The 115,033-nt window shown below is 72.6% G+C and carries 102 protein-coding genes, 1 tRNA gene and 2 pseudogenes (2 of these 105 cut by a window edge); 44 read left to right on the top strand and 61 right to left on the bottom strand.

Annotation, left to right across the window (positions count from 1 at the left end; genetic code table 11):
• The 16 genes from AB0I60_RS02875 to AB0I60_RS02950 all read right to left on the bottom strand — a co-directional run.
• Positions 1-62: the start of a 3-deoxy-7-phosphoheptulonate synthase gene (locus tag AB0I60_RS02875; protein WP_360725487.1), read on the bottom strand. It extends 949 nt beyond the left edge of the window; only the first 62 of its 1,011 coding nucleotides appear in the window; it begins with the start codon at positions 60-62; its stop codon lies beyond the left edge, outside the window.
• Entirely contained in the window at positions 55-1,461 is a 1,407-nt protein-coding gene (locus AB0I60_RS02880; RefSeq protein WP_360725751.1) for a DHA2 family efflux MFS transporter permease subunit, read from the bottom strand. Before AB0I60_RS02880 ends, AB0I60_RS02875 begins: the two co-directional genes overlap by 8 nt.
• A complete protein-coding gene (locus AB0I60_RS02885) occupies positions 1,455-11,522 on the bottom strand; it encodes an amino acid adenylation domain-containing protein (protein WP_360725752.1) in 10,068 nt (3,355 codons plus the stop codon). Before AB0I60_RS02885 ends, AB0I60_RS02880 begins: the two co-directional genes overlap by 7 nt.
• Before the next feature lie 75 nt (positions 11,523-11,597).
• Entirely contained in the window at positions 11,598-12,374 is a 777-nt protein-coding gene (locus AB0I60_RS02890) for an ABC transporter ATP-binding protein (protein WP_360725488.1), read from the bottom strand.
• Between the two features lie 158 nt (positions 12,375-12,532).
• Positions 12,533-13,546, bottom strand: coding sequence for an iron chelate uptake ABC transporter family permease subunit (locus AB0I60_RS02895; protein WP_360725753.1), 1,014 nt, complete (start codon positions 13,544-13,546; stop codon positions 12,533-12,535).
• 26 nt (positions 13,547-13,572) lie between these two features.
• Positions 13,573-14,568: an iron ABC transporter permease gene (locus AB0I60_RS02900; RefSeq protein WP_360725489.1), complete on the bottom strand. Its 996-nt coding sequence runs from the start codon at positions 14,566-14,568 to the stop codon at positions 13,573-13,575.
• Positions 14,568-15,578: an ABC transporter substrate-binding protein gene (locus tag AB0I60_RS02905; RefSeq protein WP_360725490.1), complete on the bottom strand. Its 1,011-nt coding sequence runs from the start codon at positions 15,576-15,578 to the stop codon at positions 14,568-14,570. Before AB0I60_RS02905 ends, AB0I60_RS02900 begins: the two co-directional genes overlap by 1 nt.
• Positions 15,579-15,617: 39 nt before the next feature.
• Complete coding sequence (locus AB0I60_RS02910) at positions 15,618-16,490, bottom strand: siderophore-interacting protein (RefSeq protein WP_360725491.1); 873 nt, start codon at positions 16,488-16,490, stop codon at positions 15,618-15,620.
• On the bottom strand, positions 16,487-16,741 hold the full coding sequence (locus tag AB0I60_RS02915) for a phosphopantetheine-binding protein (protein WP_360725492.1): 255 nt from the start codon (positions 16,739-16,741) through the stop codon (positions 16,487-16,489). The genes AB0I60_RS02910 and AB0I60_RS02915 overlap by 4 nt, the downstream gene beginning before the upstream one ends.
• Positions 16,738-17,403: an isochorismatase family protein gene (locus AB0I60_RS02920; RefSeq protein ID WP_360725493.1), complete on the bottom strand. Its 666-nt coding sequence runs from the start codon at positions 17,401-17,403 to the stop codon at positions 16,738-16,740. The genes AB0I60_RS02915 and AB0I60_RS02920 overlap by 4 nt, the downstream gene beginning before the upstream one ends.
• 3 nt (positions 17,404-17,406) lie before the next feature.
• Entirely contained in the window at positions 17,407-19,041 is a 1,635-nt protein-coding gene (locus AB0I60_RS02925; RefSeq protein WP_360725494.1) for an AMP-binding protein, read from the bottom strand.
• Positions 19,038-20,234, bottom strand: a complete 1,197-nt coding sequence (locus tag AB0I60_RS02930; protein ID WP_360725495.1) for an isochorismate synthase — start codon at positions 20,232-20,234, stop codon at positions 19,038-19,040. Before AB0I60_RS02930 ends, AB0I60_RS02925 begins: the two co-directional genes overlap by 4 nt.
• 179 nt (positions 20,235-20,413) lie before the next feature.
• The gene (locus AB0I60_RS02935) at positions 20,414-21,178 is read right to left on the bottom strand and encodes a 2,3-dihydro-2,3-dihydroxybenzoate dehydrogenase (protein WP_360725754.1); all 765 of its coding nucleotides are present in this window, start codon (positions 21,176-21,178) and stop codon (positions 20,414-20,416) included.
• Between the two features lie 817 nt (positions 21,179-21,995).
• Positions 21,996-23,069: a maleylacetate reductase gene (locus AB0I60_RS02940; RefSeq protein WP_360725496.1), complete on the bottom strand. Its 1,074-nt coding sequence runs from the start codon at positions 23,067-23,069 to the stop codon at positions 21,996-21,998.
• A gap of 2 nt (positions 23,070-23,071) precedes the next feature.
• Positions 23,072-24,007, bottom strand: a complete 936-nt coding sequence (locus AB0I60_RS02945; protein WP_360725497.1) for a dioxygenase — start codon at positions 24,005-24,007, stop codon at positions 23,072-23,074.
• 188 nt (positions 24,008-24,195) lie between these two features.
• Complete coding sequence (locus AB0I60_RS02950; protein ID WP_360725498.1) at positions 24,196-24,975, bottom strand: IclR family transcriptional regulator; 780 nt, start codon at positions 24,973-24,975, stop codon at positions 24,196-24,198.
• A gap of 227 nt (positions 24,976-25,202) precedes the next feature.
• On the opposite strand from AB0I60_RS02950, the gene AB0I60_RS02955 reads away from it, so the two are divergent.
• The gene (locus AB0I60_RS02955) at positions 25,203-25,817 is read left to right on the top strand and encodes a hypothetical protein (RefSeq protein WP_360725499.1); all 615 of its coding nucleotides are present in this window, start codon (positions 25,203-25,205) and stop codon (positions 25,815-25,817) included.
• 82 nt (positions 25,818-25,899) lie between these two features.
• On the opposite strand, the gene AB0I60_RS02960 is transcribed toward AB0I60_RS02955, so the two are convergent.
• From AB0I60_RS02960 to AB0I60_RS02985, 6 genes are all read right to left on the bottom strand, one after another.
• Positions 25,900-27,180, bottom strand: coding sequence for an MFS transporter (locus AB0I60_RS02960; RefSeq protein ID WP_360725500.1), 1,281 nt, complete (start codon positions 27,178-27,180; stop codon positions 25,900-25,902).
• 320 nt (positions 27,181-27,500) lie between these two features.
• Positions 27,501-28,127: an MBL fold metallo-hydrolase gene (locus AB0I60_RS02965; protein ID WP_360725501.1), complete on the bottom strand. Its 627-nt coding sequence runs from the start codon at positions 28,125-28,127 to the stop codon at positions 27,501-27,503.
• 44 nt (positions 28,128-28,171) lie between these two features.
• Entirely contained in the window at positions 28,172-28,909 is a 738-nt protein-coding gene (locus AB0I60_RS02970) for an SDR family oxidoreductase (RefSeq protein WP_360725502.1), read from the bottom strand.
• Between the two features lie 165 nt (positions 28,910-29,074).
• Complete coding sequence (locus AB0I60_RS02975; protein ID WP_360725503.1) at positions 29,075-30,457, bottom strand: aromatic acid/H+ symport family MFS transporter; 1,383 nt, start codon at positions 30,455-30,457, stop codon at positions 29,075-29,077.
• A 132-nt stretch (positions 30,458-30,589) separates the two neighbouring features.
• Positions 30,590-32,236 (bottom strand): thiamine pyrophosphate-dependent enzyme, encoded by a 1,647-nt coding sequence (locus AB0I60_RS02980; protein ID WP_360725504.1) that lies wholly within the window; start codon positions 32,234-32,236, stop codon positions 30,590-30,592.
• Positions 32,237-32,277: 41 nt separating this feature from the next.
• Entirely contained in the window at positions 32,278-33,774 is a 1,497-nt protein-coding gene (locus AB0I60_RS02985) for an aldehyde dehydrogenase family protein (RefSeq protein ID WP_360725755.1), read from the bottom strand.
• Between the two features lie 429 nt (positions 33,775-34,203).
• On the opposite strand from AB0I60_RS02985, the gene AB0I60_RS02990 reads away from it, so the two are divergent.
• Positions 34,204-35,403 carry an FAD-dependent monooxygenase gene (locus tag AB0I60_RS02990; RefSeq protein WP_360725505.1) on the top strand — a complete coding sequence of 400 codons (1,200 nt, stop codon included), beginning with the start codon at positions 34,204-34,206 and terminating at the stop codon, positions 35,401-35,403.
• 596 nt (positions 35,404-35,999) lie between these two features.
• Here AB0I60_RS02990 and AB0I60_RS02995 read toward each other — a convergent pair.
• From AB0I60_RS02995 to AB0I60_RS03005, 3 genes are all read right to left on the bottom strand, one after another.
• Complete coding sequence (locus AB0I60_RS02995; RefSeq protein WP_360725506.1) at positions 36,000-36,506, bottom strand: hypothetical protein; 507 nt, start codon at positions 36,504-36,506, stop codon at positions 36,000-36,002.
• 493 nt (positions 36,507-36,999) lie between these two features.
• Positions 37,000-40,293: a sugar transferase gene (locus AB0I60_RS03000; protein ID WP_360725507.1), complete on the bottom strand. Its 3,294-nt coding sequence runs from the start codon at positions 40,291-40,293 to the stop codon at positions 37,000-37,002.
• 265 nt (positions 40,294-40,558) lie between these two features.
• On the bottom strand, positions 40,559-40,732 hold the full coding sequence (locus tag AB0I60_RS03005) for a PspC domain-containing protein (protein ID WP_360725508.1): 174 nt from the start codon (positions 40,730-40,732) through the stop codon (positions 40,559-40,561).
• 124 nt (positions 40,733-40,856) lie between these two features.
• Between AB0I60_RS03005 and AB0I60_RS03010 the strand changes: the two genes are divergently transcribed.
• On the top strand, positions 40,857-42,401 hold the full coding sequence (locus AB0I60_RS03010) for a recombinase family protein (protein ID WP_360725509.1): 1,545 nt from the start codon (positions 40,857-40,859) through the stop codon (positions 42,399-42,401).
• A gap of 361 nt (positions 42,402-42,762) precedes the next feature.
• On the opposite strand, the gene AB0I60_RS03015 is transcribed toward AB0I60_RS03010, so the two are convergent.
• Positions 42,763-42,845: transfer RNA gene (locus tag AB0I60_RS03015), tRNA-Leu, on the bottom strand.
• Between the two features lie 317 nt (positions 42,846-43,162).
• Here AB0I60_RS03015 and AB0I60_RS03020 point away from each other — a divergent pair.
• The 7 genes from AB0I60_RS03020 (at position 43,163) to AB0I60_RS03050 (ending at position 50,681) form a co-directional block, all read left to right on the top strand.
• Positions 43,163-44,593, top strand: a complete 1,431-nt coding sequence (locus tag AB0I60_RS03020) for a serine/threonine-protein kinase (protein ID WP_360725510.1) — start codon at positions 43,163-43,165, stop codon at positions 44,591-44,593.
• 198 nt (positions 44,594-44,791) lie between these two features.
• A complete protein-coding gene (locus AB0I60_RS03025) occupies positions 44,792-45,640 on the top strand; it encodes an STAS domain-containing protein (RefSeq protein ID WP_360725511.1) in 849 nt (282 codons plus the stop codon).
• Positions 45,640-46,005 (top strand): STAS domain-containing protein, encoded by a 366-nt coding sequence (locus AB0I60_RS03030; protein ID WP_360725512.1) that lies wholly within the window; start codon positions 45,640-45,642, stop codon positions 46,003-46,005. The genes AB0I60_RS03025 and AB0I60_RS03030 overlap by 1 nt, the downstream gene beginning before the upstream one ends.
• A complete protein-coding gene (locus AB0I60_RS03035) occupies positions 46,002-46,415 on the top strand; it encodes an ATP-binding protein (protein WP_360725513.1) in 414 nt (137 codons plus the stop codon). Before AB0I60_RS03030 ends, AB0I60_RS03035 begins: the two co-directional genes overlap by 4 nt.
• Complete coding sequence (locus AB0I60_RS03040) at positions 46,412-47,428, top strand: ATP-binding SpoIIE family protein phosphatase (protein WP_360725514.1); 1,017 nt, start codon at positions 46,412-46,414, stop codon at positions 47,426-47,428. The genes AB0I60_RS03035 and AB0I60_RS03040 overlap by 4 nt, the downstream gene beginning before the upstream one ends.
• Positions 47,425-49,152: an ATP-binding protein gene (locus tag AB0I60_RS03045; RefSeq protein WP_360725515.1), complete on the top strand. Its 1,728-nt coding sequence runs from the start codon at positions 47,425-47,427 to the stop codon at positions 49,150-49,152. Before AB0I60_RS03040 ends, AB0I60_RS03045 begins: the two co-directional genes overlap by 4 nt.
• Positions 49,149-50,681 carry a fused response regulator/phosphatase gene (locus AB0I60_RS03050; protein ID WP_360725516.1) on the top strand — a complete coding sequence of 511 codons (1,533 nt, stop codon included), beginning with the start codon at positions 49,149-49,151 and terminating at the stop codon, positions 50,679-50,681. Before AB0I60_RS03045 ends, AB0I60_RS03050 begins: the two co-directional genes overlap by 4 nt.
• 93 nt (positions 50,682-50,774) lie before the next feature.
• Here AB0I60_RS03050 and AB0I60_RS03055 read toward each other — a convergent pair whose 3' ends face one another.
• Entirely contained in the window at positions 50,775-51,020 is a 246-nt protein-coding gene (locus AB0I60_RS03055) for a DUF2630 family protein (RefSeq protein ID WP_360725517.1), read from the bottom strand.
• A 156-nt stretch (positions 51,021-51,176) separates the two neighbouring features.
• On the opposite strand from AB0I60_RS03055, the gene AB0I60_RS03060 reads away from it, so the two are divergent.
• Positions 51,177-51,509, top strand: coding sequence for a hypothetical protein (locus AB0I60_RS03060; protein ID WP_360725518.1), 333 nt, complete (start codon positions 51,177-51,179; stop codon positions 51,507-51,509).
• A 438-nt stretch (positions 51,510-51,947) separates the two neighbouring features.
• Positions 51,948-52,640 carry a hypothetical protein gene (locus AB0I60_RS03065; protein WP_360725519.1) on the top strand — a complete coding sequence of 231 codons (693 nt, stop codon included), beginning with the start codon at positions 51,948-51,950 and terminating at the stop codon, positions 52,638-52,640.
• 63 nt (positions 52,641-52,703) lie between these two features.
• Here AB0I60_RS03065 and AB0I60_RS03070 read toward each other — a convergent pair whose 3' ends face one another.
• The 3 genes from AB0I60_RS03070 to AB0I60_RS03080 form a co-directional block, all read right to left on the bottom strand.
• Positions 52,704-53,402 carry a hypothetical protein gene (locus tag AB0I60_RS03070; RefSeq protein ID WP_360725520.1) on the bottom strand — a complete coding sequence of 233 codons (699 nt, stop codon included), beginning with the start codon at positions 53,400-53,402 and terminating at the stop codon, positions 52,704-52,706.
• Positions 53,387-54,046 (bottom strand): TetR/AcrR family transcriptional regulator, encoded by a 660-nt coding sequence (locus tag AB0I60_RS03075; RefSeq protein ID WP_360725521.1) that lies wholly within the window; start codon positions 54,044-54,046, stop codon positions 53,387-53,389. Before AB0I60_RS03075 ends, AB0I60_RS03070 begins: the two co-directional genes overlap by 16 nt.
• Before the next feature lie 104 nt (positions 54,047-54,150).
• On the bottom strand, positions 54,151-54,519 hold the full coding sequence (locus tag AB0I60_RS03080) for a hypothetical protein (protein WP_360725522.1): 369 nt from the start codon (positions 54,517-54,519) through the stop codon (positions 54,151-54,153).
• Positions 54,520-54,681: 162 nt separating this feature from the next.
• Here AB0I60_RS03080 and AB0I60_RS03085 point away from each other — a divergent pair, with 162 nt between their 5' ends.
• Both AB0I60_RS03085 and AB0I60_RS03090 read left to right on the top strand, forming a co-directional pair.
• Positions 54,682-55,998, top strand: coding sequence for a M20/M25/M40 family metallo-hydrolase (locus tag AB0I60_RS03085; protein ID WP_360725756.1), 1,317 nt, complete (start codon positions 54,682-54,684; stop codon positions 55,996-55,998).
• Positions 55,999-56,255: 257 nt separating this feature from the next.
• Positions 56,256-57,101 (top strand): alpha/beta fold hydrolase, encoded by an 846-nt coding sequence (locus AB0I60_RS03090; RefSeq protein WP_360725523.1) that lies wholly within the window; start codon positions 56,256-56,258, stop codon positions 57,099-57,101.
• Positions 57,102-57,112: 11 nt separating this feature from the next.
• Here the strand turns inward: AB0I60_RS03090 and AB0I60_RS03095 are convergent, their stop codons facing one another.
• The 3 genes from AB0I60_RS03095 to AB0I60_RS03105 all read right to left on the bottom strand — a co-directional run bounded on the left by AB0I60_RS03095 (position 57,113) and on the right by AB0I60_RS03105 (position 59,318).
• The gene (locus tag AB0I60_RS03095; RefSeq protein ID WP_360725524.1) at positions 57,113-57,454 is read right to left on the bottom strand and encodes a hypothetical protein; all 342 of its coding nucleotides are present in this window, start codon (positions 57,452-57,454) and stop codon (positions 57,113-57,115) included.
• Positions 57,455-57,694: 240 nt separating this feature from the next.
• Positions 57,695-58,456 (bottom strand): aminoglycoside phosphotransferase family protein, encoded by a 762-nt coding sequence (locus tag AB0I60_RS03100; protein WP_360725525.1) that lies wholly within the window; start codon positions 58,454-58,456, stop codon positions 57,695-57,697.
• Positions 58,457-58,505: 49 nt separating this feature from the next.
• Positions 58,506-59,318, bottom strand: a complete 813-nt coding sequence (locus AB0I60_RS03105; protein ID WP_360725526.1) for an alpha/beta fold hydrolase — start codon at positions 59,316-59,318, stop codon at positions 58,506-58,508.
• Positions 59,319-59,684: 366 nt separating this feature from the next.
• Between AB0I60_RS03105 and AB0I60_RS03110 the strand changes: the two genes are divergently transcribed.
• Positions 59,685-60,200, top strand: a complete 516-nt coding sequence (locus AB0I60_RS03110) for an OsmC family protein (protein WP_360725527.1) — start codon at positions 59,685-59,687, stop codon at positions 60,198-60,200.
• On the opposite strand, the gene AB0I60_RS03115 is transcribed toward AB0I60_RS03110, so the two are convergent.
• Complete coding sequence (locus tag AB0I60_RS03115) at positions 60,155-60,589, bottom strand: DUF4267 domain-containing protein (protein ID WP_360725528.1); 435 nt, start codon at positions 60,587-60,589, stop codon at positions 60,155-60,157. The two genes, AB0I60_RS03110 and AB0I60_RS03115, sit on opposite strands and share 46 nt — an antisense overlap.
• 83 nt (positions 60,590-60,672) lie before the next feature.
• Here AB0I60_RS03115 and AB0I60_RS03120 point away from each other — a divergent pair, with 83 nt between their 5' ends.
• The 4 genes from AB0I60_RS03120 (at position 60,673) to AB0I60_RS03135 (ending at position 65,146) form a co-directional block, all read left to right on the top strand.
• The gene (locus AB0I60_RS03120; protein ID WP_360725529.1) at positions 60,673-61,242 is read left to right on the top strand and encodes a TetR/AcrR family transcriptional regulator; all 570 of its coding nucleotides are present in this window, start codon (positions 60,673-60,675) and stop codon (positions 61,240-61,242) included.
• A 121-nt stretch (positions 61,243-61,363) separates the two neighbouring features.
• Entirely contained in the window at positions 61,364-62,578 is a 1,215-nt protein-coding gene (locus AB0I60_RS03125; RefSeq protein ID WP_360725530.1) for a helix-turn-helix transcriptional regulator, read from the top strand.
• A gap of 8 nt (positions 62,579-62,586) precedes the next feature.
• Complete coding sequence (locus AB0I60_RS03130) at positions 62,587-63,150, top strand: flavoprotein (protein WP_360725531.1); 564 nt, start codon at positions 62,587-62,589, stop codon at positions 63,148-63,150.
• A 241-nt stretch (positions 63,151-63,391) separates the two neighbouring features.
• Positions 63,392-65,146, top strand: a complete 1,755-nt coding sequence (locus AB0I60_RS03135; RefSeq protein ID WP_360725532.1) for a M28 family peptidase — start codon at positions 63,392-63,394, stop codon at positions 65,144-65,146.
• A gap of 88 nt (positions 65,147-65,234) precedes the next feature.
• Here the strand turns inward: AB0I60_RS03135 and AB0I60_RS03140 are convergent, their stop codons facing one another.
• Positions 65,235-65,684, bottom strand: a complete 450-nt coding sequence (locus tag AB0I60_RS03140) for an Lrp/AsnC family transcriptional regulator (protein ID WP_360725533.1) — start codon at positions 65,682-65,684, stop codon at positions 65,235-65,237.
• A 161-nt stretch (positions 65,685-65,845) separates the two neighbouring features.
• Here AB0I60_RS03140 and AB0I60_RS03145 point away from each other — a divergent pair, with 161 nt between their 5' ends.
• Positions 65,846-69,298 (top strand): indolepyruvate ferredoxin oxidoreductase family protein, encoded by a 3,453-nt coding sequence (locus AB0I60_RS03145; RefSeq protein WP_360725534.1) that lies wholly within the window; start codon positions 65,846-65,848, stop codon positions 69,296-69,298.
• 278 nt (positions 69,299-69,576) lie between these two features.
• Here AB0I60_RS03145 and AB0I60_RS03150 read toward each other — a convergent pair whose 3' ends face one another.
• The 3 genes from AB0I60_RS03150 to AB0I60_RS03160 form a co-directional block, all read right to left on the bottom strand.
• Complete coding sequence (locus tag AB0I60_RS03150; RefSeq protein ID WP_360725535.1) at positions 69,577-69,810, bottom strand: hypothetical protein; 234 nt, start codon at positions 69,808-69,810, stop codon at positions 69,577-69,579.
• A gap of 285 nt (positions 69,811-70,095) precedes the next feature.
• Positions 70,096-71,598, bottom strand: a complete 1,503-nt coding sequence (locus AB0I60_RS03155) for an RHS repeat-associated core domain-containing protein (RefSeq protein WP_360725536.1) — start codon at positions 71,596-71,598, stop codon at positions 70,096-70,098.
• Positions 71,599-71,624: 26 nt separating this feature from the next.
• Positions 71,625-71,840 (bottom strand): hypothetical protein, encoded by a 216-nt coding sequence (locus AB0I60_RS03160; RefSeq protein WP_360725537.1) that lies wholly within the window; start codon positions 71,838-71,840, stop codon positions 71,625-71,627.
• On the opposite strand from AB0I60_RS03160, the gene AB0I60_RS03165 reads away from it, so the two are divergent.
• Positions 71,839-72,126 carry a hypothetical protein gene (locus AB0I60_RS03165; protein WP_360725538.1) on the top strand — a complete coding sequence of 96 codons (288 nt, stop codon included), beginning with the start codon at positions 71,839-71,841 and terminating at the stop codon, positions 72,124-72,126. The genes AB0I60_RS03160 and AB0I60_RS03165 overlap by 2 nt on opposite strands.
• 241 nt (positions 72,127-72,367) lie before the next feature.
• On the opposite strand, the gene AB0I60_RS03170 is transcribed toward AB0I60_RS03165, so the two are convergent.
• On the bottom strand, positions 72,368-72,955 hold the full coding sequence (locus AB0I60_RS03170; protein WP_360725539.1) for a hypothetical protein: 588 nt from the start codon (positions 72,953-72,955) through the stop codon (positions 72,368-72,370).
• A 290-nt stretch (positions 72,956-73,245) separates the two neighbouring features.
• Here AB0I60_RS03170 and AB0I60_RS03175 point away from each other — a divergent pair, with 290 nt between their 5' ends.
• Entirely contained in the window at positions 73,246-74,463 is a 1,218-nt protein-coding gene (locus AB0I60_RS03175; RefSeq protein WP_360725540.1) for a putative glycoside hydrolase family 15 protein, read from the top strand.
• Positions 74,464-74,510: 47 nt separating this feature from the next.
• Here AB0I60_RS03175 and AB0I60_RS03180 read toward each other — a convergent pair whose 3' ends face one another.
• The 5 genes from AB0I60_RS03180 to AB0I60_RS03200 form a co-directional block, all read right to left on the bottom strand.
• Entirely contained in the window at positions 74,511-75,113 is a 603-nt protein-coding gene (locus tag AB0I60_RS03180; RefSeq protein ID WP_360725541.1) for a hypothetical protein, read from the bottom strand.
• 139 nt (positions 75,114-75,252) lie between these two features.
• Entirely contained in the window at positions 75,253-75,486 is a 234-nt protein-coding gene (locus AB0I60_RS03185; RefSeq protein ID WP_360725542.1) for a hypothetical protein, read from the bottom strand.
• Positions 75,487-75,553: 67 nt separating this feature from the next.
• Positions 75,554-75,904: a hypothetical protein gene (locus tag AB0I60_RS03190; protein WP_360725543.1), complete on the bottom strand. Its 351-nt coding sequence runs from the start codon at positions 75,902-75,904 to the stop codon at positions 75,554-75,556.
• A 33-nt stretch (positions 75,905-75,937) separates the two neighbouring features.
• On the bottom strand, positions 75,938-76,438 hold the full coding sequence (locus AB0I60_RS03195) for an SMI1/KNR4 family protein (protein WP_360725544.1): 501 nt from the start codon (positions 76,436-76,438) through the stop codon (positions 75,938-75,940).
• An 82-nt stretch (positions 76,439-76,520) separates the two neighbouring features.
• Positions 76,521-76,886, bottom strand: a complete 366-nt coding sequence (locus AB0I60_RS03200) for a nuclear transport factor 2 family protein (RefSeq protein ID WP_360725545.1) — start codon at positions 76,884-76,886, stop codon at positions 76,521-76,523.
• A 92-nt stretch (positions 76,887-76,978) separates the two neighbouring features.
• Here AB0I60_RS03200 and AB0I60_RS03205 point away from each other — a divergent pair, with 92 nt between their 5' ends.
• Complete coding sequence (locus AB0I60_RS03205) at positions 76,979-77,875, top strand: LysR substrate-binding domain-containing protein (RefSeq protein WP_360725546.1); 897 nt, start codon at positions 76,979-76,981, stop codon at positions 77,873-77,875.
• Between the two features lie 16 nt (positions 77,876-77,891).
• On the opposite strand, the gene AB0I60_RS03210 is transcribed toward AB0I60_RS03205, so the two are convergent.
• Both AB0I60_RS03210 and AB0I60_RS03215 read right to left on the bottom strand, forming a co-directional pair.
• Positions 77,892-78,314 carry a PPOX class F420-dependent oxidoreductase gene (locus AB0I60_RS03210; protein WP_360725547.1) on the bottom strand — a complete coding sequence of 141 codons (423 nt, stop codon included), beginning with the start codon at positions 78,312-78,314 and terminating at the stop codon, positions 77,892-77,894.
• 115 nt (positions 78,315-78,429) lie between these two features.
• Entirely contained in the window at positions 78,430-79,143 is a 714-nt protein-coding gene (locus AB0I60_RS03215; protein ID WP_360725548.1) for a GntR family transcriptional regulator, read from the bottom strand.
• Between the two features lie 163 nt (positions 79,144-79,306).
• Here AB0I60_RS03215 and AB0I60_RS03220 point away from each other — a divergent pair, with 163 nt between their 5' ends.
• From AB0I60_RS03220 to AB0I60_RS03250, 7 genes are all read left to right on the top strand, one after another.
• Positions 79,307-80,503 carry an ROK family transcriptional regulator gene (locus AB0I60_RS03220; protein WP_360725549.1) on the top strand — a complete coding sequence of 399 codons (1,197 nt, stop codon included), beginning with the start codon at positions 79,307-79,309 and terminating at the stop codon, positions 80,501-80,503.
• Between the two features lie 128 nt (positions 80,504-80,631).
• Positions 80,632-81,309, top strand: coding sequence for a Crp/Fnr family transcriptional regulator (locus AB0I60_RS03225; RefSeq protein ID WP_360725550.1), 678 nt, complete (start codon positions 80,632-80,634; stop codon positions 81,307-81,309).
• 65 nt (positions 81,310-81,374) lie between these two features.
• The gene (locus AB0I60_RS03230) at positions 81,375-82,094 is read left to right on the top strand and encodes a Crp/Fnr family transcriptional regulator (RefSeq protein WP_360725551.1); all 720 of its coding nucleotides are present in this window, start codon (positions 81,375-81,377) and stop codon (positions 82,092-82,094) included.
• Positions 82,095-82,302: 208 nt separating this feature from the next.
• The gene (locus tag AB0I60_RS03235; protein ID WP_360725552.1) at positions 82,303-83,844 is read left to right on the top strand and encodes a hypothetical protein; all 1,542 of its coding nucleotides are present in this window, start codon (positions 82,303-82,305) and stop codon (positions 83,842-83,844) included.
• Between the two features lie 46 nt (positions 83,845-83,890).
• Positions 83,891-86,125, top strand: a complete 2,235-nt coding sequence (locus AB0I60_RS03240; RefSeq protein ID WP_360725553.1) for a hypothetical protein — start codon at positions 83,891-83,893, stop codon at positions 86,123-86,125.
• Positions 86,126-86,157: 32 nt separating this feature from the next.
• Complete coding sequence (locus tag AB0I60_RS03245) at positions 86,158-86,376, top strand: hypothetical protein (protein ID WP_360725554.1); 219 nt, start codon at positions 86,158-86,160, stop codon at positions 86,374-86,376.
• Entirely contained in the window at positions 86,373-87,641 is a 1,269-nt protein-coding gene (locus AB0I60_RS03250) for a CHAT domain-containing protein (RefSeq protein WP_360725555.1), read from the top strand. The genes AB0I60_RS03245 and AB0I60_RS03250 overlap by 4 nt, the downstream gene beginning before the upstream one ends.
• Positions 87,642-87,658: 17 nt before the next feature.
• Here AB0I60_RS03250 and AB0I60_RS03255 read toward each other — a convergent pair whose 3' ends face one another.
• The 3 genes from AB0I60_RS03255 to AB0I60_RS03265 are packed head-to-tail and all read right to left on the bottom strand — an operon-like array spanning position 87,659 to position 90,156.
• Positions 87,659-88,978 (bottom strand): hypothetical protein, encoded by a 1,320-nt coding sequence (locus AB0I60_RS03255; protein ID WP_360725556.1) that lies wholly within the window; start codon positions 88,976-88,978, stop codon positions 87,659-87,661.
• An 8-nt stretch (positions 88,979-88,986) separates the two neighbouring features.
• Positions 88,987-89,688: a hypothetical protein gene (locus tag AB0I60_RS03260; protein WP_360725557.1), complete on the bottom strand. Its 702-nt coding sequence runs from the start codon at positions 89,686-89,688 to the stop codon at positions 88,987-88,989.
• 30 nt (positions 89,689-89,718) lie between these two features.
• Positions 89,719-90,156, bottom strand: a complete 438-nt coding sequence (locus tag AB0I60_RS03265) for a hypothetical protein (RefSeq protein ID WP_360725558.1) — start codon at positions 90,154-90,156, stop codon at positions 89,719-89,721.
• Between AB0I60_RS03265 and AB0I60_RS03270 the strand changes: the two genes are divergently transcribed.
• Positions 90,147-94,433, top strand: a complete 4,287-nt coding sequence (locus tag AB0I60_RS03270; RefSeq protein ID WP_360725559.1) for a hypothetical protein — start codon at positions 90,147-90,149, stop codon at positions 94,431-94,433. The genes AB0I60_RS03265 and AB0I60_RS03270 overlap by 10 nt on opposite strands.
• Positions 94,434-94,610: 177 nt before the next feature.
• The gene (gene ligD / locus AB0I60_RS03275; RefSeq protein WP_360725560.1) at positions 94,611-95,570 is read left to right on the top strand and encodes a non-homologous end-joining DNA ligase; all 960 of its coding nucleotides are present in this window, start codon (positions 94,611-94,613) and stop codon (positions 95,568-95,570) included.
• Positions 95,571-95,592: 22 nt separating this feature from the next.
• Here the strand turns inward: ligD and AB0I60_RS03280 are convergent, their stop codons facing one another.
• The 5 genes from AB0I60_RS03280 to AB0I60_RS03300 form a co-directional block, all read right to left on the bottom strand.
• Positions 95,593-95,871, bottom strand: a complete 279-nt coding sequence (locus AB0I60_RS03280) for a hypothetical protein (RefSeq protein ID WP_360725561.1) — start codon at positions 95,869-95,871, stop codon at positions 95,593-95,595.
• 85 nt (positions 95,872-95,956) lie between these two features.
• Positions 95,957-96,619 carry a hypothetical protein gene (locus AB0I60_RS03285; protein WP_360725562.1) on the bottom strand — a complete coding sequence of 221 codons (663 nt, stop codon included), beginning with the start codon at positions 96,617-96,619 and terminating at the stop codon, positions 95,957-95,959.
• The gene (locus tag AB0I60_RS03290; protein ID WP_360725563.1) at positions 96,612-97,112 is read right to left on the bottom strand and encodes a hypothetical protein; all 501 of its coding nucleotides are present in this window, start codon (positions 97,110-97,112) and stop codon (positions 96,612-96,614) included. Before AB0I60_RS03290 ends, AB0I60_RS03285 begins: the two co-directional genes overlap by 8 nt.
• Positions 97,109-97,438: a hypothetical protein gene (locus AB0I60_RS03295; RefSeq protein ID WP_360725564.1), complete on the bottom strand. Its 330-nt coding sequence runs from the start codon at positions 97,436-97,438 to the stop codon at positions 97,109-97,111. Before AB0I60_RS03295 ends, AB0I60_RS03290 begins: the two co-directional genes overlap by 4 nt.
• A gap of 20 nt (positions 97,439-97,458) precedes the next feature.
• Positions 97,459-98,295, bottom strand: coding sequence for a hypothetical protein (locus AB0I60_RS03300; RefSeq protein WP_360725565.1), 837 nt, complete (start codon positions 98,293-98,295; stop codon positions 97,459-97,461).
• 491 nt (positions 98,296-98,786) lie between these two features.
• On the opposite strand from AB0I60_RS03300, the gene AB0I60_RS03305 reads away from it, so the two are divergent.
• From AB0I60_RS03305 to AB0I60_RS03320, 4 genes and pseudogenes are all read left to right on the top strand, one after another.
• Entirely contained in the window at positions 98,787-100,088 is a 1,302-nt protein-coding gene (locus tag AB0I60_RS03305) for a M28 family metallopeptidase (protein ID WP_360725566.1), read from the top strand.
• A gap of 609 nt (positions 100,089-100,697) precedes the next feature.
• A pseudogene (locus tag AB0I60_RS03310) lies at positions 100,698-101,312 on the top strand (MFS transporter); the annotation flags it as partial.
• A gap of 76 nt (positions 101,313-101,388) precedes the next feature.
• A complete protein-coding gene (locus AB0I60_RS03315; RefSeq protein ID WP_360725567.1) occupies positions 101,389-101,652 on the top strand; it encodes a hypothetical protein in 264 nt (87 codons plus the stop codon).
• Between the two features lie 78 nt (positions 101,653-101,730).
• A pseudogene (locus tag AB0I60_RS03320) lies at positions 101,731-102,649 on the top strand (hypothetical protein).
• Between the two features lie 45 nt (positions 102,650-102,694).
• Here the strand turns inward: AB0I60_RS03320 and AB0I60_RS03325 are convergent.
• The 3 genes from AB0I60_RS03325 to AB0I60_RS03335 form a co-directional block, all read right to left on the bottom strand.
• Positions 102,695-102,847 (bottom strand): hypothetical protein, encoded by a 153-nt coding sequence (locus AB0I60_RS03325; RefSeq protein WP_360725568.1) that lies wholly within the window; start codon positions 102,845-102,847, stop codon positions 102,695-102,697.
• 50 nt (positions 102,848-102,897) lie between these two features.
• Positions 102,898-103,278 carry a hypothetical protein gene (locus tag AB0I60_RS03330; protein WP_360725569.1) on the bottom strand — a complete coding sequence of 127 codons (381 nt, stop codon included), beginning with the start codon at positions 103,276-103,278 and terminating at the stop codon, positions 102,898-102,900.
• A 196-nt stretch (positions 103,279-103,474) separates the two neighbouring features.
• Positions 103,475-105,091 carry a caspase family protein gene (locus AB0I60_RS03335; RefSeq protein ID WP_360725570.1) on the bottom strand — a complete coding sequence of 539 codons (1,617 nt, stop codon included), beginning with the start codon at positions 105,089-105,091 and terminating at the stop codon, positions 103,475-103,477.
• A gap of 199 nt (positions 105,092-105,290) precedes the next feature.
• Between AB0I60_RS03335 and AB0I60_RS03340 the strand changes: the two genes are divergently transcribed.
• The 6 genes from AB0I60_RS03340 to AB0I60_RS03365 all read left to right on the top strand — a co-directional run bounded on the left by AB0I60_RS03340 (position 105,291) and on the right by AB0I60_RS03365 (position 110,875).
• On the top strand, positions 105,291-105,770 hold the full coding sequence (locus AB0I60_RS03340) for a hypothetical protein (protein WP_360725571.1): 480 nt from the start codon (positions 105,291-105,293) through the stop codon (positions 105,768-105,770).
• On the top strand, positions 105,767-106,327 hold the full coding sequence (locus AB0I60_RS03345) for a hypothetical protein (protein ID WP_360725572.1): 561 nt from the start codon (positions 105,767-105,769) through the stop codon (positions 106,325-106,327). Before AB0I60_RS03340 ends, AB0I60_RS03345 begins: the two co-directional genes overlap by 4 nt.
• A gap of 149 nt (positions 106,328-106,476) precedes the next feature.
• Positions 106,477-106,668 carry a hypothetical protein gene (locus AB0I60_RS03350; protein WP_360725573.1) on the top strand — a complete coding sequence of 64 codons (192 nt, stop codon included), beginning with the start codon at positions 106,477-106,479 and terminating at the stop codon, positions 106,666-106,668.
• 162 nt (positions 106,669-106,830) lie between these two features.
• Entirely contained in the window at positions 106,831-108,399 is a 1,569-nt protein-coding gene (locus AB0I60_RS03355) for a hypothetical protein (protein ID WP_360725574.1), read from the top strand.
• Between the two features lie 287 nt (positions 108,400-108,686).
• Positions 108,687-109,298 (top strand): HD domain-containing protein, encoded by a 612-nt coding sequence (locus AB0I60_RS03360; protein WP_360725575.1) that lies wholly within the window; start codon positions 108,687-108,689, stop codon positions 109,296-109,298.
• 446 nt (positions 109,299-109,744) lie between these two features.
• Positions 109,745-110,875 (top strand): hypothetical protein, encoded by a 1,131-nt coding sequence (locus AB0I60_RS03365; RefSeq protein ID WP_360725576.1) that lies wholly within the window; start codon positions 109,745-109,747, stop codon positions 110,873-110,875.
• A 605-nt stretch (positions 110,876-111,480) separates the two neighbouring features.
• Here AB0I60_RS03365 and AB0I60_RS03370 read toward each other — a convergent pair.
• Positions 111,481-112,200 (bottom strand): leucine-rich repeat domain-containing protein, encoded by a 720-nt coding sequence (locus tag AB0I60_RS03370; protein WP_360725577.1) that lies wholly within the window; start codon positions 112,198-112,200, stop codon positions 111,481-111,483.
• Positions 112,201-112,353: 153 nt separating this feature from the next.
• On the opposite strand from AB0I60_RS03370, the gene AB0I60_RS03375 reads away from it, so the two are divergent.
• Complete coding sequence (locus tag AB0I60_RS03375) at positions 112,354-112,878, top strand: helix-turn-helix domain-containing protein (protein ID WP_360725578.1); 525 nt, start codon at positions 112,354-112,356, stop codon at positions 112,876-112,878.
• A gap of 52 nt (positions 112,879-112,930) precedes the next feature.
• On the opposite strand, the gene sigC is transcribed toward AB0I60_RS03375, so the two are convergent.
• On the bottom strand, positions 112,931-113,500 hold the full coding sequence (gene sigC / locus AB0I60_RS03380; RefSeq protein WP_360725579.1) for an RNA polymerase sigma factor SigC: 570 nt from the start codon (positions 113,498-113,500) through the stop codon (positions 112,931-112,933).
• Between the two features lie 58 nt (positions 113,501-113,558).
• On the opposite strand from sigC, the gene AB0I60_RS03385 reads away from it, so the two are divergent.
• On the top strand, positions 113,559-114,302 hold the full coding sequence (locus tag AB0I60_RS03385; RefSeq protein WP_360725580.1) for a zf-HC2 domain-containing protein: 744 nt from the start codon (positions 113,559-113,561) through the stop codon (positions 114,300-114,302).
• Between the two features lie 77 nt (positions 114,303-114,379).
• Here AB0I60_RS03385 and AB0I60_RS03390 read toward each other — a convergent pair whose 3' ends face one another.
• Together AB0I60_RS03390 and AB0I60_RS03395 are read right to left on the bottom strand one after the other, a co-directional pair.
• Positions 114,380-114,811, bottom strand: a complete 432-nt coding sequence (locus AB0I60_RS03390; RefSeq protein WP_360725581.1) for a hypothetical protein — start codon at positions 114,809-114,811, stop codon at positions 114,380-114,382.
• Positions 114,812-114,963: 152 nt separating this feature from the next.
• Positions 114,964-115,033 carry the end of a metallopeptidase gene (locus AB0I60_RS03395; RefSeq protein WP_360725582.1) on the bottom strand. Its footprint extends 776 nt past the window's final position, so only the last 70 of its 846 coding nucleotides appear in the window; its start codon lies off the right edge, out of view — the gene reads right to left on this strand; it ends in the stop codon at positions 114,964-114,966.

Genomic DNA, 115,033 nt, shown 5'->3' on the forward strand with positions numbered 1-115,033 from the left:
CGGTCGGCCACGACGTGCGTGGCCACCTCGGCGGGAGCGGGCAGGGTGTCCTGATCAGACATCTGCGGTGTCCTTATCGTGCTCGGGGGATCGGGGGCGGGGCAGCCGGGTGGCGCCCAGGGCTCCGATGACGACCAGACCCAGGACCACCCAGAAGGCGTCGGCGAACGCCGCCGCCGGGTCGGGTCCGCGGGCGGTGAGGCGCGCTTGGAGCACCACCGCCATGGTCGCGGTGCCCAGGGAACCACCCAGGGTGCTGAGGAGGTTCAGGGCGCTCGCCGCACGGGGCAGGCGGGCCTGCTCGATGCGGCTGTAGACGATGTTCATCACCGGTGCGCCGATCATCGCCGCGCCCACGCCCCGGACCAGCAGTGCCGCCGCGATGGCGAGGTCCGGGAGGTCGTGGTGCAGCTGCGTGAACGGCGCGGTGCCGACGGCGACCAGCGCGACGCCAATCAGCACCAGGGTTCGTGGCGACGTGGTGGTGATGACGCGGTTGACCGCCAGCGAGCCGACCGCCGCGCCCACGCCCTGGGGCGCGAGCAGGAGGCCGGTGTCCCAGGCGGACAGTCCGCGTGCACCCTGGAGGAACAGCGGCAGCAGGAACATGGTGCCGAACACCGACGCGCCGAGCACGACCAGCGCGAGCGCCGCGACGCCGAACGGCGGGCGGGCGAACAGGCGCGGGTCGACCAGCGGGGTGCGGGCGCGCAAACCGTGCAGGACGAACGCGACGAGCATCGCGACGCCCAGGGTGATCGCGGCCACGGGCAGCGCGGAGAGCCCGTCCTCGACGCTGGTCAGACCGAGCACCAGCACGGCCAGACCGGGTGAGAGCAGCAGCGCGCCCCGCACGTCGAACGGCGTGCGCCCCTCGGCGGGCGGGCCGGCGGGGACGGTGCGGCGGGCGAGCAGGACGGCGGCCACGCCGATCGGCAGGTTCACCGCGAACAGCCACGGCCAGTCGGCGGCGCCGAGGATCGCGCCGCCCGCGAGCGGGCCGAACACCGGGGAGAGCAGCGGCACGAGCGCGACGACGGCCAGCACCCGGCCGATCCGCTCCCGGCCCGCCGCGCGCGCCAGCAGCGCCTGACCCGCCGGCGGCAGCACGCCGCCCGCCAGGCCCTGGAGCACCCGGAACGCGATCAGCGCGGGCAGGGACCAGGCCAGCGCGCACAGCAGCGACGCCAGCGTGAACAGCGCGACCGCCGTCATCCAGGTGCGCCGGCCGCCGAACCGGTCGGCCAGCCAGCCGGACGCGGGCACCGCCGTGACGACCGCGAGCAGGTAGCCGGTGGTGACCCACTGGACCTCGGTCGCCGACGCGTCGAACCGCTCGGTGAGCGCGTCCACGCCGACCAGGACGATCGTGCTGTCCAGCGTCGCCATGAACGTGCCCAGGACCAGGGTGAACGCGGTCCGCCAGAGGGCCGCGTCCACCTTCGTCGGGGTGCTCACCAGCCCTCCAGGAACGCGTCGGCGGGGTCGTCGAAGCGGTGCGGCAGCGCGTGCAGCGCCCGCAGCAGGTCGTCGGCCAGGGCACGGGCCTGGTCGGGGTCGAACAGTCCGGCCTGGTGGTGCAGCACGCCGTGCCAGCCGTCCTCGCCGGGCACGACGGTGACGGTCACCGGGTGGTGGGTCCGTTCGCGGAACCGGGTGGCGACCGTGGTCAGGCCGGGCGCGGGGGTGCGCAGCTTCGCCGGGTCCACCGGGTAGTTCTCGAACACCACGAGGCTGTCGAACAGCCGTTGCAGACCGGTCAGCTTCTCCAGGTCGGCGAGCCGCACGTGGTGGTGCTCCAGCATGGCCTGTTGCCGCGCCTGGAGATCCGCCAACGACTCGGCCACGGTGCCCGTGAACCGGGTGCGCACCGGCACCGTGTTCGCCAGCAGGCCGACGATCTCCTCCACCCCGTCCACCGGGGCGGTCCGGTTGGCCACCATCACGCCGAACGACACGTCGGTGCGCCCGGAACGGGCCGCGAGCACCGCCGACCACGCGCCCTGCACGAGGGTGTTCGGGGTCAGCCCCCGGCTCGCGGCGGCCCTGGTCAGCTCGGCGACCAGGTCGCCGGCCACGGTGAACAGCGCGGGCTCGGCGGCCCCGACCGGCACCGGCCGGTCGCCCACCAGGTGGTCGCCTTCCGCCAGCCCGTCGAGTTCGGTGCGCCACGCGGCCAGGTCGGCGGCCGGGTCCCGGTCGGCGAGCCACCGCGCGTACCGGGCGAACGGCACCGGCTCCGGCAGCTCCCGGCCCGCGTACAGCGCGAACAGCCCGGTGAGGATGCGCGGTGCGGACCAGCCGTCGGACAGCACGTGGTGGCTGGTCAGCACGACCGTGTGCCGGTCACCGGAGCGCAGCGCGGTGATCCGCAGCGGCGGCCCGGTCACCAGGTCGAACGGCTCGGCGAGGTCGGCGTCCAGCGCGGCGTCCACGTCGGGCGCGTCCAGCACCCGGAACCCCGGCCTCGGATCGGACGGGACGACCTGCACGTCCCACCCGGCGGGGAACACCGCGCCCAGGTTCGGGTGCCGTCGCACGAGGGCGTCGGCGGCGGCGCGCAGGGCCTCGACGTCGAGCGCGCCGGTCAGCGTGAACGCCGCCTGCACGGTGTACGGGTCGTCCGGCCCGGCGTGCCGGAGCACGACCTCCTGCAACGGGGTCAGCGGCAGCACCTCGCCGCCGCGCAGCGCGTCGACGGCCGGGTCGCCGGCGATCCGGGTCAGCTCGGCGACCAGCCGCCGGCCCAGCTCCTCGACGTCGGTGAGCAGCGCGGCGGGCCAGGTGAACCGGATGCCCAGGGCGTCGTCCCGGACCAGCGCGTCCACCATCAGCGCGCGGGGCAGCGGCAGGTCGGGCGGGCCGCCGGAGCCGAGCGGGTCGGCGTCGGGCGGCGACTGCCAGGCGGTTTCGGCGGTCGGGGTGTCCGGGAACCGGCCCAGGTAGTTCCAGCTGATCTCCGGTTCCCGGCCGGGTGCCTCGTCGCCCAGGACGCCGTGCCCGAGCCCGTCCCCGGCCGCCGCAAGCTGTCCGGCGACGGCCTTTAGCGCAGCCGCGACCCCGCCGGCCGGCACCGCGACGCGGGCCGGGTGCACGGCGGTGAACCACCCGACGGTCTGCGCCAGGTCCACCGGGCCGGAGCGGTCGGGCAGGTGGTTCGGGCGGCCGTGGCCCTCCAGCGCGACCAGCAGGTCCGGCCGGCCGCCGCGCCACCCGGCGACCGCGTGCGCCAGTGCCGTCAGCAGCACGGCGTCCGGCGTGGTGCCCAGGGCGGCGGGCAGCGTGGTCAGGACGGTCCGCGTGGTCTCCTCGTCCAGCCGCACCACGTGGTGCCGGGCGGTGCCCGCCGTGTCGCGCCGGGGGTCCAGCGGCTCGGCGATCGGCACCACGGGCGCTTCGGCCACCCAGCGCCAGTGCGGGAGTTCGGCACGTCGGTGCGCGACGGCGTCGTGCAGCGCCCGCGCCCAGCCCAGGAACGACCGGCCGTGCCGGGTCGGCACTCCCCCGCCGTGCACGTGCGCGAGGTCGTCCAGCAGCACCCGCCACGACACCGCGTCGACCACGACGTGGTGCGCCACCAGGGCGAGCCGGCCCAACCGGTCCGGACCGGCGTCCACCCACACGGCCCGCAGCAGCGGCCCCTTGCGCAGGTCCATCGCGTCCCGCGCGGCGGCCACGCAGTCATCCACGGTGGACCGCAGGTCGCCGTCGGCGGTCACGTGGGTCAGCACGTCCGCCCCGGTCACCGCGCCCTCCGCCGGGATGCGCAACACCGGTTCGCCGTCGACCTCCGCCAGGTGCGCGCGCAGCACGTCGTGCCGCGCCAGCACCGCGTCCAGCACCCGACGCCAGCCGTCGACGTCGCCGGGCGGCACGCAGACCTCGACCCACTGGCAGAACCCGTCGGCCGTGCCGCGCCGCAGCATCGAGCGCATGACCGGGGTCGGCGGCGCGTCACCGACGGCCGGGGCGTCGTCCGCCACCTCGGGCAGCCCGCAGCGGGCGGCGATCCCCGCGACCGTGACGCCCTCGAACACGTCCCGCGCGGTCAGGCTCAACCCGGCCCGCCGGGCGCGGGAGACCACCCGCAGCGACACGATGCTGTCGCCGCCCGCGTCCAGGAACGCGTCGTCCAACTGCACGTGCTCGCCCAACACCTCGCGGAACACGCCCAGCAGCACCGTTTCCGCCACCGTCGCGGGTTCGCGGGCGGCCACCGCGCGCAGCTCCGGCGCGGGCAGCGCGGCCCGGTCGAGCTTGCCGGCCGGTCCGAGGGGCAGGCGGTCCAGCTCCACGAACGCGCCGGGCACCATGTAGTCGGGCAGCTCGACGGCGAGGTGGGTCCTCAGGTCCTCCGGTGTGGGCCGGGCACCGTCGGCGGGGATGACGTAGCCGACGAGCCGCCGGTCGCCGGGCCGGTCCTCCCGCACCACCACCGCGCACGCCCGCACCCCGGGGTGCCGGGCGAGCGCGGTCTCGATTTCGCCCAGCTCGATCCGGAATCCGCGCACCTTCACCTGGTGGTCGGCGCGGCCCAGGAACACGATCCGGCCGTCCGCGCGCAGCCGCACCAGGTCACCCGTGCGGTACATGCGCTCGCCGGCCGAGCCGGATGAACTGGGCACGAAGGGGTCGGCCACGAACCGCTCGGCGGTCAGGCCGGGCCGCTTGAGGTAGCCGCGCGCCAGCTTCGGGCCCGCCAGGTACAGCTCGCCCGTCACGCCCACGCCGACCGGTTGCAGACCGGCGTCCAGCACGTAGGCGCGGACTTCCGGGTCGGGCAGGCCGATCGGCAGCGGGCCGGGGTCGGCGGGGTCGTAGTGCCAGGTCACCGAGTTGATGGTGACCTCGGTGGGGCCGTAGGCGTTGAACAGCGCGCGCCGGTCGCCCCAGCGGCGGGCCAGCTCCGGGTCGAGCCGTTCCGCGCCGACGACGAAGAACACGTCCGGCGGGACGGTCGCGTCGTCGGGCATCGCGGCCAGGAACGAGGGCAGCAGGTTCACGCCGGTCACCCGGTGCTCGGCGATGTAGTCCAGCAGCTCGTCACCGGGCACCCGGACCTCTTCCGGGGCGATGACGGAGGTACCGCCGGACAGCAGGGGCAGCATGAACTGCCAGAACGCCACGTCGAAGCTGGTGGACGCGAAGTGCAGGTAGCGCTCGCCCGCGCCGATGCCGACCACGTCCTCCTGCAACGAGATCAGGCTCGGAAGGCCCCGGTGCGTGATGCCCACGCCCTTGGGCCTGCCGGTGGTGCCGGAGGTGTAGATGACGTACGCCAGCGAATCGTCGACGATGCCCCGCCGCGCCTCGACCGGGTCGTCGTCCCACTCCTCGGGGCCACGGGGGGTGACGGGGTCGACCACCGGGACACCACCCGGCACGTCCACTGTGGACACAGCGGCGGCGGGTTCGGCGTCCGCGAACATGAAGGCGAGGCGGTCCTGCGGGTAGTCCGGGTCCATCGGCACGTAGACCGCGCCCGCCTTGAGCACGGCGAACAGCGCCACGACCAGCTCGACGTCCCGGCGGAGCAGCACCGCCACGGGGTCCTGCGGCCGAACGCCCGCGTCGAGCAGCGCGTGGGCCAGCCGGTTCGCCCGGCGGTCCAGCTCGGCGTAGGACAGCGAGCGGTCCCGGCACACCACGGCTTCCGCGTCCGGCGTGCGCCGCACCCAGTACCCGAACTCGGCGAGCACGCCACCGCGCTCCCGGGTCGGCACGGGGCCGACGCCCAGGCGCAGCACGTCGGCCCGCTCGTCGGCGTCCAGCGCGCGCAGCACGGGCACCGGCCGGTCGGGGTCGGCGACGATCTCGTGCAGCAGGTTGCGCAGCCACCGCCCGTAGGCGCGGACCGCGTCCTCGTCGAACGCGTGCGGCTGGTAGCCGAGGCCGAGCGTGATCTCGTCGTCGGGCAGCACGACGACGGTCAGCGGGTAGTGGGTGGCGTCGGTGATGTCGACGCCGACCAGGTCCAGGCCGGGCGCGACGCGCGTGGTGCGACGGGTGGAGAGCGGGAAGTTCTCCATCACCAGCATGGTGTCGAACAGCTCGCCGGCACCGACCGCGCGGTGGATGGCGGGCAGCCCCGCGTGGTGGTGCTCGGCCAGCGCCAGCGCCTCGGCGTGCACCCGCTCCAGCAGGTCGGCCGCCGTGTCGGCGAGGGTGTGCCGGACGCGCACCGGGATCGTGCCGCCGACCTGGCCGATCATCGACTCGACACCGGGCACCTCGGCGGGCCGGCCGGAGACCGGGCAGCCGAACACCACGTCCTGCTTGCCGGTGAGCCGGCCGAGCAGCACGCCCCACGCGGTGGTGAGGACGGTGGCCGGCGTCATCCCCCGGTCCCGGGCGAACGCGCGCAGCCGGTCGCTGAACTCCGCGCCCAGGCCGATCATCACCCGCTCGGGGCGGCCCACCGCAGTCGGACCGGCGGCCGGTGCGAGGTGGGTGCCCTCGACCCCGGCGAACGCCTCGCGCCACGCGTCCAGCGCGGCGTCGTGGTCGCGGCCGGCGAGCCAGCGGTGGTACTCGTCCTGCGCCGGGGCGACCGACGCGGCCGGGCCGCCGCCCAGCTCGGCGTAGGTGGCCAGGAGGGTGCGGCCGACCAGCGGCATCGACCAGCCGTCGAGCAGCGCGTGGTGCACGGTGAGGACCAGCCGGTGCTCCCCCGCGCCGAGCGTGACCAGCAGGAAGCGGATCAGCGGCGGGCGGTGCGGGTCGAACGGCCGGTCCAGTTCGGTGCGGAACTCGGCCTCGGGGTCGGCGGCGGACCCGGTGAGGTCCACGTGCCGCCAGTCGAGGTGCACGTCGGCGGGCACGACCTGCACCACGGCGTCGGCCGTGGTGTGCAGGTGGACGCGCAGCGCCGGGTGGCGGCGCAGCAGCTCGGCCGTGGCGGCGCGCATCCGCTCCGCGTCGACGTCGCCGCGCAGCAGCGTGACGGCCTGCACCACGTAGACGTCGGTGTCCTGCTCGGCGCGGGCCAGCGTGTGGAACGCCAGGCCGACCTGGAGCGGAGCGGCGGGCAGCACGTCCTCCACCCGCCCGGCGGCCTCGATGGCGTCGATGGCGTCCTGGTCGAGGTCCACCAGGGGCAGGTCGGACGGGGTGAGCCCGCCGCCGTCCGGCCCGATCCGGTCGGCGTGCGCGGCCAGCGCGGCCAGCGCCTGCGACCAGGCGTGCTGGAGCTGCTCGACGGTGTGCGCGGGCAGCACCTCGCGGGCGGCGGTCCACTCGACCGCCAGCCTCGGTGCGCCGTCCTCGCGGACGAAGCAGTTGAGCGCCAGCAGCTGTTCCAGCGCCTTGGCGGGCGGCTCCACGACGGCGAACGGGTCGCCCTCGGGCAGCCGCCAGCCGTCACCGGGCAGCGCGGCGAACCGTCCCAGGTAGTTCAGCAGCAGGTCCGGCGGTGGCACGGCGGACAGCTCGTCGCGGGTCTGCGGGTCGAGGTGGCGCAGCACGCCGTAGCCCAGGCCGTGGTCCGGGACGGTGCGCTTGGCCTCCTTGGCGGCGCGCAGCAGCCGTCCGGCGGCCTGGCCGCCCGCCAGCGCGTCGGCCAGGGCCGCGTCGGAGCGCACCGCGTCCACCGGCACGCGCACCGGGTACTCGCTGGTGAACCAGCCGACCGTGCGGGACAGGTCGAGGCCGGCGGTGTCGCGGCCGTGGCCCTCGGCGGTTGCCGAGACGTCCTCCCGCACGCCGTGCAACCGCAGCGCGAGCACGAGCCCGGCCAGCAGCACGTCGTCCACGCCCGCCCGGTAGGCCGTGGGCAGGGTGGTCAGCAGCGCGGCCGTCACCTCGGGCGAGGCCACGGTGGTGGTGCGGTCGGCGGTCGCGGCCGTGTCGAGGGCCTGGTCCAGCGGGCGGCGGCCGAGCCGGGCACCGCCCAGGGCGTGCCGCCAGCGGTCCAGCTCGCCGCGCCGGGCACCGGACTCGGCCTGCTCGGCGAGCACCAGCGCGTGCCGCCGCCACGACGAGCCCACCGCGTCGAGCGCCCGGCCTGCGCACGCCGCGCGCAGGTCGGGCAGCAGGACGCGCCAGGAGACGCCGTCGACCACCAGGTGGTGCAGCACGAGCACGAGCCGGTCGCCGTCGGGGGTGTGCAGCAGCGCCACCTGCACGAGCGCGCCGGCCGCCGGGTCCAGCAGGGCGGCCAGTTCCCCGGCCACGTCCTCGACGTCGGCGCCGGACAGTTCCCGCACGTCCGGCTCGACGGTCCCGCGCGGGCGCACGACCAACCCGCCGTCGGTCACCACCAGCCGCAGGGCGTCGTGGTGGTCGAGCACGGTGCGCACCGCGCGGACCAGGTCGCCGAACTCCAGACCGGCCACGTGCGGCGCGGTCCACTGCGCGTACCCGGCGACGGCGGCGACGTCCGGGTGCGGGTCGAGCAGTGCGCGCACGATCGGCGGCGCGGGCACCGGCCCGGTCGGCTCGTCCGGCACCACGGCGGTCTCGCCGATCTCGCGGGCCGCCGCCGCCAGCGCGGCCAGGCCGCGCCGCGCCAGCAGGTCCCGGGGCTTGATCTCCAGGCCGTGGGCGCGCAGGCGGCTGCTCACCGTGATGGCGGTGATGCTGTCGCCGCCCAGCGCGAAGAAGTCGTCGTCCACGCCGACCTGCTCGGCACCGGTCACCTCGGCGACGACCGCGCACAGCAGGCGTTCCCGGTCGGTCGCCGGAGCCCGGCCGCCGCCGGTCGCGCGCGGTTCGGGCAGCGCGGCCCGGTCGAGCTTGCCGTTCGCGGTGACCGGCAAGGCGTCCAGGACCACGACCACGGACGGCACCAGGTGGTCCGGCACGCGCCCGGCCAGCTCGTCGCGCACCGACTCCGGGGTGGGGGTCGCGCCGGCGGCGGGTGCCACGTAGCCGATCAGGCGGGCGTGCCCGGTGCCGGTGTGCACGACGGCCGCCGCGGCGCTCACGCCGGGGACCGCGCCGAGCGCGGCCTCCACCTCGCCCACCTCGACCCGGTGGCCCCGGACCTTGGCCTGGCCGTCGTGCCGGCCCAGGTACAGCAGGCCGCGCGGGGTCCAGCGGGCCAGGTCACCGGTGCGGTACATGCGGTCGCCGGGACCGCCGAACGGGTCGGCAACGAACCGCTCCGCCGTCAGCGAGGGCCGGTCCAGGTAGCCGCGCGCCAACCGGGGACCGGCCAGGTACAGCTCGCCGCGCACGCCCGGCGGAACCGGGCGCAACGCGTTGTCCAGCAGGTAGGTCCGGGTGCCGGGCAGCGGCCGGCCGATGGTGGGCTCGTCGCCGGACAGCCGGGCGCTGGTGGCGTCCACGGCGGCCTCGGTCGGCCCGTACATGTTGCGCGCCTCGACGCCGGAGCGGACCACGCGCTGCCACAGCGCCGGCGGGGTCGCCTCGCCGCCCAGCACCAGCAGCGCCGGCCGGTGCCCGCCGTGCAGCAGTCCGGCGTCCACCAGCGGAGCGGCCATGGACGGGGTGGTGTCCACGACGTCGATCCGGTCCCGGGCGCAGGCGGCCAGCAGGGCGTCCGCGTCGCGGGCCGTCTCGGCGTCGTAGACGTGCAGTTGGTGGCCGCACAGCAGCCACAGCAGCTGGTCCAGCGCCGAGTCGAACGCGAACGAGTAGGTGTGCGCGACCCGCAGCCGGCGCCCGGCCGCGCGGGCGGTGTCGGCGACGGTGGTGCAGCGGTGGTGGTGCACCAGGGCGGACAGACCGGCGGCCCGACCGAGCACGCCCTTGGGCTTGCCGGTGGAGCCCGACGTGTGGATCACGTACGCCAGCCGCTCCGGGTGCCGGTGCGGGTCGGCCAACGGCTCGCCGCTCGCACCCGGCTCGTCGGACAGCAGCAGCACTTCCGTCCCTTGTGGACAGATGGCGGCCGTCTCCCCCACCGCGACGACAAGTCTCGTGCGGGCGTCCGCGACGAGTTCGCGCAGCCGTTCCACCGGGTGTTCGACGTCCAGCGGCAGGAACGCGGCCCCCGCGTCCAGCACGGCCAACAGCGCCACCACGAGGTCCGCCGAGCGGGGCAGCGCCAGCGCCACCACGTCGTCCGGCCCGACCCCGCGCGCGCCGAGCACGCGGGCCAGCCGGTGCACCCGGGCCGCCAGCTCGGCGCCGGTCAGCTCGTCGTCGCCGAACACGAGCGCGACGGCGTCCGGGTCCAGGTCGTCCACCAGGGACGCCACGTCCTGCGGCTCGCCCGGCAGCGCAGCCGGTGACCACTCGCCCAGCAGCGCGTCCCGTTGCGCCGCGGGCACCAGGTCGACCTGCCCGACCGCGCGCCCCTCGACGAGGTCGGCGAGCAGCCGGCGCAGCGCGGTCAGCTTGCCTTCGACGGCCGCCTGGTCGTGCGTGCGGGCGTCGACCTCGAAGCCCAGCAGCAGGCCGCCGTCGTGGGTCGGCAGCACGCTCAGGCCCATGTCCTCCGGCGGGCCGCCCGCGATGTTGCGCATCACGCCCGTCGCCCCGGCGAAGTCCATGGCCAGCTCGAACGCCTTGAGGTTGATGCCCCGCCCGTGCAGCAGCGCGCCCGCGCCCGGCACGGCCAGGTCACGGGGCAGGTCTTCGCCCCGGTAGCGCTGGTGGACGCGCATCTCGCGCATCACACCCGCCACCCGCCGCCCCAGGTCGCCCAACCGGTCGGAGCCGTGCACCGGCACCAGCAGCGGCAGCACGTTCACCGCCATGGCGGGGGTGCGCAGCCCGGCACCCGTGCGGCACATCAACGGCAGCGCGAACACCACGTCCGCGCGGCCCAGCACCCGGTGCAGGAACGCCGCGTAGACCGAGATCAGCGCCTCGCCCCAGGTGATCCCCTCGCGCTCGGCCGCCGCCTTCAGCCGCTCCACCTCGTCGGCCGGCACGACCGCCCGCGCGAACACCGTGTCCTCCGGCGGGCCGGACACCGCCACCGAGTCGTCCAGCTCGGGCAGCGGGGTGAACCGGTCCACCCAGTACCGCCGGTCCTGCTCGGCCCGGTCGCTCGCCCGGTAGGCGAAATCGGCCGCCACCAGGTCCGCGAACCGGCCGAACGTGGCCGCCGGCACCGGCTCGCCGGTCGCCAGCGCGGTGTAGCGGGCGGCCGTGCGGCGGGCGATCATCGCCGCCGTGTAGCCGTCGAACACCAGGTGGTGCCCCAGCTGGGTGTACCAGACCTCGTGGTCGGACAGCCGGATCACGGTGTGCGAGAACAGGTCCCGGTCCACCATGCCCCGGCACGCCTCGCCGACCCGTGCCCGTTCGGCCGCGACGAACGCGTGCGCCGCCGCGACGGGGTCCGGCGCACCGGACAGGTCCACGATCGCGGGCAGCGGCACCGGCTCGGCGGAGACCACCTGGCGCGGGCCGTCCGGGGTGTCGGAGACCCGCAGCCGCAGGCTCTCCGCCTCCTCGGCGGTGGCGCGCACCGACTCGGCCAGCAGCACCGGGTCCACCGGTCCGTCTCCCCGGACCTCCACGACGTCGCCCACCACGTAGTACGGCGAGTCCGGTTCCAGGCGCTGCGCGTTCCAGATGCCCAGTTGGGCTCCGGTGAGTTCCAGCACGGTGTTCTCCCGCGCAACGGGGAGGGACAGGGGGACGGTGGACGATTCGGGGCTCAACTGGGGGCTCCTCGGGAACTACAACGCGGGCACGACCATCGGCGTGCCGGTCACGGGATCGGGGACGACGACGCTGGGCAGCTCGAAGACCTGTTTCATCAGCACGGAGTCCACGACGGCGGACGGCGGGCCTTCGGTGACCACCGCGCCGTCCTTCATCGCGATCAGGTGGTCGGCGTAGCGGGACGCCTGGTTGATGTCGTGCAGCACGGCGACGACGGTGCGGCCCTCGTCGCGGAGCCCGGCCAGCAGCGACAGCAACTGGTACTGGTGGGTGATGTCGAGGAACGAGGTCGGCTCGTCCAGCAGCAGGTGGGAGGTGTCCTGGGCGAGCACCAGCGCCACCCACACCCGTTGCCGCTGGCCGCCGGACAGCTCCCGCACCGGCCGGTCGGCCAGGTCGGCGACGCCGGCGACGCGCAGCGCGTCGGCCACCGCCGTCTCGTCGGCGGGCGACCACGACGACAGCAGCGTCTGGTGCGGGAACCGGCCGCGGGCGACCAGCTGCCGGACCTTGATGTCCTCGGGTGCCACGGGTTCCTGCGGGAGGAACCCGATCTGCCGGGCCAGCGCCTTGCTCTGGTAGGAACCGATGTCCCGGCCGTCGAAGCTGATCCGCCCCTCGGTGGGGCGCAACAGCCGGACCAGGGCGCGCAGCAGCGTGGACTTGCCGCACGCGTTGGGGCCGACGATCGCGGTGAAAGCGCCGGTCGGGATGTCGACGGCCAGTCTGGTCGACACGACGCGGTCGCCGTAGCGCAAGGTCACGTCCTGGGCGGACAGGAGCGTGGTCACGAGCGGAGAGCCTCCTTCGGGGTGAGTCGTCCGCCAGGGCGGCACGTGTGTGCCGTCGTGGTGGATGCGGGCGGGGGTGTCGGGGACACCACCGGCGCTCCGCCGCGCCGGCACCTCGTCGGGGCGCTGGGCGACGTCCTGGGCGGACGGGTACGTGGTCACGAGCGCCGAACCTCCTTCGCCAACAGCCAGATCAGGTAGCAGCCGCCGATGGCGGTGCTGACCACGCCCACCGGGAGCGGGACGGGGTCGAGCAGCACCTGCGCGACCAGGTCGGCGCCGAGCAGCAGCACCGCGCCGGTCAGCGCGGCCGGGAGCAAGGGGGTGCCGGGTGCGCCGGCCAGCCGGCGGCCGATCTGCGGCGCGGCGAGCGCGATGAACGCGATCGGGCCGGCCACCGCCGTCACCGTGGCGGTGCACGCCACGCCGATCAGCACCATCTGCAACTGCAAGCGTTCCAGCCGCACACCCGTGGTCACCGCGAGGGCCGGGTCCAGCGCGCCCTGCCGAGCGGTCCGCGACAGCAGCACGACCAGCACCAGCAGCACGCCGACGACCGCGAACGGGACGCGCACGTCGGCCCAGTCGACGCCGTTGAGCGAACCGGCGTGCCAGCCGACCGCCGCGAGCGCCACCTCCAGCTCGGCGCGCAGCACGATCCACGAGTTGAGGGCGGTCAGCGTGGCGTTGACCGCGATGCCGATCACCACCAGCCGCAGGCCGGACACCCCGCCGCGCATCGACAGCAGGTACACCAGCGCGGCGGTGAGCACACCGCCCAGCACCGAGCCGAAGGTCAGCAGCGCGGACGAGCCGTGCAGCACCGTCATGACGATCAGCGCGCCCGTGTACGCGCCGGCGTCGAGGCCGATCACGTCCGGGCTGCCCATCGGGTTGCGGGTGATGTTCTGGAAGATCGCGCCGGCGATGCCCAGCGCGACGCCGAACACGATGGCGGCCAGCACGCGCGGCAGCCGCCACTCGCGGATCACCACGTTCGAGCCGCCGCGCGCGCCGGACAGCGCGTCGAGCACCTTCACCGGGCTCGCCCACGTCGGCCCGTACATCAGACCGACCAGGGCCAGGCCCGCGAGCGCCGCCACCAGCACGCCGACCAGCACCAGCAGCCGCCGCTCCACCAGCGCGGAGAACGGGCCGGCGCGCAGCACCACCGCGCCGGGGGTCTTCACCGCGGTCTTCACAGCGAGGCCGTCCCGTACTTCCGGACGGCCCACACCAGGACCGGCCCGCCGACGAACGCCGTCACGATCGCCACCGGCACCTCGCCGGTCGGCAGCAGCACCCGCGACCCCGTGTCCGACACCAGCATCAGCACCGGGCCGAGCACGACCGCGTAGGCCATCGCCCACGGCACGGACGCGCCCGCCAGCCGCCGCACCAGGTGCGGCACCATCAGGCCGACGAACAGGATCGGCCCGGCGATCGCGGTCGCCGCGCCGGCCAGCACGGTGATCAGCACCAGGGCCGCCAACCGGACCCGGGCCACGTTCGCGCCCAGGCCGTGCGCGGTGCTCTCGCCGAGCGCGACCACGTCCAGCTGCCTGCTCAGCAGCAGCGCGCACCCCACCGCCACCGCGATCACCAGCAGCGGCACCCCGTTGGCGGTCTGCTCCCGGCCGGCCAGCGAGCCGACCGCCCAGAAGCGGTACTCGTCGAACACGGTCGGCATCAGCAGCCGCATCCCCAGCGACACCCCGGCCAGCACCGAGGTCAGCGCCACGCCGGTGAGCACCAGCCGCAGCGGGGAGCCCGTGCCGACCGAGTACACCAGCAGCGCGGCGGTGACCGCACCGACCACGGCCGCCACGAGCTGCCCGGAGGGCGACGCGGTCAGGCCCAGCGCCGACCCGGTGGTGATCGCGAATCCCGCACCGGCCGTCACGCCGAGCACGCCCGGCTCGGCCAGCGGGTTGCGGGACAGCACCTGCACGAGAACGCCGGCCACGGCGAGCGCCGCGCCCACGCCGAGGGCCAGGACGGCACGCGGCACCCTGATGTCGCGGACCACGGCGTGGTCGTTCGACCCGTCGTAGGCGAACAGCGCCTTCACGACGTCCAGCGGTGCCACGGCGCGCGCGCCGACCCCGATGCTCACCACCGCCGCCACGGCCAGCACGGCCAGCGCGGCGACCAGCACCAGGACGAGCGCACCCGGCCCCCGGCGCGTCCGCATCACTTCGTCAGCAGTGGCGCGAACGCCTCGTCGGCCGCGTCGAGCGTCTTCATCGCCGAGCGGTAGGTGGCGGCCTCGGTGTAGCGGATCGGGAAGACCTTGCCCGCCTTCACGGCCGGCAGTTCCTTCCACAGCGGCGAGTCCAGCACGTACTGCACGGCCGGGGCGACGGTGCCGTCCGGCTTGACCGAGTAGGTGATCGCGGTGGCCTCGGTGAACGCGGCCGGCAGCTCCTCGATCGACGGGTACTCGCTGACGTCCTTCGAGCCGCCGCCCTTGACCTTCACCTGGCCGTAGTACTTCGCACCCATGTCCTCGACGATGTTGGTGCCCCACGAGCCGCTGAACTCGCGCTGGAAGTTGCCCTTGGCGACCTCGCCGTACGCGCCCACGTGGCCCAGCTTCAGGCCCGGCAGCACGGAGGCGTACTTCTCGGCCAGCTTCTTGGCCTTGCCCTCGTACTCGCCGCGGGTGGCGTCGAACTTGGCGATCGCGCCCGCCGCGTCGGACTGCTTGCGGGTCAGGTCGCGCCACATCGACGGCACCGACGGGCCGATGGCGACGACCGGCGCGATGGCCTCCAGCCGCTTGACGTCGATGTCGGCCAGCACCGGCTTCGGCACACCGATGACGATCAGGTCGGGGTCGGCCTGCGCGATCGCCTCGTAGTTGGTCTCCTTCGCGGTCTCGCCGGCGACCTTCGGCAGGTCCTCGTAGCGCTTCTTGTCCGCGTCGGTCATCAGCGGGATGCCGCGCTGCCAGGTCGAGATCCCGACCAGCGGCGCCTCGGCCTCCAGCAGCGCGGGCACGGCGTAGCCGGTGGCGATGACGCGCTTGGGCGACGTCGGGATCGTGATGTCGCCGTTGTCGGCGGTCACGACCCGGGTCGTGGCCTCGGCGGCCGGTGCGCTGGTGTCGGTCGAACCGCTGTCGGCGGAGCCGCAGCCGGCGGCCAGGGCCGCCGACAGCAGGAGCGCGCCGACGACTCGGGGGGATCTCGCGAGGGACATTCGTCGTTCCTTGGTGTTTGGTACTGCTTCTTCGGGGGTCTAGTGGTGGTCGTGCTCGTGGTCGTCGTCGAAGTCGGCGACGCCGCGCTTCCAGTAGCCGGTGATGTCGTGGTCGCCCTTGCCCAGGCCGAGTTCGTCGCGCACCCATCGGCGCAGCGGCTTGATCGAGCCGGCCTCGCCCGCCACCCACACGTAGACACGCGCGCCCTCGGGGACGTCGACGGACCGCACGGCGTCGGCCAGGTCGGTGGTCGTGCCGGGTGGGACGTCCTCTCCCCGGTGCAGCCAGCGCACCTCGACGCCCGCCGGCGCGGCCAGCTCGACCTCCTCCTTGGGGCCGGCCACCTCGACGAACGCCCAGCCGGCGGCGTCGCGCGGCAGCTCCTCCAGCCACCGGGCGATCGCGGGCAGCGCGGTGATGTCGCCCGCGAGCAGGTAGCGGTCGTAGCCGTGCGGCACGATCACGCCGCCGGGCGGGCCGGCCACGTGGATCGTGTCGCCGGGCAGGGCGGCCCGCGCCCAGTCCGAGGCGAGGCCGCCCTCGTGCAGCGCCACGTCGACGTCCAGCTCACCGGTCGCCGGGTCGTAGCGGCGCACGGTGTACTCGCGGGACGTCGGCGACGGCTTGGGCCAGCGCAGCATCAGGCCGTTCGGCTCGGGCAGCCGCAGCGAGCCGTCCGCCTCCGGGAACAGCAGCTTCACGTGCTCGTCGGCGGCGTGCGCCTCGAACCCGGCGGTGCCCGGTCCGCCGAACGTGACGCGCAGCAGGCCGGTGCCGAGCAACTCGGTGCGCACCACGGCGACCTCGCGGACCCGGATCGGGTAGCCGACCCGTTCCGCGCCGGTGCCCTGCGCCCGCACCTCGGCGATCCGCTCGACGTGCCGGTCCCGGTGGTCGGTCCGGGCGGTCACGCGGACCCCCCGGCGGTGCGCGCGGCGACCAGTTCGACCCAGCGGCCGATCCGGGCGTCCTCGGCGAGGTCGGCGAACTCCAGGCCGACCGCGCCCGCCGCGCGCCACCGCTGGGCCAGGCTCATGATCCGCATCGAGTCCAGGCCGTGGTCGAGCAGGTCGGCGTCGTCGGACAGCTCGGCCGGGTCGACGCCCAGCACGTCCGCGATCTCGGTGCGGAGCCGGTCCGCGGTCAGGGGTTGCGTGCTCAACTCGGTGCTCCCGCGTGGATCGGCGCCAACGCGGCCAGCGCGTCGGCGGTGGTGGTGACGACGCCGCAGCGCTGCGCGACGTACTCGCAGGCTTGATCGTGCCGCTCCCGGGAGAAGTCGGCGACGGCGTCGCAGACCAGGAACGGCTGGACGTCGCGCATGAACGCCTCCACCGCCGTCGCCTGGCAGCCGATGTGCGCGTACACGCCGGTGATCAGCAGCTGGTCGCGCCCGGCGGCGGCCAACTGCTCGGCGAACGTGCTGCGCTGGAACGCGCTGTAGCGCCACTTCACCAGCACGGTGTCACCGGGCTCCGGCGCGAGGTCGGGCACGACGTCGGCGGCGGCCGGGTCGGCGTCGATGACCGCGCCGATGCCGGGCCCCCAGAACTCGGTGAGCAGCCCCCGGTCGGCGGCGGCCTGCACACCCGGCTGCGCGGTGTAGAAAACCGGCACGCCGGCGACGCGGGCCGCCGCGAGCAGGGCGGCGGTGTTGGCGACCATCTCCGGGACGGGCCCGCCCTCGTAGGGTGCGAGGAAGTAGCGCTGCGCGTCGTGCACCAGCAGCGCCGCGCGCGCCGGGTCGGGCCGCCAGGACACCCGGCCGGCGGGCAGCTCGGCCGCCGTGGGCATCGGGTACGGCCGGATCTTCGGCAGGGACACGTCTCAGCCCTTCTTCGCCAGGGCGGCCAGCGCCACCCGCAGTTCGCGCTTGCTGGTCTTGCCGACCCCGGTCACCGGGAACGCGGGCACCACCTGCACCAGGTCCGGCACCTTGAACGCGGCCACCCCGCGTTCGCGGACGAACCGGCGCAGCTCGGCGGCGGTCGGCGCGGCGCCCTCGACGGGCACCACGTACGCGCAGGTCCGCTCACCCAGGTACGGGTCGGGAACGGCGACCACGGCGGCGTCGAGCACGCCGGGGTGCGCCATCAGGTGGTTCTCGACCTCTTCGGCGGCAACCTTCTCGCCGCCCCGGTTGATCTGCTCCTTGGCCCGGCCCACGACCTCCAGGTGCCCGGTGGGCGTACGCCGCACCAGGTCGCCGGTGCGGTAGAAGCCGTCCGGGGTGAACGCGGTGCGGTTGTGCTCGTCGGCCCGGTAGTAGCCCCGGATCGTGTAGGGGCCGCGGGTGAGCAGCGCGCCGGCCTCGCCGTCGGGCACGACGTCGTCGGAGGCGGCGGCGGGGTCGTCCGGGTTCACGACGCGGATCTCGTCGTCGGGCGAGATCGGCCGGCCCTGGGTGGTCAGCACCAGCTCGTCCGGGTCGTCCAGGCGGGTGTAGCAGACCAGGCCCTCGGCCATGCCGAACACCTGCTGGAGCCGGCAGCCCAGCGCCGGGCCGATCCGCTCGGCCAGCTCGCGGCCGCACTTCGCGCCGCCCACCAGCAGGACCTCCAGGCTGGACAGGTCGCGCTCGGTGCCGGCGGCGGCCTGCACCCAGGCGGCGGCCAGCGGCGGCACCACCCCGGTGATCGTCACGCGGTCCCGTTCGACCAGCCGGAACGCGGTGTCCGCGTCAGGGCGCGGCGCGAGCACCACGGTCGCGCCCGCGTGCAGCGCGCCCAGGATGCCGGGCGAGCTGAGCGGGTAGTTGTGCGAGACCGGCAGGGTCGCCAGGTAGACGCTGTCCGGGCGCAGCGCGCAGATCCGGGCGCTCTCCCGGACGCTGTAGAGGTATTCGTCGTGCGTGCGCGGGATCAGCTTGGGCAGGCCGGTGCTGCCGCCGGAGAGCTGGAGGAACGCGACGCCCTCCGGGTCCGGGTCGGGCAGCTCGCGCGGCCCGGTCGCGGCCAGCGCGGCGAACTCCGGCGTGCCGACGACCAGCACGTCCCGCAGCGTCGGGACCTCGGCGGCGACGGCCCGCGCGGCGGCGGCGTGGTCGTGCCGCTCGTGCTCGCCGACGGTGATGATCGCGACGGCCCCGCTGTGCTCGGCGAAGTGCTTCAGCTCGCTGTGCCGGTGGGCCGGCAGCGCGAACACGGGCAGCGCGCCGGCACGCCACAGGCCGAACACGACGGGAGCGAAGTCGGGGACGTTGGGCAGTTGGAGCACGACCCGGTCGCCGGGCCGGACGCCCGAGTCGACCAGGCCGGCGGCGAGGCGGTGCGCCCGCTCGTCCAGCTCGGCGTAGGTCCAGCGGACGGTCTCGCCGTCCCGTTCGCCGACGATCGCGGTGCGGTCGGCGTACGCGGCGGCCAGGCTGGTCAGCCAACTGCCGAAGGTCTGGCCGCGCCAGTGCCCGAGGGCGCGGTAGCGGGCCGCGTCGGCGGCGGGCCAGGGCGTGTGGTCGGTGCTCACCTGCCGCTCTCCAGCCCGAGCGCGCGCAGCATCGTGTGCAGCTTGGCGGCGGTCTCCGCGACCTCGGCGTCCGGGTCGGAACCCGCGACGATGCCCGCGCCCGCGAACAGCCGCACGGTCGCGTCGCTCACCTCGGCGGTGCGGATGGTGACGGCCCACTCGCCGTCGCCCGCGTGGTCGGTCCACCCGACCAGGCCCGCGTAGTACCCCCGGTCGAAGGGCTCCAGGTCGGCGATCGCGTCCCGGGCGGCGCCGACCGGCACCCCGCACACGGCGGGCGTCGGGTGCAGCGCCTCGGCCAGCGCCAGCGCGGACGACGCCGGGTCGGCGGGGTCGGCGAGCCGGCCGGAGATCCGGGTGGACAGGTGCCACATGGTCGGGGTGCCGATCACCGTCGGCTCGGCGGGCACGTCCAGGTCGACGCAGAACCGGCCGAGCACCTCGGCCACCTGGTCGGCCACGTGCGCGTGCTCGGCCCGGTCCTTGGCGGAGGCCAGCAGCGCGGCGACCCGGCGGCGGTTCTCCTCCTCGTCCGCGACCCGTGGCAGCGAACCGGCCAGCGGGTTGGACACCACCCGGTCGCCGCGCCGGGAGACGAGCAGTTCGGGGCTCGCGCCGACCAGGGTGCGCGGTGCCGGGTCGCCGGGCGCGCTGACGTCCACCGCGAAGGCGTGCGCGGCCGGGTCGGCGTGCACCAGGCGGGACAGCAGCGCGGGCACCGGCACGGCGGTGTCCGCCCGCAGGTCCAGGGCGCGGGCCAGCACGACCTTGTCGATCCGGCCGGCGTCGATCAACTCCAGCGCGCGGCGCACGGCGTCGACGTAGTGCGCGGGTTCGGGGTGCGGGCGGACGTCGAAGGAGGCCGCGAGCGGCGCGGGCGTGCCACCCGGTCGGGGTGCCTCGGCCCTGCGGACCACGGCGGGAACCACGAGGCTGCTCTCCGCGTCCGGCCGGAACCCGATCGCCCCCACCGCCACGGGGTGCTCCACCCCGGCGAGCGCGGCGGCGTCGAGCGCACCGGCGACGGCACGGGTGCGGTCGCCGTGCCCGCTCGCCGGAACGGCCGAATGCACGCCGTCGGCGAGCAGGACTCCCCGCGCGGAGGAGAAGTAGAACGACCCCGGCAGGTAGGCCGCCAGCAGGTCGGCCGCCCGGTGCACGGGCCGCGGTCGGACCAGAGTGAGTGAGGACACCTCAGAATTCCCTTTCCGCACCAGGAGAAAGCGCTTCCCACGCAATGTCGGCGGTCACTGCGGCACTGCGCGGGCGCGTTCGGCCGGGGCCGTCTGGAGGCACCGTCGATCACCCCGCATTGCTTAGGTTAAGCTAACCTAATATTGGCCTTCAAGTCCAGCACCCGAGCGGAGTGCCTTCAGGCGCGCAGCGTCGCGCCGCCGTCGACGTAGAGGTTCTGCATCGTGATATGCCGTGCCCGGTCGGAAACCAGGAACAGCACGGCGTCGGCGATGTCGGACGGATCCGCGATGCGCCCCAGCGGAATGCCCACCCGGAACCGATCCGGCGAACCGGCGATGACCTGCTCGGCACCGTTCTCGTCCGTCCACAGCAGACGCTGCATGTCGGTGTCGGTCGAACCGGGCGAGACGATGTTGCACCGGATGCCGTACCCGGCCAACTCCAGACCGAGGCACCGGGTGAGCATGGTGGCCGACGCCTTGGAGGCCGCGTAGGCGGCCATCCCGGCGCGCGGCACGCCCGCCGCGTTCGACCCGACGGTCACCAGCACCCCGCTCCCGTGCTCGACCATCCGCCGCGCGAGCGCCCGGAGCACGACGAACACGCCGGTCGAGTTGACCGCGAACGTCGCCGCCCAGTCGTCGTCGGAGGTGTCGAGCACCGAGCCGAGCCGCAGCACACCGGCCACCGGGACGCCGATGCCGACCGGCCCCAGCTCGCGCTCCACCTCGTCCACCAGCGCGGCGACGGCGGCCGAGTCGGAGACGTCGGCGACGAAGGGCCGGACGCGGTCACCGGCGCGATCGCGCACCGCCGGGTCCACGTCCACGGCGGCGACCGTCGCACCCGCATCGACCAGCGCGTCCACCACGGCCGCACCGATACCGCGAGCAGCACCGGTCACCAGCGCGACCCGCCCCTCGACACCGCCCGATCCCACTGGTGAGCCCACCGGTCCCCCTCATCCCGTCATCGACTTTGCTTAGGCTTGCCTAATCAGCCCTTGATGTCCAGGGAGTGCGCAGCAGGGTGAGATGGATCATGCGCACGCGAGGCCACGTTCACCGGACTTCTCGCCCCCTCCGCGAGTCGGCGAAGACAGAGGTGGGGCGTTCAGGACCGATCCAGAGGCCCTTCGGGATCACGTCTGCTCCGTCCCGGTTCGGACGTTGAAAGTGAACGACGCTGGAACTTCGACGGAGACAGAAACCCGCGCCGACCGCGATGTCATCCGAGCACCCCTCGGCTGTTTGAGCGAGCTCAATGCAACAAATGTGCAATATGCGGCGGCCCACCCGGATCGCGGACCGCCCGGACGCACGACGAAGGACGCCCGGCACCACTCCCCGAACGCGCGCCGCACCTGGGTTTCCATTCACCACCACCGGTTTCCGCCGTCGCCGCCACCGCGCTCGGCCCGCGACGACGAGCCCCCGGAGGCGACCGGCCGTTCAGCAGCACCCCGGCACCCCGGACGTCACCCCCGCGTCACCGCATTTCCGGTCCCGGGTTCATTCGCGGGCAAAAGAAAGCCGACCCCGACCGACCGGCACGTGCTCGAACCGGGCGTCGCCTCCCCCCGCGCAACGGCGACGGCCGGACCGCGGCGGCGGTGGACATCGCGGTTATCGCCGCCGAGGTCGGCCACCGGGACGAGCTCGAGGAGCTGCTGCCGGTGCTGCTCCGGACGCCGGGGCGATCGGGCGCGACTACGACCTGGTCGACGCCCCGCCACAACGGCTCGTCCACCGTCCCGGTCACCGGTCGGGCGCGGGTGGCTCTCCGCTCCAGGCGGCGCGGAGCAGTTCCGCCACACCCTCGTAGGTCACGGGCGCGGGATTCACGTAGGGGTCCCGGAGCACCTCCTCGGCGATGCGCCCGACGTCTGACTCGGCCATCCCGAGTTCGCCCAGCGACCGGGGTGTGCCCAGCCGGCCGGACAGGTCCCACAGCCGGCGTGCCGGATCCGGTGCGTTCCACGCGCGGGACAGGGCCTCGATCGCGTCGGGAGCGGCGTCCTGGTTGTACGCGAGCGCGTGGGGCAGCACGACGGTGTGCGTCGCGGCGTGCGGCAGGTCCAGCACGCCGCCGAGCACATGGCACAGCTTGTGGTGCAGCGACATCGTGGTGGCGCCGAGGCAGACCCCGCACAGCCACGACCCGTACAGCGCCGCCGCGCGGGCGTCGAGGTCGCCGCTCCTGGCCGCCACCGCCGGCAGCGCTTCGGCCATCGCCCGTGCCCCTTCCTGCGCCATCAGGGAGATGATCGGGGAGCGGTCGGTGGCGTAGAGGGCTTCGACGGCGTGCGCGATCGCGTTGAAGCCGCTGGTCATCGACATCCCGACAGGCAAGCCGACGGTGAGTTCGGGATCGTAGAGGACGCTCGCGGGCAGCACCCGCCGGTCTCTGCCGGTCCGCTTGCGCCCGTTCTCGGTGATGCCCCACACCGGCGTCATCTCCGAACCCGCGTAGGTGGTGGGCACCGCGACCACGGGCAAACCGTGTTCCAGGGCGACGGCCTTGCCCAGCCCGATGGCAGATCCACCGCCGACCGCGACGCACCCGTCGGCGTCGAGTTCGACCGCCCGCTTCCCGGCCCGGTGCGCCACCTCGATCGGCACGTGCATCCGCGCCTCGGCGAGGACCCCCGCCGAGTGCGTGCCCAGCGCGCGGGAGATCACCTGCCCCGTCTGCTCCTGCTCGGGTGAGCACACGACCAGGACCCGGCGCAACCCCAGTCGGGTGACCTCCTCGGGAAGCTCGGCGACCGTACCGGCCCCGAAGCGCACGCGCATCGGGGCGGCGTCGTAGGAGAAGGAACGGAGGAACACGGTCACCGCACCCCTTCGTCGTCGGCGGGGCTCAGGACGACGTCGAAGTGCACGGTCCGGAACGGGTTCGGCAGACCGGCCTGCTCCGCGCGGGCCGGGTCGTCCACCTCCGGGAACTCGCGCACCAGGCTGGGCTTGACCCCGAACACCGCGTCGGAGTCGATGAACGGGGTGCCCGCCACGAACAGGTGGGTGGTCACCGTGCGGTAGCCGGGCGCGGACACCTCGAAGTGGATGTGCGCCGGCCGGTTCGGGTGCCGGGACGTCGCCTCCAGCAGCCGCCCCACCGGGCCGTCGGCGGGGATCGGGTAGTAGCGCGGCACGATCGAGCGGAACCGGAACCTGCCTTCGGCATCCGCGGTGAACAGGCCGCGCAGGTTCCCGTGCGCCCGCTCGTCGGCCCGCTGCACGTCGTAGAAGCCCTCGTCGTCGGCCTGCCACACGTCGACCTCCGCGCCGGGCACCGGCCGCCCGTCGGGACCCGCCACGCTGCCGGTCACCAGGCACGGTGTGCCCCGGCCGTCCTCGGCGATGGAGGCACCCAGCTCGCGCCGGGGCGAGGCGACCACGTGAAAAGGTCCCTCCACAGTGGACTCGGTGAGGTCGTCACCTGCCCGGTTGTTGAGCGTCTCGACCAGCATGGAGATGCCGAGGACATCGGAGAGCAGGATGAACTCCTGGCGCGTGGCGGTGCACGTCTGCCCGGTCGCGGTGAGGAACCCGATCGCGGCGGCCCACTCCTCGTCGGTGAGTTCGACGTCCTTGACGAAGTCGTGCAGGTGCCGCACCAGCGAGGTGAGCACCCGGTGCAGGCGCGGGTCGCGGGTGCCGGCGAAGCTCGCCGCCACCACCTCCGCCGATCGCTCCTCGCTGAACAGCTCGCTCGCCGGGACGGCGGGCGGTTCGGCGACGGTGCCGGACACGTCCCGTTGGGCCATGGTGGTCCTCCACATCTTCGGGTGGTGCGGGGCCGCCGCGGACGTCCCTGTCCCTCGGGCGGTTCCGGCAACCCGCAGTGACGCGCTCGCCACTGCCGGAGCGCAGCCGCAGTCGACCGGATTGTCACCGCGCTGGGCAGTCCCTGCCCAGCGCGGTGTCCGTTCAACGGACAGCGGACTGCCAGGTCTCACGCGTCGCGGATCCTGATCCCCGGACGCCACCCGAGGACGCGGGAGATGCCGAGGCCGCTGGCGATCAACGACGGGAGCGCGGCTTGGTGCTTCACCGACCCGGTGCGCACCACCACGGACAATGCCGCCACCACCGTGCCCTCGGCGTCCACGATCCTGGTCGCCACCGAATCCGCGCCGGTGGTCAACTCGCCCCGCACGCTCGCGGTGCCGGTGCGGCGGCACTCGGCGAGTTCGCCGCGCAAGGCGGCCGAGTCGACGACCGTGCGGGGCGTGTAGCGCCTCAGCGTGCCGGACAGCACACCGTCGACCAGGTCGCCACCGCCGTGGGCCAGCAGCACCTTGCCCACCCCCGAGCAGTGCAGCGGCAGCCGCCCTCCCACCTGGGAGACGAGCCCCGGCGCGCGCGGAGCGGACAGGCGCTCGATGATCACCGCCTCCTCGCCTTCCCGGACCGCAAGCTGCACGTGCTGGCGCAGGGCCGTGTACAGGTCTTCCATGAACGGCTGCGCGCTGGTGCGCAACGACTCGGTGAGGGGGGCCAGCGTGCCCAACTGCCACAGCCGCAGACCGATCGTGAAGCGGCCGTCGTGGTTCCGGCTCAACGCACCGACGTCCGCCAGCTCCATGGCCAGCCGACGCACGGTCGCGTGCGGCAGTCCCGTCCTGCGCACCAGGTCGGCGAGGCTCAGCGCGCTCTGATCGGGCTGGAACGAGAACAAGACCTCCAGCAGCCGCGAACTGACGCTCCGGCCAGGCTCGTTCGTGCGGGGCACGGCACGTCCTCCTGTCGGCAGCCGGTCCGGGAAGCCGAGTATGTCCATAGGATGGCCGATCGTGCCAGTCCGCCAACCCGATCGGGCAGCATCACGTGGTCATCGCAAAAGGCGCGAACGAGCGCACGGGCGAGACGCCCGGGGAAGACACCGGATCGCGGATCGCCGCGACGAACCGCGCCACCACTCGTGGCGACGTGGCCACGAACGTTTCCGAGGAGTGCGAGATGAAGGTGTTCAACGTACGGGACATCCCGGCCGGCGTCGACGCCGCGCTCGCGGCGGTGGAGAACCCGAGGCACCGGCACGTGCTGAAGAATTACCGCCGGCACGCGCTGCTGGAGGTTTCCGGACTGTGGCGGGACATCCTGATCCCCACGATGACCGTCGAGCACCCGGTCTACCGGCTCACCGAACGCGGCCGGACGACGGTGCTCGGTGGAATGGACGAGGTGCGTGGTTTCTACTCGGACATCGTCGGTCGCGGGGCGAACGTCTTCGGGGCGCTGGAGGAGCAAGTCGCCGTGTCGGACTACGGGATCTTCATCGAGGCCGGCTTCGCCCGGGTCGTGCCCGGCACCGACCCGGCGCTCGCCGGCGAGGGCGCCGACCCGGACGGCGTCTACCAGATCTCGCACCGGTTCGCCGCCGCCTGGCCCTACCGGGACGGGCGGCTGGTCGGCGAGTTCGTGTACGACGACACCGGCAGTTGGCGGGTGGACGAAGTTGCCCGGTCGGCGCTCGTCTCCCCGGCGGAGGCCCGTGAGGCGCTCGCGCCCTACCTGGCGCAGAGCCCCCTTTCGGAGATCGAAGGAGGACTCCGCCTGTTCCGGGGCGAATGACACCCACGTCCCGATGCCGACCGGGGAACGAGGTGAGCGCACTGCCGTGTGCGCGAGAAGCGCCGAGCCGCCCGTGGAACTCTCAGCGCGCCCGCTCTTCGCTGCCCGCATGAGCGGGCCGTGGGTCGCTCGTCGACCGGGACAGGATGCGGGGCGCCGTCTCCCGCAGACCCAGGCTCAGCAACACCACGATCGCCGCGCTCACCGCCGCGATGACCATCGCCGCCTGCAAACCCCACTGGTCCGAAGCCCACCCGGCCAGTACGGGACCGAACGTGCCACCCAGCAACTCCCCCGCCCCCATCGTCACTCCCACCACGGTCGCCAACGCGCCCGGCGGGACGGTTTCTGCGGGGATGACCGCCATGAACAGCGTGAAGCACCCGACGCCCGTGTAGGTCAGCATCATCGCCGCACCGAGGAACCACGCGTTGTCCACGAACAGCACCGCCAACGGGCAGCAGACCGCCAGGACCGTGCAGCCCGCCAGGGCGGGCTTGCGGCCGATCCGGTCCGAGATGGCGGGCGTGACGACACCCCACACCATCCAGGCGACGCCGAGGCAGGTCATCACCGTCCCCATCGTCCCCGGCGAGAACCCCTTCACGTTCAGCAGGTACAGCGGCGTGAACGTGACGATGGTGGAGAACCACGTGAGGTAGCAGACCGCGATGAGGGTGCACAGCACCACGTTGCGCATACCCAGGGCCTGGCGAACAGGCACCTTCGCCGCCGCCGGTTTCGTCACCGGGCCGGCAGTCAGGGGCACCGGCCGCTCGCGGACGATGACCGCCATCGCAGCGGCGATCAGCAGACCCGGCAGCAGCGTCACGAAGAACGACCAACGCCAGCCGACGGACTCGGCGAGCCAGATGAAGGCGAACGGCGCCGCGACGCCACCGAGCAGACCCGCCGAAGCGCCCTGGATCAGCCCCATGTTCAGCCCGCGTCGCTTCGGCCGGGACGCTTGGACCATCAGCGTCTGCGACAACGGGATCACGCCGCCCTCGGCCGCACCCATGAGGGCCCGCGCGACCAGCAGGCCGACGAAGCCCGAAGTAAGCCCGGAGACCGCGGAGATCAGCGAGAACAGCACCACGGCCGTGATCAGCAGCGGCTTGCGCCGCCCGAGCCGGTCGGAGAGCGCCCCCATGAGGATCGCGGACACAGCCCACGCGCAGGACAGCGCGCCCGTGGCCAAGCCGAGCTGCGTGGGCGACAGCCCGAAGTCGGCGTCGATGTAGGGCGCCAGGAAGGCCAGCGCCTGCCGGTCGAACAGGACGAAGCCGACGCCCAGGAACAGGACGGAGAGCAGGCGCCGCTCGTAGCGGCGTGCTTCGGGGTCGAGGCCGCTGGTCGTCATCGGGTCGCCACCGCGTTGGCGGAGGACCTCGGCTGCCGCTGGTGCTGTCCAGCGACCGAGTGGATCACCAGATATGTGGGCATCGTTGCCCTGCCTCTCCGTTGAGGATCGAAACGACGTTCGTGGGCCCGCAACGATCCCCGGACAGGGAACCGTCGGTGAGTTGGACGGAATCGTTGACGGCCGGGGGTGCCGAGGTTCCGGTCAGGACGCCGGACGTGCTTCCGACGAGACCTCGGCACCCGGGGCGAGCGGCTTCCCGCGTTGGCACCGGTCCACGGCAGCGGTCGACTTCGCCCGGCCCGTGTCCGCGGTGACCGCTACAGCCTGGTGGCCGCCCCTCGGTCCAGGCGGCGCACGACAGCACCGCCGACCGCGTTGCTCATCATGCCGATGTACTTCGCGGGGTCGAGGGTTTCTCCCTCGTGGATCGGGATGGCGACGCGGGGCGAGACCCGTCGCACGTAGTCGATGGACTCGGCGATCTTGAGCCACGGGCCGTCGATCGCCACTGCGAGCACTCGGACGTCCGCTGCGGGCTCGTGGAAGGAGTCCCCGGGGTGGAAGAACGCGCCGCCGTCGATCAGGTAGCCCAGGTTGACGCAGCCCGGGATCGTCTCGTGCACGGTCGCGTGGCGCCCACCGACGACCTCGACCACCGTGTCACCGAACCTGAGCGCCTCGCCCGGTTCGACCATCTGGTGCTCCGGCAGGCCGGGCATCGCCTCGCCGATGTCGCCCGGCACGACGAGCGCTGCCCGGGGACTCCTGGCCCGCAAGGTCCGGACCTTCTCGGGGTCCACGTGATCGGGGTGCTTGTGCGTGAGCAACACCGCGTCGACGCGTTCGACACCGTCGATGTCGGACATGACGCCGGGGTCGATGAGGAGCCTGGCGGAACCGGTGTCCACGAGCACACAGGCGTGCCCCAGGTGAGTGATGTGCAACTGCCTCTCCTGCATGGTCGGAAGGAAGTCGGGATGCGTCAGGGTCAGGTCGTGGTGTGGCCGCCGTCGACGTCGAACACCGCGCCGGTGACGAAGGTCGACCCGCGGGCGAGGAGGTACTCGATGAGGCCGGCGATCTCGTCCGGTTCGGCCCAGCGCTTGAAGAGTTGGCGGCCGGTGAGGATCTCCAGCCCCCGCTGCTTGTCCTCGAACGGGTCGAGGGCGGCTCGACCCAACGGGGTGTCCACCCCACCGGGGCAGATGGCGTTGCACCGGATGTTGTCGGCGGCGTACTCGGCGGCGACGCCGCGACTGAGCCCGATCACGGCGGCCTTGGACGCGCAGTACACGCTCAGGTTCGGCAGTGCGACCCGGCCGCCCACCGACGAGATGTTGACGATCGAGCCGTACCGAGCCGCGGCCATGACCGGCAGGACCGCCTGCATCGAGATCATGTGGGTCTTCACGTTGACCGCCATGACGCGGTCGAAGTCCTCGGGTGCGGTGTCCCGCAACGGCCTGGGCAGGGTGATGCCGGTCGCGTTGACCAGTCCGTCGATCCGGCCGTGTGCCTCGACCGTCCTGGCGACCAGCGCCGTCGTCACGCCTGCGTCCAACCCGTCGCCGGCCACCGTGATCGGCTCACGGCCGGCCTTGGCGACCAGCTCCGCGGTTTCCCGCAGCGCCGGCTCGTTCACGTCGGTCAAGGCCAGGCGCGCGCCGTGCCCGCCCAGGCGCACGGCGGTGGCCCGGCCGATGCCACCGCCGGCCCCGGTCAACACGACCACATCTGAATCAACGTTGTTCCCGGACAAGTGGCTTCTCCCCTGATTCGCAGTGACGGACATGGTTCAACTCCTTGCGCGGCAGTCCGGTCGGCGGCGACGAGCACCGCCGTACCTGCCGCATGGCGCTGTGCTCGACGTGGTGGCTCGGACCGGTTCCGGTCACGGGTGGTCGGGCGTGTGCGTGGTCGGGAGATGCGCGGCCACCGTGTCGCGCGAGCGGGTCGAGCGGTGTCGTGGCACCAGGACGGTGAGGATCGCCGCCAGCACCGCCGGAATGGCGAAGGCGTAGAAGCTCCAGTTGCCGGAGAGCGAGCCCGCGTCCATTTGCGTCAGGATGTAGCCGCCGTAGCTCGGGCCGATGATGGCGCCGATCCTGCCGACACCGAGTGCCCACCCGAGCGCCGTCGCGCGTGCCTGCGTGGGGTAGAGCCCGCCGATGAACCCGTTGACCAGGGTCTGGGTGTTCGAGCCGAATCCGGCGAGCGCGCCGATCAGGAGCAGCGGCGCGGTGGCGGGCTTGGTGATGAAGAGCAGGACGGCGGCGGCGGCGACGCAGAACGAGCAGGCGATGACGGGTTTCTCGCCGACTCGGTCGGCGAGCGCACCGGCGATGATGACGCCGGCGACAGCACCGATGTTGAAGACCAGCAGGAAGGTCAGGGCCGACCCCATCGAGTAGCCCGCGTTGCGCATGAACTGCGGCAGCCAGGTGTTGAGCCCGTAGACCAGCAGGAGCCCGATGATGGAGATGGTCCAGAGCAACAGGGTCATCGGCAGGCGGTGTCCACCCAGGATCATCTTGCCGGTCTCGATGAGCCCGCGTTCGACGCCGCTGACGGGTCGGGGTGCGGGCGTCGGCCCGGACGGTGCGTCGTGCCCGGTGAGGCCGAACCGTCGTGCGTAGGCCGCTGCCTCGTCGTGACGGCCTTTCGCCGTCAGGAAGGTGATCGACTCGGGCAGCATCCGCAGGGCGAGCGGCAGGACGAGGACCAGTGGCGCGGCCCCCACGACGAACATCATCCGGAACCCGCCGACGGGCAGCAGCACCAGCGCGAGGATCGCGGCGAGCACGCCACCGACCGAATAGCCGGAGAACATCAGTGCGTTGTTGAGCTGGCGACGCCGCGCGGGAGAATACTCCGCGGTCAGGGCGATCGCGGTGGGGACCACTCCCCCCAGCCCCAGTCCGGTGACGAACCGCAGCAGGGCGAAGACCTCCGGATCGGGTGCCAGTGCGGTCAGCGGCATGGCGACCGAGAACCAGACGAGGCAACCGATCATGACCCGGCGCCGGCCGACGATGTCGGTGAGCGTACCGACGACCAGCGCTCCGATCAGCATCCCGACGAGCGCCACGCTTCCGATGTGGCCGACGTCGGACGGAGTCAGCGCCCACGGCCGGTGAGCGAGCAGGTCGGGCACGACGGCTCCGTAGACGATCAGGTCGTAGCCGTCGAAGACGACGGTCAGGCAGCAGATCAGCAGGATCCACCGAGTACTCCGCGTTGCCTCACGACCTGTGTTCCCGTTGCGCGCGGACATTGTTCTTCCGTTCTCCTGAGGACATCACGACAATCCCGCAACCGTTTCCGGGAACACGTCGAGCACTACCGGCGAGCAGGGGACCCGGACCTGTCGTCGATCCTGTGAGCGAAGCCGTCAGCAGGCGCTCGGCTACCCGTAGGCCGGGTCGGCGGCCACCTCGACGTCGAGCACGAGCGGGCTCGTCCGGTCGGCGAGTGCCGGCAGGTGTTCAGCCAGTGTCGACGCCAACTCGTCGTAGTCGCTGATCCGCAGGGTCGGGCAACCGAGCCCCGCCGCGATCCGGGCGATGCTCACCTCGGAGAACGACGGCCACGGTGGTCTGCCCTGTCCGGACTGTTCCGCGAGCCGGTCCATGATGGCGTAGCCGCCGTTGGACAGCACCACGAGCAGTGCCCCGATCCGGTAGTGGGCGGCGCTCCACAGGCCCTGGATGCCGTAGAGCGACGAACCGTCACCGAGGACGGCCACGACGGGGCGACGTGGTGCTCCCAGCTTGAGGCCGACCGCCGCGGGCAGGCCGAATCCCAGGCCGCCCGCAGCCGCGCTCAGGAAACCGAGCGGGGCGCGAACGGGGACGCGGCGGTGCAACTCGGGCCGGCTGGAGGGCGACTCTTCGACGATGATCGTGTCCCGCGGCAGGTGACGGGCCAGGATGTCGAAGACGTGACCGGGCCGCAGTGGCTCTCCGGCTCGCGGAGGCACCAAGGGCGCCACGGGTGGGCGTGCGGCGCGGGAGTGCCCGCTTCGGGAGCGGACCCGGCCGACGAGGTCCTGGCAGGTCGCCGAGACGTCGGCGACGAAGGCGCGGTCGGCGATGCTGTGGTGGGTGTCGTCCGCGTACGGCGACACCTGGAAGACGGTGCTCGTCCCGGGGACCAGGTCCCCCGGCTCCCAGGGGTACTGCCGGAACACCGGTGCGCCGAGCACCAGGACCACGTCGTGGCCCGCCAGGGCGGAGCGCACCGCCGACCGTGCCGGCGGCAGGTGCCCGGCGAAGGCGGGGTGGTCCTGCGGGAAACCCGCGCGCGCACCGAACGGCTCCTGCCAGACCGGGGCACCGAGGCGGTCGGCCAGCGCGGCGACGGCGGCCCAGTTCGACTCGCCGTCGGCGGCGGACCCGACGACGAGTGCCGGTGCGCGGGCGTTGTCCAGGGCGACCGCGATCTCGTCGATCTCCGGGCCGAGGGTGGGCCGCCCGCGGCGGATGTCGATCGCCGCCGCCGCGCGGAGTCGCCCGGCGGGCTGGAGCCAATCGTCCATCGGCACCACGACCAGCGCCGGGCCTGCGCCGGTCACCGCCTCGTGGTGCGCACGGGCGATCGCGGCAGGGACGTCCTGAGCACGCGCGGGGTGGTTCGTCCACACCGGGTAGTCGCCCACCAGTCCGGTCAACCGGCCGGCGAGGAAGGGGTCGTGGGCGAGGTGGCGGCGGTCCTGCTGCCCGACAACGACCACCAGCGGCACCCTGTTGGTTCGGGCGGTCGCGAGTGCGCCTGCGGCGTTGGCCAGCCCAGCGGTCGTGTGGAGGTTGACGAAAGCGGGACGGTCGAGCGCGATCGCCCAGCCGGTGGCCATGCCCACGACAGAGCCCTCGTGCAGCGCGAGCGTGAAGTCGAGGTCGTCCGGAAGTCCGGTCAGGAACGTGATCTCCGTCGATCCGGGGTTGGCGAAGATCGTCGTCATCCCGTGGCGCCGCAGCACCTCGAACACCGTCTCGCGCACGGTGGCTCCCGGAACGGCTTCGCCGGCGACGACGCCGGCGTCCTCGGTGGTCATGTGGGTCGTCTCCTCGAGCGGAAGTCGGAACGGGCGCATGCTCAGATCGGGTAGTGGCGCTCGCCGGACTGCTGGGTGATCCAGCGCAACTCGGTGAACTCCTCCAGCGCGGCACGAGATCCGAACCGCCCCCACCCGCTGGCACCGACACCGCCGAACGGCATCTGCGGCTCGTCGTGCACGGTCGCTCCATTGATGTGGCAGATCCCCGACCGGATCCGGCGGGCCACGTCGAACGCCCGCCCGCCGTCGCGGCAGAAGACACTCGCCGCCAGCCCGTACTCGGTGTCGTTCGCGATCTCGACCGCTTCGTCCGAGTCACCGACCTCGATGATCGACACCACCGGCCCGAAGGTCTCCTCGCGGTAGATGCGCATGTCCGGGGTGACGTGCCGCAGCACGGTCGGACGGACGTAGAGGCCGTCGGCGGTTCCGCCGGCGAGTACTTCGGCACCGTGTCGCACGGCGTCCTCGACGAGCCCCATGACGTGGTCGCGGGCACCGGCGTGCACGAGCGGACCGACCTGGGAGGACTCGTCATCAGGCGGGCCGACGACGAGACTCGCCGCCTTGGCCGCCAGCCGGGAACTCAACTCGTCGGCCACCGGCCGCTCGACGATGACCCGCTCGGTGGACATGCAGACTTCACCCTGGTTGACGAAGGCCCCGAACCCGGCAGCTGCCGCCGCAGCCTGGAGATCGGCGTCGGCGAGCACCACGAGCGGCGCCTTGCCACCCAGTTCGAGGACCACCCGCGTCAGGTATCGCCCGCCCAGCTCGCCGATGATCCGACCCACCTTGGTCGATCCGGTGAAGTTGACCCGCGCGGTAGCCGGGTGAGCCACCAGGGCCTCGACGATCGCTGGTGCGTCTTCCGCGGCGTTGCTGATCAGGTTGACCGCTCCTGCGGGTGCGCCCGCGTCGTGGAGGATCTCCACGATGGCAGCCTGCGTGAGCGGCGTCTGCTCGGAGGACTTGAGCACGACGGTGTTGCCGTACACCAGTGGCATCGCCACCGCGCGGACGCCGAGGATCAGCGGCGCGTTCCACGGCGCGATCCCCACGACGACTCCGGCGGGCTGGCGAATGCCGAACGCCGTCAAGCCCGGCACGTCGGACGGGATGACCTCGCCTACGGCGGAGTACGCCTGTGCCGCAGCTTCGGCGAGCATGCCCTGTGCGACACGGACGTTGAACCGGCACCACGGCCGGGTGGCGCCCATTTCGCGCCCCATGATCGCCGACAGGTCCCCCGACCGCTCACCGAACAGCTCGGCGGCCCGGAGCAGCACCGCCCGGCGCTGCGCCGGTGGCAGTCCGGCCCAGTCGGGCAACGCTGCCGCCGCTGCCTCGACGGCACGGTCGGCGTCGTCCACCGTCGCCGCCGCGACCTGTGCGATCGGGGCACCGCTGACCGCCTCGACGGTCTCCACGTATCGGCCGCCGTGCGCCGGCAGGAACCGACCGCCGATGAACAGGTCGGACCTCCCCGTGCGCAGGAGCTCTCTTCGGTCGACCACAACTCCGGGGGATGGCATCGGCCCACTCCTGCACGCTCGACGGATGTGACGGCGACCGCCTGGCCGCCCAGCGAGTGTCTGCAGCCGTGAGGGCCGGAACAACGCACCGGTTCATTGGATGAACAAGTGGTGCGGGCCTTCGTAGAAGGTCACTTCGTCGGGCTTTCCCGCGCACGGCTCCCGTCACCGAGTGGTCGCGCCCGGCAGCGGCAGCCGCAAACCGGCGGACCCACGCACTCCGGTGAGAGCAGCGATGCGAGGCGACGGGATCTCACGCTGACTCCCGGCCCCTCGCGCAGAGACCGACGGCGCAACCCGGCCGAACGCGCCAGGTGTCCGTTCAATGACTTGCGACGTCTCGTGGGCAGCCACGCACAGGCAGCATGTGCGCGACGAAGCAGTCCGTTCCCATGCGCGGATCGCGCCGACATCCGGAGGAACCCCAGAATGGCAGCAGGCACGATCGCAAAACCCAGGATCGCGATCCTCGGTGGTGGCATCGGCGGACTCGCGACTGCGGCGTTCCTGCACTGCCAAGGTCTCCCTGCGACGGTGTACGAGCAGGCACCGCGCCTGGCCGAGGTGGGCGCCGGCCTCGTGATCGCCCCCAACGCCGGGCGACAGCTCCGCAAGCTCGGCGCGTTCGAGTACCTGCGCGAGCGCGTGGTCCGGCTCGACACCGGGTGGGAGTTCCGCCGCTGGGAGGACGGTCGGGTCCTGTCTGCGGAGAACCTCCAGACGGCCTGCTGGGACCTGTACGGCGAGCACACCTACACCGCGCACCGAGCCGACCTCCTCGCCGCGATCCGCTCACGAGTACCGGCCGGGCGTGTCGAGCTCGGCCGGAAGTGCGTCGACCTCGACACAACCGGTGACACGTACCGGATCCGCTTCGCCGACGGCCGTTCGGCCGAGGCGGACATCGTGATCGGCGCGGACGGTGTCCACTCCACCGTGCGCGGCACCGTCTTCGGAAAGGCACCCGCGACGTACTCCAACATGTGCGCGTTCCGTGCACTGGTCCCCGCGGGTCGGGCCCCGGACTTCGCCCGGCGGCCTACCCAGACGCTGTGGATCGGTCCCGGTCACCACCTCGTGCACTACCCGGTCTCCGCAGGCGAGTACGTCAACCTGGTCGCTTTTGCCCCCGCGGGCGACTACACCGTCGAGTCCTGGACCGCGACCGCCACCGACGAGGAGTTCCTGGCCGAATTCGCCGGCTGGGACCGGCGCCTGACCGGGTTGATCCGTGCCGCAGGCACACCGGGACGATGGGCCCTGCTGGATCGCGCTCCGCTCACGCGGTGGTCCGACGGCGGCGTGACGTTGCTCGGTGACGCCGCGCACCCGATGTTCCCGTTCTTCGCCCAGGGAGCCGCACAGGCGATCGAGGACGCCGCAGTCCTAGCGGGCTGTCTGGCCGGGGACCTCGACGACCCCGCCGCCGCGCTGCGCCGATACGAACAGCTCCGAATCCCCCGTACAACTCGCCTGCAGGCCGTCAGCCACGGTCGGTCCCACGTCAACCACCTCCCCGACGGCCCGGAGCAGCAGGCCAGGGATGCCGCGTTCGCACAGCAAGACCCCCTGGTCGCAAATGAATGGATCTACGGCTACGACCTCGACGCCGCCGTCGCACGGGGATGACCGGCGGCATCGCCGGCGGAACTCGTCCGGTTCCCCGGCCCGAGCTCTCGGGATCGTCGGGGCTCGGCACACCGGGCTGGTCGGCACCACCGCCACCGGGTTCCGTTCAGCGGCGTCGAGGCACTCGGCAGCGACGCCGGGTGCTGGTGATCGACGCCATCCGGATACCCCGACCCGCCGGAGGCCGTCCGCGCACCCGCCCGGACCGGATCCTGGCCTCAAGGCCAAAGGCTCCCGCAGCGGACGATCGGGTATGGGTCCGAGTGCGGATGGGGTGAGTCGGTGGCGAAGCCGGTCTTCGGCTGAACTCGGGCGTTGCGCCGGCGCACGAACGAACCGATGGCGGCGTTCTGTTCGGCGTGGGTGCGGTGGTCGGTGCCGTTGAGGGCGAAGTAACGCAGAGCGGCGACCCCCCTCGGTCCAGTTCAGCCGGGAGGTGCAGGTCGGCAGGAACACCGACTCGACGTCGTTGTCGCCCGCCCGGTCGCGGACGTCGGGGCCGGTGCGGGGAGAAGTCGTCCCTGACCAAGGGGAGCCGCTGGTCGGGCCAGCGAGCGTGCGTTTTCTCGAGCAGGTCGAGAAACCCGCGGTGGCGTTTACGGCACCGGATCCGGGAGTGGATCTTCCCGGTGGTCAGGACGAGTGCGGCGAGCATGTGCGTCACACCATGGCGGCGGTTGTAGGTCGCGCGCAACCGGCGCTTGTGCAAGCCGCGCTCCGGTTGCTCCATGCGTTCGCCGAGGTGATCTGCGTCCGCACCGAGGATGCTGACGCGGCGGTTCGCCGAACGCCAGCAGTTCCAGCACCCGCCGGCGGTCGTCGGGCAGCGCGCCGAGCCGGTCCTCCACCAGCTCGGTCAGCCGCGGCGGCACCGACCACGAGTCGTCCAGCCGCCACACGCCGTCGCGCAGCCGCAGTGTCGCGGCCAGCAGCAGTTCGCGCAGCAGCAACATGTTCCCGCCGGTCGCGGACCAGAGGCGGGTGAGGGCCTGGCCGTCCACCGGGCCGCCGAGCACAGCCACCAGCAGCGCCTCCACGCCGTCGCGGTCCATCGGCGCCGGCTCCAGCCGGTCGAGCATCTGGTCCTTCCACAGCGCGGTCACCGGTGCGGGCGCGCGCTCACCAGACCGCGACCGGAGGAACAGGACTGAGCCCCGGCGGGCGGAACGAGCCGAGCGGCCCGACGTGCCATCCGGCTCAGCCTCGTTCAAGCTTCCGCTGCCTTCGGACGCCGGTGCCCGCCGACCATCTGCGCCGTTTCCACCGCCGAGCGCTCCAGGGCCGCCCGCGTGGACTCCAGCGCCGGTCGTCCCGTCGCGTCAGCATCCGCGCCGGCCACGGTGCCATCTCCGACGTCCACCGGGTCGGCTATTCCACCACTGTGTGCGTCCGCTACGGCGACCCGAGGCGGTGGCGTCATGGACGTTGCGGACCCGCGATCGGGTGGAAGACGAGGCGGTTCTTCGGCACGGTCGGTGGATCCGCCTTTCCGCACGCCGGGCCCGATGTCGAGCGCCGGGGACGAAGTGACGACGGGGCGGTTCGACCGGACGATCGGCCACGCTGACCCCGGGGACACCTCCGCAAGTGCGCGCGTCAGTACGCGCCTTGGCCCACGAAGGCGGCGCGGATGGTGCCCGCTGCGATGGCGAGGTCTTGGGCGAAGGACATGTGATCGAGGTAGTCCAACTCGAGGACGGTCGCTTCCTCCCACGACAGGTCGCTGCGTCCGCTTATCTGCCACAAGCCGGTGAGTCCCGGCTTGATCAGGAGTTTGCGTGCTGTCGTGAGGTCGTACCGAGCGGCCTCGACTGGAAGTGGGGGTCGTGGACCGACCATGGACATGTGCCCGGCGAGGACGTTGATCAGTTGTGGGAGTTCGTCGAGGTTGTATCGCCGCAGGAACCTTCCCACCGGGGTGACGCGGGGGTCGCGGCGCATCTTGAACAACAGTCCCGAGCCTTCGTTCGCCGCGGCCAAATCACGCGTGAGAAGGTCCGCGTTGACCACCATCGTGCGGAATTTCACCAACGAGAACTCCACGCCGTACCGTCCGCAGCGGCGGTGGATGTAGAACAGCGGCCCCCTGGTGTCGACCACGACGGCGATCGCCAGTGCCAGCAGCACCGGAGCCAGCACCGTGAGCAGGACTGCGGCTCCGATCCTGTCCGCCACCGGCTTGATCCGCGACCACGGCGTGCGCCGGATCGTGCCGGCCTCGCGCAGCAGATGGCGGTACCGGGCAGTTCCGACGAGTTCCTCCTCGTCGGCCCTGACGAAGCGCAGTGACTCGATGGGTGCCATTCGGCCGGAGACCCTGCGGTCGTGCACGACCAGGTGCTGTCCGACTGTCCGCAGGTAGCCGAGGAGCACGGACGCGGTGAGGAATCCGATCAAGCGGCGGTCCTCGGCACGCTTCGGGTCCAGACGACGCCGGAGCCGGGACGGATCGCCCTTGACCTGGCCGAGCACCTCCGAGAGCGACGAGGTGCCCTCGCGCATCCGCCGCAGTGCGGTGTGCAGTCGTTGCCGGGATTCCAGTCGCTTGGGCGTGGACCGGGACGACGGGGACTCACGTGCGAAGACGATCCTGGCAGCCTCGGCGAGTTCCCCTCCACAGTGTGCGAGCCGGGCGGCGAGCGACGCTGCGGGGTCGTCCGGGACGGTGATCCGGTTGAACTCGTTCGCGATGGCCGCAGCGTCGGCGGCCAGCTTCACCAGGTGCCCACCGTCGCAGTGGGCGGGTTGCTCGGGTGACGCGAGCGGGTAGGGCACGTGCTGCCGGGTGCCCAAGGCTCCGAACAGTCGTGCGGCTCTCCGATCACCGCGGCCCGCGAAGGAATCCAACGCCCAGAAGGACGTCGGTGAGGTTTCGTCCGGCAGGATGGCGTCGAGTTCGTCGACGGTCGGCAACCGATAGCGGTGCTCACCGCCCAACTCCGAGGTCAACCAGGTGCAGAACGCGACAGCGTCCTCGTGTCGGATGCCGGTGGCCGGTTCGTTCGCCGTGCCTTCGGCGAATACGTCCTCGACCCAGTGGTCCGGTGTGCGGCACTGCGGCGAGGTGTCGAGGAAGTACTGGTACTCCAGCCACGTGACGGGAGGGGAGCTGTAGACGCCGCGCTGCACGCGTTGCTCGTGAGCGGTCCGCAGCAGCAGCCGTGCCCGTGCGGCGTTGTGCCGGCTTGCCGCATTCGACCGCAGGTCGGCAGGGTTCAAGCGCTGCTCGACGACCGCGCGGACCTCCGGCGACAGCTCACGTCCCTCCTCCACGCATCGCACCGCGAGCGCCAGCAGGTCGGCTCTACGCGGTCCCTCGGTGTGCAGGCAGGCATCCACCACGGATGTGGCGTCGGCGTTGGCGGCATACAGCAGCACGGTCTCGTGCCACCAGTCCTGGGCGACCACCTCGACCAGTTCGTGCCCGAGCCCGCGTTCCCGGATGTGCTCTGCTGCCAGGAACTCCTGCACGGTCAAGTGCGCGAAGGCCAGGAGGTCACGCTCGCGTTCCATCAGCAGGCCGCTCGAGTCCTCCACCTGCCGCAGGAAGTCCGTCGGGGTGACCCGTGTGGTGACGCGGGTCAGCGCGGTGCCGATCACGTGGACCGCCTCGGTGGTCGCCAGCGTTCCGACACCGCGCCGCATCATGGCGTACGCCAGTTCCTGCAGCACCATCTTCTTGCCCGCCGCGGGCATGTCGAGGGCGACGCCGACCGCCTCGTGCCGCTTGCCCAGGAACACGTCGCAGATCTCGCGGTAGAGCTCGGAGCGGCTGCCGGGCAGGGCGTCGCGGTAGTGGTGGACCGTGCTGATCATGGTGAGCAGCAGAGGGTTCGAGGCCAGGTCGTGCAGCGCCGGAGTCCCCTCCAGCCGGCCCGACAGCTCCACCGCGCCACGTGCGGCCGCCAGTCTCGCCGACCGGTTGTCCGCGCCGTGCGAGCGGATCGACGTGGCGAGGTACCACTGTTTGATGAACGCCTCGATCTGGTCGGGACCGAACGCCTGCACCGCGAGCACCGTGGCGCCGGTGATGGCGTTGTCCCGGTAGCCGTGCGGTCTGCTGGTGAGCACCAGCAGGTTGCCGACCTGTGCGCTGGACTGCGTCTCGATCCACGCCGCCACGGCCCGGCGGGTGGCCGGGTCCGCGATCTCGTCCAGTCCGTCGAGCAGCAGGAGGAAACGTCCCCGTTTCAGGTTGCGCTCGACCCATCGTGGCGGCACCGGTCGCCCGCCGATCGGCGGCAGCGAGCGGGTGATCAGCTCGACGAGGTCTCGCGGAGCCGACAGCGTCCACTCCTTGCGGTCGCGCAGGTGCACGAGAATCGGGATCTTCCGTGGTGCCCGGAGCCTGCGCGCGGCGCGTCCCCCGGTGGCGGTCACGTAGGCGACGTGGCGCAACAGCGTCGTCTTGCCTCGTCCCGGCGCACCGATGACGGCCACGACCGAGCCGATCGACCGGGTACGCAGCCACTGCCAGATGTCGGATCCGGGCAGCGCCGCGTCATGACGGCGCGGCTGGATCGGGTTCGCCCCGGACGGTCGTGCCGGGTCGCGGTCCAGCGACAGCCGCACGTACACGTCCTTCATCTCCAGGGTGTACTCGGCCCTGGTGGCCACCCCCTTGAGATCCACATAGCGAGTACCGGCCGCGACGTAGCGCAGGTAGTGACGCGTGTAGCGGGACACCGTGCGCTGCACGGCCCCGTCGAACGTCTCCGCCACCCGAGCGCTCCAGCGCACCCGCAGCCCGTCCAGCACCGCCGCCCCGAACCCGACGGCCACCACCGCCACCTCGTAGAGGACCAGCAGGGCCAGGGTGAGCAACGGCCGCTCACGCAGGACCGGCAGCAGCGCGACGCACCCGGCGGGCACACCAACAGCCGCAACCACAGCGGAGACGGTTTTCACCGGACCGGACGCCACGACTACCGTATCGCGCCGGTACACCAGCCGTTACGGCATTCGCCGCACCCCGCCGGCACGTCCCATTCGAATCGGAGCAGACGCAGCGCTCACCGCGCCTTCGACCCCGCTCCGTCAAAACCGGCTATCTGACGCGAAGCCGAGCTCGCTGCCGATAGGGCGCTACCCATCCTCGACATCCTGATCAACGAGTGCGGAACGCCTCTGCAACGCCGCGTGCTTCGGAACTCGTCTACAGGCGGTCGAGTACGGCGATGTAGGTCAGAATCTGCGGACCGCGGAACAGGCGGGACAGCACGAGGAGCCGGACCGTGCCAGGCTTCATTCCCCATCGCTGGGCCAGACCGGTGCAGACACCGGTGACCCTGCGGTTGTCCCGTGGCCTGCTCAGTGCGCTGGTCGCCATGTTTTCGACGAACCAGGCCGCTTCAACTACTCCAACCGGGCGTAGCGCCGGAGTTCTTTGTCATCAAGGCAAGCGTGTCTCGTCACCTCGGCATCCAGCCCTTTCCGATGTCGAGGACCGCGCCATGACGGAGTCCGCCCTGCCACGCCCGACTACGCTCGCCGAGTGGATCGCCGCGACCATTCCACCGAGCATCCCAGCCCTGGACGCCGCTCCGGCGGGGAGCCTGCGGTTCCTGTTCTACGGTCGCGCTTCCACCCGTGAGCACCAGGACCCACGCACTTCTCGGGCCTGGCAGCTGGATGTCTCGCGCAGGCTCACCAGGGAGCACGGCGCGATCGTGGGAGAGTACTTCGAGGTGGGGTGCTCCCGTCAGGTGCCTTGGCATCTACGGCCTCGGGCGGCGGCGATGTTGCGTTACATCGCGGCGAACGCGGACCGGGTCGACGCGGTGGTGGTCGGTGAGTACAAGCGTGCGTTCCTCGATGGCGCCCAGGTGCGGGAGCTGCGGGCGGTGCTGGAGCAGTTCGGGGTGCAGCTGTGGCTGTCGGAAGCCGAAGGGCCGGTAAACTTCGACAACCCCGCGCACGAGGCGCTGCTCTCGCTGCTCGCAGCGCGCTCGCAGACGGAGGTGATGCGCTCCCGGCACCGGGTCGTCACGGCCATGCGGATGCAGACCGTCGAGCAGGGACGCTACCTCGGTGGCAGGCCGCCCTACGGCTACCGCCTCGTTGACGCCGGGCCACATCCGAACCGGGCGTTGTCGCGGCGCGGAGTTCGGCAGCAGCGGCTCGTGCCGAACCCTGCCACGGCACCCGTGGTGAAGCTGATCTTCTCGTTACGCCTGGCGGGGCACAGCGCCGCGGGCATCGCCCGTCACCTCAACGAGCAGTCCGTGCCCAGCCCGTCGGGCGCGGACACGGAACGCGACAGGGCTCGGTTGGACCCCGGGCGGTCGTTGCGCACGGTGGTGGAGATCCTGGGCAATCCCCGCTACACCGGCCGCGAGGTGTGGAACCGCACCAGCGCCGACCGCGCCACCCGCTCACCGAGCGGCCGACGGACGAGCGTCCGCAACGAGCAGCACGCGTGGGCGATCTCGGCACGCATCGCCCACGTGCCCCTGGTGTCCGAGCAGGACTTCGTCGCCGCCCAGACCGTCCAAGCCACCCGGCACAGCACCGGCCAGGGTGTCGACGCTGAGGGCGTCGAGTGCGTCTACCTGTTGGCGGGCCGGCTTCAGTGCGGATTATGCGGGCGGAGGATGGATTCGCACCGCTCCCACGGCCGGGCTGCCTACCGCTGCCGTCACGGTTACACCAGCGCCCGCACCCGACCGGAAAGTGCGCCCGGCAACCTGTACTTGCGCGAAGACCACGTGCTCGCCCGCATCGCCGCACACCTCACCACCACGGGCATCGCCGACAACCCCGACGCCGAACAGACCGCACGACTGGTCGACGAACTCGGGTTCGTTTTCCGCTGCGACGCCACCTGCGTCGAACTCCTCGAATGCGGTGCCAGCACATCAGCGCGCACCACGCAGGCGCCTTGTCCGGCAGCCCGGCGACGACACGCTCCGGAACGGAGACGACCAACTCCTGCTGGTCTTGACCTATGCGACAGCCGAGGAAACGGACCGGCCCGACGCGCCTGCGGACCGAAGTGACACACCAGCTGGTCAAACCCACCCTGCGCGACAGCCTTCCCCGTCCGCCGACCCGCCCGCACCATCACGCAGTGCCACAACGGCGACACCGGCAACCCAGACTAGACGCCGCCATCTCCGTCAGGCGGTCACGGGACACCTCCTTGACCGGGCGAGACGACTGCCTGCCGAGCGGACTCCACTACAACCACCGGCAACAGGTCCTGGCACGAAGAGCCGGACGCCGCCCGCTGCTTATGCCCTCACGCCAGCCGACACCACGGGGGAAGCCGTCAGCAGGTAGGCTCGGAGCAGCGTCGGGCAGCACAAAGCCCCGCGAGCCTTCCAGGTGACCTGGAGATATCTCGCGGGGCGAATTATGTGTCCGAGGGGGGACTTGAACCCCCACCCCCTTTCGGGGACTAGCACCTCAAGCTAGCGCGTCTGCCATTCCGCCACCCGGACTCGGCTCTCGCCGCGGTGTGAACATAGGTTACATGATCGTCTTTCATGGTCCAAATCGGGGTGCCTGACGGGGGTGAGCGCCGGGTTTTCGCTGTTCAGGAGCGGTGTGGGACGGAGACTAGGGCACATGACGGCGTTGGGGGCGAGGTGGCTGGCTGCTGTTGGGTGATTACGGATCGTGACTTGAGTGAGGGGTGTGGAACGGGGCGGAGATGTCCTTTGTGGAGGTGTGGGGTTGAGGAGGCGGTGGGGTTTGTGGGCTGCGCTGGTGGGGCAACCGGAGATCAAGCCGCCCGACCCGACACCCGAGGGAGGGTGTGACCGTGCCACGGTCGCTCTACACAAACCTGCTGGCAGACCGGTACCGGCTCCTGGAGACCCTGGGGGACGGCGGGGTCGTTCGGACTTTTCGCGCTTGGGACGGGCTGTTGCGGCGGCACGTCATGGTCAAGTTGTTCGAGCCTGCGGAAGACGACGATGCCAGTCGGCGGATTGAGCTCGGGGTTGGGGCGTTGGCCCGGTTGTCTCATCCTGGGTTGCTCTCGGTGTACGACAGCGATGTCCACCGTGGGGCCCGGTTCGTGGTGCTTCGGCTGGTCGAAGGGCCCACGTTGCGGGAGTGGGTCGAGGCTGGGCCGTTGAGCATCGGGCTGGTGGTTCGGCTGGGGGCCGAGTTGGCCGACGCCCTCTCGCACGTTCACTCACACCGGTTGGTGCATGGCGAGGTGTGTTCCGCCAACGTTCTGATCGACGACGGCAGCGCTTGTCTCCGCGACTTCGGGCTGGAGCCTCCTGGCGAGGAGGACGGGCGGCCTGAGGTCGAGCCTGATGACTCCGAGCACTCGTTGAGTGGCGCCACCGATGTATATGCGCTTGGGGTGCTGTTGTTGGAGTGCCTGACCGGGCAGGTCACCGAGCCCGGGCGTCGGCCGCCGGAGGTTCCCGAGGAGGTGCCGGAGGAGTTCGCGGACCTGCTGAGGCGGATGACCTCGCTTGCGCCTCGGGAGCGGCCTTCCGCGTTGGGTGTGGCGCGGGTGTTGAACGCTCTGCCGCTGGAGGTCACGTCGCCGCCCTCGGCTGCCTTGCCGCCTGAGATCGTGTCGCCTCGGCGGCCGGGGGACGGGGAGAGCGTGCCTCGGCCGGGTACGAAGGCGGCGGGTGTCGAAGGCGCCGAGCAGGAGCAGACGCAGGCTGCTGCGGTTGTGGGGGCGGGTGGGACTGAGGAGGTACCCGGCGAAGGTGAGGTAGAGAAGTCAGGCGGTGAGGTGGTTGCGGAGAGTGATGGGGGGCAGGAGAAGGGCCGGGTGCCGTGGCGGGGTGTCGCGGCGTCCATGGGGGTGTTGATCGGGGCGCTTGCCGTCACCGCTGTGACTTCCTCCGTCCTGCGGCCTGCCGAGTCCACGCCGACCGGGCCGTCTTCCGGGGGGCCCACGGTCGCCCAGGTCTCCGGGGCCGCCACGCAGGAGGAGGCACGGCCGGCGCTCGTCGGGGTCACCCGTTCGACTGACGCGCCGCAGCCCGCCGCTCCCCCGGCCGCCCCGGCGGACTCGCCCGCCCCGGAGCCGAGCACCAACCCGGTCACGACCAGCAACCCCGCCCCCACGACCACCGCCCCGCCCGCGACCTCGACCTCGGTGGCTCCGACCACCGCTACGTCCCCCAGCACGCCCGCTCCGGGCACCTCCACCTCCCCCAGCGGGGACGGCAGTGACGGTGGGAACGGCGACTCGGGTGAGGACGACCAGTAAGCACGGCAACGACCGGTAGGCACTTCCACGCGTTGTGTAGACCACCGTTCGTGGGCTTGCGTGCACGTCGGGTGACAGTGGGCGAGTTGGGTCACAAAGTTGGGTTGATCCTCGACGTCCGGGGCATCCAGCCTGCCCCGGCTCGGGTTGATCGAACGGCTACTGTCACGCACGACAGCGGCGCGTAGGAGGTTTCGGGTGGTTGAGGTAGACGGGCGTCGGCTCCCTGCGGTGTTGCGGGAGCAGAAGGACGTGGTCGTCGAGAAGTGGGTTCGGGCGGCTGCGGACTCGTTGCGCGGGCGGGTGACGGCGGCCGAGCTCGACCGGGAGTTCCGCGAGTTCTACGCGGCCGTGCTGCCGCTGGTCGGGGACAACGGCCGGGACATCACCGACGAGCGGTACCTGGAAGTGCGGTCCATGCTGGCCGAGATGTCGCGCACGCGCGCTCGCGGCGGTTACACGCCGTCGGAGACCGCCTCCAGCGTCTTCGCGCTCAAGCGCGTGGTGTTCGAATTGGTCGGGGACGACGCGGACGCCGGGCTGTTCCGCGAGCTGATGGACTTCTCCTCCCTGCTGGACGCGTTGGGCCTGGTGACCTTCGAGACGTTCGCCCGCGCCCGCGAGGAGATCATCACCGAGCAGTCCGAGCAGCTGCTGGAGCTGACCACGCCCGTGGTGAAGCTGTGGGAGGGCGTGCTGGCGGTGCCGCTGGTCGGCACGCTGGACTCGGCGCGCACCCAGGTCGTGATGGAGAAGCTGCTGGAGAGCCTGGTCGAGACCGGCGCGGAGCACGCCATCATCGACATCACCGGCGTGCTCGCGGTGGACACCCAGGTCGCTCAGCACCTGCTCAAGACCGCGTTCGCGGCCCGCCTGATGGGCGCGGAGTGCACGATCTCGGGCATCCGGCCGCAGATCGCGCAGACGATCGTGGCGCTGGGCATCGAGTTCGGCGACATCACCACCAAGGCGTCGCTGGCCGACGCGCTGCGGCACGCGCTGCGCCGCGAGGGCGTGGAGATCGTCAACGCGGGCAAGGGCCGCTGATGGAGAACGTCCCCATCCTGGAGATCGGCGGCGTCCTGCTGGTGTCGATCCAGATCGACCTCCAGGACCAGACGGTCCTGGCGCTGCAGGAGGACCTGGCGCAGCGGATCTCGGACACCGGCGCGCACGGCGTGGTCATCGACATCTCGGGCGTGGAGATCGTCGACTCCTTCATCGGCCGGATGTTCGCCACGATCGCGTCGCTGTCCAAGCTGTTCGACGCCACCACGGTGGTCGTCGGGATGCGCCCCGCCGTGGCCATCACCCTGGTAGAACTCGGCCTCACGCTGGGTGACGTCCGGACCGCGCTCAACCTGGAACGCGGCCTGAAGATCCTCGGCGACCTGCGCCGGGACTCCCGGTGATCACGCCCCTGGGAGACCCTGAGGAGTTGCCGATCGCCGGCGACGACGACGTGGTGCGGGTGCGCCAGCTCGTGCGCGGCTACGCGCAGCGCGCGAAGCTGTCGCTGGTGAACCAGACGAAGCTGGTGACGGCGGCGAGCGAGCTGGCCCGCAACACCCTCGTGTACGGGGGTGGCGGGGTGGCGCGGGTCGAGGTGGTCACGGACGGCCGGCGGCAAGGCGTGCGGGCGGCGTTCCAGGACGAGGGGCCGGGCATCCCCGACCTCGCCCTGGCGCTGGCCGACGGCTGGAGCAGCGGCAGCGGGCTCGGCCTCGGGCTGAGCGGGTCGCGCCGGCTGGTGGACCAGTTCGACCTGGACACCGAGGTCGGCCGGGGTACGACGGTGACGGTGGTGAAGTGGAAGGGGTGACCGCCTGCGTCCCGGTCGCGGAGGACGTGGCCTGGGTGCGGGTGGAGGAGTCCGCCCAGGTCGGCCGGGCCCGGCGGGTCGCGACGGCGCTGGCCGAGCGGCTGGCGTTCGGCGACGCGCGGGTGGCCGAGATCGGCCTGGCGGTCACCGAGCTGGGCACCAACCTGCACAAGCACACCAGCGGCGGGCACCTGGTGGTGCGCGCGCTGCGGGCGGACGACCGGGCGGCGGTCGAGGTGGTGGCCGTCGACCGGGGGCCGGGCATCCCGGACATGGCCCGCGCGATGCTGGACGGCGAGTCGACCACGGGCACGCTCGGCATCGGGTTGGGCGTGGTGGCGCGCAGCGCCGACCTGCTGGACGTCTCGACCCGCCGGGACCGGGGCACGGTGCTCGCGGCCCGGTTCCACCGCCGGGAGCGCGGGGTGCCCGACTTCCGGGCGGAGTCGTCCTCGGCCGGGTTGACCAGGCCGATCGCCGACGAGGAGGTGTGCGGCGACGCCTACGCCGTGCGCCGCGTCGGCGACCGGCTGTGGGTGATGATGTGCGACGGTTCCGGGCACGGCCCGCTGGCCGCGTCGGCGTCGCGCGAGGCGGTCCGGATCTTCTGCGACGACGAGCCGAGCGCGCCGGAGGCGGTGGTGGCGAAGCTGCACGCCGGGTTGCGCGGCACGCGCGGCGGGGCGGTCGCGGTGGCGGTGCTGGACCCGGCGCGCAACCGGATCCGCTACTCGGGGCTGGGCAACATCGCCGGCGCCGTGCTCTCGGACGGCCGCAAGAGGACCATGGTGTCCGTGCCGGGCATCGCGGGCTACCAGGCGCGGACGATCCACGCCTTCGACCACGAGCTGCCGCCGGGGGCGGTGGTCGTGCTGCACTCCGACGGCCTGACCGAGCGCTGGGGGCCCGAGGACGTCGCCGGCATCTCCTCCCCCCTGCTGCTGGCCGCGACGCTGGTGCGCGACGCCGGCGTGCGCAAGGACGACGCGAGCGCGCTCGTGGTGGCGACGTGACGTCGCCGGCCGACGACCTGCTGCGGTTCACCGTCGCCCGCGAGGCGGACGCGTTCCTCCTGCGGCAGTGCGGGCGCGAGGTCGCGGCGGCCGTCGGCCTGGACGCGCAGGACCAGATCCGGGTGGCGACCGCGCTCAGCGACGTGGGCCGTGAGCTGCTGGCGGCGCAGCCGTCGACGCGGCTGGTGTTCCGGTTGCGGCCGGAGCCGGAGCCGGGCCTGGTGATCGGGATCGGCACGGTCGACGTGCGCGGTCCGGGCTGGGACACCGCGCGCCGGCTGCTGGACGGGTTCGAGGTGCTGGGCGACCGGGTCGAGCTGGTGAAGTCGCTGCCGCGCGGGCACGTGCGGCCCGACGCGACGCAGACCGCCCACCTGCGCAACATGCTCTCGCTGCCGGCGGCGGACGTGCTGGAGCAGTTGCGGGCGCAGAACCAGGACCTGCTGGCCACCCTGGAGTCCCTGGAGGCCAAGCGCCGGGACCTGCTGCGGCTCAACGAGGAGCTGGAGGAGACCAACCAGGGCGTCGTGGCGCTGCACAAGGAGCTGTCCGACGAGCTGGAGCAGACCAACCTCGGCGTGGTCGCCTTCTACACCGAGCTGGAGGAGAAGTCGAACCAGCTCCGCGACGCGGGCGCGGCCCGCACCCGGTTCTGGTCGAACATCAGCCACGAGCTGCGCTCGCCGGTCAACTCGATCATCGGGTTGACGCGGCTGCTGACCTCGCCGGGCGGCGACCCGCTGACCGAGGAGCAGCGCCGGCAGATCGACCTGGTCAACGAGGCGGGCTCGACGCTGCTGGCGCTGGTCAACGAGCTGCTGGACACCGCGAAGGCCGAGTCGGGCAGCCTGCGGCCGAAGTTCGCGCCGGTCGACGTGCCGCTGGTGCTGGCCCAGTTGCAGGGCACGACCCGCCCGATGACCCGCAGCGGTGACGTGGAACTGGTGTTCGACCCGGCTCCCGCGCCGCTGCCGCTGATCTCCGACGAGGTGATGTTGCAGCGCGTTCTGCGCAACCTGCTGTCCAACGCGCTGAAGTTCACCGAGCGCGGCACGGTCCGGTTGAGCGTGCGGGCCGACGAGGACGCGGAGGTGGTGCGCTTCACCGTCGCCGACACCGGCATCGGCATCCCGCCGGAGGAGCAGCCGCGCATCTTCGAGGAGTTCTACCAGGTGCCCGGCCGCCTCCAGGTCGGCGTCGCGGGCACCGGGCTCGGCCTGCCCTACGCGCGCCGGCTGGCGCGGCTGCTGGGCGGCGACATCGTGCTGCGCAGCACGGTCGGCGAGGGCACCGAGATGACGTTGTGGCTGCCCCAGTCGGAGACCGACGTGCTCAACACCGACACGGCCCTGGTCGTGGAGGCCGACGACGCGGTGCGGGCGCGGGTGGTGATCTCGCTCGACGGCGTGGCGCACACCGTGGTGCAGGTCAAGGACGGCCGGGAAGCGCTGGAGCGGGTCCGGGAGCAGCGGCCGGACGTGGTCGTGCTGGCCGCCGACGTGCCGAGGGTGAGCGGATCGGAGATCCTGGCCTTCCTGCGGGGCGACGACGAGCTGCGGGCGGTGCCCGTGGTGGTCGTGGCGGGCGGTGCCGATCCGGACCTGGAACGCCTGGTCACGGGCTTGTCGGCGGTGCTGCTCAACGCGGCGGTGATCGCACCCTCGACGGTGCGGCGGGCGCTGCGCGACGCGGTGCGCCTGGTGCGCACGGAGGAGGCCCGGTGACACCCGACGGCGGCGCGCACGTCCTGGTGGTCGACGACATCGAGGCCAGCCGCTACGTGCGGGCGAGCTGGCTGCGCCGGGGCGGGCACCGGGTGACCGAGGCGGTGACCGGCGGGCAGGCCCTGGAGCTGCTGGCGACGCGCGAGTTCGACATCGTCGTGCTGGACGTGGACCTGCCGGACATGAGCGGGTTCGACGTGGCGGAGCGGATCAAGGGCGACCCGCGCACCGCCGTGATACCGGTCGTGCACGTGTCGGCGGCGTTCCGCGAGGCCGAGGACCGGATCACCGGCCTGAACCGGGGCGCGGACGCCTACCTGACCGAGCCGGTCGACGCCGGCGAGCTGATGGCGACGGTGGAGGCGGCGCTGCGCTACTACCGGGCGCGGGCGCTGGCGGAGCGCCTGGCCGACCGGTTGGCGAAGCTGACCTCGGCGACCCGGGCGATCAACGCCGCCGGCGACTTCGCCACGCTGACCGCCGAGGCCGCGCGGGCCGCCGCGACGGTGCTGGCGTGCCCGGCCACGGCGATCGGGCCGACCGGGGACGGCGGCGGCCGGTGGATCGCCCGCACGGCCGGGGACGGCGAGGTGGCCGTGGCGCAGGTGCCGGAGCTGGACGAGCTGCCCACCGGGGAGTCGACCGTGGCGGACCCGTCGTGGGACCCCGGCGTGCCGGCGGCCGTGGCGGTCATCCGCAGCACGGCCAAGCGCCCGGCGGTGCTGCTGGCCGTGCCGCCGTCGGCCGTGGCCACCGACGAGGACCGCAACCTGCTGGTGCAGCTCGCGCAGTCCACGGTGCTGGCCGCCGACGCGCTGCGGGCGTACGTGGAGGAGCACCAGCTCGCCCTGGTGCTGCAACGCAGCCTGCTGCCGCGCGAGCTGCCCGACGTGCCGGAGCTGCCGATGGCCGCCCGCTACGTGCCGGCGTCCGCGCACGCCGAGATCGGCGGCGACTTCTACGAGGTGACGCGGCAGGGCGACCGGTTCCTGATCGCCATCGGCGACGTGTGCGGCCACTCCATCGGCGCGGCGACGATCATGGGCGAGGTGCGGCACGCGCTGCGCGCGTACGCGGTCGAGGAGGAGGACCCGGCCGAGATCCTGCGCAAGCTGGACGCGATGCTGTCGCGCTACCACCCGATCAAGGGTCTGACCACGATGTGCCTGCTGCTGGTCGACCCGGTGGACGGCTCGGCGATCGTGGCCAACGCCGGGCACATCCCGCCGCTGGTCGCGCACGCGGGCGGCGCGGACTACCTGGCCGTGCGGGGGCCGATCCTGGGCATCGGCCTGCCCCGGCCGCCGGCGGAGCGCTTCCAGGTGCCGCCGGGCGCGCTGGTCCTGCTCACCACGGACGGCCTGGTGGAGCACTCCGGCGCGGACCTGGACGAGGGGATGGACCTGCTGCGCGACGCGGTCGGGCCGGACGGGGACATGGAAGCCCTGTGCGACGACCTGGTGGCCCGGTTCGGGGCGAACAAGAAGGACGACATCGCGCTGTTCGCGTTCCGCCGCCCGAGCGCCTGACCGCCGGGTGGTCGACCGCCGTGGCGTGACCGCCGGGTGCGTGACGGCCGGGTGCGTGACCGCCGGCGGTCGTGGCCGGTCCCGGGTGCGTGACTACTGGCGGTAGCCCTCGACCTCGCCGGGCGGGCGGAGGTGCGCGTCGTCGGGGTCCTGGCCGGCGTCGGACCGGGCGCGGCGCTGGCGCAGCAGGTCCCAGCACTGGTCGAGGGTGACTTCCAGTTCGCGCAGCCTGGCCTGCTCCTGCTGCGGGTCGAGGTCGCCGGCCGTCACCCGTTGGCGCAGTTCGTGCTCCTCGGCAACCAGGCTGCTGATGCGCTCGTGGATCTCCGAGTCCGTCATGCGGCCAGCGTAGGGCGGCCCCGCCGGGTCTGCCATCCAGCGCCGTCCCGGGGTGTGCGGTGGGGTTCGCGGGGCGGTGGCGGGTAGGGCCTGCCTCACCCCCGTCCGGTCGTCTGCGGGATCGTCGCGGCGGCGGGGTTTTCCTAGGTTTGGGTCATGAGCAACCGGGCAGTGGTGCAGCGCGTTCGCGGTGGCGGGATCGGGGTCCCGTTGCTGCTGTGGGCGGTCCTGGGGGCGAGCGGTGCGGTCAACGCGTTGGGGCCGCTCGTCGGGGTCGGGTACACGGCCCGGATCGTGGCGGGTGGCGTCACCGTGCTGTGCCTGGCGCTGTTGATCGTCCACACGCGACTGTCCACTCCCCGGTGTGCTCACCCGGTTCCCGATCAGGAGGAGGTCGCCCATGCGGCTCAGGATTCTCGGTGGATGCGCGGCGGCGGTCGTCGGCGCGGTGTTGATCAGGTTCACGCGTCGCGGGCTGCGCCGGCGTGAGGAGCGGAGGGCCGAGGGGGTGGCGCACCTGCGCAGTGTGGCGTGACGGGGTTGCGGGCCCGGAGCTTCCCGCCGCGGATCGGGGTCGCGGCGGGAAGCTCCGGGCCCGCGTGTTCGGCCGCAGCGCGTGGTTGGCGTTCGGCCAACGGTCTGCGCGGAGCCTGGTGCGGTGGCTGCCAGGAGAGGTGCCACCGGATCGGTTGGGAGGCTTCGTGATGACTGGTGTGCGGTTGCGGTCGGTCGCGCTCGTCGGGGTGCCGGCCCTGGGGTGCGGGGTGTTCGGCGCGAGCAGGGTCGCGGTGGCGGATGAGGAGCCGCCGCCGTCTCCCCTGGGCAGATCACCTGACGACTTGGCGGATGCACGGCACTGGGCGCAGGAGTGGTCGCGCGCAGCGGATACGCTGTCCGCCGGAGTCCGGCAACAGGGGGTTGGGGCACGTGAATCGACCGAGCGGCGTCACCGTCGTCGACCCGCCGTGGCTGAGCGCGGTGATGTGGTTCGGGTTCCCGGTGCTCGGCGCGGCGGCCGTGTACGCGGTGAAGCTGCTCGCCGGCCTGCTGCTGACGCTGCCGTGGGTGCCGTTCGAGGGGCCGCTGCGGCTGGTCGACTCGGTGCCCGAACCGTGGGGCACGGTCGGCGCCATCGCCCTCGGCGCGGTCGCCGGGCTCGTGCTCGCGGTGATCGGCAAGCACGAGAGCCTGTCGGTGTCGGTGGACCGGCACGAGGTCGTGCTCGACCGGGGCGAGGACACCACCGCCGTGCCGGCCGAGCGGGTCGACGCGGTATTCCTCGACGGCAAGCAGCTCGTCCTGCTCGGGCACCGGCAGGAGGAGTTGGCCCGCGAGCAGTCCGACCTGCGCCCGGTCGAGCTGGCCGAGGCGTTCCGGGGGCAGGGTTTCCGCTGGCTGGACGCGGACCCGCACCACGACGCGTTCCGGCGCTGGGTGCCGGGCACGCCGGGCCTGCCGATCGGTGCCGACGCGCTGCTCAAGGCCCGTGACCGGGCGTTGCGCGGCAAGGACAAGTCGATGAAGGACGCGCGCGAGCTGCGTGCGGAACTCGCGCGCCTCGGTGTGGTCGTCCGCGACCGGAAGGAACGCCAGTACTGGCGTCTGGTCTCCTCCGACTGACGAACCGACTCAGGCCGGTGTGTGGTCGTTGTGCGGTAAGGCTTTGCGCCGACGCGCTCGGCGTCAGCGGGCCGCGCGCCAGTGCTGACGGGTGCCCTGCTCGCGGACGAAGACGCCGTGCCGGGCCAGTTCCCCGCGCAGCTCGCGGAGGTCGTCGGCGTCGCCGGCCTCGATCGCGGCCTGGCGGGCGCGCAGGATCGCGTGCGCGTCCTGGGACAGGTCCGACGACCCGTCGATCCAGCGCGTGAACTCCTCGCCGTGCGGGTCGCGCTCGTACCAGACGCGGCCGTGGCCCTCGAATGCCGCTCGCAGCCGGTCGGGCGCGAGGTCGGTCTTCTCCCTGGCCAGTTCCGCGCCGTCCGGACCCAGCAGCACCAGGTGCACGCCGTCCACGAACGCGGCGACCACGTCGGTGCCCTCGAACAACGTCGTGCCGTCGCCGCGCTGCACCGCGACCGTCCGCTCGTCGACCGCGACCGTGACGAAGTGGTGCTGGAGCACCAGCGCGGCGAAGCCGCCGACCAGCACGCCGACGACCACCAGCGCCGCGGTGGTCTTCACCCCGACCACCTCGGCCAGTTCGGCGATGTTCTGCTGGTTGGGGAACCAGGGCAGCGCCGTGATCCAGCGCGGTAAGCGGGCCAGGACGTAGCCGAGCAGGGCACCGCCGGCGGGGAAGGCGGTCCACAGGAAGACGTGCGCGCCCGCCGGTTGGCGGATGGCCGTGCGTTCGGTGGCGTTGTCCATCAGGGTGCGCTCCACGTGGGGTCGGCCGGGTCGGTGTCCTCACCGGGTCCGGCGGTGGTCGAGATGGCGTTGACGAACAGCGAGACCCAGTCGGCCGCGACCCGGCGCTGCTCCTCCACGTCGTCGGCCCGGAAGCGGGGGAACTCTCCCATCGCGGACATCAGGACCGTCGCGTACAGGGCCGGGTCGACCGCGCGGAACTGGCCGTGCTCCTGGCCTTCCCGGATGAAGGCGACGAGTTCCGCCGACCCCCGCCGGTCGGTCCGGGCGACCGCCTGGCGCACCGCCTCGCCCTGCACCTCGCGGCGGATGGCGGTCATGGCGCTGATCTCGCCGCCGTGCGTCCGGCAGTGCTCGGCGAAGCGCCGCAACATCCCCTCCAGCGCAGCCGGGTAGCTCTCCGGCTCCTCGCCCTCCGGGTTCGCCATCGCGGCGTCGAGGCGGCCCTCGACGGTGGCCAGCACGGCGGATATCAGGGCGTCTTTGGTCTGGAAGTGGTAGGTGATCAGCCCGGGGCTGATCGACGCGCGCTGCGCGATGCGCGCGAACGAGGCCGCGCCGTAGCCCTGCTCGGCCAGCACCTCGATCGTGGACTGCACGATCTGCGCCCGCCGTGCCTGCTCGATGAAGGACCCCGCCGCGTCGGGTTCTGTATGCACGACCAGGATCTTATATGACCAACCAGGATCGCGTCCGAGTGTTGCCTGCCGTCACTCAAGGTGACAGCGGGGTTCCGCAGCGTTGGTGGTGGCCGCGAGTGGGGTCAGACGACGACGCGGGGACGTGTCAGCGTGGACAGCAGCAGGCCGACCAGGACCGCCGCCCCGCCCACCGCCAGGTCGTTGACCAGGAAGACCAGGTTCGTGCGGCCGGCCAGCCACGGCCCGGCGACGATCCAGCCGCCGGCGGCAGTGACCAGCGGAGCCGTCCAGCGCGCGTGCAACGGGGTCATCGCCGGTACCAGCGAGACCACCACCAGCACCGTGCCGCCGGTGAACGCGGCGGGCAGCGCGCGGGCGCCGCCGAAGTCGTGGCCCAGCGCGATCGGGGCGGCGATCTCCCACAGGCCGAGCGCCAGGGCGGCCGTGCCCAGCCACGAGATCAGGCGCGTGGGTGGGGTCGTCGGGGTCATGGGGTGTCCCTCGGGTCGGGGGCGTTCCACGGGACTACGGCTGCCCGGCGGCACCGGTTCACGCCCGATTTTGACCTTTGACCCCGGCGGGCCGTGGTCCCAGCACGTGGCCTGGTCCGTTCGGAGTCACCGGCGGGGTGGTAGGAAGGCCGGGTGAGCAACGTGGAACAGGGCCTGCGGGTGGCGCAGGACGAGGTCGTCAGCCTCGCCAGCGAGCTGATCAGGATCGACACGACCAACACCGGCGACCCCGACACGCTGGTCGGGGAACGCGCCGCCGCCGAGTGGGTGGCCGAGAAGCTGTCCGAGGTCGGCTACGAGACGACCTACGTCGAGTCCGGTGCGAAGGGGCGCGGCAACGTGATCGCCCGGCTGGCCGGTGCCGACCCGTCACGCGGCGCGCTGCTCGTGCACGGGCACCTGGACGTCGTGCCGGCCGACGCGTCGGAGTGGTCGGTGCACCCGTTCTCCGGGGCCGTCCAGGACGGTTACGTCTGGGGGCGCGGGGCCGTCGACATGAAGGACATGGTGGCGATGTCCCTCGCCGTCGCGCGGCACTTCAAGCGCGACGGGGTGGTGCCGCCCCGGGACATCGTGTTCGCGTTCCTGGCCGACGAGGAAGCCGGCGGCGTGTACGGGGCCAAGTGGCTCGTGGACAACCGACCGGAGCTGTTCGAGGGCGTCACCGAGGCGATCAGCGAGGTCGGCGGCTTCTCGATCACGCTGAAGGACGACGTGCGCGCGTACCTGGTGGAGACCGCCGAGAAGGGCATCCGCTGGCTCAAGCTGCGCGTGCGCGGCACCGCCGGGCACGGCTCGATGATCCACAACGACAACGCCGTGGCGAAGCTCGCCGCCGCCGTGACCAAGCTCGGCCAGCACCGCTTCCCGGTCGTGCTGACGCCGTCGGTGCGGGAGTTCCTGGCGGGCGTCTCCGAGATCACCGGCCTGGAGTTCCCCGAGGACGACCTCGACGGCTCGATCGGCAAGCTCGGCGCGCTGTCCCGGATGATCGGCGCGACCATCCGCGACACCGCCAACCCGACGATGCTGTCGGCCGGCTACAAGGCCAACGTCATCCCGTCGACCGCCGAAGCGACCGTGGACTGCCGCATCCTGCCCGGGCGCGAGGAGGCGTTCGACCGCGAACTGGCCGAACTGCTCGGCCCGGACGTGGAACGCGAGTGGCTGGGTCTGCCGCCCGTGGAGACCACGTTCGACGGGGCCCTGGTGGACGCGATGACGGCGTCGATCATTGCGGAGGACCCTGGCGCGAAGGTGCTGCCGTACATGCTGTCCGGGGGGACGGACGCGAAGTCGTTCCAGCAGCTCGGCATCCGCAACTTCGGCTTCGCGCCGCTGAAGCTCCCGGCGGACCTGGACTTCTCGGGCCTGTTCCACGGCGTGAACGAACGCGTCCCGGTCGACGCCCTCCAGTTCGGCGTCCGCGTACTGGACCGCTTCCTGCGCAACTCGTGAACGACGGGGTGGGACGCCTGCGCCGAGGCGTCCCACCCGGTCGGTAGACCTCCCGCGAGGGGACGCAGCGCACGGTTGAGATGGGCCACCACGGCCGGCCGCTGTGCCCGTGCTTGGCGTTCGACCAGCCCTGGGAACGCCTCCGCCGACCCGGAGCGAGTGGACGGTCGATCCGGTCCGTCGCAATTCCGGAACCGTGACGTCCGGTTCGCCCGGTCGTTGGAGGGATGAGGTCCGACGACGGAAGGGGCATCGCCATGGCGGAGCGGTTGCGGTTGGAGGACGGGACCGAGCTGAACGTGGAGCGCAGCGGTGCGGTCGGCGGGCTCACCGTGGTGCTCGCGCACGGGTACGCGCTGGACCTGCGGAGCTGGCACCGGGTGGTGGCCGCGCTGCCGGAGTCCGTGCAGGTCATCCGCTACGACCACCGGGGGCACGGCGGGTCCGGCGCGGCCACCGCGGAGACCGCGACCATCGAGCAGCTCGGCGACGACTTGGGCGAGCTGATCGAGAAGCTGGTGCCCGAGGGCCGGGTCGTCATCGCCGGGCACTCGATGGGCGGGATGGCGGCGATGGCGATGGCCGAACGGCGTCCCCGGCTCTACCGGCAGCGCGTGGCGGGCGTGGTGTTCGTGTCCACGGCGGCCACCGGGCTCGCGGAGACGGCGCTGGCGTGGCCGAAAGCGCTGGGCAAGCTGGTGCGCGAGCTGGAGCGGGCGTTCGGGCCCCTGGTGCGCACCATCCGGGAGAAGATCGAGCCCGCCAAGACCGCCGGCCTGCGGTGGTGGTTGTTCGGTGACGAGCCGCGTCCCGAGGACGTCGAGCTGACCGCCGACATGGTGTGGGCGCACTGGCCGGAGACGATCGCCCTGTTCCGGCCCGCCGTGGACCGGTACGACCGGGAGGCCGCGCTCACCGTGGCGGCGGAACGGCCGGTGGTGGCGATCGTCGGCGACGAGGACCGGCTGTGCCCCGAGTCGAACGCGCACACGTTGGCCGAGGCGGTCGGCGGGGAGGCAGTGGTGGTGGACGACGCCGGGCACATGCTGCCGCTGGAGAGCCCGGCGGTCGTGGCGGCGCAGATCGTGAAGCTGGGTTCCTGATCGGGCCGTGCTCACCTCGAACCGTCGCGCCATCGGCGGCGCTGGCGTTGCAGGAGGCCGCGCACCACGTCCCGGCTCGTCTCGCCGAGCAGTTCGGCGATCTCGTCCACCCGGTGCCCGACCTCCTGCAACAGCACCGCACGCTTGGTCCGGTCGTCCGGGATGGCGTCGAAGCCCTCCCACCGCCGCAGCCGCCGCACCGCCAGGTCGGCCGGGTCGCGGTGGTCGAGTCGCAGCCTGTCCAGGACCTCGATCTCGCCGGTGAGCTGCTGCCGCCACGCCTGTTCCTTCTGCCACTTGCGGTAGACGTTGGGGAAGGCCAGCACGCAACAGCCCACGAAGTAGGTCTTCAAGCTCGCACCACCGTCCGGTTGCCAGCCGCCGCCGATCAACGCGCGGTCGCGGAAGTCGAGGACCGCCTGCCCACGGTGTCGTTGGTCAGCGCGCGCAGGTCGTCGTATCCCGTGCCACGTGGCATTCCACGCCACTGGTTCTAGTGGATGATCCGAGGTGGGGGCGACCGGTTTCCGGCACCACCCGATCGGCCGCCACCGACCTGGGGGCAGCCGATCGGCGGATCAGCAGTCGGCGGATCAGCGGTACTCGGTCAGGCCGTCGTCCCGTTCGTCGTCGTCGCCGTCCAGGGCACCGGCGAGGGCCTGTTGCAGGGCGAACGTGCCCCGGTAGGCGGCGATCCGGTGCTGTGGTGCGGGTTCGCCGAGGTGGGTGGCGATCCGGGTGACCAGGGGTGCGCCGTAGCTCGCGGTGAGGGCGGCCAGGTCTTCGGCCGGGTCGCCGATCGTGGCCTCGTCCCAGTCCACGATGCCGGACAGCCTCGGGCCGTCGACCCAGAGGACGTTCTCGCCGCCCAGGTCGCCGTGGACCAGGCCGGTCGCCACGTGGTCCAGCGCGAGGACAGCGGCCAGTTCGCGTTCTGCGCGTTCGCGTCCCGCGTCGGACATCAGCGGGAACAGGGCGGAGCGCACCCCTTCGGCGAACTCGGACCAACGGCGCGGGTCGGCTTCCGGAACACCATCCACCTTGTCCACTTTGGACATTGCGTGCAGCACGCGAGCGAGTTCCCGGGCCACCACGTCGGTTTCGGCTTCGACGTCGGCACGGGTGAGGGGTGCACCGGGTATGCGGCTGAGGACCAGGTGCAGTTCGCCGAGTGGGGCGGGGCGGATCTCGGACAGGGGGTGTGGGGTTGCCGTGCCCAGGTTCAGTGCAGCCAACCGCTCCAGGAGGGCGGCTCGTTTCGGCAGCTCGGCTGCGGCGGCGGTGGTTCTGGGGTAGCGGAGAACTCGGTCGGCGGTGATGACGACGTCGTGGAACTGACCGCTGTGCAGGCTCACGGGACCGCATCCTTCCCTGACGCGGCCCGTCGAGCCGGCCGATTTTCCGTCACGCCTTGCGGGTGACGTCCAGCGCCCACTTCAGGGCGTAGGTGGCGACCTCTTCCCAGCCCTTCTGGCCCACGGTGTGGTGCGTGCGGCCCGGGAACTCGCGGTAGTCGACGCGTCCGCTGCGGTAGCGCCGGTAGTTCTCGCGGTTCATCGACGCCGGCACGATGTGGTCGGCACCGCCTGCGATGAGCAACAACGGCGCGCGGTCGCGCTTGTGGAAGTCGACCTTGGTCGGGCCGCCGGGCCGGAAGTTCGCCAGCGCGCCCTGGAACAGCACCCGTGCCGCGCCCGGCACGTGGTAGCGGTCGTAGACCTCGCGCGACGCGCGCTCGTCCAGTTCGTTGGTGATCGCGTAGTGGAACTGGCGCGGCGTGAGCGGTACGGCCTTCTTGACGTTGAGAGGGTTGGCCAGCACCGGGATCACCGACCTCAAGGCGCTCAGCGGCAGCCCGTACACACCCTTGACCGGGCCCGAGTTCACGGCCACGCCGGCTGCACCCAGCCCACGATCCAGCAGGACCTGTGCGACGCCACCGCCGAACGAGTGACCGATGATCAGCGGCGGCTTGGGCAGCGCCCGGATGATCCGCTCGTAGTGGTCCACGACCTCGCTGAAGCCCAAGCCCTCCATGGCGCTCGGGTCGCGGCGCAGCGCCGCGATGTCGTCGGAGAAGCCCGGCCACGTCGGGGCCACCGTGGTGAAACCGAGCCCCTCGTAGTGCTTGATCCAGTTCTCCCAGCTCAGCGACGTCATCCACAGCCCGTGGACGAGCACGATGGTGTCGAGTTCGGGAGTGGGGCGGAGGTCCATGGCCGGTCTCCTTGCTCGGGTCGGCGAACTGGTCGACGGGACGCCCGGTGCGGTGCGGGCGGTCGCACGCCGACGATCATGTCAGAGCGGCGCAGCGGCACGCCCCGCGCGCGAGGTCGTGCACTACAGGGGCGATTCGCGGGCGGCTGCGGAGGCGCGGACGGCGTTCACGGTCTGGGCCGGTTGCGTCCGGATCATGGGCCGCACGGGTTATTCCCGTGATTTCCCGGCTGTCCCACCACGTGGCGGGCGCTGTCGGTCGGCTGCGGACCCGCCGCAGACTGCGGGACGTCCACCGGCGGCGCGGTCACCCGCGACCTCGCCGCCCGATCGTTCCAGGGCCACGTCCCCGACCGGAGGTATCGGATGACCGTCGAGACGCAGCTGAACGAGGTCGACATCCAGGCGGTGGGCGCTCTCGTCGCCGCCGTGCAGGAGGACGCCGCGAAGGCCCGCACCACGTGGGCCGCGCACGTGACGTGGCAGGGCGGTTTCCGGTCCCGGGCCAAGGTCCGGGGCTTCGACCCGACGCCGTCGGACGAGCCCACCGGGCTGGGTGGCGGCGACAGCGCGCCCAACCCGGTCGAGCAGCTCCTCGGCGCGCTGGGCAACTGCCTGGCGGTCGGGTACGCGGCGAACGCCACGGTGGCCGGGATCGCCGTCGACCGGCTGACCGTGGACGTGAAGGGGGACGTCGACCTGCACGTGTTCCTCGGGTTGCGGGAGGGGCACGCGGGGTTCGACTCGATCACGGCCACGGTGCGGATCGAGTCGGACGCGCCGCGCGAGGAGCTGGAAGCGTTGCACGCCAAGGTGGTCGGCTCCTCCCCCGTCGGTCACACGCTGGGCAGCGCCGTGCCGGTGGCGGTCGAGCTGGCCTGAGGGCGGTAGGACTCGACCAGCAGCGACGCACCGACCAGCAGCACCAGAGCGGCGGCGGAACCGTGCACGGCCAGGGCGTAGCCCGCGGTTCCGCCGTGGGTGAGGACGGCGAGGCAGTCGCCCATGGGAATGATCGCGTCCACGAGGACCACCCAGCCCAGGGCGCGGCGGTGTCCGAGCAACAGCAGGACCAGGGCGGTCAGGCCGTAGGCGAGGTCGCGGACGCCTTTGACGACGAAGTAGCCGGTGCCTTCGCCCTGCGGCCAGGGCGTGATGCCGAAGCCCGAGGCCGCGCCGTTGCCGTCGAGCAGGAAGCTGAGGCCGAAGTACAGGCCCGCCACCACGACCAGTGCGGCCAGGACGGTGTTCACGCGCTTGAGGGCCATCATCACTCCAGATTCTAGCGTTGCTAGGTTATGGAGCGACACTAGATCTAGCTCTGTGCTTTTGTCTAGCAGTGCTAGGGTGCGGTGTGCCCATCCACGAGCGCCGCGAGCGCGAACGCGCCGACCGCCACCGGCTGATCATCGACTCGGCACGCGACCTGGCCGAGGCCGAGGGGTGGGAGGCGGTGACCACGCGCCGGCTCGCTGAACGGGTGGAGTACAGCCAGCCCGTGCTGTACAGCCACTTCAAGGGCAAGGACGCGATCGTGCGCGCGGTCGCGGTGGACGGTTTCGGTGTGCTGGCAGGGTTGTTGCGCGGTGCTCGGAGCGGGGTGGAGGGTGCGGCGGCGTTGCGCGCGGTGGCCGAGGCGTACCTCGACTTCGCCGCCGAGCGGCCGGCGCTGTACGACGCGATGTTCGTGCAGCGGGTGGAGGTGCCGTTCGGGACGTCGGAGACTCCGGACGAGCTGCGGGCGGCGTTCGGCGAGTTCATGGCGGCGGTGACACCCGTTGCCGGACAGCGGGATCCGGAAACGCTGGTGGAGGTGTTCTGGAGCGCCCTGCACGGCCTGGCCACCCTCACCGCCGGCCACCGCCTCCGCCCCGACCACCACCGGGCACGCCTGGAGCTGGTGCTGACGGGACTGCTGAATTAGCCAAATGGTCGAGCGGTGACGAGCACCAGGGCGTGCTTGACTCCAGTGGAAGTACCGAGTGCTCGTCGGCGTGACCGGCCGCCTGGTGCAGACACCACCGTCGACCTGCGGAAGGAGTCGGATGTCGGACGCCTACGGCGGGATCGGCAAACGGGTCCGGTATTGGCGTCTTCGGCGCAACCTGGGTCGCAAGCAGTTTGCCGACATGGTCGGCCGTTCCACGTCGTGGCTGGACAAGGTCGAGTCCGGCGAACGCAGTCTGGTCCGCATCCCCACCATCGAACTCGTCGCCGAGGCTCTGGCACTCGACCCCGCCGTCCTCATCGACGCGCCTGAGGCAGCCAGGGCAGCGGGCTGCGTGGACGCCCAAGAGGTCGCGGTCATCCGCGCCGCTCTCGGACGCTATCCGGGCTTGGGCCCAGTCGCACACGAGCCGCCTGAGGTGGCGCTGCTCGCGCGTCGCGCCGAGTACCTGGACCACGCCTGGACGTCGTCGCACTTCACGACCATCGCCCAGCACCTCCCCACACTGCTGGACGCCGCCCAGACCGCCGCTCTCACCGCCTCCCCCGCCGATCAGGTGGACGCTCACCGCATCCTCGTCACGTCGTACCGCCTCGCCTCCTCGATGCTGCTCAAATTCGAGAGCCACGACCTGGCGTGGCTGGCCGCCGACCGCGCGATGTACGCGGCGCTGGAGGTGGACGACACCTGGTCCCAGGCCCGCGCCACCCGCAGCGTCGCCCGCGCCATGACCGCCGCCAGGCAGCGCACCGAAGCCATCGACGCACTGGTGGGCATGACCGACCGGATGCGTGCCGAGGTTCCCCACGACCCCACCACCCTGCTCGCCCCCTACGGGATGCTCTACCTCGCCGCCGCGATCTCCGCAGCCGAGCAGGCGGACGGCGCACTGGCCCTGGCCATGCACGAGGAAGCCTCGCAGGCCGCCGAGCACGTGGAACCCCACTACGACGACCACCACACCCACTTCGGCCGGACCAACGTGGCCATCCACCGCGTCTCAGCCTTGGTCCGTCTTCATGAAGCCGAAGCGGCACTGCACTTCGCGGCCACCATCCCGGCCGGTGCGGTCGGCGCGCTGCCTCCGGAGCGCCGGGCGAACTACCTGCTGGACCTGAGCCGGGCCAACGCGCGCACCGGCAGGTTCGCCGAAGCCGTCCGCACGCTCGCCCACGCGGAACGTGTTGCCCCGCAGGAAGTCCGGTGCCGGCCCCTCGGGCACAGCCTGCTGCGCACCCTGTTGTCCGCCACCACGGGTGAGCCCGCCCGCCGGGTCCGTCAGATGGCTCAGCGGGCCGGAGTCCCCGCATGACCGAACGCATGACCGAACACAAGACCGAGCGCGTGCTGTACCTGATGGTCTGCGGTGCCGGACCGGCCGATCACATCGACGTCCCGGTGCGACTCGCCCAGGAGCGCGGCTGGTCGGTGCACTGCGTGGCCACGCCCGCCGCCGTCGAGCACTTCCTCGACCTCGCCGCGCTCGAACACCTCACCGGCCACCCCGTGCGCACCGGCTACCAGCGCCAGGGCCAGCCCGCCCTGCCCCGTGCCGACGCCGTGATCGTCGCGCCCGCCACCTACAACACGATCAACAAGTGGGCAGCGGGCATCGCGGACACCTACGTCCTGACCCAGCTCGCCGAGCTCACCGGCCTCGGCGTCCCCATCGCCGTGCTGCCCTTCGTCAACACCGCGCTCGCGGCCAACGCCGTCCTGCACCGCAGCATCGCCACCCTGCGCGCCGCACGGGTGACCGTGTTGTTCGGCGAAGGCGGTTTCCGGCCCCACCCGCCGAGGACGGGAGGCCGCGTCATGGCTACCTACCCGTGGCACCTGGCCCTTGACGCCGTCGCCGACGGAGCAGGCCCGCAGCGGCGGTGAAATCGCCGGAATGTCCGGTGTGGGCGGGCGTTGCGGCTGACGGCCCGAGGTGAGCCGGTCAGCCGCGACGAGCCCTGTGAGCACGGGTTTCGCTGGTGAACCCCTGCCGTCAACGGTGAAAGTTCGTTCGGGGGCGTTCTCGGTGCGACGCTTCGCTGGTTCGGTCGGGGCCACCGCACACCGCCCATACCTGCTGGGCGGGGACGGCCGGGCAATTCCCTGCCTCACGAGGAGCATTCGGATGAAGCACAGAACCCTGGGTGCGGCGGTCGCTCTCGCGGCCCTCGCCTGGGTGACGACGTCCGCGGGGCCCGCGCTGGCGACCGAAGCCCAGCAGCCCGGCGCAACGGCAACGGCCGCGCTCGCGCCGCCGAACATCGACGTGGCCGCCGTGCAGGGCCACCTGACCCAGTTCCAGTCCTTCGCCACGAGCGGCGGCGGGCACCGGCGCGCGGGCAGCAGCGGCTACACGCAGTCGGTGGCGTACGTGAAGGCCAAGCTCCAGGCCGCGGGCTACACCGTGGCCGAGCAGCGGTGCACGAGCTGCACCTACGTGTCCAACAACCTGATCGCGGACTGGCCCGGCGGCGACGCCAACCAGACGATCATGTTCGGCGCGCACCTCGACGGCGTGTCGGCCGGGCCGGGCATCAACGACAACGCCTCGGGTTCGGCCGCCCTGCTGGAGAACGCGCTCCAGCTCGCCGCGCGCAACCCCACGATGACCAAGCACGTGCGGTTCGCCTGGTGGACCGACGAAGAGCAGGGCCTCAACGGGTCGCGGTTCTACGTGGGCCAGCTGACCGCCGCCCAGAAGTCGGCGATCAAGGCGTACTACAACTTCGACATGGTGGCCTCGCGGAACGCCGGCTACTTCATCAACAACATCAGCACTGCCGCCGCCGCGCCGCTGCGGGAGTACTGGACGTCGTTGAACCTGTCCCCGGAGGAGAACGTCGAGGGCGCGGGCCGCTCGGACGACGCGTCGTTCCAGCGGGCGGGCATCCCGTCCTCCGGCTACGCCACGGGCGCGTCGGCGCGCAAGACCAACGCGCAGGCGCAGAAGTGGGGCGGCTCGGCCGGCGGCGCGTACGACTCGTGCTACCACAGCTCGTGCGACACGACGAGCAACATCAACCCGACCGCGCTGGACCGTTCGGCGGACGGCATCGCGTACACGATCTGGAAGCAGGCCGTGAGCGACGCGCCGGTGAGCGACTTCGCTCTGTCGGTGAGCCCGGGTTCGGGTTCGATCGGGTCCGGCAGCAGCGGCACGTTCACGGTCAACACCCAGACCACGTCCGGTGCGGCGCAGAACGTGGCGCTCTCCTCGACCGGTGCGCCCAGCGGCGTGTCGGTGTCGTTCAACCCCTCCACCGTGCAGTCCGGTTCGTCGTCCACGGCGACGGTGTCGGTCGGGTCGACGGTCGGCAACGGCACGTACCCGATCACCGTGCGGGGCGCGGGAACGGCGACCAAGACGGCCACGTACACCCTGACGGTGACCGGTGGTGGCGGCGGTAACGACTTCTCGCTGTCGCTGAGCTCATCGTCGGGTTCGGTGGAGGTCGGCAACTCCGGCACGTTCTCGGTGAACACCGCGACCACGTCGGGTTCGCCGCAGAACGTGGCGCTCACGTCGGCCGGTGCGCCCAGCGGTGTTTCGGTGTCGTTCAACCCGTCGACCGTGCAGTCCGGCTCGTCGTCCACGGCGACCGTGTCGGTCGCGGCGACGGCGACCGCCGGCACGTACACGATCACGGTGACCGGCTCGGGCACCTCGTCGCGCTCGGCCACCTACACCCTGACCGTCACCGGCGGTGGCGGTCCGGGCGGGTGTGACGGACTGACGGCGTGGAGCGCTTCGGCGTCCTACGTGCCGAACGATCTGGTGTCGCACAACAGCCACAAGTGGAAGTCCACCTGGTACTCGGCCGGCGCGGAGCCCGGTGCGCCGGGTTCGTGGGCCGTGTGGCAGGACCAGGGCGCTTGCTGATCTGAAGCTCCCGGACGACAGCGGCTGCCGGCTCACCCGAGCCGGCAGCCGCTGTGCGTCTCCGGACGTGCCGGTGGGTGTCGGACGCTCAGCCGTCCTGGCCCCTGGTCCACGAGTCGAGCGCGATGAGGGTCTTGGTGCCGGTCACCTGGTGGTGTCGGCGGATCTCGTCGATGGTGCGCTGGAGGTGCGCCATGTCGCGCACGCGCAGCCACACCAGCGCGTCCGGGTCGCCCGCGATCGTGAACACCGCCTGCGCCTCGGGCATCCGGGTCGTGGTGTCGAGGATGTCGGAGACCTTCGTGTTGCCGACGAACCTCAGCTCGGTGAACGCCTCGATCCCCCACCCCAGCTTGGCGTGGTCGATCTGCACGGTGAACCCGGTGATCACGCCGATGTGGGTGAGCCGGTCGATCCGCCGCTTCACCGCCGCCGTGGACAGCGTGACGCGGCCCGCGATGTCGGACAGGGTCCGGCGGGCGTCCTCGCGGAGCAGGGCGAGGATCTCGTGGTCGGTGGCGTCGAGGTCTTCCGGCACGTCGGCCAGGATAGTTCACGACGCAAAAGATCGGTGAAAAACGTGCAGGTGAGCGCCGTTCTTTGCGTCGAGGCTGTGAAAACCGGGTCGGATGTTGCTTCCAGGGCCATCACCGTGTGGTGTGACGCGCACCGCATCGGTGTCGAGTGAAGGAGCACGGCGTGGAGGCGTTCACGTTGGAGGACCGCTACCTCCGGGAGGACGGCGTGGTCCACCTCAGCGGGGTGCAGGCGCTGGTGCGGGTGCTGTTCGACCGGGTGCGCCACGACCGGGGGCGCGGCGAGGACACCGCCGTGTTCGTCTCCGGCTACGAGGGCTCGCCGCTGGCCGGCTACGACCTGGAACTGGCCCGCCGCGCCACGCTGCTGGACAAGCACGACGTGGTGCACCGGCCGGGCCTCAACGAGGAGCTGGCCGCGACCTCCGTGATGGGCAGTCAGCTCACCGGCGCGCTGCCCGGCCGCCGCTTCCACGGCGTCACCGGCTTCTGGTACGGCAAGGCGCCCGGCCTCGACCGCGCCACCGACGCGCTGCGGCACGCCAACCTGGCCGGCACCGACCCGCGCGGCGGTGCGGTGGCGCTGGTCGGCGACGACCCGAACGCGAAGTCCTCCACCGTGCCGTGCGCGTCCGACCTGGCGCTGGCCGACCTCTCGATCCCGGTGTTCTTCCCGGCCGACTCGCAGGACGTGCTCGACCACGGCCGGCACGCCGTCGAGCTGTCCCGCGCGGCGGGCGTGTGGTCGTCGCTCAAGATCGTGGCGAACGTCGCCGACGCGTCCAGCACCGCCCTGGTCAGCCCGCAGTGGACCGCGCCGGAGATGCCCGGCCACGCCTACCGCCACAAGCCCACGTCCCGGCTGCTCGGCGCGGAGCTGGCCGGCCTGGAGCGCAGCCTCTACACCGTCCGGCTGCCGCTGGCGCTGGAGTACGTGCGGGTGTCGGGCGTGAACCGGATCGTCCGGGGCCGTGCGGGCGACCGGATCGGGATCGTCACGGCAGGAAAGTCCTATTTGGACGTCCAACAGGCGTTGGACCGGTTGGGGTTGACCGAAGACGCACTGGCGCGGCACGGCATCCGGCTGCTCAAGCTCGGCGTGATCCACCCGGTCGAGCCGTCGATCGTGCGGGAGTTCGCCGACGGCCTGGACACCGTCGTGGTCGTGGAGGAAAAGCGTTCCTTCATCGAGGCCGCGATCAAGGACGTGCTGTACGGGCGGGCGAACGCGCCCGCCGTGCACGGCAAGACCGGACCGGACGGGCGGACCCTGTTCGGCGAGATCGGCGAACTGGACCCGGACGGCATTGCCACCGGCCTGGCCCGGCTGCTCGCGCCGCTGGGCATCGAGTCGGTCGACGCGTGGCGGCAGCGCACCCGCCGCGAGCGGATCGCCGTGCCGCTGCTCGCGCGCACGCCGTACTTCTGCTCGGGCTGCCCGCACAACTCGTCCACGAAGGTGCCGGAGGGCACGATCGTCGGCGGCGGCATCGGCTGCCACACGATGAGCCTGTTCATGGACCCCGAGCAGGTCGGCTCGCTGGTCGGCGTGACCCAGATGGGCGGCGAGGGCACGCAGTGGATCGGCATGGCGCCGTTCGTGGAGACGCCGCACTTCACCCAGAACATCGGCGACGGCACGTTTACCCACTCCGGCAGCCTCGCGGTGCGCGCGGCGGTCGCGGCGGGCGTGAACGTGACCTACAAGCTGCTCTACAACTCCGCCGTGGCGATGACCGGTGGTCAGGACGCCGTGGGCGGACTGCCCGTGGAGAAGATCACCGCACTGCTGCTGCTGGAAGGCGTGCGCAAGGTCGTGGTGACCAGTGACGCACCCCGCAAGCTGCGCCGCCGCTCGTTCCCGGCCGGCGTCGACATCCGCGACCGCTCGGAATTGCTGCGCACACAGGAAGAACTGGCGGCCATCCCGGGCGTCACCGTGCTCATCCACGACCAGGAGTGCGCGGCGGAGAAGCGGCGCAAGCGGCGGCGCGGCAAGCAGGAAGCCCCCGCGACCCGCGTGGTGATCAACGAGCGGGTGTGCGAGGGGTGCGGCGACTGCGGCACCAAGTCGAACTGCCTGTCCGTGCAGCCGATCCCGACCGAGTTCGGCCGCAAGACCGCGATCCACCAGTCGTCGTGCAACGTCGACTACTCGTGCCTGGACGGCGACTGCCCGTCGTTCCTGACCGTCATGCCCGGTGGCGGCAAGCCGCGTCGGCGCAAGGCCGAGGAACTGGCCTTCGACACCGTGCCGGAGCCCGTGCAGGCGGGGCCGGACTTCGCGGTGCGGATCACGGGCATCGGCGGCACGGGAGTCGTGACCGTGGGCCAGATCCTGGCGACGGCGGCGGTGCTGGACGGGCGGCACGTGCGCACGCTCGACCAGACCGGGTTGGCGCAGAAGGGCGGCGCGGTCGTCTCGGACTTGAAGGTCACGGCCGTGCCCGCGGAACGCGCGGCGAAGCTGGCCGCCGGCGAGTGCGATCTGTACCTGGCGTGCGACGCGCTGGTCGGCGCGGACCCAGCGAACCTGGCGTCGACCGACCCGTCGCGGACCGTGGCGGTGGTGTCCACGACCGAGGTGCCGACCGGGAAGATGGTGGTGGACACGTCGGTTTCGTTCCCGGAGGTCGGCCGGATCCACTCGGTGCTGGAGTCGGCGACGGCGCGGACCGTGGCGCTGGACGCGCGGGCCGTGGCGGAGGAGTTGTTCGGGGACGGGCAGTTCGCCAACATCGTCCAGTTGGGCGCGGCCTACCAGACCGGCGCATTGCCGCTGCCGGCGTCCGCGATCGAACGGGCGATCGAGCTGAACGGCGTGGCGGTGGCGGCGAACGTCCAGGCGTTCCGCCACGGTCGGCGGCTCGTGGCCTCACCGGATGCCTCCGAGGTCGTCTCCGCTGGGTCGGTGCCGGCGGTTTCCGGCGCTGCTGTGACGGCTTCCGGTGCTGCTGCGGCGGTTCGCGGTGTGGTGCAGGCCGAGGCCGGGTCCGAGCTGGCGCGGGTGCTGGACATCCGGGTGCCGGAGCTGGTGGCGTACCAGGACGAGAAGTACGCGCGGGCGTACGTCGAGTTCGTGGAGCGCGTGCGGGTGCTGGAGGGCGGGCCGACCGAGGTGACCGTCGAGGTGGCCCGGAACCTGTACAAGCTGATGGCGTACAAGGACGAGTACGAGGTGGCGCGGCTGTCGCTGGACCCCGCGCTGGACGCGAAGATCAAGGCGGAGTTCGGCGAGGGCGCACGGGCGGCGTACCGCCTGCACCCGCCGGTGCTGCGGGCGTTGGGGATGAAGAAGAAGATCGCCTTGGGTCCGTGGTTCCGCCCGGTGTTCCGGGTGTTGGCGGCGGGGCGGCGGCTGCGCGGGACGCGGCTGGACGTGTTCGGGTACGCGCACGTGCGGCGGGTGGAGCGTGAGCTGGTGGCGGAGTACCAGGCTGCCGTGGTGCGGGCGTTCCGTGAGTCCGATGTGGACCGATCGGTGGTGGCGGAGTTGGCGGCGCTGCCGGACATGGTGCGCGGGTACGAGGACGTGAAGCTGGGCAACGTGCGGCAGTATCGGGAGCGGCAGCGGGAAATACTTAACCGATTGGCCGAAGTTGTTCCGTCTGTCTGACAGCCGAAGCGGCGGAGCCTCACTACTGCTCCGCCGCCGGGCAGCTGCTGTCCAGGATATTCGCCACATGGCTGGTAACACCACAAGGATTCCAGCTGCACGCACTGGCAACTCAGTCTTGAACGTTGCTCCGAAGCCGTCGGAGAGCTGCTGGAACGACCGATCCCCGTGAGCCGGTGACAGCCAAACCTGGAGGGCGTACCGTCTGAACCTTGAATCGGCATTCAGTCAGGGTGGCTTGCCAAGTCCGCCGCCGGTCAGCACCGTGCACGATACAGCTACCAGTCGGCGATTTCATCCAGCCCGTTCGCTACGAACTCCTCGTCTTCCTCTCTTTCCTGCTCACGCATGTCCATCATCAATTCAGTCAAGACCGCGATCAGTGTCTCATCCGACACGCCTTCCGCGCGTCTGGCGTCGATGACCGCCTTCATCTGAGCGAAAAGATGGTCTCCTTCTACGATTCGGAGGATTTCTCGCCGAAACTTGCCTTTGTTGAGATCAACAGACATGTAATTGCCCCGTCACTTCGGCGGGATAAAATCCCACAATCCACCCGTGCTCTCGAGTAGACGCTTGTAATCCTCGTACGGCATGGACCATGGAGGCTGGATCGCACCGTGGCCTGACCTGTCCTGATGGTACTCCAGATCGTGCGGGAGATCGCACGTGTCCATTCACCACAGAGAATCTTTCGCCTTGCCCCCGAGATCGACTGGTCGACGGTGGTCGGACAGGTGGGCCGGGCCACGGGGAACGTCCGATGAAATCGCGCCCGCCGTAGAACTCGCTGCGTTCTACCAACAACGGTGGAAACTCGAACTCGCCCCACACTTCAACACCTTGAGCAAGCGGCATTGGGCCAGAAGATTCATTGCAGAACCTAAATCGGACCATCGAGGACGGGAGGGATAGTCGTCATTCCGTATTCCACAGCGGTGAAGATCAATTCGACAAGAACGTTCTCTTCGGACAGACCGAATATAACGGACCCGCCCTTCACAGGACGTGCCGTCGAACACTCGAAAAATCGTACGACGCGAGTCTCGCCATAAATGCCGTACGACAAATCCACAGACGTGTCGATTGCCGTGAATTTTGGCTCCGGAATGTCGGAACTGTCGTCCGATCCCCATAATCCCAAATCGAGCGCAGGAATACAGGGCTCGCCTTCGACGAACTGGGGAGCATCTTTCGAATGACTTCGCCTCCGGCAAAGAACCCGTGACCGCCAGGCGCATGAGAACTCCATCTTTCCGGCCCACCGTGAGTTGCACACGACCGCCTGCCGCGCCTCTCAACATCATGGTCAGAGTTCCCAGAATATCGTCGATCTCCCATTCGGCCGTCAAGGGCACCCAAGGGTCGACGACAACTTGAACTGGCCCGCAATTCTTCCACCTGCCGTGTCCTTGGCAGCGTTGCCGAAGCCGACGATCGCTTCGCCGGTCTCGCACAGCCAGCTCCACAGCGGGGCAGTCGTTGCCGGAGTTCTGCTCGGTGAGCCACACCGGCGACTTCAGCGACGCCGAGATGTTCGCTACGACGGAGCCGTTCTGCTCCAGCAGTTGGGCGTACACCGTCGAGTAGGACCTGTTGACGTCTTCCACCGGGTTGGCGAAGTCACCCGCCAAGTGGGACTGGACCTGCGGCGAGGAGGATACGGGCGGGGTGCGGTCGCCGCCGTACAGCGGCTGCGCCAGCGCCTCCGCAACCGGGAGGGGGTTGTTGCAGCCGACCTCCCTCGCCTGTTCGCGTGCGGCTATCGCCGGGTCCGGTTGGCGTCGGCCTTGACCGGTGCCGCGCTTGCTGTTGTCACCGGAGTAGCCGGTGTTCCTGCCCGTGTCGCCCGGTGGCGGCGGAAGCAACCCTCCCGGCAGAATCGGTTCGCCTCCCTCCTCGGGATTGCAGAAGATCGGCAGCAGGTTGGATAACCAGTCGCCGTCGAACCAGTCGTCGACCCGGGGGCGCGGCGGGCACAGGCACCAGCCGTCGTTCGACGGCCCGGTGCCGGACGGGTGGGAGTAGTTCGTCGGTGCGCCCAGGCCGTAGGTGTAGCGGTTGGCCATTCCGGACGGCGACGTGGGCAGCGGGTGGTCGTCGCGGGAGGCGAAGCCGCCGGTCTCGGGGCTGTACCAGCGGGCGGTCATGTTGACCTGGTCGGTGTCGGGGTCGGTCCAGTCGCCCTGGAAGCCCACCGAGTGCTTGGTTCCGGTGGTGGCGACCGCCTTGCCGAACGGGTCGAACGCGGCCGAGTCGGCGAACGAGGTCATCGGGCCGGCCGGGTCGAGGGTGCCCACCAGGTCGCCGTGGCGGTCGCTGACGGTCAGTCGCTCCGCACCGCCCCGGGGCGACCGCCGGCAGCTGGTCGTGTCAGCGGAATCCTCACCGCGTCGGTCGTCATGCCGAACAACGACATCACGTCGTATGCGGTCAAGGCGGACGGCACGATCGAGTCGAAGCGGGCGGCCGATCCGTGGGCCGCCACGGTCGGCGTACCCATGCCGGGGGTGAAGGCGGTCGGTTCACCGAGCGCGCTCATGGCACCCAACGGCACAATCCAGCTCGCCGTGCGCGGTGACGACGGGTTCGTCTACCGCACGGGCCAGACCAGTCCCGGCAGCAGCACGTGGCTGCCTTGGGCCGAGGTGACCGGCTACGCGCACGAGACGGCCGTGGACCCGACGCTCTCGCTGGCCGCCGACACCTGGGTCGTCGCCTTCCGCACTCCGGCGGGTGACCCGAAGCTGCTGCGCTACCAGCCGGTGGCGGCCAGGGCCGCCGAATCGACCGAGTTCGTGGAAGTCCCGCTCACCCCTGCACCGTGAGGCACACGACGTGGTGGCCCTGGATCCTTGGGGCCGCCACGTCGGCTGATCACATCGGCGGGTCGGGCTGGGTGATCCTGTTGCTGGTTCCGAACTGTCTCACGACCGGCTCTCTTGGGCTGGTTCGCAGCAGCGGGACGACCGTCAGCACAGCTCACCGGATCAGCGCCTGTTCGAGGACTCGGCTGCCGGTCTGCGATTTCGTCCAGTCCGTTCGCTACGGAGTCTTCGTGCGGTTCACTCACCGGCCGGCCGATCGGCGTACGAACCTCCGGAAGACGCTGTTGCGACTGGCTTGAGCCGTCAGTGCGCGCGGGATACCCGTCATACCTTGTTGCACAGCGCGAAATACGACTTCGATCAGAACATCTTCTTCGGACAGCCCGAAAACCACCGACCCGCCAGCCATGTGACGTGCCGCCGGTCGTCCGGAGAACCGCACGACGTGGACTTCGCCGATGACGGAGTACGACAACTCCGCCGTGGTGTCGATGGCGGAGAGCTTCGGTTCCGGGATGTCGGCACTGCCGTTCGAACCCCACGGTCCGAGGTCGAACCGAGGTGTGCAGGGCGCTTCTGCGACGAGATCGAAGCCATCGCCGTGCGAGGCCACTTCTGGCCCTGTGTGCAGGACTACCAGGCGCTTGAGGGCTCCATCGACGCGGTCGACCATGAGTTCCACCCGACCACCCGCCGTGCCCTCCACCATCATGGTCAGGCTTCCGCGCGCTTCACCGCTGTTCCACCTGACCGTCAAGGGCACCCACGGGTCGACAACGGCTTCCGCCGGTCCGCAGGCTGTCCAGCCGACTACGGAAAGCGCGCTCACGTCATCCCCCTGTGCCAACTTCCGGTTCGATGGTACTTGTTTTGATCTTGCGCCGACGACGGGTGCCGTTCGTGAGATTTGTACGCGTTCTGTGGGCACCGTCACTTGACTCGCCGGTAACTTAGGGCTGTACTCATTAGTAACAAGAGTTCTCACTTATCGCACAGCCCTCGTGGCGTTCCCGCCACGTCGCCGGTGCGGCCGTCGGATCCGCCCTTCTCGTGACGCAGGACGCGTGACGCAGTTCAGCGCGGCCATTTCCGGCCCACGCTGCACCGCAAGGAGGTTCCATGCGCTGGTTGAAGGCTGCTTCCCTGCTGGCCGTCACCACGGTCGCCGCCACGGCCGTGACGGTGAGCCCCGCCGCGTCCGCTGCCCCCGCCCCGGCGTCCGTGCGCTCGTTCTGGCTGCACCTCGACAGCAGTCCTGTGTCGGATGAGGTGGTTCGGACCGAGGCGAAGCGGCGTAGTTACGTGGTGCTCAACGCTTGGGAGGGGTCGCTCGCCGCCAAGCTCAAGAGGGCCAACCCCGCAGTGCAGGTCTTCGTCTACAAAGACCTCAGCTCGACCCGGAGCTACGCCTGCCGCTCCGGCGTTGACGACCGGGATTTGCCCGCCGGCATCGGCTACTGTGACGCCGACCGCAACCACCCGGAGTGGTTCCTCAAGGATGCCAACGGGAAACGGCTCGAATACAGCGGTTACGCCGGGCACTGGCAGATGGACGTCGGTGACCCCGCGTACCAGAAGGCTTGGGCGGACAGCGTCGTCGCCGGCAGCAAGTCCGCCGGTTTCGACGGTGTCTTCATGGACAACGCCCTCTTCCCGTGTGACGCCTACCACGACGGCGTGTGTCCGGCGAAGTACCGCACCGACTCGTCCTTCCAGGACGCCTACAAGTCGATGCTGGCCAACACCCGGGGGTCATTCACGTCGGCTGGGCTGAAGACCGTCGCCAACCTGTCCAACGCACGCCTGCACGACGGCGCGTGGAACGCCTACACCGAGCACCTCGACGGCGGCTTCGACGAGTGGTGGCTCACCTTCGGCGACACGAACCTGCTGTCGGAGTACCCGGAGGGCTGGAGCCGGCAGGTCGCGGAGATCACGGCCGCCGAGCAGCGCGGCAAACTCGCCTGGGTGCAGCCCCACTTCAGCGCCGGCGCGGACCAACCGTTCCGGTACACCTTGGCCAGCTACCTGCTGGCCACCGGGAAGACCTCGGCGATCGCGGAACTCGCGCGTACCGACCGCTACGACGACCCGTCGCCCTGGCACCCCGAGTACGACTGGAACCTGGGCACGCCGTCCGGCCCCTACCGCTCGGTGGGCACGAACGTGTTCCGCCGCGACTTCGCCTGCGGCACCGTGCTGGTCAACGCCAACCGGACCGGCTCGTCTGCGGTGACGGTGCGGCTGGGCGGCTCCTACGCGGACGCCAAGGGTTCCTCTGTTACCTCGGTTTCGCTGCCGGGCACGTCCGGCGCGATCCTGCGCAAGTCCTGCTGACCCGATCGACGCGTGGCACCTCGCTCGGCGGCTGGACCGCCGCCCGCCTAGATCACGGAGTTCTCTCCGGACTCCAGGCTGACGTAGAGCTCCTGGCCCTTGGCGTTCCAGGCTCTGGTGTAGCCCTCTGAGGGGGCGTGCACGACGACATCGTTACCGACGAGTTCGATCGTGCCGTCCTCCCGGCCTCCGTGCCACACCACGGCCAACTCTTCGGCGGCCTCCATGAAGTGCTCGGCCGCAGACGGCTCGAACACCACGACAGCACCACGGTCGGCCTTGAGGATGAAGCGCAATCCCACTCCCCCGGCTTCCATCCGAGGACCCGTCGACAGATCCGGATATGCGCTCAACGGTCGAACGGCCACTTCACCCGACGTGCTGGCCACCGACGGCTGGACCACAGAGTCCTCATCGGACTCGAGACCGACGAAGACCTCCTGTCCCCGACCGTTCCAGGCTCTGGTGTAGCCCTCCGAGGGGGCGTGCACGACGACATCGTTACCGACCAACTCGATCGTGCCGTCCTCCCGGCCCCCGTGCCACACCACGACCATCTCTTCGCCGGCTTCCAGGCGGTACTGGGTCGCGGTCGGCTCGAACGCCACGACGGTGCCGCGATCGGGCTTGAGGATGAAACGCACCTTCACTCTCCAAGGTCAGCGGAGCGGGATCACCGGGCGGCGGGGGCTGTTGCCACAGCTTCGTTGCTTGGTCATCGGTCCTGAATGGTGACCTCGAAGCGGTCGGCGCGGCCGAGAAACCGGTGTTGCTGCCGGGCCTTCGCGGCTACCAGCCCGTGATCTCGTCCAGTCCGTTCGCAACGAACTCCTCGTCCTCCTCCCGGCCCTCGTCCTGCAAATCCAGCCGGAGCCTGCTCAACACCGCGATCAGCGCCTCATCCGGGACACCGGCAGCGCGCCTGGCGTCGATCACGTCCTTCAGCAGGTGGAAGAGGTGGTCGGTTTCCACGATGTCCAGAACGGCACGCCGGAAATTCTCCTGGTCGAACTCGACTGACATCACTCGATCCTGTCACGTTGGATGAAGTACCGGCCCTCGGTCCGTGAGCCGTGGACGTTCGCCTGGGTCAGGCGGTCAGGACCTGGGAGTGGATGTGCATGGTCGGGAAGACCGTCACCGTCAGGCGGGTGGTGTGGTCGGGGCCGGTCAGCCACACCGACAGGCCGGTGACCGAGTTCTCGGTGATCAACGAGATTCCGTCCAGGCCCTCGTAGAAGAGGTCCACCAGGTTCGCCGCCCCGCGACTGATGGTTGCTCGCACGGAGCGCTCGACCACGTCGTAGCTGAAGCGCAGCTCGGCGTCGCCCGATGTCACTTCGAGCAGGTAGGTCGCCTCGCCTTCGTCCAGCAGGACCGGTGCCACGCCGAACGCGTCGGTGAGGTCCCTCGTGGAAGGGACGGGAATGTCGGTTGTCACCGTGGGCTTCATTTCGTCGAGGTTCCAGGGTGGTCAAGAAGGGAAGCGGTTGCCGTAGATGAAGCGTGAGCTGATGGTCGCTTCGGACTCGGCGTGGTTCCAGAGCCAGCCCAGGAACGTGTCGGCTGAGACCACCGGCTCGTCGTCGCCCTCGGTGTAGAGGAACACCGTACCGGGGTGCTCCCGCGTGAAGAAGTAGAACTGATACCCCTGGTGGGCCGCGAAGAAGTGCTTGCCTGCCGGGTCCAGTTGTGGCGCGTCTTCGGCGGCGAAGGCGATGGCATCGGCGGGGATGTCGAGGACTTCCGGGTAGTGCAGGTCCGTGCCGATCAGCAGGCGGCCGGCTTCGCGTCCCATCCGGCGCAGGAACTCCGGGTACTCCGCCGGCAGGGGGAAGTTCCTCGCCGACTTCAGGACTTCTGCCACCTCGGCTTCCGTGCAGCCGACCACCTGGTGTTCGTAGGCCAGCTTGAGGTCGACCAGGCCACGGGCCAGGCGGGCGACCTCGTCGGCCGGGTTCGTTGCTGCCCTCATGATCGCAGACTAGGACGGCGGCCGAACCCGGACGAGCGGGTTTCCCGGCGGGGCCTGGTGGCCCGGCCGGGTGTGGGGTGGGTCAGGTGGTGGGGGGCTGGAACTCCGGCTGGTCGAGCAGGCGGAGCCAGCTGCCGTCGGGCTGGCGGCGGACTACCTGGGCCCGTGCGCCCGAGCCGTCTTTCGGCGGGGTCGAGGTCAGGGCGATGTCGTCGCTCACCAGGGTCGGGAGCGGGGTTTCCAGTTCGAAGCGGGGGTTGTGGGCCAGCACGCCCGCCCACAGCTCCTGGATCGCCGCACGGCCCACCGTCTGGCTGCCGGGTGGGTAGGCCAGGACGGCGTTCTCCTCGTAGAGGGCGGCCACGCCGGCTGCGTCGCCCGCGTTCGAGCGTTCCACGAACAGGCGGGTGATGTCCTCGGGGCGCATGGCCTTCTCGTACTCCGGCACGTTGTCCTCCTCTTGGTGGTGTGAGACCAGCTTGTGCCAGACGCAGCTAGAAGTCCAACGGATGGTTTTTCTGGTTGCTAGAATTTTCAGTCATGGAACTGAGGCAGCTGGAGTACTTCGTGGCGGTCGCCGAGGAGCGGAACTTCACGCGGGCCGCCGAGCGGGTGCACATCAGCCAGTCGGGGGTGAGTGCGCAGATCCGGCAGTTGGAACGGGAGTTGGGCGCGGAGCTGTTCGACCGGTCCGCGCGCACCGCCACGCTGACCACCGCCGGGAAGGCGGCACTGGAGCACGCCCGCGCGGCGCTCGCCGCCGCCGACGCCGTCGGGCAGGCGGTGGGCGAGGTGACCGACCTGATCCGGGGGCGGCTGGCCCTGGGGATGGTCATCGGCTGCACCATCACGCCCCTGTTCGACGCGCTGGCGGCGTTCCACCGGGACCACCCCGGCGTCGAGATCTCCCTGCAGGAGGCCAACTCCGACCGGATGGTGGACGAGGTGCGCGCGAACACCCTCGACCTCGCCCTGGTCGGCACCGCCGGCGGCACCCCGGAGGGCCTGGACGCCCTGACGATCGTGAGCGAGCGGCTGGTCGCGGTGGCCCCGCCGGGGCACCCGGTGACGCGGGGGCCGCAGTCCCTGCGCGACCTGGTGGCGCACCCGCTGATCTCCATGCCGCCCGGGACCGGGCTGCGCGCGGTGCTCGACCGGGTGTGCGCGGCGCGGGAGGTTCGGCCGTCGATCGCCGTCCAGGCGAGCGCGTCGGACGCCATCGCCGACCTGGCGGCACGGGGGCTGGGCGTCGGGCTGCTGAGCGAGTCGATGGCGACCCACTACGCCGACCGGCTCACCGCCGTGCCGATCGAGGACGTCGACGTGCCGGGGCTGTTGGCGCTGGTGTGGAAGCCGACGCGGGGGCCGGCGGTGCGGGAGCTGGTGTCCTGCTGCCGCCGGGCCTTCGCCGACGTGAGGGTGGACAAGCCGGGGTGAAGGTGGGGTGGCGGGTTTACGCCTTGGAGGCCCAGGGGCCGATGCCGCCGATGCGGTCGATCTTGTAGCGGACGACGTAGCCGGGGCCGCGCGGGACCGGGAACGTGTCGTCGGGCGACATGTAGACCTTGGTGAGGCGGTCGAGGAGGTCCCAGGCCTGGTCACTGGGTTCGACGGTCGCCCGTGCGCGCAGCACCGCGTACTCGTTGAGGAACACCTCGGGGGTGCGGGGTGCGTCGAAGGACAGCACCACGCGCGGGTCGCGTTCGATGTTGCGCAGCTTCAGGTGCCGGGACATGTGGCCGCTGACCAGGTCGTCGCCGTCCAGTCCCACCCAGATGACGGTGACCTGGGGACTGCCGTCGGCGTTGATCGTGCTCAGGTGGACCATCGGCCCGGACTCGACCAGTTCCCGCAGTTCCGGGGGAAGTGTGCTCACGGAATCCGATCATAGCCGGCGCGGGTCGCCGTGGGGGGCCGCTCGCGCACTTCGTTGTGCGGGACGAGCGGGCGGGTGCTGCGAGGTGGTGCGGGGTGGTGCGAGGTGGTGCGGGTCAGCCGGTGAGCGGGATGGTGAACTTCGGGGCCGAGCCCCCGGTGCTCGACACCGTCGTCGTGGCCTCGACGGGGGTGCCGGACGAGCCGTGCGTGATCCGGTGGACGACCAGGACCGGGGCGTCGACCGGGATGTCCAGGGTGTCGGCCTCGTGCCTGCTGGGCAGGCGGGCGTCGAGCTGGACGGTGGCCACGATCGGGTCCAGGCCGGCGTTGCGCAGCAACGGGGTCAGGTCCGGGTGCGGGGTGTCGTTGCGGTCGGAGATGTCGTGGCCGGTGTGCCGCTCGATCGTGGTCGCCACGGCCCGGGGCAGCCACTGCTGGTCGATGCTGGTCACCCGGGTGCCGGTGTGGTGGTGGCGGATGCGGTGCACCACCAGGTCGCCGGTGGCCAGGTTGAAGCGGCCGGCGATGTCCGGGCCCGCCGCCGTCCAGCCGCTGAGCACCACCTTCGGGTAGGTCGCGCCGTCGGGCAGGATCCGGGGCGTGGTGGGCTGCGGCGGGACGGTCGTGCCGCACACCAGCGTGCCCAGGCCCTGCTTGGACGTGGCGACGCCTTGGGCCACCAGCACGGCCACCGCCGCGCGCGCGGTGCCCCGGGCCACGCCGAACTTGTGCATCAGGTCGTGCAGGGTGGGCAGCGCGCTGCCCACCGGGTACTCGCCCCGGTCGATCGCACCGATCAGGTGATCGGCGATGAGCCGGTACTTCACGTCTTCCACAGTCAGTCGCCTCCCCCAAGCCGAATCTCACCGCAGGGACGTGAGCTGGGCGCACTTAGTAACGAACCGTTCGATACTCTGCTATGGTCTGGACCATCTGTCAAGGGCTTGGACCTGCTAGCGTGCGCGTCGAGAGCACGGAAGCGAGGCGCGCGTGTCATCCGGATCGGCGGCCACCGGGCCCCACGTGCTGCGGCGGATCAACGCCGCGGCCGTCCTCGACGCGCTGCGCGACGCCTCGGGCCACACCGCCACGGTCTCCGACCTGGTGGTCGCCACGGGGCTGTCCCGGCCGGCGGTCACCCGGGCGCTGACCGCGCTGTCCGACGCGGGCATCGCCGAGTTCTCCGGCCCCACCGAGCACCAGATCGGCCGCCCCGCCCAGCGCGCCCGCTTCCGGGCCGAGCTGGGCCACGTGGCGGGCATCGACGTCGGCCCGCACAAGGTGCTGGTGATGATCGCCGACCTGGCCGGGAACGTGCTGGCCGAGCGCGAGGCCGCCAGCCCCACCGGGCCGGACGTGGTGCCGCTGCTGCGCAGAACGCTCACCGACATCGCAGTCGGGGCGGGGGTGACGCCCACGGACCTGTGGTCGGTCGCGGTCGGCACGCCCGGGATCGTGGACCACGAGCGCGGTGAGGTGGTGCTCGCGCCGAGCATCCCCGGCTGGTCGAGCCTGCCGGTGATCGCCGAGCTGCGGGAGTGGCTGGGCTGCCCGGTCGCCATCGAGAACGACGTCAACCTGGCCGTGGTGGCCGAGCGCTGGCGCGGCGAGGCGGGCGACAACCTGCTGTTCGTGCAGTGGGGCGAGCGGATCGGCACCGGCATGGTGATCGACGACCAGCCCTACCGGGGCGCGTCCAACGCGGCGGGCGAACTCGGGTTCATCGACCTGGTCACCGACCTGGACGACGAGCCCAAGCCGCCGACCGACGGGCTGGGCGCGTTCGAGCGGCTGGTCGGCGCGGGCGAGGTCCTGCGGCTGGGCGTCCAGCGCTGCGACGGCCCGCTGCGCGACCGGCTCGCCTCGGACGGCGACATCGCGCCCCTGTTCGAGGCGGCGGCGCAGGGCGACCCGGCGGCGGCGTCGGTGGTGGACACCATCGCCACCCGGTTCGCGCGCGGCCTGGCCGTGCAGCTGCTGATCATGGACCCGCAGCGGGTCGTGGTGGGCGGCGGCGTGTCCCGGGCGGGCGACGTGCTGTTCGACGCGGTCCGCAAGCGCCTGGGCCGGCTGCTGCTGGTGCCGGTCGACCTGCGGGTGTCGGCGCTGGGCACGCGCAACGTGGCGCTCGGCGCGGTCCGCATGGCGCTGGACCACGTCGAGCAGCGGCTCACCGCGCTGCTCTGAACGCGTCGCGGCACTGCCCCGTCCGGTGTGGCAGACGGGTGATTCACCGCGTGCCCGATTCACTCCGGCCGTCCCCCTTGGCACGCTCGACGTCTTCGCGGCGGCACGGGCGCAGACCGAGGGGACGCATGGGGCACGGCGGGTGGCGGTCGACCAGCCTGATCGCCACCCTGTCGCCCGCCTCGGAGGCCGACCTGCTCGCCTCCGGCGTGCCGGTGCACTACCGGCCCGGCAAGGTGCTGGTGCGCGAGGGCGAGCGCTCCACGCAGGTGACCCTGCTGCTGGGCGGCTACGTGAAGGTGACGGCGGACAACCCCGACGGCGGGGTGGCGCTGCTGGCGATCCGGGGCCGGGGCGACCTCATCGGCGAGCTGGCCGCGCTGGACGGCGGGCCCCGGCTCGCCACGGCCACGGCGGCGAGCGCGGTGCGCGGCCGGCTGCTGTCCGGGGAGGCGTTCCACGACTTCCTGCTGCGCCGCCCGGAGGCCGCCGAGGCGGTCAGCCGCAGCGTCGCGGCGAAGCTGCGGTGGTCCACCCGGCGGCGCGTCGACTTCAGCGGCTGCCCGGTGCGGACCCGGGTGGTGCGGGTGCTGCTGGAGCTGGCCTCCGACCACGGCCGGCCGACCGCGCAGGGCATCGGCATCGGCTTCCCGCTGACCCAGCCGGAGCTGGCGGCGCTGGTCGGCGCGGCCGAGCCGACCGTCCACAAAGTACTCGCGGAGCTGCGCAGGCTGCGGCTGGCCGAGACCGGCTACCGGTCGGTGACGATCCTGGACGAGGCGTCGCTGACGGAGCTGGCCGGCTGAGCCGAACCCGTACTGGCACGGTGTGCGCGGACCGGCCAGGCACCACCATCCGGAATCTCCGAGGGGTGGGAGGCACCGATGACCGACGGCGGCCGACGCTGAACCGGGAACCGTGGCCCGCGCACAGCCTGCTCGGCGGGATGCGCGCGCGGGACCGGGAAGCGCTGCTGGGGCTGGGCACCGAGGTCGGCTACCGACCGCACCAGCGCCTGCTGCGGCAGGGCGAGGACCACCGGCACGCGATGCTCGTGCTGGCCGGGCACGTCAAGGTCATGACGACCTCCGAGTTCGGCCGCGACCTGCTGGTCGACGTCAGCGGGCCGGGCGACCTGCTGGGCGAGATGGCGGTGCTGGAGAACGAGCGGCGGGCCGCCACGGTGATCGCCGGCGACCACACGACGGTGCGGGTCGTGCCGGGCGCGGAGCTGGAGGACTTCCTGGAGCGGCACGGCGAAGCGTGCGTCGCGGTCGCCCGGATGCTCAGCAGGCGGCTGCGCCGGCTGCACGACCGGTGCGCCGACCTGGTGGTGTGCCCCGCGCCGACCAGGGTGGCCCGGGTGCTGGTGGACCTGGTCGGCGCGCACGGCCGGCGCACGGCCGAGGGGTGGGCGCTGACCTTCCCGCTGCCCCAGCACGAGCTGGCGTCGCTGGCCGGGGTCGCGCTGACCACCGTGGAGAAGGCGCTGCGTGACCTGCGCGACGACGGCGTGCTGGGCGTGGGCAGCCGACGGATAGTCATCACCGATCTGGCCGGACTCCGCCGGATCGGGCTACTGGACGGCTGAATCCCGTACCAGTACGGGGTGATCCGTTGCGATGTGTCACAAGGTAGACGCCGATCGACACATCGGGCGCGGGAGCACCGCCGTCAGCACCAAAAATCCGCGCGACCGGGTACGGCCGACCGGTCGCCACCGCCCGCACCCCGGACGCCGCAGGGCGTTCGACCCCAGGGACGTCGAAACCGCCGGAACGCGGTGAAAGGGCTCAACCATGTCGAATACCCGCCGCCTGCTCGCGGAGCTGCAGAGCGCCGCGAGCGCCCTCCTGCGCCGAGTGCTGGGCACGCGCCGCGAGGGCGGCACGCACACCCGGGACTCCTCCTTCGCCCGCGCCCGCCTGGACCGGGTGTGGTTCACCGAGGAGTACCGCTACCACCAGGAGATCTCCCGCAACCCCTCGCAGGAGCGGACCGACCGGCCCACCGGCCGCATCGAGCTGACCATGCCCTACGACGGGGCGGACCACTTCACCCGGCGGGCGCTGGCCGACGTCACCTCGGACGGACCGACCGCGCTGCCCGAGCGGGCGCTCGTCGGGCACCTGGCGGTCACCGACCACAGCCGGACCGACCTGGCGCGGGTGCTGGACCTGACCTCCGGCTACGGCTCCGCGCCGATCACCGTGCCGGTCGCCGAGCTGGGCGCGCGCGACCTGGTCGCGGACCGCTGGGCGTGCGAGATCCGGCACGACTACACACCGGACGCGGACGCGCTGCGGGTGTTCCCGGTCGACGTCCGGGTCGACCTGATCGACCCGGACGGCACCGAGCTGCACGAGCTGCTCGCCATGTCGGTGTCCCGCGACGACCTGATGGGCCGGGTCGCCGAGGAGATCACCAAGCAGAACCTGTTCCGCTCCTACCTGCGGCTCACCGTCGTGGTCCTGCTGCACCTGCCCAACACCGCGCGGACCCGCGACCTGTCCCCCACCGTCTCGCGGGTGTCGCTGCGCTGGCCGACGATCACGTCGCTGGGCGCGTTGCAGCTCAAGGACGCCCGGGGGCACGCGATCCCGGTCGAGTACAACCCGGCCAACGGCAGCATCGAGTGGGGCGAGATCCCCATGGAGCTGGTCAACGAGCGCGACGAGGAGGACGGCAAACCGCACGGCGACACGCTCGTGTTCCGCAGCACGACGCTGCACCTGCGGGTCACGCAGCCGGGCGAGCTGTACAAGCAGCCCGCCATCGACGGCACCGTCGAGGTGCAGGTCGACGACTACCTGCTCTCCGGCGTGCAGGCCCGGCTGTTCACCGCCACCGGCACCCGCGTCCCGGAGCGGCCCCGGCTCCGCAGCCGGATCACCACGGGCCTGCGGCTGATCCTGGACGACGCGTTCGCGCGCCGGCTGATGCTGCCCAGCCAGCACCTGTACTTCGACGAGGTGATCCCGGACGACATGCGGGTCTCCGACGTCGAGTCGGCGTTGAAGGAGAAGGGTTTCGAGGTCTTGGTGTCGATGGCCGACCGGGGCCAGGGCGAGAACGCCATGCGGCACCTGATGATCGCCAACCGCGCGGCCGGGCCGGACGTGATGCAGCTCTGGCTGCTGCTGGAGGGCCGCCGGTTCCAGACGGAGCGGCAGAACCAGCTCCCGGGCGGCCACACCTTCAAGACCACCTTCGACAGCGGCGACCTGAAGCTCTACCTGTGCGGCGGCCTGCCCGGCACCAGCCGCGAGCTGACCCAGGTCATGAACTCCCTCCAGCTCACCCTGCGCGAGCGGTTCGAGCGGCTCAAGGCCCGGCGCTGATGGACCACCCACCGACCACAACGGACACGTCGAGGAGACGAGGACGATGACGACGAGCGTGGTGCCCCGCGCACCCCGGGCCCGCTGCTGCGGCTGCGGCTCCACCGAGGTGGTCGCCGCCTGCCACCACTGCGGTGCGCTGATGTGCGGCCGTGACGCCCGGGGCGACGGCGGCGCGGCGAAGCGGCCCAGCAGCGAGTTCGCCGGGCTGAACATCGAGGCGCCCGAGGCGTTCCACTGCCCGGACTGCCGGCACTTCACCGGGCACCGGCCGCTGCGGGAGCTGCTCGGCGGCGCGGCGGCGGCCGTGGCCGGCGTGCTGCTGATGTTCGCCGGTGTCGGGCTGGGCCTGGTGGTGTTCCTGCTGGGCGCGGCGGTCGCGGTCGGCGCGTACCTCGTCGGCCGGCGGCGGGACGCGGAGGCGCTGCGCACCAGGCCCCCGCTGCCGCTGCCCGCCACCGTCGACTCGGCGAAGATCCGGGAGACGGTGCGGGGCACGCTGTCCCTCGACGCCAAGGGCGAGTACCACACCTCGGTCGACCCGGCGCGCGGCGAGTTCAGCGTGGCGATGACCTTCGCCCGCGCCGACCTGGAGCGGCTCGCGCTCTACCAGCGCAAGTACCGGCTCTCGCCGGGCACCGGCGTCCCGTACCACGCCGGTTTCGCCGTGCTGCACGGCGAGTCGGGCGCGGTGTTCGCCGACCCGGAGTCGGCGGGGCCGGTCATCCCGCTGACCGGGAACACCGGCGGCCACCCGTTCTTCACCGCCGCCGACGGGCGCAGCGGCGCGCGCTGGGAGGTCGGCTCGACCTACACCGTGACGCCCGAGCGCGACGCCGACCACGTGCCGATCTGGCTCACCCCCGCGCTGACCCCCGAGCAGGACCAGCGCACGCTGGAGATCGAGGTGCAGTGGAGCCGGATCGGGCCGGACAGCGACCCGCTGGTCATCGACAAGTTCCAGCCGCTGACCCTCTACGTGCCGGTGTCGTGGGGCAACGTGGAGAACGCCAACCACCGGCCGCTGGTCGGCCGGCGGCCCGACCCGCAGGACCCCGACACGGTGGTGCGCTGCATCGAGTGGAACCAGGTCGTGCTGACCGAGAAGGACCGGGCGGCGGGCCGGCTCACGCTGTCGGTCCGGTTCGAGGAGCGGATCTCGATGGACGACGTGATCCGGGGCGAGGCGACCGCGTTCTTCAAGGGCACCCTGTCGGGCCTGTCCGGGGTGGAGGTGCTGCTGCCGCTGGGCGGGCGGCGCGGCGCGGGCGGCGGCCTCGGCCGGGCGGGCACCGAGGTGCACGCCACGTTCGAGCTGAGCCTGGCCGGGGTGCGCTACCAGGACCTGCGAGTGGTGCCCGACCAGGCCAAGGACCACACCCGGCCGGAGACCGAGGACTTCCCCGGCATCATCCCCGACCACGAGACGATCGCCCGGCTCACCAACGCGCTCAGCGACGAGGGCTACTACGTCAAGCGGGTGGTGGAGAACCCGGCGCGCACCAGCGGCAAGGCGCACGTGATGAACCGCTACTGGGACATCACCGGCCGCCGCTACGACGGCGTCTACCCGATCGACTTCAGCCTGAGCCTGACCGGGGAGGAGCAGCACAACGGCGACATCCGGGCGCACGCGGGGCACAGCCGGGTGCGGCTGATCGTCCGGGCCACCTACGCCACCAAGGCGATGGAGGAGCAGATCGAGGGCGAGTGGGACCGGCTCGGCTCGATCATCCGGGAGACGCTGCGCAGCCGGCCCGCCGGGACCGCCGACGCGTTCTTCGGCGACCACGCCGCCCCCTCCGGGCACACCACCGGCGCGCACGGCACCGGCGGGTACAGCACCGGGTACGGCCCGGCCGCTCCCGGGTACGGCCCGGAGCCGTCGGGGTACGGCCCCGCCGCGCCGGGGTACGGCCAGGCCCCGCCGTCCGGGCACGGGCGGGCCGCTCCCCGCTACGGGCGGGCCGCTCCCCGCTACGGGCAGGCCGCCTCCGGCTACGGCCCGGCGGGTGCCGGGTACGGCCCGGCGGCCGGGAACAGGTCCGCCGAGCCGGGGTACGGCCCGGCGGCCGGGAACGGACCGGCCGGGTCGGGGTACGGGCCGGCGGGAAGCGGGTCGGGGCACGGGGCCGCCGGGTCGGAGCAGGTGCCGGCGCGGGTGGTCGAGCTGCGCCGGCAGCGCGAGGACATCGAGCGGCAGTGGGCCTCGGGCGGTATCGACGAGAAGACCTTCCGCGCGGTCAGCGCGTGGATCGACGCACAGCTCGACGTGCGCTGAGCACGTCCGGACGAGGGTGAAGGAGCACGACCATGGCGTGGGAATGCGCCGAGTGCCACACGCGGGAAGGCGCGGACGAGGTCTTCGTCGACGCGGTGTGCCACCACTGCGGCAAACCGCTGTGCCACCACGACCGGGTGAGCGTCGTGGACGACGCCTTCGGCGAGGAGGACCGGCAGGTCGCCGTGCACTGCAAGGAGTGCAAGCAGCGGCACCACCCCCGGGCGACCGCCCTGGAGGGTGCCCGGTGATCGAGGTCGCGGTGGCGCCGGACCGGGTCGCGGCGGGCGAGCCGGTCGAGCTGACCGTGCGGCTGACCAACGCCGACTCCGGGCCCTGCACGCACGTCGTGCTGAAGCTGGAGCTGCCCCGGCAGGTCGCGCTGCTCAGCGGGACGTCGCGGATCGAGGTGGCCCGGCTCGGCGCGGGCGAGAGCGTCGAGCGGGTGCTGCGGGTGCGGCCGGACGAGGAGGGCCGCTGGGTGGTGCGCAGCGGGAACTTCTCCTACCGGGACCGGTGGGGCGACAGCCGGCGGGTGGTCGACTTCCGGACCGGGATCGAGGTGACGCCCCGGCAGGCGGCGCGGGTCGTGCCGGAGCCCGAGTTCACCGTCACGCTGGTGGACCGGGTCCTGCCCGACGGCCGGTGGTCGCTGCTGCGCGGCCGGGTCGCCAACACCGGCGTGCCGGTCCTGGTGGGGCTCGCGGTCGGGATCTCCGGGCCGTTCGACGTGGACGCGGGCGGTGCCCGGCAACTGCTGGGCTCGCTCGCGCCGGGTGACACCGCCGAGTTCACCGCGCACGTGCGGCCGACCGGCAGCGGCACCCACGTGCCGGTGCGCATCGACGTGGACTGCCGCACCGACGCCGGGCTCACCCGGTCCGCCCGGCACACCGTCGACCTGCACGTGCGGTCGGCCGACGAGCGGCCGGGCCGGGCTCCGACCGACCGGACCCGGATCCTGTACCTGTCGGCGAACCCCAGCGACACCCACCGGTTGAGGCTGGCCGCCGAGTCCCGCGCCATCCAGGAGCAGTTGCGGTTCGGCGTGGACCGCGACCACTACGCCTTCCACGAGCGCAGCGCCGTCCGGACGCGGGACATCACGCAGGCGCTGCTGGACGTGCGTCCCCGGATCGTGCACTTCTCCGGGCACGCCGAACCCGACGGGCGGCTCTACGTGGAGAACGAGGTGGGGGCGTCGCGCCTGGTGTCGGTGGACGGGCTGGCGTCGCTGTTCGAGCAGGTGTCGGACACGGTGGAGTGCGTGATCGTCAACGCCTGCGACACCGTGGCCCTCGCCGAGGCGGTGGCCCGGCACGTCGACCACGTGATCGGGATGCGGCAGCCGATCGGCGACGACGCGGCCATCGCGTTCAGCGTCGGGTTCTACCAGGCGCTGGCGGCCGGCGAGCCGGTCCCGAAGGCGTTCGGCATGGCCTGCGTGCAGATCAGGCTGGACGACGGCACCCACGCCGAGCACGGGACACCGCTGCTGCTGGGCACGTCGGTGTGAGGGGGCGGGGTGGCGGGTCAGCCGGTGGGGACGTGCAGCCAGGCGGGTTCGGCGAAGTCCTTGGCCGGCACCTCCGCCACCACCGCGGCGAAGCCGCGCGGGTCCAGCGGGTGGTAGCCGTCGGCGACGACGTCGCGGTAGAGCACGTCGGAGACCATCAGCGCGAAGTCGGCGGCGGGCGCGTCGGCCAGCGCCAGCCGCAGCGCCTCGGAGTCGAGCAGCCGGTGCACGGTGGTCACGGCGGAGCCCAGCCAGCCGTTGGCACCGGCGGCGACGTGCCCCCGGTGCATGGCGACCCGCAGGCGCAGCCGCGCGCGGTCGGTGAGGTCGCGGTTGAGGTCGGCGAGTCCCGCGCGCAGTCCCTCCACGAGCCCGGGGATCACCACCGACTCGTCCACGCCCGCCGGGAGGAGCAGGAACACGCCGTCGCCGGTCTGCGAGACGTCGACCCCGGCGTCGCCGACGCCGGCCCGCCGCCGGGCCCGGTCGAGCAGCTCCGCGAACCGCTGCTGGGCGCGGGCCGCCTCGGGTACGGCGAACCGCCGGTACCGCTCGGTGTCGACCGCGACGCACAGCCGCACGGCCGGGCTCGACACCGGGCCCGCGCTCGGGCCGGACACCGGGTCGAGGGACACCGAGCCGGCGGCGGCGCGCGGGGCGGCGAGGCCGGGCGCGGTGGGGTGCGGCGCGGTGGGATGCGGCGCGGCGAGGCCGGGCGTGGTTGGGTGCGGCGCAGTGGGGTGGGGCGGAGCGCTGTCGAGCAGGGCGGCGACCTCGGGTGCGGCGGTTCCGGGGCGTGCGAGGCCGTCGGCGAGCCGAGGTGGCGGGGTGTCGGCCTGGGGGAGGGGGCAGGTGAAGCGGAGCGGCTGGTCGCCGGTGGTGTGCAGGCGGCCGGTGCGGACCAGGCCGGTCCGCGCCACCGAGCCGTGCACGCGGGCCAGGCCGGCGAGGGCCGGTGCGCGTGCCGGGCCGGTGGCCGGCGGCGGTTCCAGGTCGACTTCGAACCAGCCCTGGCGGGGTACCGGTGACCAGCCGAGCGGGTCGCCGACCAGCCAGCCGGGTGTGCCGTGCCGCGTGGTCCACACCCGGCTGTGCGGTGGCGCGCCCGCCGGGCCGACCCGCAGGTCGTGCAGCCGGGCGGGCCGGTCGTCGAACAGCACCACGACCGACAGGGCGCACAGGTCCGGCGTCCCGGCGGACAGCGCGTAGCCCAGCCGCAGCGTCACCAGACCCGAGATCGCCGGGTCGGCGCCGGCCGGCCGGCGCAGGACGGGCGGCGGCAGCGCCACCGCGCCGACCGGGCGGCCCGCCGACAGCAGCCGGACCTCGGTCGCCACGCCGGTCCTCACCGGACCGGCGGCAGGTCCGGTGCCAACCGCGTGCCGCCCATCAGGAACGCGCTCTGCGGCGCGATCAACAGCCTGCCCAACCGCCCGTGCCGGATGTCCGACCGGCTCGCGCACACCACGTCGGGCTGGTCGGCGGCCCGGCCGGCGCGGGCCAGCGCGCGGGCCACCCGCAGGCCCGCGCCGTCCCCGGTCACCAGGTCGTGGACCTCGAACCGGCGCAGTTGGCGGTACGGCTTGCCGGGCACCGGGGCGGGGCCCTCCACGACCGTGCGGACGTGGGAGAACCGGAGGTCGTGCGGGTTCTCGGCGAGCGGGCCGATGCCGACCTCCCCGGCCTCCTCGGCCAGCTCGCGGCGCAGGCAGTCCTCGGCGTGCTCCCGGTAGGCACCGGTGGCGAACCAGGCCAGGAAGCCGCGCACGGACCGGGCGGGCAGCACGCCGCGCAGGTCGGTGCGGGCGACCTCGACGTGCGGCGGGGTCAGCTCCTCGTCGAAGCCCAGCCGCTCCAGCAGGCCCGCCGCCGGCGGCAGGTACTTGACCACCCCGCCGGGCGGGCCGCACACGCCGGGTCGGGTGGGCGAGTGGAACAGCACGTAGCGGTCGTCGTCCCGGACCCTGAGCAGGGCGCTGAACGAGATCCGCACCGGCGTCCGGGGCATCCGCTGGGCCTCCCAGGCGGTGGGCGCTGTCGGCACCACGGTGGCAGAACGGCGGTGGTCGCGTCCAGCTCAGCGGACCGGGTCGACCATGTCGAGGCCCCAGGCGGGGCAGTGCGGCACGGGGCCGGCGGGGCCGAGGGCGTCGCGGCGGTGGCACAGCTCCTGCGGGCAGGCGTAGGCGGTGGCGGCGACGTCCTCGTCGGCGGGTGCCGGGAGGGTGCCGTCCCGGCCGACGAAGTCCTCCAGGTGGCCGCGCCGCTCGGCCAGCTCCGCCAGGAGCAGCCGGACGTCGGTGGCCGTGGCGCGGCCCGCCCGGACGTCGGCGACCAGGGACCGCCACCGGGCGGTCAGGCCGTGCCGGTCCGCTTCGCGCGCGTACCGGTCGAAGGCCGCGCAGAACCCGGTCCACACCCGCGCCTCGTCGCCCGGACCTCGTCGCACCACCGCTCCCCCGCCCTCGTGCAGCACCCGGAACGACGCCCCGGAGGACGCCCAGCGTGACCGCACCCGAGATTACCTTCGCAGACCTCGACCTCGACCCGCGCCGGCGGGCCGAGCTGCGCGCGGCGCTGCGTCGCATCCCGGACTCGGGGCCGGGCGGCTGGCCCGCCCCGGTGGACGAGGTCGAGGTGGCGCGGCTGCTGGGCGGCGGGCGCAGCGGCGCGACGGTGGTGCGGCTCGTCGTGCGGCGCGGCACGCACCAGGTCGCGCACGTCGCCAAGTTCGCCGCCCCCGAAGAGCTGCGCCGCGAGTGGCACGCCTACCACCGGCACGTCAAACCGGCCGCGAACGCGCTGTGCGCGCCGGTCCTGGCCGCGAGCCCCGAGGTGCTCGGGCACGGCGGGCCGGGCGCGGCGGTGATCGTCTACGACGACGTCGGCCAGTACGCGGGTCGCCCCGACGTCGAGCTGCGGACCCTCGGCGAGTTCATCCGGACGTCCACTGCGGACGACTCGGTCCGGGTGGTGGACCTGCTGTTCGACGGTGTGGCGCAGGTGCTGCACAACCGGCACCGCGTCATCCGCACCGCCCGCTCGGCGCGGGGGCGCAACGTCGAACTGGGCCCCGACCTGACCGTCCGCCCGGACCTCGGCGACCCGGCCGAGTCGCCGACACCGCACGACGAGGTGCTCCAGGCGACCTCCCCGCACCTGCGGCGCGGCGCCCCGGTCGTGCTGGCCGCCCTGCGCCGCCGACGCCCCGACGACCCGTCCCTGCTGCTGGGCGACGACATCACGGTCCGCGTGGCCGATGGGTCCACTGTGGACTGCCCGGACGACGGGGAGACCACCCTGCGCGGCACCATCACCGACACCCGGTGCGAACGGCACCGGGAACGGCTGGCGGGCCTGCTCGACGGGCTCGCCGTGGCGGACCCGTTCGCCGCGCTGCCGGCCGTGCTGACCGAATCCGCGACGGGCCGGGTCGTGTCCTTCGCGCACGGCGACCTCAACCCCCGCAACGTGGTCGTGGTCGGCGAGCAGCCGTTCGTGATCGACTACCAGCGGACCGCGCCCGACCGGCCGCAGCAGGAGGACCACTGCTGGCTGGAGGTCGGGCTGGTGCGCGACGTGCTGGAGCTGGACCGGGCGGACCTGGCGGCGCTGCAACGGGTGCTCGCGCTGGTCTCCTGCGCCGTCGACCGGGGCACGGGGCCGGCGGAGGCGGAGGCCGCCGGGCTCGGCCTGCTCGCCGACCGGCTGGCCGGGCCGTTCCGGGTGCTGTGGGCGATCCGCCGGCAGTCGCACCGCCGCCACCCCGCCGACGCGGGCGGCTCCTGGTGGCGGGCGTACGCGCACGAGCTGCTGATCGCCGCGCACCGGACCGTGAAGTGGGGGCCGGAGTTCCAGACGCCCGTCAAGCTGACCGCCGTGGCGGTCGTGGCGGGCGTGGTCACCGAGTGGGTCGACGGGGCGGACCCGTTCCGGCACTGGGACGACGCACTCGCGGTCGAGGCCGCGCGGGCGGCGTCCGCGCTGCTGCCGGCGCGGTCGGACCGCATGGTCGAGCTGTACGCCCGGCTGGTCTCCGGCCGTGCCGGCGTCGAGGACCTGGTCGCGGACTACCGCCGGGACCTGGTCGTGCGGTGCTGCGCGGCCACCGCCGCGCGGCTCGTCGCCGACACCGCCGAGGAGCACGCCGGCCACCTCGACCTGGAGCCGGTGCAGGACCGCCTGACCGAGCACGACGCGGTCGAACTGGTCGGCGAGGCCGGCATCGGCAAGTCCGCCGCCGCGCGGGAGCTGGTGCACCGGGAGGCGGCGGCGGTGTGCGACGGCGTGCCGCGCTGCCGGGTACCGCTGGCGCTCGAGCACGTCCCGGACGACCTGGTCGCCGAGGTGGCGGCGCTCGGGTTCGGCGCGGTGGCGCGGCAGGCGCTGGAGCTGGGCGCGGTGCGCGTCGTGCTCGACACCCCGGACCACGTGGCCGGGCCGGGCTGGGCGGCCGGCACGCGCCGCGCCCACCCCAGGGTGCCGGTGCTGCGCTGCGCGCGCCGGGCCGCTCTCGCCGACGCCGGGTTCGAGGTCGTCGCGCTGCACGGCCTGGGCACGGTCGCCGTGTGGCGGTTCCTGCACGACCGGCTCGGCGCGCTCGGCCACCACTCGGTGCGGGTGGACCACTTCGCCGCCGCCGCCGTGGAGGACCCGGCGTGGGTGCGGGCCGGGCTGCACCGCCCCGGGGTGCTGGCGAGCCTGGTCGGGCACGTGCGGGCGACCGGCGACCTGGACCGGGTGCCGCACCCGTGCGAACCGGTCGGCCTGCCGCCCGGCCCGGCCGCCCTCCGGTCCTGCGAGCTGGTCGCCGAACGCCTGCTGACCGGGGCGGCGACCAGCGACGAGCCCGATGACGACCTCATCGCCTCCGGTGTGCTGCGCCGCGCCGGCGACCGCGTCGAGTTCACCGACCCCGCGCACCACGCGTACTTCACCGCGCGGGTGATGCTGCGCGACCCCGAGCCGACCGCCGCGCGCCTGGCCCGCCGCGACCTGGTGCCGGCCGGCCTGGTCCTGGTCACCTTCCCCGACTTCGGCGGTGCGCGGGCGGCCGAGCTGGTCCGCCGGGTCGCGGAGCACGACGTCGTGGTCGCGGCGCGGCTGCTCGCCTCGGCCCGGTGCGACGGTCGGGCGCTCACCGCCGCGCTGCGCGCCCGCCTGCTCGACCCGGCCGCCGGGCCGCACGCGTGGGCCGAGGCCGCCGAGGCGCTGGCGGCGGCCGAGCAACCGGGGCTGCTCGCCGAGGTGGTCGCCGCGCAGGCCGCCGAACCGGCCCGCGTCGCCGCGCTGGCCGAGCTGGACGCCGTGCACCGCAGGCCGCACCCGCGCTCGGTGCACCGCGAGCTGACCGGGCACCTCACCGCCGCCGTGCACGCGGCGCTGCTCGACCGCCGCGCCGAGGAGCTGCGCACCACCGCCCTGCGGGCCGTCGCCCGCGCCCGCCTGCGCGGCTTCGAGCTGCTGATCCACCCGCTGGTGGACCCCGGGCAGCCGTGGCCGCTGGCCGACCGCGCCCACCGGGCGCTGCGGGCGCTGGGCACCGTCCTGCCCGACGAGCTGCGGGAGCGCCGCGCCGGGGCGGCCCGCGACCGGCTGGCCGAGGTCGAGCGGCGGCTCCCCCGGACCTGCCGGGTGCCCGACGCCCTGGCGCTGCTCGACGAGCGCGCCGAACTGGTCCGCGAGCTGGCACCGACCGCCCCGCCGGACTGGCTGTGGCGGCGGCGCTTCGACGTCGACCTGGACCACGTCGTCGCCGCCCTGCTCGCCGACCACCCCGCCGCCGAGGGCCCCGACGCGCTCGTCGCCGCCCTGCGCGGACCCGACCCGGCCGGGGCGAACCGGGCCGCGCACCACCTGCTGCGCCACCACCCCGTGCGGGCCGGCGGGTTCCTGCGCGAGGTCGGGCCCGACGAGCCGGCGCACCGGCTGCTGATCGCCGCCGGGATCGCCCGCGAACTCGGCCTGCCCCGCGACGCCGAACGCCTCGCGCTCGGCCTGCTGCCCGACGTCGGGGACCGCTGGGCACCGCTGGCCGCCCTGGTCGGCGCGGTGTGCGCGGCCGACCCCGTCGAGGGCACCCGGCTCGCCTGGACCTGCGCCGCGCGGCTGTCCGACCGGGACGCGCCGGGCCGGCTGCGGTGGCCGTGGAACACCGCCCTGGCCGCCACCCGCAGCCGCCCGGACGACCTGGAGGCCCTGCTGCGCCGGGGCGAGGTCGACCCCGTGGTCGAGGCGCTGGCCAGCTTCGGCTTCCACCGCGACGCCGGACCGGGGCCGGGCTGGGCGTTCGGCCGCCAGGCCGGGCGGGCGCTGCTGGCGCACCGGCCGGCGGCCGTCGGCGCGCGCGTGCGGTGGGTCCGGGCCCTGGCGACGGCCAACCCGGCGGGCGACCTGCGCGCGGTGGTCGCCGAGGTGCCCGCCCTCGACGGGCGGACCGTCGCGCGCGGCGGCGTGCACCGGCCCGCGACCGAGGACCTGCCGGCCGTCCTCGGGTTCCTCGCCCGGCACGGCGACGGCGACGTGCCGCCCGGTGCGGTCCACGACCTGCTGGCCCGCCGGCAGTGGCCGGGCGCGGAACGCGGGCGCCTGGTCGGCCTGGCCTACCTGGGCGACTGGCGGCCCCTCCTCGACGCCACCGCGCACGACCGCGCGCTGCTGGCCCCCGCACGCGCCGCGCTCCGGCTCTGGACCACCGGCCCGTGCGCGGACGGCACCGACCCCGAGGCGTGGCTCGCCCGGCAGCCCGCCGACCTGCGCCGCGCCCTGCTGCCCCGCACACCGGCCGACTGACGGTCGCGGCGACACCGCCGTCGCCCGACCGACCCGCCCCAGCGCGGCGGCACCGCCCCCGACCGACTCCGCCGCCCGGCACCCAACGCCCCTCGAAGACAGGCCGGGCATCCGCCCCGCGCACCGCTGCACCCGGCCCCGCTTGCCTGCCCGGCCGCGACCGGCAAGGGTGGGCGGGTGGGTGCTGCCGAAGAACGCGACGGCGTGTCGCTGACCAACCTCGACCAACCGCTGTTCGAGGGGGCCGACGCCACCAAGCGCGACCTGGTCGACTACCTCGACGCCGTGCGCGACCGGATCCTGCCCGGCCTGGCCGGGCGACCGCTGTCCGTGGTGCGCGTGCTGCGCGGCCAGGACGCCTTCATGCAGAAGAACGTCCCCAAGTACACACCGGACTTCGTGCGCACGGTCCCGGTGTGGGCGGACGCCTCGAAGCGGAGGATCAACTACGCGCTGTGCGACGACCGCCGCACCCTGCTGTGGTTCGCCAACCAGCGCGCCGTGGAGTACCACGTGCCGCTGCACCTCGCCGACGACCGCGAGCACCCCCGGTACCTCGTCCTCGACCTCGACCCGCCCGAGGGCGAGGCGTTCACCGCCGTCGTCGCCGCCGCGCGACTGGTCCGCCGGGCGCTCGACGACGCCGGGCTGCACGGCGCGGTGAAGACCAGCGGCGCCAAGGGGTTGCACGTCTTCGTGCCGGTCGTGGCGAGCGACGACGACGCAGCCGCCGCCACCCGCGCGCTGGCCGTCCGCGCGGAGCGGATCGACCCCGGCACCGCCACCACCGCCTACATCCGCGAGGAGCGCGGCGGCAAGGTCTTCCTCGACTCCACGCGCGCCTACGGGGCCACGGTCGTCGCCGCCTACAGCCCGCGCATCCGCCCCGGCACGCCGGTGTCGTTCCCGGTCTCCTGGGACGACCTGGACGACGTCACGCCCGCCGACTTCACCCTCCGCACGGCGCTCGACCTGCTCGGCGACCAGGACCCGTGGGCGGCCCGGCTGCCCGGACCGCAGTCCCTGCCCGAAGACCTGGTCGCCGAGGGCCGGGAGATCCCGGTGGCCCGGGTGGTCGCCATGCACGAGGGCAAGCGCCGCGCCCGCGCCCGCCGCGAGGAGGGCTCGGCCGGCTGACGCCCGAGGGCGCACCGGCCCGTCACGTCCAGGGCTTGTGGCGCTCCAACTCCTCGTGCACCAGGTGCAGGAACGCCCGGACCTCGGTCTCGCCGTAGGGCGGCTCGATGTCCGCCGTCACCGGGTCCGACTGCGCCAGCGCCTGCGCGATGGCCCGCGAGTACGCCTCGGGACCGTCCACGAAGTACTCGCGCACGAGCATGGCCTCCACCATGCTCGCCGCCACCTCCCGGGTCAGGCCGGGTGCCCGGAACAGCCCGTAGATCACCGAGTTCAGCTCGGCGCGGTGGTCGATCGTCATCGTGCTCCTTCGGGGGGAACCGCCCGGGGCCACCGGTCGCGGCGGCCGGGCGGAGGTCGGCGGGGTCGGGGGTCGGGGTCGGGGGTCAGGCGAACATCGGCCGGCCGCCCGGCCTCGGGCCCTGGAAGTCCCAGATCGGCGGGCGCACGCCGTTGCGCGAGAACTCGTGCGCCAGGTTCGACATGTGCTCCGGCCCCGGCTGGTAGTGGCCGCTCGCGGCGGTCGCGTAGTTGATCCGCCCGTTGGTCACCGACAGCTCGCCGGCCGCCGCCACCGGGTGGCCGCCCGCCAGCGACGAGTGGTGGAACTGGCCCGGCGCGTGGTGGTTGGAGGCGTAGATGTTGCCGCGCCCGTCCATCACGAAGATCGCCCGCTGCCCGCCCCACGCCGACCGGCCCGACTGCGTGTCGTACAGCGAGCCGTCCCGCGCCCGGCGCAGGCGGCCGTTGCCGTCGATGAACACCCGGTGCGCCTCGCGCTCCTGCGGCGACAGCCGGCGCACCGACCGGCCCGGGAACGGGTTCGCCGGGTGCCGGGGATCGGTCTCGTGGCGGTACTTGTCCAGCATCGGCTTCTGGCGGTGGTAGCGCGGCGTCGTGTGCGGGCGGGGCGTGGCGGGCCCGCCGCCGTGGTGCCCGCGCGGCGGAGCCCCGCCGCCCCGGGAGCGCGACGGACCGCGCAGCCATTGCAGGATCGGCCGGAACAGCCCGGGGTTCCCGCCACCGCCGCCCCTGCCGCGCCTAGCCATTGAGCACCGCGTTGATGGCGAGGTCCAGCGCCTGGTCCAGCAGCAGCTTGGTGATCTGCCGGAAGATCGGGATCTCCAGCAGCGACGCGCCGAACGTCACCACCGCCGTCGCGATCGCCTGCGCGATCTCGATCGCCAGCGCGACCAGTTGCGCGATCGCGGCGACCTTCAACGCGATCAGCGCCCCGGCGCACACGTACAGGCCCGCGCCCACCATGGCCGCCGCCGTCGCGCCGTCGTCCAGGTTCTGCTTCGGCGCGTCCCCGCCGTCCCAGAACGCCCGGAACTTCTCGACCGCGCCGGCCGAGTTCTGCGACCACACCGCCTCGGCGTGGCCGTGCGCCTCGCCCACCGAGCCGCTCAGCCGGTCGCCGAAGGCGATCCACTCGCCCGCCAGGTCGAAGATCTTGCCCTCGTCGCCCTCCGGCCAGGTGAAGCCGAGGGTGTTCAGCAGCCCCGCCAGCTCGGGCGGCAGCATCAAACCCGTGGTCACCCGCCCATCCCCCCGAGCAGGTCGGTGAACACGCCCTGGTTGGCGCGCTCCACCTCGGTGTACTCCGCGCCCATCTCGGAGAGCTGCCCGCCGGTCTCCGACAGCACGGCGGTGTTCTCGTCGAAGCACTCGAACGCGGCGCCGGAGACGGCGTCGTAGATCATCTGCATGGTCGAACCCAGGTCGTCACCGCCGAACGCGTCGCCGAACCCCGCCAACCGCCCGGTGAACGACGCGACCTCCTCGGCCAGGCGGTCCGCCGTGCCGGTGAGCTGCTCCCCGGACCGGCTGATCGTGTCACCGGTCAGTTCCACTTTCCCGGACACCCTGCCCCCTCTCCCGCGAGCTACGGCTCGCCGATGCTGCCCATGATCGACTTCAGCCTGCCGGTGTACCCGCGCAGGTGCTCCAAGCTCTGCGTGCGCAGCGCGTCCGCCTGCGCCGCCAACCGCGCGGGGTCGACGCCGCCGGCACCGGGCGGGCGCTGCTCGGCCCGCTTGGCGAGCCAGTCCCGCAGCGCCGCGTCGGCCGCCTGACGCGCCCGGTCGTTGAACTGGCGGGCGGTCATCCCGCCGACCGCCGCCGACAGCTCCGCCTTCGACACCGCGCCGTCGACGCCGACGGTGACCCACACGTCGCCGTCCTCGTCCGACCCGGTGCCGAGCACCTGGGCGCCCTGGAGACCGGCGAGCGAGTCCCGCGCGGTGCGCAACGCCGCCGCCGCGTCGGAGAACAGGGCGTCCACGCCGCCGGGCGACCCGTCGCCGTGCATCCCGGTGCGCGGCCCGACCTTCGCCACCACGTCGTCGAGCGCCGCCCCGAGCTGCCGGGTGAACCGGCTGCTCTGCTCGCCCAGCTCGGTGATCCGGTCCAGCAGGACCCCCAGGTCGGGCACCGGGTCGGCGGCCTGCGGCGCGGCGGCCCTGGCCGCGGCCAGGGCCGCGTTCACGGCGGTCACCAGGTGCGTGCCCAGCTCGGTGCCGGGGTACTCGCCCGGCGCCCGCGCGGCGACCACCGACGTGACCCGCCCGGCCGCGACGGTCACCGCGACCGACCCGTCCGCCGATTCCCCCCGGAACTCGCCGGGAACCTCGGGCACGACGCCCAGGTCCTCCCCGGCGTCATTTTCCGACGACCGCCGGAACTCGGCCAGCCGTTCTTCGGGGCTCGTCCCCCTGTCCACCGCGCGCACCTCCGACCACTTCCGCTTTCGGCGGAGCCTACAAGCCGGGTGCACGGCCCGTGGCCATTTCGCCACCGCCGGTCGAAATTCCCGTGACGGGCCGGAGAAACACCTCCCGACGTCGCCGGATAGCGAAACCCGTACACACCGGACAGATCTACCCCGGACACCGGGACAAAACCACGGACATCCCCGCCCGGCTGATCGGAGTCGTTTCCGGTAAGCGGGCGGTCGGTTTTCCCGAGGTGCCGGCCGCCGATTCCGCGGGTCCGCCGCACCGCCGGCGACCGTCGCCGTGGCCGCGCTCCCACGATCGCGCGCGGTTCCGCGCACCGCCGCCGCGCCCGACTGATTTTCGGTGATAACTGAAGGAATAGTATGCGAAAAGATGTCGCTTTTGGGCTGCAATGAGCTACGAACGTCGCTACCGCCGGGTTGCCGCAGCCCGCACGCTCGACAGCGGCTATCCCTACACCCCTGCGGAGGCAGCCATGTCCTTCAAGAGGACGATGCCGGCGGCGAGCGCCCTGCTCCTCGCCACGGCCCTGCTGAGCCCACCCGTGGCCACAGCGGCACCGAGCACCTTGGCCGTGCCGGACATCCCGCTCGCCAACGTCCAGGCGCACCTGAACAGCTTCCAGACCATCGCCAACAACAACGGCGGCAACCGGGCCCACGGCCGGCCCGGCTACCGCGCGTCGTTGGACTACGTCAAGGCGAAGCTCGACGCGGTGGGCTACACGACGTCGGTCCAGCAGTTCACGTCCAACGGCGCGACCGGTTACAACCTGATCGCCGACTGGCCGGGCGGCGACGCGAACAACGTGCTGATGCTCGGCGGCCACCTGGACAGCGTCAGCGCCGGCCCCGGCATCAACGACAACGGCACCGGGTCGGCGGGCATCCTGGAGGTCGCGCTGACCGTGGCGAAGGAGAACCTCAAGCCGCAGAAGCACCTGCGCTTCGGCTGGTGGGGCGCGGAGGAGCTGGGCCTGGTCGGCTCCACCTACTACGTGAACCAGCTCCCGGCCGCCGAGAAGTCGAAGATCAAGGCGTACCTGAACTTCGACATGACCGGCTCGCCCAACCCGGGCTACTTCGTCTACAGCGCGAGCGGCCAGCCCTCCGGGTCGCTGCAGCTCCAGCAGACGCTGGAAGCCGGGTTCAACGGTGTCGTGGCGACCGAGCTGACCTCGGTCGGCGGCCGGTCCGACCACGCGCAGTTCGCCCGCGCCGGCATCCCGGTCGGCGGCCTGTTCACCGGCGCGGAGACCACGAAGACGGCGGCGCAGGCGTCGAAGTGGGGCGGCCAGTCCGGCGTCGCGTTCGACCGCTGCTACCACCGGTCGTGCGACACGACCAGCAACATCGACACCACCGCGCTGGACCGGATGACCGACGTCATCGCGTACTCGCTGTGGACGCTGGCCGGCACCGGAACCCCGCCCGGCGGGCAGAAGTTCACCAACGACGAGGACCTGACCCTGCCCGACCAGGCGACCGTCGAGAGCTCGCTGACCGTGTCCGGCGTGTCCGGCAACGCCCCGTCGGCGCTGGTGCTCGGCGTGGACATCACCCACACCTACCGGGGCGACCTGGTGATCGACCTCGTCGCGCCGGACGGCACGGCGTTCCGGGTGAAGAACTCCAACAGCGACAGCGGCGACAACCTCGTGACGACCTACACGGTCAACGCGTCGGGCGAGGTGGCCAACGGCGTGTGGAAGCTGCGCATCCGCGACGCGGGCCCGCAGGACGTCGGCCGGCTCAACAGCTGGTCGCTCCAGTTCTGATCCGGGACCGGCGGCGGGCCGCCCGCCGCCGGTTCCGCTACCGCGCGGCGACGAACCGCGCCTCCGCAAAGAATTGTGAATCAATTCACGTCTGATTTGTCCGATTACCGGGGTCTCCCGCCCCGACATCATCCATGCGCAGATCACTCACCAGTGAGGGGAAGCGCGTGGAGAACGATCGGGACATCGGGTCGTGGCGGGAGTTGCGCACTCATGCGGGCACCGCAGTCGTATCGGCCGGTGGTGTGCTCGTCGGAGCGGTCACCATCTACGTGACCGCGAGCCTGCTGCCCACGGTGGTCGGCGATATCGGCGGTGGATTGCATCACGCGTGGAACACGACGGCGTTCCTCGTCGTCCAGGTGGTGGCCACGTTGCTCGTGGGCCGGGTGCTGGCCGGACGCGGTGAAGTCGGCGCGTACGTCATCGGGTTCGCGGTCTTCGCCGCAGGTTCGGTCCTGTGCGCGGTGAGCCCGGCGATGCCCGTGCTGCTGGTCGGCCGGGGCGTCCAGGGGGTGGGCGCGGGATTGTTGACGGGCCTGGGTTTCGCGGTGGTCCGTTCAGCGCTGCCGCCCCACCTGTGGACGCGCGGGAGCGCGGTGATCTCCGATGTTCGGTGTCGGCAACGTCGTGGGTCCGGCTCTGGGCAGGCTGTTCGCGCACGTCGGGTCGTGGCGGCCGGCGTTCGTCGTGCTGGCGGTGACCGCAGTCGTGATGGCGGCGTTCGTGCCCCGGGCGCTTCCGCGCGGGCCACGGGGCGGGCGCGCGGAGCCGGTGCCCTTCGCGTCGTTGGCGCTGGTCGTCGGGGGCGTGGGGGCGGTGAGCGTCGCCGGGGTCGTCCCGGAAGCACCGGCCGTCGCGGCTTTCGTCGCGCTGGGCCTCGCTTTCGTGGCCGCGTTCCTGGTGATGGAGAAGCGCGCGGCGGTGCGGGTCCTGCCGCGTTCGACGTACCGGTCCGGTTCGGCGTTGCGGTGGGTCTACCTGACCATCGCGCTGCTCGCGTCCGGTGTCGCCGTCGAGACGTTCCTGCCGTTGTTCAGCCGGGAACTGGGCGGGCTGCCGCCCCTGGTGGCGGCGTTCTCCGCCTCGGCGTTGTCGCTCGGCTGGTCGGCGGGCCAGGTCGTCAGCGCCTCCGCGCACCGGGAGCGGACCACCCGGCTGCTGCGCGTCGCGGGTCCGGCGGTCCTCTCCGCCGGGTTCGCCGTGCTCGCCCTGATGCAGCGCGAGGACGCCGCGCCGCTGGTCGCCCTCGCCTGGCTGCCCGTGCTCGTCGTCGCCGGCGCGGGGGATCGGCACCGCCATGCCGCACCTGTCGGTCGCCGCGATGTCCGGCACCCCCGACGCCGAGGAGGGTCGGCGGGCGGCTGCCGCGATCGCCACCGTGCTGACCACGGCGACCGCCTTCGGCGCGGCGGTCGCCGGCCTCCTGGTCAGCCCGGGCGCACCGTCCACGGTCGCGTCCGCGCGCTACCTGGTGGCCGGGTTCGCCGTCGTCTCCGCGTTCGGGGTCCTCACCGCACGGCGGGCCGACCAGCACGTGCGACGGCCGGCGGATTGCCCGTGACCGACGACGACCCAGACCCGCAAGCCCGACGCACGAGGAGTTCCCGTGTCCGACGACGCGAACGCGCCGCTGTTCCCGATGGCCCGCGCTGCGGGCTGCCCGCTCGACCCGGCACCCGACCTGACCCGGGCGGCCGGCGCAGCGCCGGTCTCCCGGGTGCGGTTGTGGGACGGCAGCACGCCGTGGCTGGTGACCCGCTACGAGGACGTCCGCGCGCTGCCGGCCGACCCGGGGGTCGGCGTCGACGCCACGCAGCCCGGCTTCCCGCACACCAACGCGGTGAGCAGGGCGCGGGACACGGTGATGAAGACGTTGATGCAGATGGACCCGCCGGAGCACACCGCCCAGCGACGGTTGCTGACCCCGGAGTTCACCGTGCGGAAGATGGAGGCCCTGCGGCCGTGGGTGCAACGGATCGTGGACGACTTCGTGGACGCGACGCTCGCCGGCCCCGAGCCGGTGGACCTGGTGGAGGCGGTCGCGCTGCCCGTGCCGTCGCAGGTGATCTGCGAACTGCTCGGCGTCCCCTACGCCGACCGGGACTTCTTCCGGCGAGTCGCCCGCACGCTCGTCATGGACCGGTCCGACCCCCGACAGGCCATGGCCGCCGGAGAGGAGTTGAACTCCTACCTGGAGGGGCTGGTGGTCGACGAGAGCACCGCACCCGGTGACGACCTGCTCAGCACGCTCGCCGTCGAGCAGTTCGCCACCGGCGCGATGACTTCACGGGAGATCGCCGTGCTGGGCCAACTCCTCGTGGTGGCCGGGCACGACACCACCGCCGCCATGATCACCCTGGGCACGGTTGCCCTGCTCTTGCACCCGGACCAGGCACCTCTGCCCGGGCGCTCCCCTGGCCCGGATGGAGTTGGAGGTCGTCTTCAGCACGCTCTACCGCCGCATACCGACCCTGAAGTTGGCGCTACCGCTGGACGAGTTGGCCTTCGACGAGAATGCGATCTTCTACACGGTGCGCGAACTGCCCGTCACGTGGTGACCCCGTGGTCGAGCGGGTCCACCGCCCGCTCGACCACCCCGCGTCCTACCGCTCGGACTCCGGCACGGAGTCGCCCATCCCGTCGCCCTGGACGGCCTCCGGGTCGGGCGTGGTCTCCCGCAGGTCCCGCGCGATGTCCTTCGCCTCGTCGATGAGCCGCTGGGTCCGCTCCAGGTCGGCCTGGTCGGGTTCGGTCATGGTTCGCACCTCCGCCACCGGGGTTGCCACCCGGCGGGCCGTCAAACCGGTCAGCGGTGCACGCCCTTGACCTCGTCGGACCACCACCGGGGCGGCGGGTGCACCCAGCGGGCCAGCACCAGCACCACGATCAGCCCTACCCCGCCCAGCCCGGTCAGCGGCCACCCCCAGGCCCGCCGGGTGCCCAGGGCCGCCGCGCACGCCGCCGCGTCCTGGGCCACCTCGGCCCCGCGCTCGCCGCGCGGGTCGTAGGTCACCGAGCCGCGCAGGCCGGTGACGGCGCTGCCGCACTCGACCGATCGGCCGGACGCGCTCTCCACCTCCACCGTCAGCAGCACCCCGCACCCGCCCACAAGCAGCGCCAGGGCGAACGCGATGGTGAGTGCCGTGTGCAGGAACGGGTTCACGGTGAACTTCTCGCCGCCGGTCACCCCTCTACGATCCCCGCCCCGGCCTCCGCTGTCACCACCCTGACCGCGTCAGTCTGGACTGGCACACCGACCTGACGTTCGTGGACCGGGTGCCCGCGATCAGATTCCTCGCGCAGTGCACCTGCCCCCGCAAGGCGATGACACGAGCGCAAGGGCGACGCCTCGCACTACTCGGCCTTGTGACCGGCCCGGGGGCTCAGCGGGCCGGCGCCAGGTCGGCGACCAGGCCGAGGTAGAAGTCCGCGATGCCCAGCAGACCCGGCACGTCGGCCGGGATCGTCCGGGCGCGGCTCCACCCCGACACCTTCGGGTGCTCGACCACGTGGGCGAGGGCGGCGCGCGCGGTGAAGTCGTCGCCCAGGCCGAGGGCCAGCACGGTCAGCGCGGTCGGCGCGTCGTCCACCAGCGCGTCGAACGCGGCGGTCCACTGGTCGGCGGTGTCGGTGGGCCAGCCGTCGGTGAGGAAGGCGACCACGACGTCGCCGACGACGTGCGCCGAGGCGGCGAGGTCGGCGACGTCCCGGTCGATCCGCTCGCGCAGCAGCGCGAACGCGGCGGCGTAGGAGGTCGCGCCCCGGGGGCTCAGCGCGGGCAGGTCCGCCTGCGCGGCGGGCGCGAGGTCCACCCGCGACCGGGCGTCGGTACCGAAGTCGATCACCCCGAACCGGAGCAGCCCCGCGTCCTCCAGGCGTTCCGAGATGCGGGCGAGGACGGCCGGGACGGCGGCGTTGACCGCGTCGATCTTCGCGCCCGCCATCGACACCGAGACGTCCACCACGAGGTAGAGCGGCAGCACCGGCGTGCGCGCCGGGGCGACCGAGCGCGCGGCGCGGAGCAGTTCCCGGGCGCGCTCGGCCACCATCGGCGCGTCCTGCGCGGCAACCAGTTCCAGCCTCCGGTGCGCGGCCAGCACCTCGCCGGGGTCGGGCGAGGACAGCCACTCGCCCAGCTTGCGCACGCCGGCCTCGCGCATCTCCGGGTAGGCGTGCTCCAGGCTCGCGCTCAGCGGGGCGGGCAGCGGCGCCGGCACCACGGCCGCGCCGAGCGGGTTGCGGGCCAGCACGATCTGGTCCTCGCCGTGGTAGAGCCAGCGCTGCGGGGTCTGCGCCGAGCCGTCGACCCGCCGGACCTGGTCGGCGGCGTACCGGAAGGCGTCCTCGACGGTCACGTACCCGGTGTTGTCGCGGTCCGCCGCCCCGGTGCGCAGGCCCTCGACCAGCGCCGCCGTGAACACCGACCCGCCGTGGCGGCCCAGGGCCTCGCCCTCGAAGGAGTACTCGGTGGCGCGCGACGCCGTGAGCACGGCCCGGCCGCGCCCGCCCGCGAGCCGGCGCTGCAGGTCCACCTCGGTCTCCGCTGCCTTCGCGCCCCGGTCGAACGCGCCGCTGAAGCAGCAGTCCAGCACGAGCACCTGGCGGCCCGCGCGGCAGTCGTCCAGGCGTTCGAGCAGCCACCGGGCCTCCACCGCCGTGGACGCCAAGGCGTCGCGGTCGGTGTCGGCGGCGGCGAAGTAGAGCCGGCCGCGCGCGTCGAGCAGGCCGTGGCACGACAGGTAGACGACCACCAGGTCGTCGAAGCCCCGCGCGGCCAGGAACCGGTCGGTGGCCCGCCGGACCTCGCCCTCCGCGCCGTCGGCCACCGCCGTGACCTCGAACCCGCCGATGGCGGGGTTGGCCAGCACCTCGGTCATGCCGGTGGCGTCGACGACGGGCGCGCGCAGCCTGGCGAGTCGCTCGTCGGCGTAGTCGCCGGTGGTCACCACCAGGGCGGCACGCGGGTCGGTCGGCTCCGGCGCCGGGTGACGCAACTGCACGCGGTCCCTCCCCCGGGGTGTTCGGGAAGGCGAGGGTAGCCGTGCGCGGCGTGCGGTGCGGCGGTGCGGGACCGACCGCCCGCCGGCGCTGCTCCGGGCGGGTGAACGCGCCGGCACCGGGTAACAGCGCGGTGGCGTGGCGGGATACCTCCGTCGGACCCTGCCGCGCCGGCGGCCCGGGACGGCGCGGAGGACGGGTGTGACCGGACCAGGGGGCGTGCGCTTGGCGGAGGAGTACGCGCCGACGTGGGTCGAGCGCGGGTTCTGGCTGTGGGTGGGGCTGGCGCTGGCGATCGTCCTCGCGCTGGCGATCATCGCGGTGCGGTTCGCCGTGCGGCTCGGGCGGCTCGACGTGCGGGACTTCACCGTCACGGTCACCAGCGACGGCAGGGCCGGCTCCCTGCTCGCGCCGGGCAGGCGCTCGCGGAGGTTCCGCTTCGTGGTCACCCGCATCGGCAGCGGGCTCATCGTCGCGCACGCGAGGGCCGGGCGGCCCGCGCACGAGATCTACCGCACGGAGCACGACGTGCGGCTGCGGCTCGCGGACGGCCGGACGATCTTGCTGGTACGCGGCCAGGACGTGCCGATGGGTGACGGGATGACCGTGCGCTACCACCGGGGCAGGCCGTTGCACCCCGTTCCCGCCGGACCGCTCCCGGCCCGGGGAGGCCGCGCGTGACCACGGGCCCCGACCACCTGGCGCTGGCGCGCGCCCTGCGCGCCGCGCGGACCCCGGCGGACGCGGCCAAGGCGCTGGCCGGCATCGAGGAGAGCGGACCGCCGCCGGACGCGGCCCGGCCGGCGCTGCGCGACGTGCTGCTGGACCCGGCGTTCGTCCGGCGCACCGAGGACGCGCCCGCGCCGATCGACGTGCTCGGCGACCAGTTGCCGGTCGTCTACTCCACGGTGGTGGCGCTGAGCCTCGGCGACGCGGTGCACGCCCTGCCGGACCACGTGCTGGGCGCGGTGCTGCACGAGACGACCTCCGCCGACCTGGTGCAGGAACTCGTCCGCCGGTTCCCGGCGGCGGGTCGGGCGGGGATCCTGCCGCCCATCGTCCGACCCGGTCTGGAACCGCAACCCGCCCCGCCGCTGTCCGTGGTCTTCCCGATGACCGCGCCGGGCGACGTGCCGACCTGGCGGGATCTGCTGACGAGCACGCGCGTGCTGGTGCTCGCCGGTCTCCTGCTGTTCCTGGCCGGGCTGGTCGTCGGCCTGCTCCAGCCCGGCCTGTAGGACCTCGCCCGGCTTCGTACGGGTGCGCGTGGTCGGGAGGGTCTCCCGGCCGGGGCGCAGGTCACCGTCACCCGCGCGAGTGGTCCGCCTGGTCGGGAGGGTGCCGGGGTGGTCTGCTGGACGCGAGCACCGAGCACGGGAGGCGGACGATGGCGATCCCCCACATCGGCAAGATCACCCAGCACGAGGGCGACGACCCCGACAACGCGGTCACGATCCCGGGCAGCTCGCTGAGCAGCGCGACCGACGTGCGGTGGGACGACTCCTCCGCGACCGCCACGGTCCGGGCGTCGATGTCCGGCGAGAACGAGGCGGAGATCGGCCACACCCCCGAGGAGTAGGACGACCACCGCCCCACCGGCGGAGTTCGCGGCGGGCCCTCGCCGTCCGGCACGCGGACTCGCGGCAGACCCTCGCCGTCCGACGGCGGGCTCTGGTGGTCCGGCGGCCTCCTGTGCGGGGCCGGCGGCGGACGGCGGCGTCTCGTAACGCAAGATTTTCCCATGAGCCGACCGTTCACCGCCGACGACCTCCGCCGCTGGGAGGCGCACGCCGTGCCGGCGTGGGTGTGCCGGGGCGTCCTGCTGGTCGGCTGGGGTTTCGCCTTCGGCTTCGCCATCTCCGCGCCCACCGCGTGCACGCCCACCGCCCCGTGCCTGCCCGACCCGTGGCTGTCCGTGGTCGCGGCGGCGCTGCTGGCCACGCCCGTCCTGCTGTGGCGGGAACCGGTGCTCGGCTGCGCGCTGGGTGCCCTGTTCGGGTTGGCCGAGGTGCTGTCGGACGCCGAGGAGGGCATCCGGCTCGCGTTCGGCCTGCACGGCCTGGCGTGCGCGCTGGTGGCGCTGTGGCTGGTGGAGGCCCGGCGGGCGCAGCACCGGGTCGTGGGGCGGATCAGCGCGCCCGTCCGGGTGCCGCGCGCGACGCCCGCCCGGTTCACCGGGCGCACCGCGGTCGCGGTGCTGATGCTGCTGGTGGGCGTGCTGGCCCTGGTGAAGTACCTGGTCGACTCGTCCGAACTGGCCGAGCACGCGTCCGCCGCGACGCGCGTCGGCGGCCGGGTGACGGCGGTCGGCGAGCACGACGTGACCGTGCGCCTGCCGTCGTCGCAGCGGACGTTCGACGTGCTGGCCACCGACGGGTACCCGATCGGCAGCGAGGTGCCGGTGCTGGTCGACGGCCAGTGGGCGGAACTGGTCGCCGAACCGCAGGACGTGACCTTCCCGCTGACCGTGATGACCGTGTCGCTGGGCATGGCGCTGTTCCTGCGGCTGCGCGACCTGGCCGGCCGGCGCGCGTGGCAACGGGTGTTCGCCGGCCCGGCACCGGGCGTGGAGGTGCTGGTGCGGGCCGACGTGCGCGGCCGGGCGGTGCTGCACACCGTGGACGGCCGGCCGTTCGCGTCGATGCCGGTGTCACAGCCGTTCGAGGACGCCCGGATGCTCGCGGCCGGCGACCTGAGCCACGGCGGCTGGCTGGTGCTGTCCGGCCCGGACGGGGTGCTGCTGCCCACCCGCCCGCTGCGCCCCCACCACCGCGAACCGCCACGTTTCGACGACCCGGGCGAGGAGATCCTGGGCGTGGCGCTGGAAGTCCCGCCCCTGCCCTACCCGGTGCCGCCGCACCGCAGGGACGTGGTGGCCGCGCGCTGGCTGTTCGCCGCAGCGCTGTTCCTGACCGTGGGCGCCACGACCGTGGACGGCCCCGTGGTGCTGACGGCGCTGTGGACGGCGGGGACGTGCGTGCTGGCCGGGTGGGTGCGCGGCCGGCCGTCGGCGGTGTTCCACCGGGACCACGCGTCGGTGCGGTCGTGGCTGCGGACCTACCGCGTGCCGTGGGCGGCGGTGACGTCGATCCGGCGCGACGGCGACCGGCTCGTGCTGGAACTGGAGTCGGGCACGCGGTTCACCCTCGCGTCCAGCCGGCGGCCGGTGGGCGAGCTGGGCGCGCTGGCCCGGCGGCTGCACGACCTGGCACCGGGCCACGACCAGGAGGTGACCTCGAGGTTCGGCGGCGCGCTGCCGGTCGTGCTGTGCTTCGCCGTCGCGGCAGGCGCGGTCCTCTGGCTCGCCTGACCACAGGGTGCGCCCGACCGGCACCGTTGCTCCGAGCCTCGCCCGCCCCGGCCCAGTGCCGGTTCCCATCCGGTCCGGCCACCGGTGGCCGCAGGCGATGGCGGCAGGCGGCGGGAGTCGGCGGCGGCGGGAGTCGGCGGCGGCGGGAGTCGGCGGCGGCGGGAGTCGGCGGCGGGCGGGAGTCGGCGGCGGGCGGCCGTGGCGGGAGTCGGTGGCGGGCGGGCGGCGGGAGTCGGTGGCGGTCGCTGGCAGCGGTCAGCGGTTGGCGCGGAACTAGGCTGACCGCCGTGGACCTCTTCACCGGACCTGACACCCCGGCCGCCCGTGCCGCCCACGACGTGTGCCACGAGCACTCGGAACCCTGGCTGCGCAACCACTCCCTGCGCGCCTACTCGTGGGCCGCCGCCCACGCCGCCGCGCACGGGATCGACCACGACGCCGAGCTGCTCTACGTCGCCGCGCTCCTGCACGACCTGGCGCTGACCCCGGCGTTCGACAGCCACCGGCTCCCGTTCGAAGAGGCCGGCGGCCGGCTGGCAAAGGTGTTCGCCACCGGCGCAGGCTGGGCGGCGACGCGCCGCGACCGGCTGGCCGAGGTGATCGTGCTGCACATGCGCGACGACGTCCCCGCCGACCAGGACCCGGAGAGCCACCTGCTCCAGGTCGCGGTCAGCGCCGACGTCTCCGGCCGCCGCCTGGACCAGTTCCCCGACACCTTCAAGACCGAACTCCTGCACCGCTTCCCACGCCTGGGCTTCGCACCCGCGTTCCTGGACCGCACCCGCGACCAAGCCGAGCGCAAACCCGACTGCGCCGCCGCCGACCTGTTCCGCGCCGGCTGGGAGTCCCGCGTGCTGAACAACCCCCTCGACCCACCCACGGCAACCCCCACGAGCTGACCCCCGCCCGCTACCCCCTCGCCTGCCGGCCCTCGCCGACTACACCCGGCTCCTCCCGACTACGCCCAGCCCTCGCACACCAGCCGTCCCGCAGCAGGCCGTCCACGCCACCACCGCTCACGTCAACCTCGACACCTCCGCCCACTTCGGGTCCGCACCTTCTGCGCCCGCGCGGTTTCCGGGCGGGGGTCACGGCCTCCTCGACGCCCGCTGGGCTTCGTCACGCTCCACTGGGCCGAACCCAGCCCCTTACCCCCTCCAGTCGGCGCAAGCCGTTGCCCCACCGTGCCCCGGGAGGCCGCAGCCGAGGCCGTGCTCGCGCCGCCGGCCGTGCCCGCTGTTCCGGCAGTCGCCGTGATCGTTCCGCTGTCCGGCGGACGCAGATTCCAGGTGACCGCCATTAGCGTCCGAGTCGCGCCGCCAACGTTCACCACATCGGAGCGACCATGCCCCACAAGCGACTCCTGGTACCACTGCTGCTGGCGACCGCCCTGCCGCTGGCCCTGGTGACACCCGCCGAAGCCGCCTCGACCCGCGTGACCACCACCGAACTCCCCGCCCTGCCCGGCGGCACCGCCCGCGTCGTCGCGCTCAACGACCGTGGCCAGGTCGTCGGCACGAACTCCGGCAGCACCGGCTCGCGCGCCGTGCTGTGGGACGGAGCCGGACCCGTCGACCTGGGCCGGGGCAACGCCACTGCGATCAACGCACGCGGTCAGGTGCTCGGACTGGAGTCCATGAGCGGTGGTGGGACCTACCAGCAGCACCCGAGGATCTGGCACGAGGGGACGACGACCAACCTGGCCCCGTCGGGATCGGGTTGGGTGAGCGCGTCCGCGATCAACGCGAACGGCGAAGTGCCGATGACGTACTCGCGTTCCCCGTACGGCTATCACCAGGAAGCAGCAGCCGTCTGGAAGGGCGACCGCCACGAGGGCCTGTCGGTGAGCGGCCCGCACCTGACCGTCCAGGTGATCAACGACCGGGGCCTGGTCGCGGGCACGCAACTGCCGATGTTCGGCGACGACAAGAACGCGTTCCGCTGCCAGGACGGCACGTGCACCCGCTTGCCCGGCGTGCCGGGCACGGGCCCCTACGCGGTGGTGGCGGCGAACGAGTCGGGGGTGGTCGTGGGCAACCGCGACAACCAACCGCTCCGCTGGCAGGCCGACACCGTGACGGTCCTGCCGGGAACGGGAGCCGTCGCGTCGTCACCGCAGGCGGTGAACGAGTGCGGCGACATCGTCGGGTGGACGCAGGACGCAGCCGGCGTCCGCAAGGCGACGGTGTGGCGGGCGGGGCGCCAGGTGGTGCTCAACGTCCCGGGGCCGGCGGAGGCGCTGGCGATCAACGACGCGGGCGACATCGTCGGCTTCAGTTCGGCGACGGGTCAACAGCGGGCGTTCCTGTGGCGCAACGGCCGGGTCACCGACCTCGGGACTTTGGGCGGCGCGTACAGCGTGCCGGTGGCGATCAACAACAAGGGGGTTGTCATCGGCCAGTCGACGGCGTCGGATGGCACCACCCGTGCGGTAAAGTGGACTACTCGCACTACCCGCCCGCACGCCAACGGGTGACAACTGCTCCATAGCGACTGAATTCTTCGGTCCGGCTACCTCTGCCATTCGGAACGAGCCGTTTTCGGCAGAGGTAGCCAGGTCGAGCGAATGATTCGGGGAGCGGGCACTAAGTCAAGATCATTTTCGTTGCCTGGAAAATGATGTCGCGCTCAGGCCGGACATGTACGTCGGAGGCCCGCCTCCGCCCCGCCGTCGCCGCACTGACCCATGGGACTGGTTGTCGCGGCGACGCACGGGACTGGTCGCCGCGTTGACGCACGGGTTTGCGTGCATCCCACGCGGAAACCGGCGGGACGCTGGCACGCGTGGCGCAACCGAGCCGGGTGGAGACGGCACGGCAGCAGGGCGGAGCGGGTACGGCGAAGCCAGGCGGAGCGGGCACGGGCGGAGCTGACGGGGCGGGCGGGACGGGGCGGAGCGGAGCGGGGCGGGGCGGGCACGGGCGGAGCTGACGGGGCGGGCGGGACGGGGCGGGCGTAGCGGGGCGGGCACGGGCGGAGCGGGGCAGGGTGGAGCGGGCGCGGCAGAGCGGGTGTTCGAGTCCCGAGCCTGAGCGGTCGTTTCGAACTCGGACCGCCCGGGGACTCGACAGGGCAGCCGGCTCACATGAGGACTACGCAGCCACGTCGTGCCAGGTCGTCCAGGAGGCGTGGAGCGGGGCTCACGTCGTTCCAGCGCAGGTCCAGTTTCTCCAGGGACGGCAGTTGGGCGATCCAGTCCGGTAGTGCCTCGATGCGGTTGGAGCGCACGTCGAGGTGGCGGAGTCGCGGTAGGCCGGCCAGGGACGGCGGGATCTCGGTCAGCGCGTTCTCGCGGAGGTCGAGGTGGCGGAGTCGGGCCAGGTCGGCGGTGGACTGCGGTAGGTGGCTGAGGGTGTTGCCGCGTAGCCAGAGTTCGCGGAGTTGGGCGAGGCGGCCGAGCGTGTCCGGCAGGTGGGTCAGGGTGTTGTGTTGCGCTCGTAGTTCGATCAGGGCGCGCATGTCGCCGATGGTGTCGGGGAGTTCGGCCAGGCGGTTTTCGCCGAGGTTCAGGTAGCGGAGTTGCGTCAGCTTTCCGAGTGATTTCGGCAGCACGGTCAGGTGATTGTCGTGCAGGTAGAGGAAGTCCGTCAGGGCCGGCAGGTCGCATAGTTCTTCGGGGACGTCCGAAAGTTCGTTGTGACCCAGGTCCAGGGTGCGGAGAGCGTGCAGCAGGCCGATTTTCGGGGAGATGTCCGTCAGGTTGTTGTCGGCCAGGATCAGGACTTCGAGGTCCGTCTGCCGCCAGAGCGTTTCCGGCAGCTTCCCCAGGTTGTGCTTCCACAGGTTCAGCGTTTGCGCCATGAGGGTTCTCCGGATCGCCTGGGTGCGTGGTGAGGACGGTTGGACAGCGAGGGGTGGAACTGGAGGGAGGCGGGGCGGCAGCGGCGTGGACGGGCGGCGGGTTGTCTAGCGAGCACAGGACGGGCGTTTTGCGTACAGGACTATGATGGTCTTGTGGACATCGATCACGCACCTCGCCTGTGGAAGTACATCCGACGCAACCTCGACGATCGGGGCCTGACGACCGGGGACCTGGCTCGGGCCACCGGTGTGCACCGGAGTCGGCTCACCGAGTGGCGGCAGGGGCGGTCGATGTCCGTGCCGACTGCACGGTCCATCGCGCGGCTGTTCGACACCAGCATCGTGGAGGTGCTCGTGGTCGCCGGGCTGCTGTTCGATGACGAGGTGCACCTCCAGCGGGCCCGGCCGGACTCCTCGTTGCTCACCGACGCCGAGCTGATGGCCGAGTTGAAACGGCGGCTCGACGGCACCCGGTCGGCGCTCGACCCGGTCACCGCGACGGAGGCCGACCTGACAGAGGCCGACCTGACAGGGGCCGACCTGACAGGGGCCGGACTGGAGGAGGCCGAGCTGACGGAGTCGGGTCTGGAGGAGGCCGGACTGGAGGCGGAACTCGACGCCGGGCTGACCGGAGGATGGCGCGACGAGATGGGCACCGGATCGGAGCGGGTTCGGTGAGCCGGGAGAAGTGTGCGCAGGTCAGAACGCCCGCAAAGGCACTGCCGCGTGGTCAGCCGGCGGTCATGTCCCTGTGGTTCTGGTTGCGGAGCAGGTCCTCTCGGGCGCGCGCCACCCGCGACCGGACGGTGCCGATCGGGCAGCCGCAGACCTCGGCCGCTTCGGCGTAGGACAGGCCCAGCACCTGCGTCAGCAGCAGGGCCTCCCGGCGGTCCGCCGGCAGTGCGGCCAGCAGCAGGCCGAGTTCGACCACGTCTTCGAAGCCCGCCGTCCGGTCTGCCGAGCGCTGCGCGTCCGACGCCTGCTGGAAGTCGGTCGACCAGGCGATCGCGGGACGTGCGCCGGCCGTCCGGATGTGGTCCACGACGGTGCGGCGGGCGATCGACAGCAGCCAGGTGCGGGCGGACGACCGGCCCTCGAACGACGGGAGGCTGCGCAGCGCGCGCAGGTAGACCTCTTGCGCCAGGTCGTCGGCACGGCCCGGGTCGGTCAGGTGGGCTACCAGTCGCCACACGTCGCGCTGGGTGGCGCGGACGAACCGCTCCAGCGCAACGCGGTCGCCGGCGCCGGCGGCCAGGGCCAGGCGGGTGACCTCGTCGTCGTCACCGCGTGAGATCGACACGGTGCCCAAGGTTAGTGCACCCCGCGCCGGGAACTTCCGCGCCTGCTTGCCCGACAATATGGGCGTGGACTGCGACACCTGCCGGGAGGCTCTGTCGGCGCGACTGGACGGCGAGGCCGAGCCCGCTCCGCCCGCCGACACCGACGCGCACCTGGACGGGTGCGCCGCGTGCCGCGCGTGGCAGGACGACGCCGCCGCGCTGACCCGGTCGCTGCGGCTGCGGCCGGCGGTGGCGACGCCCGACCTGGTGGACGCGGTGGTGGCTGCCGCGCCGCAGGTGGGGGCGACGCGCGGCTGGTACCCGCGCGCGGCGCTGGCGGGGGTGGCGGTCGCGCAGGTGACGTTGGGGCTGGGGCAACTGCTCGGGTCGGGGCCGGAAGGCGGTTCGACGGGGCACGGCATCCACGGCGCGAGCGGGAGCCACCTGTTCAACGAGAGCACGGCGTGGAACCTGGCGCTGGGCCTCGGGCTGCTGTGGGCGGCGCTCCGGCCGCGCGCCACGACCGGGATGCTGCCGGTGCTGGCGGGGTTCGTGGTGGTGCTCGGGGCGTTCTCGGCGCAGGACCTGGTGAACGGCGAGGCGACGGTCCAGCGGGTCACGTCGCACGCGGTGCTGGTGCTGGGGCTGGTGCTGCTGGTCGTGGTGCACCGGGGGCGGCGGGGCCCGGACGGTGGGCGGGTCGCGGAGCCGCTGCCCGACGCGCCGGACTCCAGCGCGGGCGCGGAGGACCGGGACCCGCCGGAGAGCGAGCCGCAGTCCCGGCCCCGGCTGCGCCCGGTGAGCCGCCGACGAGCGGCCTGAGGTCGGCCGCACGGGGGTGCCGCCGGACCACGCGTGGCACCGGACCGGGGTCCCGGGACGGGTCGGTGACCGGGTGGTCACCAGCCCTGTGCGGCTTTTCCGCCGTGCACCACCACCGCCCAGATCACCATGACGTTCAGCGCGATCACGATCGTGGACCACACCGGTTGGACGCCGACGAAGGCCAGTTGCGCCACCGCGTTCAGCGAGGCGAACACGATTGTCACGATCCGCGCCCACGCCGCGCCCGTCCACAGCACCGGCCCGGTCAGCAGCAGCACCACGCCGACGACCAGGTGCACCCAGCCCCAGCCGGTGAGGTCGAACACCAGCACGGCGTCCGCGCCGGCCACGTAGTACTGGTCGTGGAACAGCGCCACCAGCCCTTCGACCACGGTGAAGATGCCGATGACGATCAGCATGATGCCGGCGAACGTGATCCACCGCGCCCACGCGCCGCCGATCGGCGGGCGGCCGGAGCGCTCCGCCTCGTAGAACTCCTGGCTCATCGCGAATCCCTTCGCTCGTGGTCCGTGGCTCCCACCCTGCAGCGGGGCGCGGGCGCGGTCACCACCCGCGACGGGCGAGGCAGCGGGTTTCACCCGCGTCGGGCGCGGTGTGATCCGGCGTCACCCGCGCCGGGTCCGGCGGCAGTGCGGTGTCACCCGGTGCGGCCGGCGACCCGGGAATCCGTCGACGCTCGGGGGCTCGGGGGCCGGAACGCCGGCCGG

Origin of the sequence: Actinosynnema sp. NPDC050436 (genome assembly GCF_040655415.1) — a bacterium.
In the GTDB taxonomy this organism is placed as follows: Bacteria; Actinomycetota; Actinomycetes; order Mycobacteriales; family Pseudonocardiaceae; genus Actinosynnema.

Bases quoted from the DNA above. Each gene is read 5' to 3' on its own strand.
- AB0I60_RS02900 (WP_360725489.1), bottom strand. From the start codon at position 14,568: ATGCGGACGCGCCGGGGGCCGGGTGCGCTCGTCCTGGTGCTGGTCGCC.
- AB0I60_RS02905 (WP_360725490.1), bottom strand. From the start codon at position 15,578: ATGTCCCTCGCGAGATCCCCCCGAGTCGTCGGCGCGCTCCTGCTGTCG.
- AB0I60_RS02945 (WP_360725497.1), bottom strand. From the start codon at position 24,007: ATGGCCCAACGGGACGTGTCCGGCACCGTCGCCGAACCGCCCGCCGTC.
- AB0I60_RS02955 (WP_360725499.1), top strand. From the start codon at position 25,203: ATGAAGGTGTTCAACGTACGGGACATCCCGGCCGGCGTCGACGCCGCG.
- AB0I60_RS02960 (WP_360725500.1), bottom strand. From the start codon at position 27,180: ATGACGACCAGCGGCCTCGACCCCGAAGCACGCCGCTACGAGCGGCGC.
- AB0I60_RS02975 (WP_360725503.1), bottom strand. From the start codon at position 30,457: ATGTCCGCGCGCAACGGGAACACAGGTCGTGAGGCAACGCGGAGTACT.
- AB0I60_RS02980 (WP_360725504.1), bottom strand. From the start codon at position 32,236: ATGACCACCGAGGACGCCGGCGTCGTCGCCGGCGAAGCCGTTCCGGGA.
- AB0I60_RS02985 (WP_360725755.1), bottom strand. From the start codon at position 33,774: ATGCCATCCCCCGGAGTTGTGGTCGACCGAAGAGAGCTCCTGCGCACG.
- AB0I60_RS02990 (WP_360725505.1), top strand. From the start codon at position 34,204: ATGGCAGCAGGCACGATCGCAAAACCCAGGATCGCGATCCTCGGTGGT.
- AB0I60_RS03005 (WP_360725508.1), bottom strand. From the start codon at position 40,732: ATGGCGACCAGCGCACTGAGCAGGCCACGGGACAACCGCAGGGTCACC.
- AB0I60_RS03010 (WP_360725509.1), top strand. From the start codon at position 40,857: ATGACGGAGTCCGCCCTGCCACGCCCGACTACGCTCGCCGAGTGGATC.
- AB0I60_RS03030 (WP_360725512.1), top strand. From the start codon at position 45,640: ATGGAGAACGTCCCCATCCTGGAGATCGGCGGCGTCCTGCTGGTGTCG.
- AB0I60_RS03055 (WP_360725517.1), bottom strand. From the start codon at position 51,020: ATGACGGACTCGGAGATCCACGAGCGCATCAGCAGCCTGGTTGCCGAG.
- AB0I60_RS03060 (WP_360725518.1), top strand. From the start codon at position 51,177: ATGAGCAACCGGGCAGTGGTGCAGCGCGTTCGCGGTGGCGGGATCGGG.
- AB0I60_RS03080 (WP_360725522.1), bottom strand. From the start codon at position 54,519: ATGACCCCGACGACCCCACCCACGCGCCTGATCTCGTGGCTGGGCACG.
- AB0I60_RS03090 (WP_360725523.1), top strand. From the start codon at position 56,256: ATGGCGGAGCGGTTGCGGTTGGAGGACGGGACCGAGCTGAACGTGGAG.
- AB0I60_RS03105 (WP_360725526.1), bottom strand. From the start codon at position 59,318: ATGGACCTCCGCCCCACTCCCGAACTCGACACCATCGTGCTCGTCCAC.
- AB0I60_RS03110 (WP_360725527.1), top strand. From the start codon at position 59,685: ATGACCGTCGAGACGCAGCTGAACGAGGTCGACATCCAGGCGGTGGGC.
- AB0I60_RS03115 (WP_360725528.1), bottom strand. From the start codon at position 60,589: ATGATGGCCCTCAAGCGCGTGAACACCGTCCTGGCCGCACTGGTCGTG.
- AB0I60_RS03125 (WP_360725530.1), top strand. From the start codon at position 61,364: ATGTCGGACGCCTACGGCGGGATCGGCAAACGGGTCCGGTATTGGCGT.
- AB0I60_RS03130 (WP_360725531.1), top strand. From the start codon at position 62,587: ATGACCGAACACAAGACCGAGCGCGTGCTGTACCTGATGGTCTGCGGT.
- AB0I60_RS03135 (WP_360725532.1), top strand. From the start codon at position 63,392: ATGAAGCACAGAACCCTGGGTGCGGCGGTCGCTCTCGCGGCCCTCGCC.
- AB0I60_RS03150 (WP_360725535.1), bottom strand. From the start codon at position 69,810: ATGTCTGTTGATCTCAACAAAGGCAAGTTTCGGCGAGAAATCCTCCGA.
- AB0I60_RS03165 (WP_360725538.1), top strand. From the start codon at position 71,839: ATGGCACCCAACGGCACAATCCAGCTCGCCGTGCGCGGTGACGACGGG.
- AB0I60_RS03160 (WP_360725537.1), bottom strand. From the start codon at position 71,840: ATGAGCGCGCTCGGTGAACCGACCGCCTTCACCCCCGGCATGGGTACG.
- AB0I60_RS03175 (WP_360725540.1), top strand. From the start codon at position 73,246: ATGCGCTGGTTGAAGGCTGCTTCCCTGCTGGCCGTCACCACGGTCGCC.
- AB0I60_RS03185 (WP_360725542.1), bottom strand. From the start codon at position 75,486: ATGTCAGTCGAGTTCGACCAGGAGAATTTCCGGCGTGCCGTTCTGGAC.
- AB0I60_RS03195 (WP_360725544.1), bottom strand. From the start codon at position 76,438: ATGAGGGCAGCAACGAACCCGGCCGACGAGGTCGCCCGCCTGGCCCGT.
- AB0I60_RS03205 (WP_360725546.1), top strand. From the start codon at position 76,979: ATGGAACTGAGGCAGCTGGAGTACTTCGTGGCGGTCGCCGAGGAGCGG.
- AB0I60_RS03225 (WP_360725550.1), top strand. From the start codon at position 80,632: ATGGGGCACGGCGGGTGGCGGTCGACCAGCCTGATCGCCACCCTGTCG.
- AB0I60_RS03235 (WP_360725552.1), top strand. From the start codon at position 82,303: ATGTCGAATACCCGCCGCCTGCTCGCGGAGCTGCAGAGCGCCGCGAGC.
- AB0I60_RS03240 (WP_360725553.1), top strand. From the start codon at position 83,891: ATGACGACGAGCGTGGTGCCCCGCGCACCCCGGGCCCGCTGCTGCGGC.
- AB0I60_RS03245 (WP_360725554.1), top strand. From the start codon at position 86,158: ATGGCGTGGGAATGCGCCGAGTGCCACACGCGGGAAGGCGCGGACGAG.
- AB0I60_RS03280 (WP_360725561.1), bottom strand. From the start codon at position 95,871: ATGACGATCGACCACCGCGCCGAGCTGAACTCGGTGATCTACGGGCTG.
- AB0I60_RS03285 (WP_360725562.1), bottom strand. From the start codon at position 96,619: ATGGCTAGGCGCGGCAGGGGCGGCGGTGGCGGGAACCCCGGGCTGTTC.
- AB0I60_RS03305 (WP_360725566.1), top strand. From the start codon at position 98,787: ATGTCCTTCAAGAGGACGATGCCGGCGGCGAGCGCCCTGCTCCTCGCC.
- AB0I60_RS03315 (WP_360725567.1), top strand. From the start codon at position 101,389: ATGCCGCACCTGTCGGTCGCCGCGATGTCCGGCACCCCCGACGCCGAG.
- AB0I60_RS03325 (WP_360725568.1), bottom strand. From the start codon at position 102,847: ATGACCGAACCCGACCAGGCCGACCTGGAGCGGACCCAGCGGCTCATC.
- AB0I60_RS03350 (WP_360725573.1), top strand. From the start codon at position 106,477: ATGGCGATCCCCCACATCGGCAAGATCACCCAGCACGAGGGCGACGAC.
- AB0I60_RS03355 (WP_360725574.1), top strand. From the start codon at position 106,831: ATGAGCCGACCGTTCACCGCCGACGACCTCCGCCGCTGGGAGGCGCAC.
- AB0I60_RS03365 (WP_360725576.1), top strand. From the start codon at position 109,745: ATGCCCCACAAGCGACTCCTGGTACCACTGCTGCTGGCGACCGCCCTG.
- AB0I60_RS03370 (WP_360725577.1), bottom strand. From the start codon at position 112,200: ATGGCGCAAACGCTGAACCTGTGGAAGCACAACCTGGGGAAGCTGCCG.
- AB0I60_RS03385 (WP_360725580.1), top strand. From the start codon at position 113,559: ATGGGCGTGGACTGCGACACCTGCCGGGAGGCTCTGTCGGCGCGACTG.
- AB0I60_RS03390 (WP_360725581.1), bottom strand. From the start codon at position 114,811: ATGAGCCAGGAGTTCTACGAGGCGGAGCGCTCCGGCCGCCCGCCGATC.